Source organism: Campylobacter concisus, from assembly GCF_015229965.1.
In the GTDB taxonomy this organism is placed as follows: domain Bacteria; phylum Campylobacterota; class Campylobacteria; order Campylobacterales; family Campylobacteraceae; genus Campylobacter_A; species Campylobacter_A concisus_BD.
In genome coordinates this window covers 1-113,188 of sequence record NZ_JAAKZB010000005.1, presented here as the reverse complement: position 1 = coordinate 113,188, position 113,188 = coordinate 1, and the positions used below count along the sequence as shown (strand labels likewise).

The following is a 113,188-nucleotide window of genomic DNA, read 5'->3' as shown; positions in this document are numbered from 1 at the left end:
ATCCCCTAACCCCGACGACGTTAGAGGTGCATGCGAAGGTGCTGGCGCACTGCATGCGCTTTATCATCAGGCAAGTGTAACGCGAATTTTAAAATTTCATGAACGAGTAATTTCGGCTCTAAAATTTGAGCTAAGCGATGAGCGAAGCCAAATTTTAGTAGTCAATTCTTAGGGGTGAGTGGAATTTTAAAATTTACAACACAATCTAATTAAATTTAATGTTAAGAGGCTAATAGGTTTAAATTAAAAATACCTTTAGCCAATATAACGTTAGAGGTGCAGATAGTGCTAACACACTACCTGCTTTTATTGGATTTTCTAATAAATTATTTTATTAAATTTATCTCAAACGATATCTTCAAAAACTTCAAATTTATCTTGATTTACAAGCATCTCAAGCAAGACGCCGTAGTTGTCTTTTATCTCATCTTGAAGTTTTATAGCAAGCTCTTTTGCGTCTTTTCCATCTTTTGGATAGGTAACTACTAGATCGATCGGCTCAGCGTTTAAAAACTCTTGTATGCCAGTTAGTAGCTCGCTAGCGCCTCTCTCATTTGTGCCGTGAAGTACGACCACGTAGTGTTCGTTTTCTCTTATGACAACATCTGTTTGTCTTAGGATTTTTTCAAAAATTTCGCCATATTCTTTACTATTTGGCAAAGAAAAATATATCAAAGATAAATTTTTCGCATAGTCCTTTACGTTTTTGTATCGCTTTATAAAAGCTATCTCAAGATCGATTATTGATAAAATATCAACTGCTGAGAAGATTTTTGCCGCCATTTTTACACTCCTTTTTTTGCGGTTTTGATTTTACGCCGCTATTATATCTTGTAAATTTTCAAAAATAAAGACATTCATTCCATTTTTGTATTCATAGCCAAATTTTAGTCCATGAGCCTCAAGGATGTTGCTAACTATATATAAACCTAGACCAAAGCTCTTTTGCGCGTCCTCGCCCTTGATAAATGGCTGGATGTAAAAGTCAAGGTCGTTTTTTAGCTTCTCGCCTTGGGTTATAAATTTCATATGATCTTTGCTAACCATGATATTTACATGCTTGTCTGTTGAATACTTTATGCCATTATCTATCATATTTTTTATAGCGACTGAAAATAGCTTAAAATCAACCATCACCCTAACCTCGTCAAGTTCGCTGATGCCAACGTGCTCTTTTTCGATCATCGCTATATCTATCGCCTCATCGATAAGGTCTCTCATAAGGCAAGGCGTCTTGTTTGTAAGACCTATTTTTGAGGTTATCTGCTCGATCGCAGCAAGCTCGTTTATCAAATTTTCAAGCTTATGAAAAACTGAGATTAGCCTCTCTTGATTTTTGCTTTTTTCTATCATTTGAGCGGCGATCAGCCCCTTTGTGATAGGCGTTTTTAGCTCGTGCATGATATTTCTTAAGAAAAGATGCCTTGAGTCATTTAGTGCTTTGATCTGACAAACAGCCTCATAAAATGCCTCTGAAACTTCAGAAATTTCATCCTTGCCGTTGCCGACATTTTGCACGCCGTCAAGCTCGCCATTTGCAAATTTCACGATCTGACGCTTTAGCTTTCTAAGCGGTTTTATCTTATAGATGACAAAGATATAAGCAGCCAGCAAGATGACTGCAACTACGGCAAATACAGCCTTTATCACCTCGTATCTATAAGGCTGAAATTCTTTATCCATCAAAAGCTTTAGCTCGTCTAAATGCTCGATCTTTAGGTAGTGATGTTTATCATAAAGCAAGATAGCACTAGATCCTAGATCACTTGAAATTTCTTCTAAAACGGCTGCATTTTTTAAAATTTCTTCTTTTTCATTTTTAGCGGTGATCTCTGGCATGTCGATGTTTGAGAGCTGACGATCGTACTGGGCTTTGTTTATGATGCCACCCATGTAGAGCAAATTTGTCCTAGCGACGTTTGAGTATTTGTTATTTAGCTCTCTTGTGTAGTTTTGCTTGTCAAAGCCCATAAGCCACAAAAAGGCTAGAAATATCGAAACGAGCGCGAGAGCAAAGATAAACGTTATCGTGATAAATATAGAAGATCTTGGCATCAAAGAACCAACTTATAGCCGATGCCGCGGATCGCGTGGATGTATTTTGGCTCTTTTGGATTTTCATTTAGTTTTTGGCGAATTCTGCCGATGATAACGTCGATACTTTTGTTTGAGCTATCTTCATTTATGCTTTCGCAGTTGTAGATGAGCTCCTCTCTAGTGACCGCCCCACCCTCTTTTTGAAGCAGATATTTTAAGATATCATACTCCGCTGCGGTTAAATTTAGCACGCTTCCTTTAAATAAAATTTCCCGTTCAAATTCTTTTAAAACTAAGTCTTTGTTTAAATTTCTTGCCTCATTAGCTGGAGCTATGCTCTGCCTTCTTAGATGACTTTTTATGCGAGCAAGAAGCTCTTGTGGGTCATAAGGCTTTGGTAGATAGTCATCCGCGCCGTTATCTAGGGCATTTACTTTGTCCGTTATATCGTGCCTTGCGCTTGAGATGATTATAGGGATGTTGTGCTTTTTTCTTATCTCTTTGCACACCTCTAGTCCGTCCATGCCAGGGAGCGTAAGATCAAGGATAACTAGGTCAAATTCACTTGTGTTTAAAGTAGATAGTCCGATATATGGCTCCTCAGCCGTCGTTACTTTTATGTCGTAGTTTTCTAGGTATTCAGTCAAAATTTCAGCAAGCTCCATATCATCTTCTATCATTAAAATTCTAGTCATGATCTTTCCTGGTGTAAATTTATTTTTAAGGATTATAGCAGATAAAGGTTTTAAAAATTTAAAAGAGTTAAGAGCTGAAATTTCAGCTCTTAAGTAGTTATTTTATAACAAGGCCTTGCATGATGCCACCGCGGTTTATCCACACTAGCGTCTTTTTGCCTTTTGCATTTTTAACAGTGCTTGCAAATGTTTGAATATCTTTTATGCTCTCTTCGCCAACTTGAACGATCACATCGCCTCTTTCAAAGCCAAAGTCTTCAGCTTTTGAGCCAGATTTTACGTCAGTTACAAGCACGCCTTGAGTGTCTGGACTGATCTTATATTTAAATCTTATCTCATCGCTTAGATTACTAACGCTAAGACCATCGATGATGACGCTTTTTGTAGCATCTTTTGCGTTGTGATCCATATTTACAAGCTTGATTTTTGTATTCATCACTTTATTTGATCGCTCGTAAGTTATATCAACGCTGCTATTTGGAGTTAGTGAGCCGATGAAATTTTTAAGATCATTTGCGTTTTTGATAGCTTTGCCGTTTGCTGAAATAACCAAGTCACCTCTTTTTAGCCCTGCTTCATCTGCTGGCATGCCCTGCTCTACGCCGCTTATTAAAGCACCATCTTTATTTGTATAAAGCTCTTTTTGCTCATCGGTTAAATTTGCTATCGTAACGCCGATAAATCCACGCTCGATCTTGCCGTCAGTTATTAGCTTTTTAGCGATGTCTTTTACCATATTTGATGGTATGGCAAATCCTATGCCGTTATTACCACCACTTTTTGAAAGTATGGCTGAGTTTATACCGACTAAATAGCCTCTGCTATCAACCAAAGCGCCACCTGAGTTGCCAGGGTTTATAGAGGCGTCTGTTTGGATGAAATTTTCATATTGATTAAGACCGATATCATCTTTATTTAGCCCTGAGACGATGCCTTGAGTGATGCTCTCACCTACGCCAAAAGGATTGCCTATGGCAAAGACTACGTCCGCGTCAAGTAGCTTTGACGAGTCAGCAAATGTGATCGCATTTAGCCCATTTGCATCTATCTTTATAACGGCTAGATCAGTCTTTGGATCGCTACCTATTAGCTTCGCTTTATACTCCTTGCCACCCTTTGCCAAGGTCACGACGATCTGGTCGCTATCTTCGATGACGTGGTTGTTTGTAACGATGTAGCCGTCATTTGAGATGATGACGCCAGAGCCAAGAGAGGTTGTCTTTTCTTTCTCTTTTGGCTTTGCAAAGTTAAATCCAAAAAATTCATTAAAAAACGGGTCATTAAACATCTGTTCGATGCCAGCGTTGCTTACTGTTTTTGTAGTTGAGATATTTACAACTGAAAGTTTTGCCTGAGCGATAGAGTCATAGTATGAGAGCACACTATTTTTATCACTTAACGGCGAAACTCTAGTTACATCTTGGTTTGCTTCGTTAAATTTAATATCAGCTCCAATTAGCAAAGAAGCCGCCGCTAATGAAATTAGCATAAATTTTTTCATTTTTTTCCTTTAAATTGAAAATGTCTTGAAATTATAAATAGAGCTTAAAAATAAAATCTTAACGCTTTTTTCTCCTTTGTAAATAAAAATAAACTTGACTTGCATAGACTAAAGTTTTGTGATATAATCCGTGTCAAAAAACATAAGGAGAATTTATGAGCGAAAGCTTAAGCGAAAGCTTATATGAAACTTTAGGTGTCTCAAAAGGTGCCTCGAGTGACGAGATAAAAAAAGCTTATAGAAAACTTGCTAGAAAGTACCATCCAGACATAAATAAAGACCCTGGCGCAGAGGATAAATTTAAAGAGATAAACGCTGCTTATGAAATTTTAAGTGACGAGAAAAAACGTGCCCAGTATGATCAATACGGCGATAATATGTTTGGCGGTCAAAATTTCCACGACTTTGCCAGAGGCTCGGCCGATATGGGCGATCTAAACGATATCTTGAAAAATATCTTCTCGGGTGGATTTGGCGGAGGCGGCGCTAAATTTAGCAGTGGCTTTGGTGGAGGTTTTGAAGGATTTGAAGGCTTTGGCGGAGGTGGATTTGGCTTTGGCGGAGCTGATCTAGACGTAAATGCCAAAATTTCTTTACCATTTGACGTGGCTGTAACTGGCGGCGAACATAAGATAAATTTTAATGGCGAGAGCATCAAGATAAAGATCCCAAGCGGTATAGAAGGCGGCGAAAAACTTCGCATAAAAGGCAAAGGCAAGAGTGCTGGCGGTCAAACTGGCGATCTTATACTTGCCATTAGCGTTGAGCCAAGCGACGAGTACGAAAGAGTCGGAGATGATCTTTATAAAGATGTAGAAATTCCACTAAAAACTATGCTTTTTGGCGGTAAGATAAATGTGCATACATATAAAAAAGATGTAACCATCAAGATCGCTGAGAACTCAAAAACAGGTACGAAGATCCGCTTGAAAGGATACGGCGTGCAAAACAGAAAAAGTGGAATTTATGGAGACCTCTATCTAAAAGCTAGGGTAAAACTTCCAAATATCAGTGAGCTTGACGAGGGCTTAGCAAAAGAGTTAAAAGAAAAATTACCGGAGTAAAAAATGCAAAATTATGAAGAACCACTTTTTTTAATAAGCGTTGTAGCAAAGGTTTTAAGCATACATCCACAAACTTTAAGACAATACGAAAGAGAGGGACTAGTTGAACCCTCAAGAACAGATGGCAAGATGAGGCTATACTCGCAAAAAGACGTTGATCGCGTCAAAACGATACTAAATTTGACCCGTGAGCTTGGCGTAAATTTAGCAGGTGTTGATGTGATACTTCAGCTAAAAGAGAAAATTGACGATTTAGAAGCAACTATTGATGATTTAAATAAAAAATTACACGAAGCTACCAGTCAAACCAGCAACAAAAGATCGCTAGTAAAGAGGAAAAGTAGCTTTGATCTTGTATTTTACGAAGGCAAAAAATAATATATGGAACAAATTTTAGAAGGCTTCTTGCTTGTCGCTGCGATCTCAGTCGCGTTAAATGTCATTTTTAAGAAATTTCAGATACCAACCATCATCGGCTACATCGTAACCGGCACGCTTATATCAGAATTTTTCAACCTAAAAAGCAACGATGAAATTTCTCATATAGCGGAATTTGGTATCGCATTTTTGATGTTTACGATCGGACTTGAGTTTAGCTTTAAACACCTGATGAGCATGAAAAAAGAGGTCTTTCTAAATGGCGGTCTGCAAGTTTGCTTAAGTGGCTTTGTGATGGGCGTGATGCTTTACTACGCGCTTCATCTAAAGGACGAGACAGCGCTTATCGCTGGTCTTGCCTTTGCTCTATCATCAACAGCGATCGTGCTAAAAACGCTAAATGACAACGGCGATGTGAGTAAAATTTATGGTAGAAAGGCGCTTGGAATTTTACTATTTCAAGATATCGCCGTCATCCCTATTTTGCTTATGATAGATATGTTTAGCTCGCAAGATGCCTCGATAAATGAGCTTTTACTAAAGACATTTACGAGTGCGGTTATCCTTATCGTTGTGCTATTTTTGCTCGGCAAATACGTCATCAACTGGATATTTTACAAAGTCGTTCAGACAAACTCTCAAGAGGTCTTTATCGCTACGATCCTCTTTTTGGTCGTTGGCGCCAGCACACTGGCTCACTTCTTTGGCTTTTCATACTCTCTTGGTGCGTTCTTAGCTGGTATGATGATGGCAGAAACACAGTATAAGCACCAGATCGAGGTTGATCTCATACCTTTTAGAGATCTGCTTCTTGGACTATTTTTCATAACCGTTGGCATGCAGATAAATTTTGTAGTCGTGCTCTCAAATATCTGGCTAGTTTTAGGTCTAGTCTCTAGCATAATGGTCGTAAAAGCCATCGTCGTTTTTGCCGTTTTAAATATCTACTTAAAACGCAGGGTCGCTGCTAAAACCGCGCTTAGCGTCTGCCAGATCGGCGAATTTGCACTGGCTGTCTTTGGGCTGATGACTACAAGAAATTTACTTGATATTCAAACAGCTCAAATTTTCATCGCAGCCTCTGTTATATCGATGTTTGCAACACCTTTTATACTTAAAAAGCTTGACGTGATAGCTGATCTTGTAGAGCGTGAGGTGGTAGTTGAATCAAACGAGACCTTAAAGCCACAAAAACTAAAAAATCACATCGTAGTCTTTGGCTATGATAGGCTCGGTCAAGAGGTCGTTTTAAGGCTAAAAGAGACAAAGCTTTTATACATCGTGCTTGATAATGACATCAGTCTAGTCGAGCTTGGCAGAAGCCGTGGGGAAAATGTATTTTTAGGAAATGTGCTTCAAAGCAACACTCTTGAAAACGCTTGCTTAGACGATGCAGCCGCTGTCATCATAACTGTAAATAACGAGCAAAGAGTTGAGCTGATCGCGCAAAAGATCAAAGACTACGGAGCAAATATCCAAACGATCATCAAAGCAAATGGCGAGGGTAACAAAGATATCTTCGGCGAGCTAGGCGAGAATTTCCACCTTATAAGCGAGGAGCGCGTCATGGCAAAAACACTTGTTCATGAAGCCCTTCAGTGCAAGATCGACCACGACGTAAGAGCGTAGTAAATTTAGCTTCTTAAAACACGATTTTTTGTTAAGTTCGTTTAAATAAATTAATAAAACTATTAGCAACTTTTTTATTGTATAAGAAACAATAGAGAGAATAAAACAAATCATTTTTAAAGCTAAAATTTGTCTAGCCGTAGCATCATTTAGATATAAATGGCAAAGAATTAAAAATTGATGAGCTATTAAAAGATAAAAAATAGAATTTATTGCAAATTAAAATAAAAGCATATTAGAAAATAATATGCTTTTAAAAATCAAATTTAAAGCCTAGCTTTGCCAGGCTTTACTCATTTCTTAAAGTTTGAAGGACATTTACCTCTGTGGCTTTTTTGGCAGGATAGTAAGACGAGATAGCCACGATAAACACAGCCCCAACTACGATAAGCACAAGATCGATGGTTGAGAGTTCAAGTGGTAGTTTACTTGAGCCATAAACGTCAGCTGGCAGGTCTATGATGTTGAAATTTCCAAGTAAAAATAGCCCCAAAAAGCCAAGCACCAAGCCAAATATAATGCCACCTCCGCCGATAACTAGCCCTTGATAAAAGAAGCTTCTTTTTATCTCGCCTTTGCTAGCTCCAAGTGCTAAAAGCAAGGCGATCTCCTGCCTACGGTTCATCACTGTCATTAGTAGCGAGCTTATGATATTTAGCGACGCCACAAGGATAATAAGCATCAAAACTATAAAAAGTGCTCTTTTTTCAAGTGCGAGAGCTGAGAAAAAGTTGCCATTTTGCTCCCACCAGCCAATGGCAACCGTGCCTGCTGGAAGCCCCTCGCGCACCCTTTTTATATCATCAAATGGCTTGTTTGAAAAGATGTGAATTCCATCATAAACGCCCTTTGGATAGTCCAAAATTTTCCTCAAAGCCTCGACAGAAGTATATGAAAACGCCTTGTCGTAGGCGATTAGCCCAGATGTAAATGAGCCGCCGATGTCAAAGCGCTTCATCTTTGGCGTTAGCGAAAAGCCAGCTGGATCAGCCTTTGTAAAGATAAGCGTTAGTTTTTCATCATCTCTTAGTCTAAACTCACTCGTTATGCCGCTTCCCACAAGTATCTCAAAGCCCTCTAGCTCTTTGTCTTTTAAAGCTTCATTTACGACCGAGTTTATCTGCTTTTCATCTTTAAAATTTACGCCATAAATTAGCCCGCCTTCAAGCGCGTTTGCCGAGCGGTAGATGACCTGCGTGCTGATATATGGACTAAATTTAAGATCACTAAATTTAGCCTTCAGCTCATCTACAAAGCCATCATCGATCGATCCTTTAAAGGCACTTTGAACAGTTATTGGGTAGTTCATCGTAAAAAGTTTGCGCTCAAATTCTTTATCAAATCCGTTCATAATAGCCATCGCAACTATTAAAACCATAAGTCCGATGCTAACACCAAGAAAGGCGAGCAAGGCGCTTAGAGCGATAAATGGCTGAGTTTTATCAAATCTTAAATATTTAAAAAGTAGGTACTTTGGTAAGCTTGTCATCAAATAGCCTTTAAAAGATTAAGGCGCTTTGGCGCCTTAAAAGTAGAAATTTTAAGCAAATATGCCTTTTTTAGGGCCACTTTTGCCGTGGCAATCTTTATATTTTTTACCGCTTCCGCAAGGGCATGGAGCGTTTCTCGGTATCTTTTTTTCTGGCGTGAAATTTTCATCTTCGCCTTGGTTGTTGTAGCTTAAATTTTCATCTTCAGCATTTTGGCTAGCTTCTAGCATCATCCTAGCTTGCTCTTCTTGCTCCTCACGGCTCTTAAATCTAACGATTTGAAGCGTCTTCACGCTCTCAGTTTTTAGTCTGCCAACTAGCTCCATAAAGAGGTTGTAGCTCTCTTTTTTATACTCCACTAGCGGATCTTTTTGGTTATATCCTCTAAGGCCGATGCCAGTTTTTAGGATATCCATCTGATAAAGGTGCTCTCTCCACGCATTATCAAGCACTTGAAGGTATAAAATTTTCTCTATATCTTTTCTTTGCTCTTCGTTTAGCACGCTCATTTTTTCGTTATATCTAACCTCTAAAATTTGAGCTATTTTTTCTACCAGTTCATTATACTCTAGCCCTTTTAGCTCGCTCTCGTCGATCTCTTCGCCACAATCTGCAAGGATGATAGAGCATAAATTTTTAATGTCGTAGTCATCTTTCAAGCCGCCATGGAAAATTTCAGCCGTATCAAGTAAATTTGTGGCGTATTCAACTCTGTTTTGAGCTATCTTCTCGCTCATATCGTAGCTCTTATCAAGTAGTTCGTCGCGGTACTTGTAGATAGTCTTTCTTTGCTCATTTGCCACATCGTCATACTCAAGCAAGTGCTTTCTAGCCTCAAAGTGCAAGCTCTCGACTTTCTTTTGAGCATTTTCAACAGCTCTTGTCACCATGCGGCTCTCGATGCTTTCGCCCTCGTCGATACCAAGCCTATCCATGATCGCTTTTATGCGGTCGCTACCAAAAATCCTTAAAAGATTGTCCTCTAAGCTTAGGTAAAATCTACTCATACCAGGATCACCCTGACGTCCAGCACGGCCACGCAGCTGATTATCTATCCTTCTACTTTCGTGCCTTTCGGTGCCGATGATATATAGACCGCCAAGGTCTCTCACCTCGTCGTTTATCCTGATATCAACACCGCGTCCAGCCATGTTTGTAGCGATAGTCACAGCGCCTTTTACGCCAGCTTGTGCGATGATCTCGGCCTCTTTTTCATGGTTTTTAGCATTTAGCACAGAGTGTGGGATACCAGCTTTTTTAAGCATCTCATGAAGCACCTCACTGCGCTCGATACTTGCAGTTCCCACAAGCACTGGCTGACCTTTTTCATGAGCTTTTTTAACTTCGTCGATGACAGCTTTAAATTTCTCGTTTTGAGTTTTATAGATAAGGTCGTTTTGATCTATCCTCTTAACTGGCACGTTTGTTGGGATCGAGATAACTTCAAGATTATAAATTTGAGAAAACTCAGTAGCCTCAGTCTGAGCCGTACCAGTCATACCTGCAAGTTTTTTATACATTCTAAAGTAGTTTTGATAGGTCGTATCGGCTAGCGTTTGGCTCTCTTCTTGAATTTTCACGCCCTCTTTTGCCTCAAGCGCTTGGTGAAGCCCCTCACTAAAGCGCCTGCCCTCACTTAGACGTCCTGTAAATTCATCAACGATGACAACCTCGCCATCTTTTACGACATAATGAACGTCTTTTTCAAAGAGATTGTGAGCTTTTAGAGCTTGATCTAGGTGGTGGCTTAGCACGGCGTTTTCAAGGTTGTATAAATTTTCAACTCCAAAGAGCTTTTCGGCCTTGCTTATGCCAGCCTCTGTGATCATTATCGTTCTATTTTTTTCATCTACTATAAAGTCCCCCGTTGGCTTTGAACCTGGCACGTTTGGATCAGCTGGAGTGCCTCTGGTAAGCTGTTTTGCGACTTGATCAGCTCTTATGTAACCATCAAGCGTGCGGTTTGTTGGACCAGAGATGATAAGTGGCGTTCTAGCCTCATCTATCAAGATACTATCGACCTCGTCCACGATGACGAAGTTGTGGCCTCTTTGCACCTTTTGACCAGCTTCAAATTTCATATTATCACGCAAATAGTCAAAGCCAAATTCTGAGTTTGTGCCGTATGTTATGTCCGCGTTATAGGCAGCTTGCCTTACCTCATCGTCGTATCCGCCACTTAGTATCACATCGACGCTTAAGCCTAAAAAGTTATAAAGCTCGCCCATTTGCGTCGCGTCACGCTTTGCAAGGTAGTCATTTACGGTCACTACATGCACGCCCTTGCCACTCATCGCATTTAATATAACTGGCAAAGTCGCAACCAAGGTCTTACCCTCGCCTGTCTTCATCTCAGCGATCCTGCCCTCGTTTAGCACCATACCGCCGATTAGTTGCACGTCAAAATGGCGCATCTTAAGCACCCTTTTGCTGGCCTCTCTAACCAGCGCAAAGACATCATTTAAAATTTGATCTAAAGTGACTTTCTCTTCTACGACTTGGGCTTTAAGCTCGTTAAATTTGATCTTAAGCTCATCGTTGCTCATTTTCTCATAAGTAGGCTCTAGCGCGTTTATCTGCGCCACACGTTTTATATATTTTTTGACTTCTCTATCGTTTTTCGTGCCAAAAATCTTTCTAAATACCGATGAAATCATTACTTTACCTTCCTAAATTTTTAAACTTTGGATCTTAGCATAGTTTAACTATTTATTTAATTAAACTGGGCTAGAATACGCCAAAAAAGGATAAAAAATGAGAAAATTTTTGATAGCTTCTCTTGTTGCGGTTTGCTCATTTGGTGCTGGCTTAAATTTTAAAAGCCTACAAAGTGACTTTACTCAAACTGTCTTTAGCGAAGGTAAGAGTGTAAATTACAAGGGTAGATTTTACGCTAAAAGCGACAACACCGCGCTTTGGATATATGAAAGTCCAACACCAAAGAGGATTTACTTTGACAAAGACAAGGTGGTCGTGATCGAAGATGAGCTTGAGCAAGCCATCATTTCAAGACTAGATGACACGCCAAATTTGACGCAGGTTTTGGCTCATGCAGAGCAAATTCAGCCGACTCTTTATAAGGCGATATATGACGGAGTTGAGTATTTTATAACGATAAAAAACACGCTTCCAACGACGATTGACTATAAAGACAAGCTCTCAAATAAGATAAAAATCACTCTAAGCAACCCAGTAAAAGACGCGCTCATCCCAAAAGAGACGCTAACCCCAGTTATCCCACAAGGTTACGACATCGTAAATCAATAAATTTGGCTAGCTTTTAGCCAAATTTACTCACTTCTGCCCGAAGTCTTTTCCAAATTCTTGCACATTATTTAGATCGATCGGCTTTTGCACCATGTCGTTTGGATCAGGCGAGATGATGATCTCATTGCCTTTTTTCTTCTTTTCTGGCTTTGTCATCACATCTTCATTGACGCTTGGATCAGAGCATAAATTTTGGCTTTTTATCGCTTTTATGATCTCGCTTAGTTCTAGATTATTTATCACTTTGATGTTTAAAATAAGCACGTCGTCGATGTCAAGCGAGTGCTTTTTGGCTGCGTATTTCATAAAGAGCTCTTTAAATTTCTCTTTTCCCATTGAGGTTAGGATGTCCTCCACGTAAAAGCTGCCAACAACGACGTTTAGCGCATCAAGCACGTATGCTTCGTTCTCCTCCACGTCACGTCCGACAACTTCAAGGTTCATGCTTATCTTTTTTGTTAAATTTTGTCCAGCTTTTGAATAGATGTCTGTTTGAAAGTCACTCACTTTTAGCACATCTGCAAATGCAAAAACGCCAAAAACAAGGCTTAAAAGTAGCTTTTTCATAAACTCTCCTTAATATGCAAAAATACGTTTTCTTGGTAAAATTTCTTAACTTCGTCGTCAATTTTAACCACTTTTCTTAAATGCTGCCTAAAATCACTTTTCTTATCATAAAAAAGTTTTAAATTTTTAGGATTTACCGCGCGAGAAAGTGCGACGTAGAGCTGCCCTTTGGCAAAGATGTGGTTGATGTTGCAAATGAGCGAGTTTATACTCATGCCTTGAGACTTGTGGATAGTTAGCGCATAGGCAAGCTTAAATGGAAACTGATAAAGCGAGGCCTGCACGTTCTCCTCGATCTCGTCTTCGTTTAAATTTAGCGCGCAAAAGTTATAAGCGCACTTTTCTATCTCACATATCTCGCCGCTATCTTTTTGCACGATCACACTTGATATGGCGCCATTTTCTTTTAAAATTTGCATGATCTTGCCCTGCTCGCCGTTGTAGTACTCGCCCCATTTATTTGAAGTAAAGATGATTTTTGCGCCTATCTTCATCTCTAAATTTCTTGAGATATTTAGCGTATTTGCCCACTTTTCAAACTCTTTTTTGTCTAAATTTTCATCCATAACAAGCACGTCCGAGTTTGAAATTTCAAGTGGCGCATTAAGTGCAAGAAGTCTTTTTTGATTTAGCATCTCAGCCTCGGCGTTTCTGCCAAAAAGCACGCTAGTCTCGCTATCTGGCTCGATAGCTCCCACTCGCAAGCTCTCGATATAAGCCATCATCTCATCATCTAGCTCACCAACTCTAAGACGAGAGAGAATTTCATAAAATTTAAGATCATTTGTGCGTTTTGAGACGAGCAGCTCGACATTTGTAAATTTCATATCCTCCCACGCACTGGAGTTAAAGGCGTATAAAAAGTTAAAAAGTTTGCTCTCATTTTGCTCCTTTTGCACGGGTGGCAGCTGATAAAAGTCGCCCACTATGAGCACACTGCCCTTAAATTTAGAGGTGAGCAAGCGGTATCTTATCATCTCCATGACATTTGAGCTAACCATCGAAATTTCATCAATTACTAGCAGATCGCAAGCATCTAGCATATTTCGTAGTTTGTTTAGCTTATCTTTTTGGCGGTAGTCAAGCCGTCTTAGCTCCTCGTAGTCCTTGCAGTAGCCAAATTTAAAAAAGCTATGCAAGCTAACTCCCCCAAGGCTAACAGCGCTTATGCCAGTTGAGCCAAGGATGACGACATTTTTAAAATTTTCTTTGTAGTGTCTGATGATGGAGGCGGTTAGATAGCTCTTGCCAACACCGCCACCGCCTGTTAAAAAGACATTTGAGCGAGATAAAATTTCTAAAATTTGATCTTTCATCTACTCAAACATCTCTGGGCGATACTCAAAATGCATCGTATCAAAGTGTTTCCAGCGTCCGCCCCAGATAAATTTATGTCTCTCAAATACTCGCACGATCTTTTCAGGGATCAAGTTCTCATAGCCCTTGCTCCACTGCCAGTAGTGGCTCTTTTTTACATTTATATCGATCGCGATGCCGTAGCTGTGCGCGCTTAGGCGGTTTGTGCCAGCGATGATGCGCCACTTAAATGTCCCGCCTGGATCTTTTAGATATTCAAGTAAATTTGGATCGCTCTTTACCATCTCATTTAGCTCGTTGCTCACATCCTGCAAGGCAGCTGCAGCGCCATTTTTAGAGTTAAATTTCAAAGGCAAATTTAAAAAATCCTTTAGCCAGATGACATCAACCAAATTTGCTTTTACCGCGCTCTCGCTTGAGCCATAAATTTTGCCTAAAAGCTCGTAGTTTCTGCACCTGCCAGCATCACTAAGGGCCGCGCTAAGTGGCGAAAACGCAGCGTAATCAAGCGCGTTCATATCCTCTATGTCAGCCCCAGTGCTACACTCTTCATCTTTTTGTTTAAAATCATCATAGACTAAACTCGTGCCATCGCTAAATTTAACCAAATTTTCTTCTATCTTTACGCCATAAGCTCGCTGCAAAGCCGACATCTTTCTAGCCTTATCTAGCATCCCTTGCTCAGGTCTCATCACATTTATAGAATCAACCTTTGAGATAAGCAAATTTGCACTTTGTATGTCGCTTCTATTTTGTCCGATATTTAGCGTCGTTATCGCCGTTGCACCAATTAGCGCGCGGCCGTTGTTTGTAGTTTTTAGCCCCCAAGCATCATGCACGACGTAGATATCATCGCCCTTGTATCCAGCATAGAGCATGATGTGGCCTGGTAGATGCACGAGCGTGAGATATGGCACGCCTTTTTCTTTTATCTCTTTACTCTTTGCGGCATTACTAAGACCTTTTAGATTGATCTTTTCTCCCATATTTGCCTGCGCCCTTGAGTTCCTAGGCAACCACACGCCAAAGCTTGCTAGCAAGTCTTTTGTAAAAAGCGAGCAGTCTCTTAGCTTATCCACCCCGCCCCAGCCATAAGGCTGAGTAAGAAGCGAGCTAAGAAGTGTTTTTAAATTTGAGTCGTTAAATTTAAGTGGAAAAAGGGCGCTAAAAGACTTTGGGAGGACAAACTCCCTAAGCATATTTCTTACATAAATTTTGCCGTAGTAGTTTTTGTCATCTTGCGCCAAAACTGGCAGTATCGCGCCGACACGCGAGTAAAATAAAAAGTTTCCGCCTTTATCATAAACTGGCATCTTGTCGGTTTTGATCGTTACAAAGCTTGATTTTTGATAGGCAAGCGCCTCTTCATCGCTTATAAATTTGATATCTTCAACCTTCACCCAGCCCCAAACCGCATCATCACTCACAAACGCCCATGCCCTATCTTTTGAGAGGTGCGATACAAAGAGCGGATGAGCGATGCTTAGGGTGGATTCTTGCAGATAGTCAAACGGATAGCCCTCACCTGGAGTTTGCGGGTTTAAAAATATCGGCTCGTCGGTTGGGAAATTTCTTACAGCTGTGTTTGCTGAAGTTAGAGCGTAAGCTGAAATTTGCAAAAAGCCAGCGAAATTTGCATTGTCCTTTTGTGCGTCAAACCAGCTTTGAGGTATCTGCCTAAAATTTGAGCCAAAATACTTTCTCTTCTCGCTTGGCTTATATACATTAAACGCCCAAAAAGCGTCATTTGGGTTAAATTTCACACCTCTAAGGGTAAAAACTTTAAACCTTCTTTTTAAAATTTCATCCTGAGCAAAGCTCGCACTTTGCATATTTTGAGGTAGTGACGAGGCGTCTTGTTTTACTTCAAATTCAAGCAAGCTGATGCGCTCATTTGGCTTATAGACATTTTCGTCTGGCAGGGCATTTTGCTGCTTGTTTGGCTCTGGTTTTGTTGTCTGCGAACAACCCAAAAACAAAGCAACACTAAGTGCTAAAAATATACCTTTTTTCAAATTTCTTCCTTATCCTTAAATATAGCTTCGACGATCAAAACAAAGATATAAAACATCTTTTCATCGTTGTTTTTGCAAATTTGCCTCATCGTCTCGTTTTGATCCTTGACCTTTATATCGTTTGATCTTAAAATTTCTGCAATGTCTGCGCCAAATTTCTTTGAAAGCTCGCCCACTTTGACATCATTTAGCGCGTTTAAAAACCTTGTCGTGTTGCAGTCCATCTGAACTGGCTTATGCTTTAAGATATTTTTAAACTCAAGGCTTAGCTTTTTTAGCTTTTTCTTCTTGACGTAGCTGTGGATTATGGTGAGGACAACCAAGCTAAAGCCAAAGAAAATGTGCAAATTTAGCGAATTTTCGCTCATCTCTCCCTTTAAAAAGAGCACGCCGCTTGCAAAAAGCCCCACCACGCAGGCAAAAAGTAGCAACAAGATGATGTATTTAAAGATCACTTCGACCATGACGTTATCTTTTAGCTTCTCAAACATCAAGCCGCCCTATCTCATCTTCGCTAAAAACTAAAATACCATTTTCTTTTAGCAGTTTTGCCGCTACGCCGTCGCCTAAAATGAGCTTTTTAGTGAAGCTTCCATCATAAATTTGCCCGCTCCCGCAGCTTGGACTTCTAGCTTTTAAGATCGCCTTTTTACAGCCATTTAGCTTAGCTATCTTTAGGCAAATCTCAGCCCCAAATTTAAAATTTTCGCTCACATCTTTAGCTGTTTTTGTAACGACTAAGCCACCTTTCATCTCAGCTGGCTCTCTTGGCGTGCTAAGTCCGCCAAAAACCTCTGGACAGACAAAAAGTAGATGATATTTTTTTGAAATTTCATCTAAAACGCCACTATCCAAAAGGTTGTTTTCGCCATTAAATTTGCAGTTTATGCCAGCAAGGCAGGCGCTTATTAAGACCTTTTCTCTCAAAGTCCAGCTTCTTTTAAAAGCTCGCTAGCATAAATTTCACGAAGTTTGCTTGAGATTTCGCCCACTTTTGCGCCGTTTATCGCCTTGCCGTCAGCATAGATCACTGGCAAAAGTATGAGCGTAGCAGCCGAGATAAAGACTTCATCAGCCGCGTAAACCTCGTCCATGCTAAATTTACGCTCCTCTATCTTTAGTCCGATATCTTTAGCGATCCTTAAAAGCCTCATACGGCGGATCCCTGGCAAAATTTCATTTGAAAGTGGCTTGGTGATGAGAGTTTTATCTTTGATGATAAAAGCGCTCGAGCTACAGCCCTCTGTGACAAAGCCATTTTCTACCATAAAGCCCTCGTCTGCGCCCTTTTTGTGAGCCTCGTTTTTAGCGTAGCATTGAGCTAGAAGCGAGATTGATTTGATGTCGCGTCTCTTCCACCTGATGTCCTCGACACTTACCACTTTTATGCCAGTTTTTGCAGCTGGGTTGTTTAAAATTTCACTCTCGTAGCAAAAGATAAAGACGCTTGGGGTTAAATTTTCCATAAAATAGAAATTTCTAAACGCCACACCTCTTGTTACTTGCATGTAAATTCCACCCTCTTTTAAGTCATTTTTGGCGATCATCTCATTTAAGATCGCTTCAAATTTATCTTTTTCGTAAGGCAGGCTTATATCTATCTCGTTTAAGCTTCTCTCAAATCTCGCCCAAAAGCCATCTTTATCGACCATTTTTGAATTTATCACAGGCACCACTTCATAAATTCCATCGCCAAATATAAATCCTCTATCAAATGCACTAACTTTTGCCTCATCTTTTGGCAAAAACTCGCCATTTAAAAAGACCGTTTCTAAAGCTTTATCTGCCATTTTTAGCTCCTTAAATTTTAGGCAAATTGTATCTAATTTTGTTTGAATTTATAGATTTTTAGATACAATGAGCTGAAATTTTCAAGGTAAAAAGTCTATAAAAAATGAAAGAAAATCTAAGAAACACTATCATTAAAAATATTTTTTTCGTCTCAAAACAGCCAGTTTTATTTAGAGATTTACTTGAAGCAAATGCCCTTTTTAACGAAGGTATGCTAGTTGATGGCGCAAAGCTAAATTTTAGATTTAACCACGTGAAGCTCTATCAAATTTACGCACTTATCTGCTTTGTAGTCTTGTTTCCGCTTCTCATCATCACGCACCACTTTTTAGCAAAGACCGACGCGCACATCTCGATAATCGCAACCACCATCGTCACTTCAGCTGTTTTTATCGGATTTGATATGTTTAAGGTTTGGGCAAGAAGAGAGATAAGCTTGGATCTTATAAAAAAGGCTTGGAGCGTGCATTTTCCATATTTTGGATATGAAAAGTATTCAAGCAAGGTTGAAGAAATTTACAACACCGCTCTTAAAAATGACGTTTCAAAAAAAGATTTAGAACAATATATATATGAAAAGCTAATCTCTCAAAAAGAGAGCGCTGAGTAAATTTCATTTTGTTTTAAAGCAACTCGTAAAATTAGCTTTTTAACGTTTTCGTCTTTGCAAAGTAGCTTCGCTTCTATCTCGTTTATGAAATAATATGGAAGTTTTTTGATCTTTTTATCTAGCATCAAAAACCTATCTGAGATGATTTTTATATCATTTTGCAAGGCGTTTTTCTCTTTTAACTCATCTAAATTCAGATAATTTCTAAGCTTAACCAGATCGCTATTTATATCATCAAGCTTGCTAGCTATAAATTTTGCATTTTTCATATTATCATCGTCTAAATTTTTACTAACTTTTATAGCGTAGTTTAGCTCATTTAGCGAGCCTAAAACCTTTTTTTCATCCATGCTAAAAGCATCTTTGTTTGACTCATTTAGAGAAATTTGCACTAAATTTCTAAAACCTATCAAGGCACTGCTTAAGCTATTTTTTATCGCTGTATAGTCATTTTTCTTAGTTAGTAGATATGTGACAAAAACTATCAAAAAGCCAGCTGCCACATCAAGCAGTCTATCGACCATAAGAGCTAAAAAGTCTCTTTTTATAAGCGAAAAAATGGATGTAAATTCAAACATAAAAGCCGTTGCAAAGACTATTTGTTTGTAAGATTTTAGATAATAAACCAAAAACATACCGATAAAGACAACCACGTAAAATGCGTATGATTCACCCATAAATTTCACAAAAACAAGTGCGATAAAAAAGCCGATAACTCCGCCAAGAAGGCTATCTCTGCCAGCATTTTTCAAAGCATCTTCGTCGTTTTTGTTTAGGCTCATCACCGCTATGGCTATCCAAATTCCATGATTTATATGCATCGCCTGCGCTATAAAAATGGCAAGCGACATGCAAATGGAAAGCCTTAAAGACTCTTTTAATATTTCATTTTTTAAATTTAGCTTTTTAAATGCCTCTTTTAGCGTGATCTTTTTTGTGTTGTTAAACGAGAGTTTGTCCTCGCCGCCCTCTTTTATAAGCAAAAATTTATCATAAAGCACGCCAAGCGAGCTTGCAAAAATTTTAAAATTTGAGTTTTTAGCTAAATTTAGCGCATCAAATTTTAGCTTTGGAGTTTGATTTTTGAAAATTTTTTTAAGCTCAAAAAGGTTGTAAGCGATCTCATTTTTTACCTCATTTAAAAGCGCTTTGTCCTCGATCCTTTCAAACGAAGCGCCCAATGTTCGAAGCAAAAGAGCGATCTCTTCAACTTTATAAAAATAAAATAGCGCTTTGGCTTGATTTCTAACTAACTTAACATCTTTTATCTTTAGGCTTTTGTTTGCGAAAATTTCTTTTGATTTATCAATCGAGCTCATTAAATCTGCGATACTTGCGTAAAAATGGCTCGTGCCAAGCGCCTTGCTCGATAAGATGGCGCTGTCTAGTAAAAAGCTGATGCTCTTTTTAGTAAATTTGCCGTATTTGCCAAAGTTTTCAAATTTTATGATGATGCTTAACACGCCAGCAAGCACCAGACCGCCGATGCTATCAGGCACATTTAGCCCAACTGCGGCCTTTGTCACAAAGGCAACTAGCCCTGTTGCATTTACAGCGAGTAAAATTTTGTTTAAATTTGAGCTATAAATTTGGCTAATGCCTACCACAAATATCCAGACAAATACGATAAGCGAGAGCCAAACGCCAAGGCTGATAAATGGATCAACAAAGGGCATAAAAGCGCAAGAAAGCGCGATGTAAAGTAGCAAAAATGCAAATTTACTCCTATCTTTGCACTCAAGCTCGCCAAGAAAGAAGATACCCATCGTGATATTTACAGCCATGATAGCGCCGCTTAGATGAAAGAAGTAAAAACACAAAAAGCAGTTAAAAGCGATGGTTGTAGCAGCTTTTAGCGAGTAGATGAGCTGGAAATTTGCAGGGTCGTAGTAGTGGATAAAGCTTTTAAATTTCTTAATTATTTCCATTGACGCTCTTGCATATTGTTTAAAATTTGATTTTTATAACGCAAATTTTCAAGCTTTATGCTAAGAGCTCTGTTTTCTTCAAGGAGCATATCTCGTTTGCCGCTGATATCGGCGATATCTCTACTTATATAATAAATTTGATTTGCTATATAAATTTTTGGCAAAAATAGAGCCAACGCTATAAAAACCGCCAGATAGACCATCACTAGCGTTTTAAAGCTTAAATTTACCTCACGTTTTTGCTCCTCGTCGTGAAGTGTTAGCAGCTCTTCTTTTTCTTGCATCTTTATCCTTTTATCTTAAAAACACGTAGTTTTGCGCTCTTGCTTCGTGAGTTTTGCGCTAGCTCACTTTGGCTCGCTGTTAGTGGTTTTTTAGTTAAAATTTCGCCCAGTTCGTGGTTATTTCCGCACTCACATCGGTAGATGCCAGGCGGACAGATACAGCTATTTGCCCACTTTTTGAAGCGCTCTTTTACGATCCTATCTTCAAGCGAGTGAAATGTTATGATCGCCACCAAGCAATCTTTAAAACCGCCCTTTTCTATGCTATCGAGCAAATTTGTTAGCTCATCTAGCTCGCCATTTACCTCTATCCTGATCGCCTGAAAAGCAAGGATCGCAGGGCTAACGCCGCGCCCTTTTATCTTGGCTGTGCCTATTATGTTTGCAAGCTCTTTTGCGCTTGTTATCTCGCCTAAATTTCTAGCATTTATTATCTTATTTGCGATCCCAGAGGCATTTTTTAGCTCGCCGTAATCCCTAAAAATCCTAACTAACTCATCAAACGAGTAGCTATTTACCACGTCATAGGCGCTAAATCCTCGCTCTTTATCCATGCGCATATCAAGCGCGCTTGAGCCAAGACTAAAGCCTCTATCATCTTTATCTATCTGCAAAGAGCTAACGCCAATGTCAGCTAAAATCCCTCTAACATTTGAAATTTCATCGCTACTAAGTTTGCTAATAAGCTCAGAGAAATTGCTCTTATAAATTTTCACTCTACTGCCAAATGGCTCAAGTTTTTTGAGCGAGAAATTTATAGCCTCGCTGTCTCTATCGCAAGCGATCAAATTTAAATTTTCATTTTGAGACAAAATAGCACTAGAATGTCCAGCATATCCAAGCGTGCAATCTATAAAATTTCCACGCAGGTCTTTAAAAAATGATAAAACTTCGTCAAGTAAAACGCTAATATGCGGACTTTGCAACACTGCCTCTTTAATGAAATTAGTGTGAAAATTTATCGAAATTTTACTTAAAAAGCTATCATTACATAAAATTTTACACAAATTTTAAGATAGCTTAAATATAATCACCCAAACATAGGAGAAAAAATGGACTTATTGCACTCAACAAATGAGATAAAAAAAATATCTCTTTCGATGTTTAGAAAGAATTTTTTTGGTGTTTTTCATGGTTCTATCTCGGCGAGAGTAGAAAAAAATCAATTTATCATCAACAAGCAAAGTGCCATTTTTGACGACTTGCAAGATAGTGATCTAACGCTTCTTTCATCAAAAAAAGACTACCGATGGAATGATGCAAGCTTAGATGCTGATATACACTTAAATATCTACAAAAACATAAATGAAGCAAAATTTGTCTGCTACGCCATGCCTCCATACGTGACAGCTTATGCAATGAAACATGAAAAGATCGCACCAAAAGACTATTTTGGATGCATGAGATTTAATGAAATTTTAGTCTATGATCCAAAGCAGTTTGACGACTGGTATGAGCGTGCTGAGACAGAAATTTATAGAGCGATGATAGAGAAAAATACTAACGTCGTCGTGATCAAAGGATACGGTGTTTACGCGTATAGCAGGAGCCCTCAGCTACTTGCAAAAGATATAGCCTTGTTAGAAAATAGCTGCAAACTGCTTCATTTTACTGGTGATTACAGCGATTTTAGCATTTAAATTTTTGCTAACAAAGATAAAAAATGTTAGTAAAAATTTAGCAAGAAACGTTTTTATAAAGCCCCATTTTAAGCTTATTTAAGCCAAATTTCTATAAAATATCGCACAAGCTTTGTTAGTATTTTAAAGGAAGAACTTAATGTTATCTTGGATGCAAAAACATAAAAAATACCTAGTCGTGACAATTTGGGTAAGCACGATAGCTTTTGTCGGTGCTGGTTTTGTCGGCTGGGGCGCATACGATCTAAACAGCAACAGAGCTACTTCAGTAGCTAAAGTAGGACATAGAAATATAAGCGTTCAAGAGTTGCAACAAAAATACGATAGGTTATATCAGTACTACAACAATGTATTTGAAGGCAAACTAACTCAAGAGAAAGCTGAAGAGTTAGGTTTAGAAAATGCTGCACTTCAAGCTGCTATTCAAGAAAATTTACTATTAAATTTTGCAGACGATATCGGTCTAAGCGTTAATAAAGACGATGTTTTAAAATATATAATCGTCGATCCAACATTTCAAAAAGACGGCGTTTTTGACAAAAATTTATACTACGACGTGCTAAGAAGAGCCAGGATAAACCCAACTGATTTTGAAGATAATCTAAAACTAACTATCTTACTAGATAAACTTAGAACTATTTTAAATTTACCTGCAAGCAAAGAAGATATCGCCATGATGGAAGCTAGCTTTTTCATGCAAGATAAATTAGCTGTGCAAGTAGTAAATGCTGATCAAAACGATATCAAAGTAGATGAGAAAGAGCTAAAAGATCTTTGGGAGATAAATAAAAATAACTATATGACAAAGACACTTTATGGCATAGATACATACTTTGTCGAGTCAGAAAAAAGTGACGCAAACGAAAGTGTTTTAAAATCTTACTATAACGAGAACCAAGATAAATATAAGGGTTCTGATGACAAGATAAAACCTTTTAGCGAGGTAAAAGCTGAAGTTAATAAAGACTACAACATAGAGCAAAGCAAAACTAACGCTTTAGAAAAGTATGTCGCTGTTAAAAAAGCTGAGCTTGCAACTAATGGTTTTGTAAGCGTAAATGAAGACAACGCTACTTTTTCACTTGATGAGATAAAGGGTGCAAAAGTTGGCGAAGTGATAAAACCATTTATCTATAAAGATGGCTATTTGATAGCTAGAGTAAAAAGCATAACTCCTCCACAACCTATGAGCTTTGAACAAGCAAGAGCTAATGTGCTTGAAATTTATAAAAGTAAAAAAGAAAAAGAAATTTTAACAGCAAAAGCAAAAGATACTCTACAAAACTTTAAAGGCACAGATGTTGGCTTTGTTAGCAGAGAGGTAAATGGCTCTATTGCGGGCTTAAATGAGAGCGATACAAGAGCTTTTGTATCTCAACTTTTTGACACTAACAACACAAAAGGTTATGTTATATTAGATGACAAAGCCGTAGTGTACGATATTTTGGAACAAAGATTGCTTACTAACAATATAAATAACAACTATAAGCAAATAACACAACAAAATGTTGCAATGCTTAAAAACAACGAGTTGATAAAAGATTTAACAAACAAACTTCTAAAATATTATGAAGTTAAAGAATATGTCAAAAGGTAAAAATTTTGAGTACTAGAATTTTAGGCATAGATGTCGGATCATTTCAAATTTGCGCTGTTATAGCAGAGCAAAATGATGATGGCATAAAGATAATAGGAATAGGCACAGAAAAAGCACAAGGTATAAAAAAAGGTGCTATAAATAACATTGAACTAGCTGCAAAATCTATAAAAAATGCACTCATAGAAGCGCAAAAAGTTGCGGGCACACACTACGAAAGAGTAGTAGTTTCGATATCTGGCAAATATACTAAAAGCGTAAATAGTAGTGGCGTAGTAAATATACCAAATCATGAAATAGGCATAAAAGAGATAGAGCGTGCCATGCAGATGGCAGATCACAATGCAGAGACTTCCCCAGAATATGAAAAACTTCATGTCTTACCTTACAACTTTAAAGTGGATGGACAAGAATTTATAGAAGATCCTATCGGTATGAATGGCACTAGACTTGAAGTGCAAACACATATCATAAGTATCCAAAAATCACAACTAAGCAACCTAAGAAAGGCTGTAAATTTAGCAGGCGTGCAGGTTGATAACGTAGTTCTTTCTGGTTACGCTTCAGCCATAGCAACACTAACAAAAGATGAAAAAGAACTTGGTGTTGCTCTTATAGATATGGGCGGCGAGACATGTAATATGGTAGTGCATGCTGGAAATTCATTAAGATATAACTCATATCTACACGTTGGCTCTGCAAATATAACTATAGATCTTTCAATGGCGCTTCATACTCCTTTGCCAAAAGCTGAAGAGATAAAACTAGAATATGGCAAGCTAGTAAATAAATCAGTTGATCTTATCGAGCTTCCAAGACTTGGTGATGAGCAAAAAACCCACGAAGTTTCACTTGATGTTATATCAAATGTCATCTCAGCTAGAGCAGAAGAGACTGTGATGGTGCTTGCAAATATGCTTGAAGATAGTGGATACAAAGATCTTGTTGGTGCTGGCATAGTACTAACTGGTGGCATGACAAAGCTTGATGGGCTAAAAGACCTAGCTTCTGCAATATTTGACAACATGCCAGTTAGGATCGCAAGACCAAAAGAGATGGATGGCTTATATGAAATTTTAAGAGATCCAGCAAATTCTTGTGCCATAGGACTTTGCATGTATGGCGCTGGAGAATTTACGCCTTATGAGATAGACTCAGAAAAAAAGATGAGATATAAGGGTGAGTTAAGATCAAAGCCAAAAGCAAATTTCAACATTTTTGAAGAAGAGAAAAAAGAGAAATTTGAAGTAAAAAAACAGGAAAAAGATGATTTTGAAGAAGGCATTGAACTTGTAAATATGGATATAAATTTAGAGCAAACAAAAAATAAAAACGAGCTTGCAAATATCGCTGATATAAGTAAGCAAGAAAAAAAACCAAGTGCTTTAAAGAAATTTTGGCACAGCATGACACAACTATTTTGAGGAGAATTTTTACAATGAGCAACAGTTTCACAATCGAAGAGAACAAGAGCCTTTATAGCGCAAAGATAAAGGTAGTAGGCGTAGGTGGTGGTGGTGGTAATATGATAAACCACATCATAAGAGAGAATCCAAATTTAGACATCGATCTAATGATAGCAAACACAGATGCTAAGGCACTTGACAATTCTCCTGCACATACAAAGATACAGCTTGGTGAGAAAAAGACAAAAGGTCTTGGCGCTGGTATGAGACCAGAAGTTGGCAAAGAAGCTGCACAAGAGAGCTACGAAGAGATAAAAAGTGCTCTTGAGACTTCTGATGTTGTGTTTATCGCTTCAGGCCTTGGTGGTGGTACAGGTACAGGCGCTGCTCCAGTTGTTGCACAAGCTGCAAAAGAGATAGGTGCGCTAACAGTTGCTGTTGTGACTATGCCTTTTTCGTTTGAGGGTAAAAAGCGCAGCAAACTAGCTGATATCGGTCTAAGCGAGCTTAGAAAAGAGAGCGACTCTATCGTTATCATACCAAACGACAGACTTTTAACTTTGATAGATAAAAAATCTGGCATCAAAGAGAGCTTTAAAATGGTTGATGAAGTACTTGCAAGAGCAGTAAATGGTATGTGCTCTATCGTGCTTGACTCTGGTGTCAGCGATATCAACCTTGACTTTGCTGACGTAAAAACAGTTATGAGTCACAGAGGTCATGCTTTAATGGGCGTTGGCGAGGCTTATGGCGAGGGTGCAGCTCAAGAAGCTATAAAAAATGCTATCCAATCACCACTACTTGATAACATGAACATAAACGGAGCGCTTGGCGTTTTAGTTCATTTTAAAATGCATCCAAACTGCTCACTCGATGATCTTCATAGCGCGATGTCAATGATCGAGGAGGCATCTGATGATGATGCTGATGTGATCTTTGGTACAACAACTGATGAAAACATAGAAGACAATAAAGTCGAAGTTACTATCATCGCAACAGGTTTTAAAGGCGCAGAAAAAGAAAGCGAAGAAAAAAAAATAGCCCAAGAGCCTGAAAATGATCTTTTAAATAAAAATATCGTTTTAAAAAGAAGAGTAAGCGGTGGATATAACAGTGATGAGTATATCTCTCAGCTAGATATCCCATCATATCTTCGTCACCAAATGGACTAAGTCCTAACTAAAAATTCTCCTGTTAAATTGCAAGTTTATCTTGCAATTTACCTTTTTATATATTCAAATTTTAACCATTACCTAGCAAACGCCTAAAATTATCTTCTATAACTCGCATTTTTAGTTTTTACTTGCATAAATTTATTAAAGAGTTTAAACAGCCCAAGCAATTTTAACTACACTTTTTATGATATTTTTAAAATTTAAAGTAGAAGTTCAAGAAGAAAAGCTAGAAATTTGCCAGCTAAGCTAAATTTCTAGCCAAATTTATTATTGCACTCCAAGTTGTGCTTTTACAAAGTCACTTGCCATTTGGATATTCCACTCAGGCTCCCAAACTAGGTCGATCTCGCACTCTTTCACACCCTCCACGCCAAGCGTAGCCGTCTGCACCCAGTCAAGTATCATCTCATGAAGTGGGCAAGACTTGGTTGAAAGCGTCATCGTCACCTTTGCTTTGCCGTTTTCATCGCAACTCGCATCATATATGAGCCCAAGCGAAACGATATCAAAGCCAACCTCGGGATCTACGATATTTGACAAAGCATCATAAATTTTTTCTTTCATTTTTTATCCTTTAAAACCAGTAAATTTAAAAACATTTATCATATTTATAGCAAGCAAAATGATGCTTAAAGCCATAAAAATCATACTTGCATAGACTAAATTTCCCATCTCAAAGCCAACCGCCAAAGGATAGCACACAAGCGAAATGACATTAAAAGCTACGGCGTAATAAGCCGCCTTTTTTAGTATCATCGCATCAAGCAGCGGCACTTTTGCCTTGCCAACAAAGGGTGCCACGTAGTGATACCAGATGAGAAATGGCGCGATCTTATAAAGATGAGCCACGATAAAGGCAAACAAAAAGCCATATATCATAAAAAACGCAGCCAAATTTAGCTTTTCAAAAATCATAAATATAGCAGCCACAAACAAGGCAAGCAGCGAAAGAGCGATATTTACGTTCCAGTAGTCATACGCCTTTCTCACCCGCTTTTTCAGGATATAAAACGCCTGTGCTATAAAAAACAAAGCCGCCACAGCCACTGTAAAAATGGATAAATTTTCATCGATTGCCAACAAAACGCCAGCCAAAATATAAGAGGCAAGCGAAGCCTTGCTAAGCGTAAATTTAAGATCATGCGCCAGCGCAAACATCGGCAAAAGCACGCTTGCAGCCCCAAGTATCACGAAAAATACAAAACCCAGCACGAAATATACGTGAAATTTTAGCGTCATAGCAAAATCAAGCATAAGCGTGCCACCAAGTATCATCACTAGGCAAAATCCAAGCGTTATACCAACTAGCAAAAATATCGCCGAGGCAAAGAGCGCAAAGGCTGCAAAGCTTCTTTTTTGATTACCCATAAAGCTTAGCGCATAGGTCGAGCCAAAAAAGAGAAGCGTGCCAAAGAGAAAAACTGCGCTGATTTGCAAAATCCTAGCCTCGCCAAATACCATCGCGTAGCTCATAGCAAGTAGCGATACGCAAAAAATGGCTAAATTTAAAATAGCCCCTTTTACCGTGAAAAATGGCTTTTCTAAGATGACTGAGGTTAGCTGATAGAGCGCTCCGATGATGATGCTTATCACAAAGCCAACAAAAAATATATGCAAAAAGCCAGCCGTATTTAGCGAGCTAATCGCCTCAAAATCAGCGTAAAAAAAGGCCGGGACGCTTAGCGCTAAGAAAAAAATGCCAGCGATAAAGTAGCCGCCAACTAGCTTAAATGGCGGCGCATAAGTGTTTAAAAGCATCTTAATGGCAAAGGCTAGTGTCTATGTTTTCTATGCTCGCACCCTCTTTTAGGCTAAAAGTCATCTTCACAGCTCCGCCCTCAAGGTCCTCGCGCTTAATGTCAAAGCTCTTATCTATCTTTGGTATAAGACCAGCTGGAAATTTATGATTTAGCATCATAATTTTTGTGTTTTTATCAGCAAATTTAATAGCCAAAAGCGCGTTCATCATAGGCTCAGGCGGCACGCAAGGACGTGAGTCAAAGCCCACAAAGCTTACCCCATTTTCACTAAATTTATAAAACGGCACCGTAGCACCCTCTACATTAAACTGCTCTGCATTTTTGAAAAATTCACTCATTTTTTTTCCTTTTGATTTTGGAGAATTATACTCTGATTAAACTTTTCAAACCATTGATTTGCTTCAACAAAAGCTACTTTACGTAAGGGATAAACTCCTCGTATCCAAGCCTAGCCATATCCTCAAGTGGTATAAATTTAAGGCTTGCGCCGTTTATGCAGTATCTTAGCCCACCCTTGTCACTTGGCCCGTCGTCAAAGACATGTCCAAGGTGCGCATCGCTGTTTTGAGACCTAACTTCAACCCTTTTCATCATAAAAGAGTTATCCTCGCTATACGCAAGCGTCGTTGTCGTGATAGGCTTTGTAAAGCTTGGCCAGCCACATCCTGCGTCAAATTTATCAGCGCTTGAAAAGAGCGGCTTGCCACTGGTGATATCGACATAGATGCCCTTTTTGTCAAATTTATCATACTCGCTGCTAAATGGCCTCTCAGTCGCCGCCTCCTGCGTCACTGCATACTGCTCGCTGCTTAAATTTCTCTTTAGCTCCTCTTTGCTAAGTGGTTTAAATTTAGCCTCATCATAAAGCGGCTTATTTGCCAAATTTAGATCGATATGGCAGTATCCAAAAGGGTTTTTGTCAAGATAGTCTTGATGATACTCCTCAGCAATGACGAAATTCTTAAGTGGTGCGACCTCGACCACGATCTTATCTTTAAATTTCTTTTGCTCGATCTTTATAAAGCTCTCAATGACTGGTAGATCGTCCTTGCTAACATAGTAAATCCCGCTTCTATACTGCCTGCCGACGTCATTGCCCTGTTTATTTAGCGAGGTCGGGTCGATCACTCTAAAAAAATGAGCCAAAATTTCAGCCAAAGCGACCCTGTTTTCGTCAAATTTCACATAAAGTGTCTCGGCGTGATCGCTCTCGTGCAGCTCACGGTAGCTCGTGCTCTCGCTCTTGCCATTTGCGTAGCCCACCTTCGTATCCACCACGCCAAATATCTTTTTAAAATAGCCCTGCATACCCCAAAAGCAGCCACCTGCTAAATAAATTTCTTTCAAATTTTGCCCTGCCATCGTCCGCTCCTTTAAAAACTCATCTTTCGCCGTCAAATTTACACCCAAAAATACAATAAAAACCAAGAGAAAATTTAATATCTTTTTCATGTGAGCTCCTTTTTTGAAGGATTATATAAAATTTAAAGTTATAAAGTGTGAAATAAGGGGCAAAGCGCCCCTAAATTTTAGTGTAAGAAGTGTCTAACGCCAGTGAAATATAACGACATGCCGTGCTCATCGGCAGCCTCTATCACCTCATCATCTCTGATGCTACCACCTGGCTCGATGACGCATTTTACGCCCACTTTGCTAGCGATGTCGACGCTGTCTCTAAACGGGAAGAACGCCTCGCTTGCAAGCACGCAGCCACTTAGATCGATCTTTAGCTCTTTTGCCTTTGCTACGGCCGCACGAGCAGCATCCACGCGGCTAGTCATACCCATACCAATAGCCACCATCGCGCCATCTTTTACATAAACTACGCAGTTACTCTTCGTTAGCGCAGCCACTTTCCACGCGATCTGAGCATCTTTTAGCTCGCTACCAGTTGCAAATTTCTTACTCATTTGCTTCATATTTTCAAACTCTTCGTCTTTTACGAAGTCTCTTTCTTGAAATACAAATCCACCATCGATGTGCTTAAAGTCAAATTTATCATTTGCGCGGACTAAAAATTTATTATCCTGAGTGAAAATTTTGATGCGTTTTTTGCTCTCAAACACCTTAAGCGCGGCATCATCGACATTTGCAGCGATGATTACTTCAACGTAAATTTCATTTATCTTTTTGGCTAGCTCCTCATCAAGCGTGCCATTTATCGCCACCACGCCGCCGTATGCCGAGATCGGGTCGCATTTAAGCGCTGCCACGTAGCTCTCAAGCAACGTATCTTTTACTGCAAAGCCGCAAGGGTTAGCGTGCTTGATGATAGCCACTGCTGGCGCGTCATCAAAGCTAGTTGCAAGCATTAGTGCGCCATTTATATCGGTCATATTATTGAAACTTGCCTCGCCTTTTAGGGCTCTAAAGTTGTTTGTAAAGAAATAATCAAACTCATAAAGCGCGCCTTTTTGGTGTGGGTTTTCGCCGTATCTGGTGTCAAAAACTTTGCTTCCCACGATAAATCTAGCATCGCCAAAACCGCCATTAAATCTATCATTCATATAGTTTGCGATCATGCTGTCATATGCCGCTGTATGCTCGAACGCCTTTATCATCAGCGATCTTCTAAACTCGTAATCATCGCTTTTCTCTTTTAGGCGCTTTAAAATTTCATCGTAGTCAAGCACGCTTGTGACGATGAGCACGTCTTTAAAGTTTTTAGCAGCGCTTCTTACCATGGCTGGGCCGCCGATGTCGATATTTTCGATGATCTCGGCAAAGTCATCAGTCCTAATCGTAGTCTCTTTAAATGGATATAAATTTACGCAAACTAGGTCGATGCCCTCGATGCCATACTCCTTTGCCTGAGCCACGTGCGTAGCGTCATCGCGTTTGTGCAAGATGCCACCATGTATCTTTGGATGAAGGGTCTTTACCCTGCCCTCAAACATCTCAGGTGAGCCCGTAAATTCGCTGACCTCAGTGGCTTTGACGCCTTCGGCCTTTAAAAGTTTATAGGTGCCACCAGTTGAAAGTATCTGCCAGCCAAGCTCTTCTAGCCCCTTTGCAAACTCTACAATACCCTCTTTATCGCTAACGCTAAGCAACGCTCTCATTTTTTCTCCTTTAGATTGATTAAATTTATTTTATTTCTCCGCCAAACACATCGCTTTTTCAAGCACAAGTAGCCCCATGGCTGTGTCTTTTTTGATATTTTCTTCTGTTAAATTTTCTAGTTTTTCTAAACTTTTACCACTAGCATTTACTGCAAAATGGCTCTTTTTGACTAAATTTTGAAACTCTCCGCCTGCGATATCCACACTAAAGGCATAGTTTGAAATTTGCTTGCCACCAAAATAGCTTGAACTTAGCACGCTTAAATTTACAGCCTCTTTTTTGCTAAATGCCTCGCAGATCGGGCTTTTAGCGCTAAATTTCACCACCTTTATGCCGCCCTCATCTGAAAATATATACTCTTTAAACTCATTTAAATTTTTAGCTCTAACTGCCTTAAAATCAGCCTCTACGCCATCGCTGCCAGCTAGAATGATGCTAGCAGCGCTTGTCTTATTGTATTCGCCGATCTTTTTGCCATTTTCAAAAAGCGTGCTATCTTTTAGCTCAAATTTGATCTCATTTCCATCAAGATCGCTTACGTTTAGCTCTCTGCAAAAGCCAGCCACCGCTAACAGCAAAATAATAAATTTCTTCATCTAAACTCCAAATTTCTCTTTTAATCGCCCATAAGCCTCATTTATCTCCTGAAGCTTTTTAGTCGAGCGCTCTATCACCTCTTTGCTCTCGCCTCTGCCCATCAAAATGTCAGGATGATACTGCCTCACAAGCTCTTTGTAGCGAGCCTTTATCTCTTCAAGGCTTGCATTTTTACTAAGTCCTAAAACCTCAAATGCATCGTTTTCTTGGCTTACCTCATCATGGTCTGCCCCAAATCTCGAGCCATAAAAGCTATCAAATTTATAGATTATCTCATCAAGCGTCTCTTTGTCGATGCCAAATCCATAAGCGATATTTCTTATGACGTCTTGCTCGCTTTTGTTAAACTCACCGTCTATATAGGCTAAATTTAGAAAAAATGTGAGCCTAGCCACGCAGGTATCGTAGTTTAGATTAAACGCGCGCTTGTAGTTTCTGGCGGTTTCATAGGCGTTATCTACATTTTCTTTTTGGCTATTATAAACCTCTTTTAGATACTCACGCACGCCGCTAACGCCACTAACTTTCTGGCTTAGATCATCTAGCACTTGAGTGATCAGCCTAGCCTCTAGCTCGCTAACTCTGCCGTCACTTTTAGCGACTTTTGCAAGTAGTGAGACTAGAAATTTAGCCTCATCTACATTTGCTTGTTTCTTGCGGTTACTACCTATTTGGACATTCATAAATAAAAATATCGCACCGCCTAATATCAGTAAAAACAGGACTCCAGACATATTACCACAAGTGATAGATTGTATTTTTTATCTTGCCATTTACTAGCTCATTTTTGCGCCATGAGCTCTCGTCGTTCATCACGTTCCAGCGGCGCTCCTCAGGGCGATAAAACCAGTCTTTATCGATCTGATAGTAAATTTGCTTGCCGTTTGTCTCGATGATGTTTGCGATGTTGTTATCGTGATAGCTGTTCTCATCGTAGTCAGTAAAGGCTCGCTGTCCCATCTCTGAGTAAAGTAGCGTTAGCTCCTGAAGCATCTCATTTAGATCATCGTCCATTTTCTTGACATGCAGACCGATCTCCTGCGCCTCACGAAAGAGTATCGGATACTCGTGCGCTGGGTAGTCTGCGTTTAGCCTCTCAGAAATTTCAACGATCTTTTTATCATCATCTATGTGATATCTAAGCAGCTCAGAGCAAATTTTAAGTGAGAGCGAGCTAGCGCGATCAACCGCACCAAAAACTAGCGGATGGATATACTCATATAGCGAGTTATAGGGGTTTGTGTCGTTTGGTCTATCTTTGTCCTGCTCTTTCCAGAGCTTCACCACACGGCTAAGCTCGTCCATAGAGACGCTTACAAGCTCGTTGCCCTTATTTGTAGGACTAAGTTCATGCTTGAGCGAGGTATCAACCGGAGTTAGATAGGCAAGTGGGCCCATCACGATCTCGTTTGCTCCAAGCGCCATCATCGTAGCAGCTGAAGCGCAGTTTGATGGGATCAGTGCTATTAAATTTTTGCAGTAGTTTCTAAGGGTGCTAATGATCCTAAGCGCAGCTATACCGCTTCCGCCATCACTTTTTATGAAAAGGTAGGCAGTGTCTATCTTTTTGCCCTTTAAAATTTCATACATTGCGCTTGCATCGTTGCCGCAGACATTACCAGCGTTTGAGTTGTAGTAGGTTATCAAAGGGGCGTTTAGCCTCTTTTCGATCGAACTTATCAAATTTTGAGTCTCGCTAAAGAGCACTGGCGGCTTTGCCACGCCCTTTTTCTCGTTTTGCTCTACTTCCTTTTCCCCGCTTACTTTTTCCTTTTTAGAAAACATCTCTTAGTCCTCCTTTTTTACGATTTTCGCAAACTCATTTAGATAAATTTCTCTTACGTCCTCTAAGCTCTCATCTATCTCATTTAGCTTAAATCTCTTGCCTCCGCTAACGCCGATCTTTCCAAATTTCACACCAAATTTAGCCGCAAGTGCTTCAAATTTAGCCTCGTCTTTTACACCCACAACCGCTCTTGAAAAGCTCTCATCAAAGATAAAATTTGGCTCTTTAAATTTAACTTCACAATTTATGCCGATGTTTGAGATGCTAGCCATTTTTGCTAGCGTGATAGCAAGACCGCCCACGCCTACGCTATTTGCAAACTCTAAAATTTGCTCTTTATTTGCCTCTATCACTAGCTCCCAAAGAGCTCTCTCAGCTTTATAATCAACCTCTTTTAGCTTTCCGCCAACCACATCAAATAGCGCCTTTGCGTAAAGAGAAGCTGCAAATTCTCCTCTTGTCTCGCCAAGCAAGTAAATCGCCCTACCCTCGCTTAAAAATTTGCTTTTTAGGTTTAAATTTGCGTCTTCATTTACACCAACCGTGACGATGGCTGGCGTTGGATAGACGCTAACGCCGTCAGTGTCGTTATAAAGGCTCACGTTGCCACTAACAACTGGCGTATTTAGCTCACGGCAAGCCTCTTTTATGCCTTCACATCCCTCTTTAAACTGCCACATTACCTCTGGATTTTGCGGGTTGCCGTAGTTTAAGCAGTCAGTTATCGCAAGTGGCACAGCGCCGCTCATCGCTACCTTTCTGCCAGCTGCAGCGACGGCTCTTGCAGCGCCAACTTTTGGATCAACGAAATTTGCTCTAGGATCGCACTGCGCGGCCATAGAGACGGCCTTTTTAGTGCCTTTTACTCTGATACTTGCAGCGCCCAAGCAACCAGGCTGTTTTATCGTGTTTGTCTGGATATTTGCGTCGTATTGATCGTAGATAAAGCTTTTATTTAGCACCTCTGGCTCTTTTAAAAGCTTGAAAAATGCGGTTTTATTATCGACATTATTTGGAATTTTTAAATTTGCTATCTCATCAAGGTATTTTGGACGTGCGACTGGACGATCAAGCACCGGAGCTGCCTCGCTAAGTGGCCCGATAGGGATTTCGCCTGCAAGTTCGTCATGCCAGTAAAGCTGCATCACTCCGCTACTTGTGACCTCGCCGATGATCTCAGCGTCAAGGTCCCATTTTCTAAAAATTTCAAGCACCTTTTGCTCGTAGCCTTTTTTGGCGCATATTAGCATACGCTCTTGAGACTCGCTTAGCATTAGTTCATAAGGCGTCATGCCAACTTCGCGCATCGGCACGCGGTCTAGATACATCTTCATACCGCTGCCACTTCTGCCAGCCATCTCAAAGCTAGAGCTTGTAAGTCCTGCTGCGCCCATATCTTGGATGCCGATGATGTAGTCTTTTTTAAAGAGCTCTAAGCACGCCTCCATAAGCAGTTTCTCGGCAAATGGGTCGCCTACTTGCACCGTTGGACGAAGTGATTTATTTTCGTCGTTAAAGCTATCGCTCGCCATAACAGCGCCGCCAAGTCCGTCTCTACCGGTCTTTGAGCCCACGTAAATGACTGGGTTGCCCACTCCTTCAGCCTTGCCGTAGAAGATTTCATCACTTTTGCAAAGTCCAAGCGCGAAAGCGTTGATTAAGATATTGCCATTAAAGCTAGGATCAAAGGTAGTTTCGCCGCCGATCGTTGGGATACCCATGCAGTTGCCGTAGTGTCCTATGCCAGCCACACTTCCTTTTAGCAAATATCTATGCTTTTTAGCCAGCTCACTCTCGCCTCTTATCTCGCCAAAACGAAGTGAGTTCATGTTCGCAACGACTCTTGCGCCCATAGTAAAGACATCTCTTAAAATTCCACCAACGCCAGTTGCAGCGCCCTGAAACGGCTCGATAAAGCTTGGGTGGTTGTGACTCTCCATCTTAAACACAGCTGCAACCCCGTCGCCAACGTCGATGACGCCAGCATTTTCGCCAGGTCCTTGGATGACCCAAGGTGCCTTTGTCGGAAAGCCGTTTAGGTATTTTTTGCTTGATTTGTAGCTGCAGTGCTCGCTCCACATCGCCGAAAATATGCCAAGCTCTAGTAAATTTGGCTCACGGCCTAAAATTTTTAAGATCTCCTCATACTCTTCGTCGCTGATTTTATGTGCTTGTATGGTAGCTTTATCCATTGATGTAACCTTTTAAGAATTTTAAGCTATTTTACAACCTTGCTTATAAAAAGTTACTAAAAAGGGCTTTGAATCTTTGGTGGGTGTTACTTTTGAAATGCCTTAAAACAAAGCACATTTAGGAGAATTCTGCCTTGTTTTAAGAGGTCGCTCTCTATGGTTGTCTTTTGAAAATTTGGATTATGAGTGTCATTTTTCAATATCTTTTCATCCTCGTCCGAAAGGTTGAAAAAGTACCTAGTTTCCTTTAGCACAAAGCCTTCGTTGCCAACTATATCTGAGCTTAATATCACTGCAAAAAAGCCATTTTTTAAAATATAATTTGTCACGCTTTTTGTTTTTATAGCCTCTTTGCTACTCACAAACGCCTCACAAACCGACATAGCGCTCGTGCTATAAACTATGCTTTGGACTATGCCATCTCCAATGTCATAAAATTTGATATTTTTTGCGTTTATTAGCTCATCTATATCGTTAGAATTTGACAGCACAGCGTCTTTGCTGGTGTCTAAATTTTTAACGATCATCGTTTTATTTGCGTCGCCACTTTGCATTATCTCGCCAAAAGTGCTAAATCCTGCATTTGTGCCGGCTGCTTTTATCTCAGCCTTGCCGACAATGTTTGCAAATTTATTAAAATCATCTAGGCTATTTTGAAGCTTATAAAATTTCATCTCAAGCAAGGTTTCGTTATTTTCAAGGTAGAGTAAATTTGCCTCATCGCTTGGCTTTAAAATTTGCTTGCCAGCGCACCCAGTAAAAAATATAACTGCAGCTAAAAATAGAAATTTTCTCCTCATTTTCCCCAACCAAGATAGATATAAATTTAAATGCCCTCTAGCGCAAATGGCTAGAGAGTGGTAGAAATGTTTTACGCTTTGAAAACTTTTTCAAGATGCGCCTCATACTCTTTTAGATATCTTGGCACGTCTGGCATCTTGATAACATCGCAGCAGATAAAGTGCGGAAGCGACTTTAAGCCAATAAATTCATTTGCTTTTCTAAAATGAAAGTAAACTCCATCAACACCGCGCGCCTCAAAAAACTCATTTGGATCGCTAAATGCCTCAGCTGGGGCGTTCCAAGTAAGGCTTAGCATAAATTTCTTGCCATTTAGCAAGCCGCCTTTGCCGTAGTTTTTGGCTGGATCTACCCTATGCCTGCCATCACTCGTATAAAGCTTGCCATGACCTGCTGTAAAGACCTCGTCGATATATTTTTTCACTATCCAAGGCTCGCCCATCCACCAAGCTGGCATCTGCCAAACTACCGCGTCCATCCAGAGAAATTTTTCAACTTCGGCCTCGATATCATAGCCTTGATCTATCACGGTTTGTTTTACCTCGTGACCCATTTTTGCTAGTTTTTCGTATGCAAGATCGTGAAGTGTTTGATTGAGCCTGCCATCTGAATGGGCAAATTTTTTGCCACCATTTATAAGTAAAATTTTCATTTTTTCTCCTTTAAAAAGCGCAGATTTTAACCAAAAAAAGTATCATTTCCCTAAACAAAAATGGCTAAACATTTCGTCTAAAATTTCACTTCTCTCAAATGGCTTTGTGATGCTTGCAAGTGCCTTTATCGCGGTATTTAGCTCGTAAGCGAAAATTTCTAGCTCATCTTCACTTAGTCTTAAAAACGCTCTGTTTAAAGCCTCGCTCGCCTCTTTGCAACTTAAAATTTGGCGGTTTGAGCTTAGCATGATCTCGTCGGTGTCTTGCGTCTTGAGATAGCCCTCAAGCTCTTTTAAAACTACGCTCGTATCAGTTTTTGCAGAAATTTTGATAGCGCCGTCCAAATTTATGTCAAATTTAAACGCAAGATCGCTTTTATTTAGGATAAAAAAGGCTTTTTTGTTTGAGTTAGAAACGAGCTTTATTATCTCCTTATCTTGCTCGTCGCTTAAAGATGAGCCGTCAAAGACAGCTAGGATGATATCTGCCTCGTTTATGGCAGAGATCGAGTAGTTTATGCCGATTTGCTCGATCTTTCCAGCATCTTTTCTAATGCCTGCGGTGTCTATTATGCGAACTAGATGCGAGCCGATCTTAAAATTTTCTTCTATCCTATCTCTAGTTGTGCCCGCTTCGTCGCTAACGATCGCTCTTTCGTATGCCAAAAATGAGTTTAAAATGGAGCTTTTGCCAACATTTGGCTTGCCGACGATAGCGATCTTAAAGCCATCTATTAGCCCTCTTCTTTGCTCGCTAAGAGTGGCTATGCGCTCTAGCTTCTCACTATTTTTTAAAAGCATATCTTTTGTCTGCTCTAGCAAATTTGAAGGCAGATCATCATCAGCATAGTCAATCATCGTCTCAACAAAGGCAAGAGTTTTGACCACTTCGCCCCTGATCTCGCCTACAAATTTACTAAGATCACCTTGCATTTGGCGGGTTAAAATTTTAGCTGCGATCTCGCTTTTTGAGGTGATGAGCCCTTGCATCGCCTCAGCCTTAGCTAGATCCATCTTGCCATTTAAAAATGCCCGCTTGCTAAACTCGCCTGGCATAGCAAGCCTTGCGCCAGCTCTTATTAGCTCATTTAAAATTCTCTCACTCACCATCACGCCGCCATGAGTTTGAAACTCGACGATATCCTCGCCAGTAAAGCTTGCAGGAGCCTTAAAATATATAACGATGCTCTCGTCTAAAATTTCATCATCAAGGGAGTAAATTTTGGCTAGTTTTGCGTATCTTGGCTCTAAATTTGAAAGTTTAAGAAGTTTTAAAGAGGTGGCCAGAGCGTCCTTGCCGCTAAGCCTTACGATAGAAACTGAGCCGATGCCATAAGCTGTGGCAAGGGCTGCGATAGTTTCACTCATTTTTTAAAAAAGTCATTTACGACGACAAATTTGCCGTCATTGCCGCTTTTTATGCCGACATATTTATCTGGGAATTTCTCGCGAAGTTTCTCAAGCGCGATCTTGACCAAAACTCCATCAAGTGGCTTTGTTTGGGCTCTACCGCTATTTTGCACACGCTCGATTACACCATTTAGATATTGATCCATCATCGCTTCTTGATTTTGCAAAAATTGCGCGATCTCAAGGCGGATAGCGAGGTTATATTTTGAATTTAGCCAGTTATAGAGCATATAAGAGATCGCCTTGTATCTATAACCCTCTTTGCCGATAAGTAGTGCCGCGTCAGCTCCGTCTAGCTCGATAAGCACTGTCTCATCGTTAAATTTACTAACTTCTACCTTGTCTATCTCAAAGCAGCTTGCCTTAAAAAGACGCGTCATGCCCTCTTTTATCTCGGGTAAAATTTTATCAAAGTCGATTACAACTTTCTCTTTTTTCTCTTTTGGCAAAGCTTGAGGCGCGCTCTCTTCATCAGTTTGGTTGAAATTTTCGATGATTGAAGTATCTAGGATGTTTTTAGGAACACTTTTACTAGCTTGTGGCTCTTTTGCCACTTTAGTCTCTTTTTGCTCTTTTGGCTCTTTTGGCTCATCAAGTCTTTTTATGACATATCCCGGCTCTTCAGCCTCTTTTTCACCCTTTTCAGCAAAGGCATCTTTTGCAAGAGCTGAGTTTTTCTCGCTTAAATTTGGCTTTTCATTTTTATGCTCTTTTTGCTCAGACTTAGCCTCATTTTTCTCATCTTTATGCTTTTTAGGATTTCGCTTTTTATCATTATGCTCGTGTTTTTTACCCTGTTTTTTCTCTTCTTTTACACTCTCATTCTCATCACTTTTTTTAGCAAAATTTCTATCATTTTTTGGTTTATGTTGTGGTTTTGGCTGATTTTCTAAATTTGCCTCAATGATCGCTGTCTTTTTAAAAAATCCAAAAATTCCGCCACTTGGATGTTGCAAGACCTTGATGTCAAGCTCAGTGACTGAACAATTAAGCTGCTCGGCTGCCTTTTGAAATGCCTCTTGGAGGGTATTTGCTTCTATTTTCATTGAGCTTTTACCTCCGCAGCTTTTTTATGTTTTTCAAAAAGTTTATTTACAAAGACTTGTTGAACGACTGAACAAACGTTATTTACAAACCAGTAAAGCGTAAGACCTGCTGGGAATGTCACAAAGAAAAACGTGAAGATCAAAGGCAAGAATTTCATAACCTTTTCTTGCATAGGATCGGTAAATGTCGTTGGTGTAAGTTTTTGTTGTAAAAACATCGTTAGACCCATCAAGATAGGTAGCACAAAGTATGGATCCATCACTGAAAGATCGTGTATCCAAAGTATCCAAGGAGCACCTTTTAGCTCGATCGCATTTAGTAAAACGCGGTAGATCGCAAAAAATACTGGAATTTGAAGCAAGATCGGCAAGCAGCCACCCATCGGATTTGCGCCATGTTTTTTGTATAGCTCCATCATATGAACTTGCATCTTTTGCTTATCATCTTTATACTTTGTTTGGATCTCTTTTACCTTTGGAGCAAGCTCTTTTAGCTTATTCATCGATAGCATACCCTTATATGTAAGCGGGAATAAAACTATCCTTATAACAAGCGTTAGCACAACTATCGCCCAACCCCAGTTGCCAATGTAGTTATGTAAGAAATTTAAGAATGCAAACATCGGCTTTGCTATAAACGTAAACCATCCATACTCAATAACATCGTTTAGTCTCTCATCCATCGAGCTTAAAATTTTATGCTCTTTTGGTCCGATGTAAGCGCCTAGTTTTAGATTATCGTTTGCCTTTACAAAGACGATAGGATTGTTATTTGTATCTTTATCCACAACGGCTTCAAATGGCTTGTCAAATGAGTAAAATAGCGCTGTGTAGTATCTATCAGATGCAGCCGCTATAGTAGTATTTGCATAGTTTTTAACCTCTTTTGCATCGCCATCTTCTATGATATTTAGGCTATCGTCTGTATTTCTAAGCATGACACCATGAACTGTGTAGCTATCTATCGCGATATTTGGTCTAAAGCCAGGAGTGATAAAATAATCAACACTTTTACTTAAATTTACTTCAACCTCGTAACGACCATTTGGGTAAAATTTGATATTTTTTGTGACTGTAACGCCGTTTAAATTTTGAGTGAGTTTTATAGTTTTAGGCTCGCTGCTAGCATCTACCTCGCTAGCGTCACTGCTATATGCAACCTTAAAAGCATCAGTATTTAAAGCGCTATCGTTAAATCTAAGCTCAAGCGGCAGTGGATTTTGTGAAACAAGCTCGATTTTGTTGCCATCTTCTGTTTTATACTTATCTTCGGTTAGATAAAATTTCGCGATCCTACCTAGTTTATCTATCTTTGCTTCGTAGCTTTGACCTTTGATGGTAGCGATTATCTCGTTTGAAGCTAAATTTTCATTTGATTTTGGAGTATCGTTAGTAGAGGCTGGGGCTTTGCTTTGATCCATTGTTTGAGAGATCGTTGTCTGGTTTTGCTCTAGTGGAGCTCTTTTTGGCATAAAAAAGTCATATACTATGAAAAATACGATCGACAAAAGTGCTGCAAGAAGCAACCTTTTTTGCATAGACATCTGTTCCATTTATTTTTTTTCCTTTAATTTATCTAATACTTTTACGACATAAAATTTACTATTTTGGCAAGGGATAAACCAGAAATTTACATTTTTGGTATCGCTTTTTTGAAATATAAAACATGAGTTAAATTTTTTGCGGATGATTGGGTAGTTGATACCGCCTTTGAAAAGTTGATTGCATCTTAAAATTCGCATGAATGTTGCAAAAAAAGCAGAGAAAAAGCTGTTTGTTTGAAATTCCCAAATGGCGTATTGTGAGCAAGTCGGATAGTAGCGACAGCTTTTTGGCAGAAGTATGGAAATATATTTTTGATAAAAAGCGATAAATTTAATCGCAAATTTTTTCATTTTAGACATCCCATTTTTTTTATAGACCAGCTCAAATTTTTACAAATTTTGTCAAATGAAATTTCTGTAATTCCATTTTTTGCGACCATAATGTAAGTGCCATCTTTTAGCTCATTAGAAATAGAAAAAAAAGCAGCTCTTAAAAGTCTCTTTGCTCTATTTCTAACTACTGCTTTTCCCACTTTTTTGCTAGCAACAACTGCTAATTTTTTTTCAATTGTAGGTTTATAAAAAACTACGCAAGCGTCACAGTGCCATTTGCTAGCCTCTTTATAAACCTGAGAAAATTCTCTCGAGTCACTTAGTGACTCAAAACCAGCTAAGCAGCCAATCTTTTTCTACCTTTAGCACGTCTAGCGTTGATAACCTTGCGGCCATTTTTAGTTTTCATTCTTAAACGAAAGCCGTGAGTGCGTTTTTTAGGGGTTTTATGAGGTTGATAAGTCCTTTTCATTTCTATCCTTAAAGTTAATATAAAAAGTGGGATTTTATCAAAGCAATACTTAAATTCCTTTGAATAAATCAGCCCGAAAAAACTATAATTTAAACTTTAAGTAAATCAAGTTATAATCCGAAAATGAAATTTCATAAAAATAAAGATCTCTTAGAAAAATTACTTTTTTTAAAAGCGATCGGTTACAATTTTATAGATGAAAATTTTCTTAATTTAAGCAAATATCAAGATTATAACAGCATAGACGAGCTAAATAGTGAGATAAAAAAGTGCTCTCTTTGCTTTTTGAGAAATAGCTCAAAGTGCGTTTTTACTGGCTTTGGCGATAAAAATAGCAAGATAATGTTTGTATCGCTTTGCAAAAAAGATGATTATTTTGAAGGCACAAGCGGCAAAATTTTAGAAAATGCTATAAATAATGGCTTAAATTTAGAAAAAGATAGTATTTATATAAGCTTGCTTTTGCGCTGTGAAATTTCAAATAGTGACGCGAAAAATCCAGCGTTAAAGAGCTCGTTTGAGCTTTGCAGGCCATATCTTTTAGAAGAGATAAGACTTATTAAGCCAAAAATTATCATCACTTTAGGAGAGGAAGCTTTTATGCATCTTTATCCAAATTTGCTCTCAAAGGGCGGATTTTCAAGCATAAGAGGGAGCATTTTAAAAGATGATGATAGGTTTATAATGCCAACTTTTTCACCAGAGTGGATCAGCAAAAATCCAAGTTTTGAAGAAAATTTTATAGATGATTTGAAAAAAATCAAGGGAGTGATATGAAAAGAATTTTTCTTTTTTTAGTTATATTTGTAAGCCTTTTTGCAGCGCAAAATGAAGCCTTAAGCGAGATGCAAGACGAGACTACTGAGGCAAAATTTGAAAGCAACATCACTAAAAATCAAAGCCTCTCAAGCATACCGCCAGCAAAGATCACTTACATAAATTTAGAGCCAGAATTTTGTGATAGCTCTTGCTTAAATGAGCTTATTAATAGCGATATGCTAGCTAGCTTTATGGCGAGATTTGAGCCAGCAAAGATAGATGATAAGGCACTTTTAGACCTTTACGCTTCGCTTGGCGGAGAGATGATTTTAAAGCTTGCACAAAGCGATAAGATAGCAGTCATCATCCCTCAAAAGGTTATAAAATCATACGCAAATGTCGTATCAAACGCGATTCTAAGCTACATCTTAAAGCAAGATGCGAATGTCGAAGTGAAATTTATAAATAGTAGCGACGAGAGTTTGCCTAGCCTTCAAAACGCGCTTCAAAACGCTAGAAATGAGGGCTTTATCTACTTCATAGCAGCCCTTACTCAAAATGGCGCAAACATGGTAAATTCTCTCATCCTGCCAAACGAACTCATCTACATCCCAAGCGTTCATAGCTCTTTTGTGACGGCTCCAAAGCCAAATTTGATCTTTGGTGGAGTTGATTACAAAGCGCAAATTTCAGCCCTGCTCGCTTTTGCCAACGAAAAAATAGTCGCCTTTGACGATGGCAGCGCGCTAGCACAAAAGCTAAACGAGTATGTACGCATGCAAAGTAACGACTACTACGAGAGCTCGATCACAGGTAAAGATATAAATTTAAACGATACTTTAAGCAAAAAGTCTAAATTTGATAACGCAAGCATCTTTTTAAACATCCCTATAGTTAAAGCTTCTCTTGTAGCAACGCAGATGAGAGGCTTTGAGATAAAGCCTTACGCGCTTTTAAGCACGCAGATAAATTTCTTGCCAAATATCTTTAGCGCCATCACGCAAAGAGATAGGCAAAACCTCTTTGTGGCAAATTCGCTAAATTTACTTGATGAGAACTTTTTAGGGCTTGGAGATCTTTTTGGAGTTGATTTTAGATACTCACAGATCGGCTACTCAAGTGCCTTGGGAGTGGAGTATATCTATACAAATTTCATAAACAAAAGTGCCAGCAAAATTTTTGCTGAGAAGGTTGAGGGCTCGCAAGTTTTATATGATGTGAAAATTTATGATACAAAAAGCGATCACTTTAATGAGGTAAATTCGCAGGAGCAAAACAGCACAAACGGGATTTAGCAGTTTTGCTTGCTAAAATTTAACCTCATTTATAAAAGTTTTCATGCTCTCATCTATCTTTGCTAGCCTGCCCTCTTTCATAAAAGCTAGCGTGATAGTCGCTTTAAAGAGCACTTTTTCAGTATCTTTTTCTTCAAATTTATAAATTTCTTGCTCTAAAACAAGGCTTGCCTTTTTAAGCTCTATGAGCTTTGTTCTCACAAAAACCTCATCGCCAAGCACTGCTGAAGCGAGAAATTTAGCCTCAAGAGCTGAAACGACAAAGTATCCGACCTCTTTTGTGAAATTTAGCCCAGCCTCAAAAAACGCTTCACTTCTGGCTCGCTCGCAATATTTAATATAGTTTGTATGATAGACGATGCCGCCTGCATCGGTATCTTCGTAATAAATTCTTATCTTCACTGCAAAGCTCCTTTAAATTTTCATTTGCTCTTACCAGGCTTGCCTTTAGCGCCTCTAGTTATCGTAAGTGACTGATCATAAAATAAAATAAGCACCACCGAAACGCCCACACCAAGCGCTAGCGAAACCGTCGTGGTCGTGATGGCATTATCAAAAAATATGATCAAATACTCATTTTTCTTAGCGATACTTGTCTCATTCAAAAATGAAAAAAGTGCCAAGATCCCTTTATACGCAAAAACTCCTGGCACCATCGGCAAAAGCGCTGGAAATGCGATGATCTCAGCTGGCACCTTTAGCCGTTTGGCAAAGAGCATGCCTAAAATGCCGCTCATAAAAGAGACGATGAGTGTTGCGACACTGATGTTAAAAAATCCCATCTGCATGATCCAAAAGCGGCTAGCATGCGCAAATGCAGCGAGCAAGGCGCAAAATATGAGAGTTCTTTTTGGAGGCGAGCTAGCATAGGCAAAGCCCAGCCCAGCCACCGCAGCAAAGCCAGCATCTACAAGCGTTTCACTAAAAAGCTCAAACATTTAATATCTCCGCGCTGCTAAGCGTTAGCGTGATATAGACGCCAACAGCCATGCAAAGTATAAGGATGCCCGTGCTTATGGCTCTGCTGATGCCAACAAGGGTGTTGTCATTTAGGATGTCAAAGACTGAATTTATGAGAAAAACGCCCGGCATCATAAAGAGCACAGACGAGCCTATCGCCACGTCGCTTGTATGTGTAAGCCCGTAAGATACGCCAAGATAGGCGATAAATGAGACGACAAATGATGTCAGGACGTATTGAACTTTTAAATTTACGCCCATTTTTGCAAGGGCAAATTTAAGAGTGTAGCCAACAAGCGTTGCAAAAAATATGCAAACAACTGAGCCAGCATCGCCTCCAAAAAGTCTGCAAAATGCCGCATTTGCAAGGCTTATTAAGATAAGTGAGCTAGCAAATTTATTTGCACTGACACTCATTACGCCCTCAAAACTCTCTTTAGCTTCATCTAAGCTTAAACCCTCATCTAAAATTTGCCAGCTAAGCGAGGATAGCTCGGAAATTCTGTTAAAACTAACCTGCCCTAGAGGGATCTTTCTCACATAAGTTCGGCGCAAGGAGTTATCTTGTGAGTCCATCACGCTAATGGTAAAATACTTCACAAAAATGGTCACGCTAACGTCGTAGCCGTAGTGGTTAGCTATGCGGTCGACGCACTTTTCTACGCGCGCTGTGTATGTGCCAGCGCTCACCATCGCGGTTGTGTATTCGGCTAAAAAATTCGTTAAGATTTGGATATCAGGCTTGGCGTTCATCTTGGCTGATCTTAAATTTCACAAAAAACAAAATGAGCTGCAAAACAAGCATCACTTTCATCACATATTCGCTTGCGCTGTGCATCTTGGCAAACTCTGCTGTCTGCGTCGCCTCTGCGCCAAGACTTTGAGCCTGCACGATAAAAGGCGTAAAGATAAAGACAAAGCTTAGCGCTAGGGCTAAGTTTAAAAACGAGAGCATAAATGTGCTAAATTTTAGTGAAAATGCAAGCTTTTTTCTTAGATCAAAGAGCTCGCTAACTGCCACAAATGCGCTTACAAATAGCAAAACGTAGTTAAATTTTAAAAATATCTTTGTCATCATCTGCCCACTCATAAAATGCGTCAGCACCCCCTCGCCTATGATGCTTTGTGGGAAAAATATGACTGGCGCGACCAAAATTCCAAGCGTTAGCTCAGTGCCTATCACCGCTGCTAATAGTAAAAAATAGATACTTCTCAATCTCACTCCTTTATAGTTTTAATCTCGCACAAAAGCCCCTGTCAAAGCCTGCTAAGTCCTTGTAAAACGTGCTTTTAAAGCCATTAAATTTTAGCGCCATCTCCATGCTCGCTCTTTGATCATAGCCCATCTCGCAGGCAATATTTTTTATACTGCGATTTCTAGCGATAAGGATGATGTTTTTTAAAATTTCATCTCCGACCTCTCCGCCAAATAGCGCCTCATGCGGCTCATTTATCACAAATTTATCAAGTTTATAGTCTCGTGCGATATAAGGTGGGTTTGAGACCAAGATGTCGATACCACCAGAAATTTCATCGATATATGAGCATTTTACAAAGTTGATTTTATCACTTACATTAAATTTAAGCGCATTTTTTTTAGCTAGTTTTAGAGCCTTTTCGTTTATGTCGGTGGCTACTATTTTAGCGTTTGTTTTAAGGGCTAGCATGACGCTTATTATCCCGCTGCCAGTGCCGATCTCAGCGATCTTTGGTGCTTTGTAGCTGCTTGCTATCTTTAGCACTTTATCAACTAAAATTTCAGTCTCAGGGCGCGGTATCAAAACGCCACTTTCTACCTCAAACTCCAAGCCATAAAAGCCAGCCTTGCCGGTAATGTACTCAAGTGGCTCGTAGTTTTCAAAGCGCTTTACAAGGTCAAAGTAGCCGCTCTCACCAAATTCACTCTTTTGGTTTAAAAATATCCACTCAACGCTCACGTCAAGGTAGCTCATGAGCAAAATTTTAGCCACCCTGCTTGGGTTCTCACAAAGTGGCTTTAGCCTTAAATTTGCCTCTTTAAGCGCCTCTTCAACTCTCATTTTCTAGCTCATTTATCCGCTCAAAAAGGCTTGGATGCGAGTGATAGATAAATGAGTAAAGCCAGTGCGACTTTGGAAACGCTTTGTTTTCGCTGCCAAGCTTGGTTAGGGCGTTTATCATGTCAGTTTTGTTTGAAATTTCTTTTGAAAATCTATCTGCGCCAAATTCATTTTTGCGGCTAAAGTGCGAGATGATCGGCGAAAAAAGAAAGCTAAAAATAGGCGAGAAAAGCACCAAAAAGATGATGATGCTAGCGCCATTTTGCCCTAGTCCTATCGCCTCGTATGCGCTTGTGCTCACGTTTCCAAAGATGAAAAATAGACAAAATAGCATAATGGCACTTAGCGCTATCATTTTTAGGATATCTTTATGCTTAAAGTGCCCAAGCTCGTGCCCCAAAACCGCCACGATCTCCTCGGTGCTTAGCTTTTTTATCAGCGTGTCAAAAAGCACCACTCGCTTTGTCGATCCAAGTCCGCCAAAATAGGCATTTAAGCGGTTGTCGCGCTTGCTAGCGTCTATCGTAAAAACGCCGCTACTTTTAAAGCCGCATTTTGTAAGCAAACCCTCTATCTTGCCCTTTAGTTCGCCATCTTCAAGCGGTGACATCTTGTTAAATATAGGCGCGATGAGCGTTGGATATATTAAATTTATAATTATTGCGATGCCAAAACTTAGTAAAAACGCCCAAAACCACCAAAAATCGCCAAGGAAATTTATGCAAAGAAGCACGAGCCAAACGAATGCCGAGCCAAAAATGAGCATTAGCGCTAGCGACTTTATAGTATCAACCAAAAATATCTTTGCGCTCATATTTGAAAAGCCTAGTTTTTTGTCTTTTACAAAGCTCTCGTAGATATTTAGCGGCAGATCAAGCAGCGACGAGATCAGCAAAAAGCTCATCACAAAAAGGATATTTTCAAACGTAGTGCCATCTTTTAGGCAAGCGCTTGAGAGCATCTTTAGCCCAAAGCTTATCCACGCAAAGAAAATGATGGCGTGATAGATGAGGCTAAAAATTTCAAATTTTAGGTTTGTCACGGCGGCAACTGCGGCGTTTTTGTATTCGCTCTCTTCAAGCACGACTGGCTCTTTTTTGGCTTCAGCTCTTACAAAGCCGATCTGCAAAATCGCCAAAAAAAGCTTAAAAATCACATAAAAAACATAAATAGATAAAAGTGTATAAAACATGTTCTCCCTTAAATTTTATAAAGACTAAAGCAGCCATAGTCCGTTCTAACTGCGAGCTTGCCATCTATAAATTTAGCCTCACAGCACTTTACGACATGATCTAGCGTAAATTCCGCCATCACGTTGCCACTTTTTAGATTGATAGCGTAGGCCTTGCTTTGATCTATCACCACAAGCTTGCCAGCCTCCGCGCAAAACTCGCTCGCTCTTAGGTACTCATCCTTTATCCAAGGCTGCTTTGTCATCTTTGCGCTCTTGATATCAAGGCAAAATAGCTTGTTTTCAAGATATTGTCTAAGCAAAAGCGTGTTTTCATCCAAAAAGCAAATTTTATCTAGCACGCCAAATTCTGCTCTTAGCTCGCTTAAAATTTCGCCATTTTTTGCATTTAAAATTTGCAGCTCATTTTCTTTGGTGCAAAGTGCAAGCATGCTGGCATCCGCACTAAGAGCTGCGCAAAGTATCGGCACGTGGTTTTTTGTGCTGCATTTATACTCGCCAATCTTTAAAATTAGACCTTCACAAAAGATAAAAATTTGCCCAAACATGCCAAAAACTGCCGCATTATTTGCAGAGCAGATAAAGCTAGCTATCTCGCTACTTTTTTTAACATTTTGCTCGGCTAAAATTTCACGAAATTTAGCCTCTTTTGGCTCAAAAATGTAAATTTCATGATCAAGGTCTAAAAGTAAATTTTCGTTTGCACACTGGGCGTCCCACGCAAGCGGCTTTGGCAAGGCGATCTGCTCTTTTATAGCACCGCTTCGATCAAGTTTCACTAAAATATCGCTAGGCTTGCCGCCATCTTTTTGACCGCCACTTTTATAGACATAAATTTCATCTTTTATACTGGCAAACGAGAGCGCTCCAGTGTATCCACCACCGATATAGACATGCAGACTCGCTTCACCTGTTTTTGCCTCGCTATCTTGCAATATAAAGCCCTTTTTTAGGCTCTCCCACTCTTTTTTGACGCAGGCTTTTTTAGCCTCATCAATGCTTGCAAATTCTTTTTTACTCTGCTTTGTTTTGCCACCTTTTTGGCTCACGCTCACTAAGGCTTTATCCTCTACGCTAAGTCTTAGGCGCTCACCGCTATCAAAATTTACAAGCTCACGCATATTTTACTTCAAAAAGTTGTCGTAAAAACTGCTGATAAATAGCACCAAAATGACAAAAGGCACGATAAATTTGATATAGAAAAACCAAATATTTATAAGCTTTGCGTATTTTTCACTGCCTTGCAAGATCTCTTTTTTCGCTTCATCTTTTAGCACCCAGCCGACAAATATCGCACATCCAAGCGAGGTCAGCACGAAAAATATCGTTGCACTTATCGCGTCGTATGCGTCAAAGATATTTTTACCAAAAATGCTCACGTGGCTTAGCAAATTTGTAGCCATAAGTGAGGGCAAATTCCCTAGCACGAAGATGACGCTAAGCACTAAAAATATCGCTTTTTTGCGTTTTATCTTAAATTTCTCTTGCAGCGTGGTAATGATCACTTCATATATCGGCAGCGACGTCGTAAGCGCAGCGATCATAAGCAGCGCGAAAAACGCAACCGCAAAAAATCCGCCAAAAGGCATGTGCGAAAAGACGATCGGAAGCGACTTGAAAACTAGGCTCGGGCCGCTATCTGGCGAGACGCCGTAGCTAAAGAGCGACGGGAATATCATAAAGCCAGCAAGCACGGCTATGACGGTGTTTAAAATGCCTGTGATGATAGAAATTTTAACTAAGCCTTCGTCTTTTTTCACAAAGCTTGAGAGCGTTATCATCACGCCAAATCCAAGCGAAAGCGCAAAGAAAACCTGTCCTAAAACCTCGACAAAAAGCTTTAAGCTTATCTTTGAAAAATCAGGCGTTAAGTAAAATTTCACACCCTCCATCGCACCCCCAAGTGTAATGTTTTTAGCGATCATGACGAGCATCAAGATAAAAAGCAGTGGCATTAGGTATTTCGCTGAGCGCTCGATGCCGCCAACTGCGCCTTGCACCAAGATAGCGTAGTTTACGAGCACAAAGGCAAGGGTTGCAAAGCTTATGGCAAGCGGGTTGCTAACGATATTTTGCTCGTAAAATGCGCTCGTTTGCTCAAAACTCACGATGTGCGAGAGATCAAGCAGGCCAAAGCTGATCTGCGCGATGTAGTTTAGCACCCAGCCGCCGATAACCATATAATAAGCCATGATGCCAAATGCGCCTACAAGCCCCATCCAGCCCACTATCTGCCACTTTTTGCTGATCTTTTTGCCATTTATCGTGCCGCCAAATGCATCAACGGCGTTACATTTTAGGCGCCTGCCGATGGCGTTTTCAACCAAAATCATAGGAATACCAATGACTATCATCGCTATGCAAAACACCAAAACATAGGCCCCACCGCCGTTTTGACCGACCAAGTAAGGAAACCGCCACGTCGCGCCAAAGCCGACCGTAGCCCCTGCAACAGCTAAAATGTATGTAAGTCTTGAACTCCACGATTTTCTATCCATATTATCTACCTTTGTGAAAAATTTGGATTATATAAAAAAAATGATTAAATTTTGCTAGCAAAAGGCGATGCTTGCGTGTAAATTTGACTTTTTTGCTAAATTTTAGGACTTTTATGGACGGAATTTTTATCTTTGCAGGATAATTTTAAATCTATTAATGCAAAACGCCCAATTCTACATATCCCTCCATCGCAACTAGCAAGATCCAACCCTCTTTTTGGCTGCAAAAATAGTGATGTTGCGGGACATTTTCAACCATAAATTTTAAAAAATCATAAAAGCATTCAGGCGCAAATTTAAGCTCTAGGCTAGTTAGATTGTCGCCGATATAGCCTATCTCGCTGCTTAAAATTTTACTTTGAACGCTTGCGTCTAGGCTTAGAAAATTTTTAATATCAGCAAAATTTTTATAATCAGCCGTTTTATAATCTTTTAAATTTTGTAAAAGCGGTTTTGAGCCGACAAATGTAAAATTTCGCTCTATAAAATTTGCTACATCATCGCTTTTGTGCCATTTTTGACCCAAATTTGACAAAAATGCAAGCACCTCATCATCAGCTGGTGTAAAATTTGAAACTGGACTTTTCTGGCTCATTTGTCTCCTTTTTTGTAAAGTCGCTACACCTTTGTAAAAGAGGGATTATATAAAATTTTATTTAAGCATTTAATGTAATTTTTCGACTTTGCCTATCAAAACCTGTGCGTAGCGCAGTATGTGGGTTATCATCGGGCAAGTGTCAGGCAAATTTTAAAATTTATGAACGAGCATATCACGGCTCTAAATTTAGTGCTAAACGCAGTGCAGCCTAAATTTAGTAGTCTGCTAAGGCGAGTGAGTAAGATTTTAAAATTTGCAAATTTGTTTCATCATGCAAGTGCCATACAAATTTTTAAATTCCATAAACGAGTAATTTCGGCTCTAAAATTTGAGCTAAGCGATAAGCGAAGCCAAATTTTAGTAGTCAATTCTTGCGAGTGAATGGAATTTTAAAATTTGAAAAGATAGCTTGATTAAATTTATAAATTTCTTTTATTTAAAAGGGAGACAAGGGGACTTGAATTACGAAGCCGTCCCCTTATCTCCCTTTAGATCCCTCAATCCCCTCGCACGTTAGAGGTGGCATGCAATAGTGCTGGCGCGCTGCATGCGTTTTGTTGAAAATCAATCAAATTCCATTCAAATTTACTCTCTAACGACATGTAAAAACTGCATATGTTTGCGGTATTGCTCGATGACGTCGTTTATCAGCGTAGCTTCGCTCCAGCCAAGCACGTCGTAGTCCTGACCGCCCTCTTTTAGATAGACCTCAGCTCTGTAATAAAGATCGTCACCCTCAAGCTCTCTGGTGTAGTCTGGGCTCTGGCTCTTGGTGAGATAGACGCCATATCTAAAATCCATCTCGTCGCCAAGTCCGACATTTAAATTTACAAAATTTTCGCCATTTGTGACCTTTGCTTCAAGGCCGTTTTTGGCAAATTCCTCTTTTAGCTCGTTAAAAGCTTTTAGCACGACTTCATTTAAAAATTTCTTGCCATCTTTCTTGCCTGGCAGCGTGATGATCGCACTTAGGCGCTCTTGCCACGGCTTTGAAAGATCACTAATAGGCATGTTGCTAAAGTTATTTGTCTCTTTTTTGGTTAGATCCACACGTAACGCCTTAAATAGCCCGTAAATGGCGCCAAGTAGCACTATGGAAAATGGCAGCGCAGTCGTGATCGTAAGTGCCTGAAGTGAGCCAAGACCACCAGCTAGCATCAAAAATGCCGCCACAACACCCACTGTAACGCCCCAAAAGACCTTTTGCCAAACTGGTGTATCGTCCTTGCCGTTTGAGCAAAGCATATTCATCACGATCGCCGCAGAGTCAGCGGAAGTGACGAAAAATATGACGATCATAAAGACTGCAATCGTGCTTAGCACGCCTGAGAAGCTAAATTTTTCTAAAAACATAAAAAGTGCTGAGGCTGAGTCAGAATTTACCGTGGTCGCTAGCTCGCTAAAGCCATTTTGCACAAGCGAGATCGCTGAGTTGCCAAAAAAGCTCATCCAAGCAAAGGTAAAGCCAGTTGGCACTAAAAGTACGCCGATCACAAATTCTCTGATCGTTCTGCCCTTTGAAATTTTAGCTATAAAAAGCCCCACAAACGGCGACCAAGATAGCCACCAAGCCCAGTATAGCAGCGTCCAACCGCCAAGCCAGCTCTCGTTTTGCCTCTCGTAGGCGTAGAGGTTAAAGGTATTTGAAATGAGCGTAGAGACGTAGTCGCCGCTGTTTTGCACAAACGACTTTAAAAGCTGCGTCGTATCGCCCAAAAATAGTATCAAAAACATAAAACATATAGCTAGCGCGATATTTGCGTTTGATAAGATCTTAATACCCTTATCGACACCACTTGCCGCTGAAATGGTAGCTGCAAAACAAAGCACTATTAGAAGCGTGATGTGCATGGTCGGCAGCCCAAAAACGTGCGTAAGGCCAGCATTTACCTGAAGTACGCCGTATCCTAGCGATGTCGCCACACCAAAAAGGGTCGCTACGACAGCAAATGTATCGATGGCGCTACCTATCTTGCCGTAAATTTTATCTCCGATGATCGGATAAAATGCCGATCTAAGCGTGAGTGGCAAGCCGTGCCTATATGAGAAAAAGGCAAGGATAAGCGCCACAATGGCATAAACCGACCATGCGCCCATGCCCCAGTGAAAAAATGTTATATTCAACGCAAGCTTTTGCGCTGCGATAGTTTGCGCGTCGCCAACTGGTGGGTTTAGATAGTGCATGAGCGGCTCAGCCACACCAAAAAACACTAGACCTATGCCCATGCCAGCGGCAAACAGCATAGAAAACCACGAGATATTTTTGTGCTCTGGCTTTACGTGATCAGCTCCAAGCTTGATCTCGCCAAGCTTACTAAAGCCAAGAATGATGACGCTTAGCAGTATGACGGCAACGACTAGGATATAAAACCAGCCAAATTTGGCTGCGATGTAGTTTTGCATACCCTTAAAAAACTCATTTGAGAAATTTGGAAATATCGCTGCAAATGCCGCTATTAAAAATATGACAATAAGCGATGGGATAAATACTGAATTATTAAATTTTGACCTTTGAAATTTAAACATTTTTCTCCTTTTTATAAATTTCAGTCTCGCTTTAAAATAACAAAAAAGAGTAAATAGGTCAAATTTTCTCTTTAAATTTTTATGAAATTTTAAGCTTTAGCCACCAAAAATAGCTACTTTGAAATTTATCTCAAGTCTCTTTTATCTCTCTTTGGTTTTGCAAGAGTTGTTAGTACTATGACGACAAAAGCGATGCCAAATGTGATATACAAAATGATCTTTGGCGAGTCATACTCTATCCTAGATCTTGCGACCTCTTCGCCGCTTACCTCCACTAGCTCGCCGCGTTTTATCATATCGCTGATATCTTTTGCGCTAAGCTCTTTAGATGCTCTTGTTAAAATTTCTATGACGCCAAGGTCTGCCACCTCATAAACGCTATGTCTAATGCCATAAAATGGCTTTATCTTGCTAAAAAAATAGACCTTATCGCCATTTGCATAGACCGCGCCATATTCGCCATCTTTTACCAGCCCTACCTCACGCCAAGAGCTGCTTGGGGCAAATTTATATAAAGAGACTGTTTGCGCCTCTAAGTGCCTGCCATGCTTTGAGCGCCGCCACTCTTCACCTTGCTGCAAGAAATACGCTGAACTCTCATCTACAAAAACGTCAGCATAGAGCCTTTTTAGCTCGCCTTTTAGCTGATAGTCTGAAATTTTAGCCTGCTCGTTTTTCGTGCTATCCCAAAAGTAAATTCCATCTTTGCTGGCAAAAAGAGGCCAAAACGAGTGCACGTTATCCGCGCTATAAATGGCGCTATAAGGCATATTTTGAGCGCTAAATTTACGCTCATTTGCAAACACAGCCCCACTTTTTGGCTCAAAAAGATATTCTATGTCGTGCTTATCATCATAGCATATCCGGCGCGTCTCATCTGAATATCTTGTATCAAGCCTATAAAAGCCCATAAACAAGCTTTTGCCATCTGTGTAATATCCGCTAGGAGCGCCATTTTCTGTCGTGATATATCTTAGCTCGCTAGGATCTGCGTCAAGCTTTTCGCCCTTGTAGTAAAGCGTAGCTCCATCTCTTGCAAAGCCAGCGTCAAATATAGGCTCTAAATTTGTGCTTTCAACCCTTTTTGTCCTGTAAAAATAAGGGCTATCATCGTAGCTTTTTATAAAGACGTGAGCGACGCTTTTCATAACGGCGCTAAATTCGCTAAATCCCGCCTCTTTCTCGCTTCTAGTGGCGCAATAATAGCTCATCTTGCCATCACTTATATAGCCATTGCCAAGCACTTTGGTGCTGTTTGGATCAAGTCCTGGCAAAATTTCTCTAGCACAATAGACATGATTTTTATCAGCTCCCACGTTTGAGTAGTCGTATGCGTGTTTTAGCTTTAAGACCCTAAAACTAGCCTCATCGACGCCTTTTAGCTCATACTTGCCACTGCCTGAAATTTGAACGTAAATTTTACCATCAGGCGAGCGGTAAAACTCGCTATTATCAATGTTTGCAAAGCTTCTTTGATACTCGCCCTCATGCCATAGATAAAGCATCGCCAAAACAAAAAATAGCGTCAAGATGACAAAAAGATAAAGTATCTTAGTCGCAATTTTTCTCATTATCTATAATCATCCACCCTTTTTTTAAGCTCGCTTTTTTGCTTTTTGTTTTTAAAAATAGCGCCAACCACCGACATTATAAATGCGATGGCAAGAAATATCCAGTAGGCATATTTTTGCGAGTAATCATCAAAGTCGCTTATCGCATCAATCACCACCTCGCCCTCAGCTGGCGTCATAGCGCCTTGATCTACCATTTTTACTATCTCATCAAGTTTTAAATTCTTAACATTTGGACCATAAGGACGAGTGAGAATTTCAACTACGCCAAGGTCGTTTATATCATAAACACTGCTGTTAAAACGCCAGCCATAGCCGACGTTATCAAAATAATATGTCTTATCGCCGTTTGCATAGACTGCTCCGTGGCCATCATTTCTTACAAGCCCTATCTTTCGCCACTGCTCTTTTGTATCAAGCCTTACGATACACGTGTGGCGTGAGCTTAGGCTGTGGTTATTTTTTGTATTGTGCCAAATTTCATAGGTTTTTAAAAAATATGTCTTACCATCACTTATCACCACGTCACCATATAACGGCGTTATCTCGCCTTTAAAAGGATCGTCTCCGTCTCTTACAAACTCGCCCTCATCTATGCTGTTATACCACTGCCACTTTCGCTCCCAGTGATAGATACCGCCTTTGCCACGAAAGAGCGCATGATAGGAGTGCTCATCTTTTAGGTTAAAAAGTGGCTCGTATGGGGCAAATTTTGGGTCAAATTCGTGATCATTTGCATAGACCATGCCAGAATTTGGCTCATACAGATAGTGAATGCGCCATATCTCGCCGATATCACGCATTTGCGGGCTAAATTTGATCCCTAGTTTTGTGCTGTCATAATAGACATTTTCTCCGTCAGTCGTAAAATGCATGCTCTTTCTGCCAGATGCCTGCTCGATGTATCGCATTTTGCTGGCATTTGCGCCCTCTAGCTCTTTGCCATCATGATAGACCTTTGCTCCGTCACTTGCATAGCCAAAGCCCAAGATCGCAGCTAAATTAGCGTTATCAACCTGTCTAAATTTATAGATGTGAGTTTGCGCCTTAGGGGTATTAAACATTTTATGTGAGAATATGTCCCAAAACTCTTTAAGTGCGGATATTTCAAGGTTTGTCTCGCTTTCGCTATCACAAAAGTATGTTACCTTGCCATCGCCAAAATAGCCATTGCCAAGTGCCCTAACGCCATTTGGATCAAGCCCGCTCATCACGAGATTGCCACAATACACCGCCTCATCACTAGCGCCAACATTTCTGTTGTCGTATTTGCCGGTGTCAATGTATCTAAATTTACTGGCTTTCACGCCTATTAACTCAAATTTACCGCCGCTTGGCACCATGGCATAGACCTTGTCATCTTTGACGTAAAAATAGCTATTATTTAACTCTTTACTATCGCCAATGTCGTCATCTAAAATAGAAACTAACCCAAAGATAAAAAAGTAGGTAGCAAAAAATATCACAACAATGGCGATTATTACTGAGATTAGCGGATGTTTTTTTAGCATTTTAGCCCCATTTCAAACAAATTTAGCGACCTCATCATGGCGCAAAAACCTTTCATAAATTTAAATTTCAAAGTACCTATCCAAATATAAAATATCTAAATATCAAAAACCTAAAATATACAAATTTACCCATCAAAAACAAAAAACAAGCAGCTGCCAATGTAATAATAAGCCTAATAATATCAAATTCCAGCGTAACCCCGTAATAAATAAAGACTGACGCAATAAAGCATAAATAAAAATAACAAAGCATGAAGATCAAATTTGCAATCCTTGCAAAAACTCCTGACTCTTTGCTGCTTTTTGCTATTAACCTAATAATATCTATCTTATTTAAAAAACCAACCTTGTTATATTTTATCTCGACTAGATCGCCTACTTCATATTTTTCTATCTCTGGTGAAAACACCCCGCTAAATCTCTCTTTACCTATCAAAAGGCTCATGCTTGTGGCTAAATTTTGTCTAACAACTCTTCTATTTAGCGCGCTTATCCTACCGATCTTTTTCAAGCTACTCTAGCTCCTCGGCGATCTCAAGCACTTCAAAATACTCATTTTCTAGGCTTTCAAGCTGGGCTTTTGCCTTTTCAAGCTCTTCATAAAGCTTAGTAAGCCCCACTTCTTGATAAATTTTAGGATCGCTAAGCCCCTCATTTAGCTCGGCCACTCTTGCTTCAAGGGCTGAAATTTTATCTGGATATGTGTTTAAAATTTGCGTTTGTTTGTAGCTTAGCTTTGCGCCAGATTTACTCTTTTGCTTGGCTTCATTTTGGCTATTTGCTAGCTCTTTTTCAAATTTATCAAGCTCTTTCATCTCATCTTCAAGCTCCAAATAGACGCTATACTCCTCATGCAAGACATTTATCTTTGTCCCCTCAAACGCCCAGAGCTTATTTGCCATCTTATCGACAAAATATCTATCGTGGCTAACTAGCAAGATCGCCCCCTCAAAGCTTTGCAAGTAGTCCTCTAAAATGTTGATAGTTGCGATATCAAGGTCGTTTGTCGGCTCGTCAAGCACCAGCACATCGTAAGTTTTGGTAAAAAGCATCGCAAGTGCGACACGGTTTTTCTCGCCGCCACTTAAAACGCCTATCTTTTTATCTAAAAACTCCTTTGGAAAGAGGAAATTTTTAAGATAGCCATAGACATGCATATTTCGCCCACGAACCAGCACGTGGTCGCCGCCATTTGGGCAAAATGTCTCTATTAGGCTCTTGTCATCATCAAGGACATTTCTAGCTTGATCAAAGTAGCCGATGCTCACCTCACCTCTTTTTATCTCTCCACTACTTGGCTTTTCAAGCCCTAGCAAAATTTTAAGCAGCGTGCTCTTTCCACTGCCATTTCGCCCAACTATGGCGATCCTCTCGCCCTGCAAGATTCTTGCGTCAAATTTTTCAAAAAGCACCTTGCCATCTATGCTTTTGCCTAAATTTTTAAACTCAAAGAGCATTTTTTTGCGGTTTTGGCTCTGTGTTTGGTTGAAATTTTTACTCGCTCGCTCCAGCTCAAGCCTCACGCGCCTTATCACACCTGGGTTTTTCTTAGCCTCCTCGCGCATGGCTAGCACCCGCTCTTTTCTGCCCTCATTTCGCTTTAGCCTAGCTTTTACGCCGCGCCTTAGCCACTCCTCTTCAGCCTTTAGCTGCTTTAGTAGCGTCTCATGCGACTTTGCAAGGCTTGCTAAAATTTCCTCTTTTTTGGTTAGATAGTTTGCATATCCGCCCTCGAAATTTTTTAAGCTTGCATCCTCGACCTCAACGCACCTAGTTGCCAGCGCATCGATAAAGTACCTATCGTGGCTTATAAAAACTATGCTTTGATTTGAGCTTTTAAGCATATCTTCAAGAAATTTGACCATATAGACATCAAGGTGGTTTGTAGGCTCATCAAGCAGCAGCACATCTGGCTTTTTAAGGATAAGAGCACCCAGTGCCACGCGCCTGATCTCGCCACCACTTAGCGAGCAAATGGGTCTGTTTTCATACTCTTTTAGCTTAAATTCTTGCAAAATTCGCTCGATCTTGTGCTCGATATTCCAGCCATCTTTTGCTTCTATAAATTTCAAAAGCCTCTCTTGCTCTTTTAAAATTTCTTTATTTTCAGGCTCATTTGCTAGCAAGACGCCACTTTTTTCATACTCGCTTATCGCGTCAAATATCTCTTTTAGCTCGTTATTTAGCGCATCTCTTACGCTAAAAGTGGCGTTAAAATTTGGATTTTGCGCTAGCATCTCGACGCTTATTAAGCTCTGCACTATGCGTCTTCCACTATCAGCTGCCACCTCGCCAGAGATGATCTTCATAAGCGTGCTCTTGCCGCTGCCGTTTTTACCGATGATCGCTATCTTTTCATTTTCATTTACGCTAAGGCTTACGCTGTTTAAAATTTCATTTGCACCAAATTTTTTACTTACGTCTATTAGGTCGATTAATGCCATTTTTCTCTCAAATTTTAAATTTTTTGGATTATATCAAAAGGGAGCTAAAACCTAATTTGGCTATAATCGCCCCAAAATTTAAAAAGGGAGAAATTTATGAATCTTTCTATGAAAAAACTGGTCGTCCCTATATTTCTAGATATGTTTTTGCACTTTATAACGCTCATCATAAACACCTACATGGTGACAAAAGTGAGCGTGCATCTAGTTGGCGCCATGGGTGCGGGCAATCAAGTGATGGACCTTTTTATGACCATTTTTAACTTCTTAAGCATGGGCTGCTCAGTCGTCGTCGCACAAGCTCTTGGAGCAAAACAAAACGAGCTAGCCTCAAGCGTCATACACGCAAGTATCACGTCAAATACGATCTTTGGCATCTTTTCAGCCATCATCATCTACGTCTTTGGCTACAACATCTTAAATTTATTAAACGTGCCAAGTGATCTCATAAACGATAGCTTCTCATACCTTCACATCCTTGGCTTTGCATTGCTCTTTGATGGCATCGGCATGGTGCTAGCTGCGGTGCTTCGCGTCTATAATCTAGCAACTGCTGTGATGCTAACTTCAGTTTTAATGAACATCATCACCATCTTTGGCAACGCCATCGCTCTTTTTGGCTGGTTTGATCTGCCAAATTTAGGCTTGCAAGGTGTCGCTATCTCGACATTTGTGGGCAGACTAATAGGTGTTTTTGTCCTACTTTACATGCTCATACGCGTGGCAAAAGTTAGAATTTATCTTAGCAAACTGCTTGTCGTGCCGTTTGGAATTTTAAAGAAAATACTCTCAGTTGGCTTGCCAAGTGCTGGAGAAAATTTACTCTGGATGGCGCAATACATGGTCGCATTTAGCTTTATCGCGAGCATGGGCGAGGCAACTCTTAGCGTGCAGACTATCTACTTTCAGATCACACTTCTTATCTTGCTTTGCGGAGCTAGTATCAGCGTGGCAAACGAGGTCATCGTGGGACATTTGGTTGGGGCAAGCGAGTTTAACGAGGCCTATACAAGAACTTTTAAAGCCTTGTGGCTTGGCATTTCTATCACGCTCGTCGTCGTTTTGATCGCCTACGCCTTAAAGTATAAGATCATGGACGCGCTAAATTTAGATGAGGGCTTGCGCAAGATAATGCTACCACTCTTTACCCTCTCGATCGTGCTAGAAGCTGGCAGAACCTTTAACATCGTCATCGTAAATGCCCTTCGTGCAAGTGGCGACGCGAAATTCCCGCTAGCGACTGGGCTTATCTTTATGTGGGGGCTTTCGCTGCCGCTTGGATATTTCTTAGGCATACACCTTGGCTGGGGTATCATTGGCGTTTGGATAGGATTTTGCGCTGATGAGTGGCTAAGAGGCCTTGCAAATACATGGCGCTGGAGAAGCAAAAAGTGGCAAGAAAAACGCCTAGTTTGAGGCAAAAGAGCTTAAATTTAGACTTTTATGGCTTAAGCGTTTTAATAAATTTTAAAACAAATGTAAAGGCTATGCGATTAAGAGTTGGTAAGGACGCTAAGATCACGCTTTCTATGCCATTTTACAGCACACAAAAGATGGCTCTTAGCTTTCTTGAGACGCACAGAATTTGGCTTGAAAACTCATATAAAAAAGCTCTTTTAAATTTACCAAAAGATGATGAGATGAAATTTCTTGGACAAATTTATAAGATCAAATTTGATGAGAGCGTAAAACTGCCATTTTTTGAAGATAAATTTATCATAACGCCAAATTTAAAGGCACTTGAGCGCTTTAAAAAAGCAAGAGCAAAAGAGCTATTTTTAGAGCTTGTAAGCTACTATCAGCCTCATATCAATAAGCCAGTTAGTCGCATCGTCATAAGAGATAGCAAAACTCGCTGGGGCAGCTGCAACCACAAAAAAGGCTATATAAACTTAAGCCTAAGGCTTATAGAAAAGCCACTCTCTGCCGTGCGATATGTCGTGCTTCACGAGCTTACTCACCTGCTCTATCCGCATCATCAAAGCAGTTTTTATAAATTTATAGAAGCCATCATGCCTGATTACAAAGAGCAAGAGCAAATTTTAAAATCATAATTATTTTTCATCAAGTAAGTGTAAATTTAATATGTTAAAATTGCACATTACTTTACAAAAGGAAAATTTAATGAAAAAAATGATTTTTATCTCGCTTCTTGCAGCTTGCGCTCTAGCAGGCGACTTTGAAGATGGCTTGAAGGCTTATGCTGACTCAAATTTCACTGAGGCTTTGTCTAAATTTGAAGCAGGATGCGCAGCAAATGACGCAAGATCATGTGCAAAAGCAGGTGCGATCTACCAGCTTGGCAAAACTGATGTGCCAGACAGTAATAAAGCGTTAGAGTTTTACAACAAAGCTTGCCAAGGTGGCGAAAAAGAGGGTTGCTCAGCAGCTGGTGGAATTTATCTCGATAACGATCCACAAAAAGCAAGAGAGCTTTTTAACAAAGCTTGCGAGCAAAACGACGGCTACTCTTGCGGCATGATAGGCTCGATACTAATAGAAGCTAAGAAATTTAAAGAGGCTTACACCTTCTTAGAAAAAGGCTGCAAACTAAGTGATAAGATGTCTTGCGAGTTTGCGGGCGATCTAAAACGCTCAAAACAACTTTGATCTTTAGGCTTTAAAAGCCTAAATTCTCACTTTTTACAAAATCACTAGAAATAAATAAATTTAAAAAGTTTAGGCAAGAGAGCTCTTGCCTAATGTTAAATCGCTCTTATTTGATCAAGCGGTTTATCTTTTATGCCCCACTGAGTCATAAAGACAAAACCATAAAGAGCTGCTGCTACGATGTAGGCTGTGTATTCGTTTGGCATTAGTCCAAATTTCACGCAGATGTTTGGCACAAGAGCTAGAGGCACGACTGGGATAAGTAGCACTCTCTCCCAAATCCTAAGCTTTGTGACGTAGTATCCTTGAAGCAAGCTTGAAAAGGCAAACATCCCCACGATCGCCATACCAAAAACAAGTAAAATTTCAAGTGGGTTGCTCATCCAAACGATACCTTTTGAATCAAGCGGATCGCTCGTGTTTATGCTTTCAATTAGCATAAGTTTGTTGTTAAAGAAAAAGGCAAATGGCAAGATCGCCGTTCTTAGATCGTAAAAGAACCCTTGCACGCCAACGGTTATCGGATTTGCTTTAGCAATACCCGCTGCTGCATAGGCTGCGATGCCAACTGGCGGCGTATCATCGGCTAAAATTCCAAAGTAAAATACAAAAAGATGCACGGCTATAGCGGGGATCAAAAAGCCATTTTTATGCGCCAAAAACAAGATAACTGGCGCAACAAGGCTTGAGACGACGATGTAGTTTGCTGTCGTTGGAAGCCCCATGCCAAGGATGAGCGACATAAGAGCTGTTAAAACTAGGATCATCATGATGTTATCGCCTGCTAAAAGCTCGACTAGATCAGAAAGCACCTGACCAAGTCCAGTAAGCGAGATAGAGCCCACGATAATGCCAGCAAGTGCGGTTGCGATGGCTATTGTAGTCATGCTCTTTGCAGCTGCGACCATCGCCCAAAATATATCTTCAAAACCAAGAAGCACGTCGCTTAGCCCTACTTTTTCGCCACTTGCTAGCTTTTTAGTTGGCTCTTGAAAGATCATTATCAAAAATAAAAATCCAATCGCATTAAACGCTGCAGCTATGGCTGACTCTTTTGCTATTAAAAGCGTATAAAGCAAGATCAAAATAGGCGTTATATAGTGAAGACCGCTAACGAAAATTTTAAATCTTGAGTGAAATTCGCTCTGATTTATGCCTTTTAGTCCAAGCTTGACGCTCTCTAGATGCACGATGAAAAATAGTGACAAATAACAAGCAAATGCTGGAATGACCGCTGCCATCATGACATTTGTATATGTCATACCTAAAAACTCAGCGATGATAAAAGCAGCCGCACCCATGATAGGTGGCATGAGCTGTCCATTTACACCAGCTGCAACCTCGATAGCACCAGCTTTTGTGCGTGAAAGACCAGCTTTTTTCATAAGCGGAATGGTAAATGTACCAACAGTTACTACGTTTGCTGTTGAGCTGCCTGAAACCATGCCTGTTAGGCCACTTGCGATGACCGAGGCCTTAGCTGGGCCGCCTCTATATTTACCAAGAAGTGAGAAGGCTAAATTTATAAAGTATTGTCCAGCGCCTGCTCGCTCTAACAATGAACCAAAAAGAACAAAAAGGTAGATAAAACTAACGCTAACGCCGATAGGCACGCCAAAGACGCCCTCAGTTGTCAAAAACATGTGTCCTGCGATCTTTTCAAAGCTAGCGCCTTGGTGAGCGATGATGTCTGGCATATAAGGGCCAAAGTGATCATATATCAAAAATAATATACAAATGATAGGAAGTGCTGGCCCCATGACACGCCTGCCAGCCTCAAGCAAGACGATGATCGCTAAAAACGATATGACGATATCTTGAGTGATGTAGTCCCCTGTCCTATCAGCTAGCTCATAAAAATAAACCGCTGGATAAAGTACGGCGACAACACCTACCACGCAAAAAACTAGGTCGTAAAACGGCAAACTTGAGTGAGCCTTTTTATGAAAAGTGACTGGATATAGCAAAAATACAAGCCCAACCGCAAAGGCTAGGTGCACTGAGCGTGAGATGTTAGTATTTAGTGGGAAATACGCTATATAAAGCTGAAAAACCGACCAAGAGAAGCACACAAATGCGATGAAATAGTTGTAAAAATTGCTATTTATCTCTCTTGTCTTTACCTCGACAAATTGTTCTTCGTTGTCATTAACTTCGTTCATCTTTCTCCTTTAAAATTTAAATATATAAATTTAGAAGAAATTTGCATATTTAAATTTTATCCAGAGGCAAAAGCCCCTGGAAATGTATTATTTTAAGATACCAGCCTCTTTAAACGCAGCCTCTGCAGCTGGGTGAAGCGGAGCTGAAAGACCTTGGACGAGATCCTCTTTATTTACTGATTTTAGCGCTGGGTGAAGAGTTTTATACTCATCAAAGTTGTCTAAAATAGCTTTTATCACAGCTTTTACAGCCTCATCTTTTGTATCCTTGTTGGTTACCAAAACAGCTTTTACGCCGATAGTATTTACATCGTGATCGACGCCATCATAAGAGCCTTTTGGGATCACACCTTTTGCAAAGTATGGTTTTTCTTTAAGAAGGTTATCGATCTCGCTGCCTTCGATATTTAGGATATCAATAGGCAAAGATGTCGCTGCATCAGTGATGTTTGCAGTTGGGTGACCGACGACAAAGCTATATCCGTCTATTTTTTTATCTTTTAGTGCGTGTGGGCATTCGCCAACTGTTAAAACGCCACGATATCCTAGTTTTGAAACGTCAAAGCCTTTTGCCTTAAAGACTTCAAGTGTGCTCACTTCGTTGCCGCTGCCTGGGTTGCCGACGTTGTATTTTTTACCTGCAAATGAAGAGAGATCGCTTGTTAGACCGCTATCTTTTGCTACAACAAATGCAAGAAGCTCTGGATAGATCGCAACTACTGAGCGTAAATTTTCATCTTTTGCTCCGTCAAATTTGCCAGTGCCGTTAAATTTGTCATAGACGACGTCGCTTTGAACAAAGCCAAAAGTAAGCTCTTTTTTAAGGACGTTATTTACGTTATAAACAGAGCCGCCAGTTGATTGAACAGAGCATTTTACATCGGTGTTTTTGTTTGCCAAACGGCAGATCGCTCCACCTATCGGATAGTATGTACCTGTCATGCCGCCAGTGCCGATACTGATAAATTCTTTTGCTGAAAGTGTTGTTGCCAAAAGCAATCCAGCAAGTGCCAAAGAAGTAGTTTTCATCTAAAATCCTTTCAAAAAATTTAAGGCTATTTTATTCTATAAATTTAGCTTTGTATCTTTTTGTTATGATATTTTTATGCCATTTTGGTAAAATTGCAACTATTCTACACAATCAAGGCTTAAAAAAATATTTTCTTAAGAATAAATTTATATTTCTTTATAGGGCGATTTGATTTTAATAAAACAAGAGCCCAAATATTATTTTTATAGCATGTACGATAATAACTTACTTAGTAAACTCAAATTGAGTTTACTGTAAGGTCTTGGCAGACGGCCAATATTTTTATTCTCATAATAAAATAAAAATATAAAAGCTCAGACAAATCATTATCTCTAAAAACTATTTTCATAGATAAAATATCTAAGTTTTGCATAGTAATTTAATAAAATATATTAAAAATAATTAAAGGTATAACACTAAGAATTTTGAAAGGATATCGGAATACCTTATGGTGACTTTTAGTTATTAACGGAACATAGAATAGCATCATACCACCAATGAGATTATTTGAATTGCTAAATTTATTAACCATTAAGTAACATTATATATAATTATACGAGAGCTTCAGCTCAAAACAATATTAATAAAGGAGTCCTAATGGCTACTCAAGAGGTAAATTTAGAGTCTTTAAAAAAAGACTTAGATTCTTTGAAAGCAGATTTTAAAGATGTTATGAAATCTATCAAAGATATGGGTGCAGAGCGTGCGGAATCCACTAAAGATAAAATTTTAGACCAACTAAATATCGATGAGATCAAAAAATACATAGATGATCTAAAATCAAAAGGCAAAGACGGCATAGAGAACGTAAACGACGCAATAAAAGAAGATCCGATTAAAAGCATTGCTATTGCTGCCGGAGTTGGATTTTTAGCTGCCTGGTTATTAAAAAAATAATGGCGAGCATATCTGAATTTATAGTATCCGTGGTTGAGCTTATAGATGCTCAAGCTGACGATATTAGGTGTTCTTTTTTAAAGAGTGCCAATTCAGTTGTACTCAATATAATTGTGGGTGTGATTTGCATCATAGGCTTAGTATTCTTTTTGCTAGGCCTGCACACGCTCATTGAAAAAACTATTGGGGAAATTTGGGCGTATTTTGCATGCTCTGCTGTGGCTTTTTTATTTTCAATTATCATATACAAGGTATTCCGTGCAAAGTGATATAACAAAAGAAAAGCTAAGAATAGTAGTATCGATGCTAGAGAACAAAAACACAGATAAAAAAAAGCTAAAACTCGAAGAGGCTAAGCTAAATTTATTACTAAATGATCCATTACCAAACTTTTCAACAGAACTCAACCTAATCAATCGAGGCAATATTAAGCAGGCTTTGATATCAATAATAGATAAAAATTTTATAATACCTACCTTAAGAAAATTTCTATAAAAACTAATTTTTTATACTCTTTTCTTACTTTTGATAAAAAAATTAATAAATTTTAGATATAATTAGCTATATACTTTCAAGAGATGACCGTGTTGCTGAAAGCGAAGATCTTGAAAACCGTTTTAAGGCATAAAAGATTGCCAAATTCTGCCCAAGCGCCATCTCTTAAAAACAAAGGAGTAAATATGCGTTATTTTCTAACACTGTTGTGCGCTGCCTTTTTTATGGTTGGCTGTTCCAATACTTGGCATGGCGCCAAAGAAGATACTGGCAATGCAGTCGAGTGGTCAAAAGACAAAGTTAACAAAGGTGCTACCTACGTTAAAGACAAAACAGAATAATTTTTGTTTTTAATTTAAACGTAGATATTAATTCATTATCCAGTGGGTTGAACTTCAATAGTTCGACCCATATAATTTTTCCTATTATATTTTATCTTTCTTTTATATAATCATATTTATAGTCTTCTTTAAAAGCCAAAAATTTACAACAAGAGAATGAAATTTTAAAAGATCTAAATTTAAACATCGCCCAAAACAAGATCATCTGCCTAATGGGCAGCTCAGGATATGGCAAATCGACATTTCTTTCAGCGCTAAATGGCTTTTTGGAGCAAAAAGGCTTGGCGGCAGGATAGTCCGCATAGTGGATAAGAAATTTGCATTTTAAAAGAGCTAGAAATTCTAGCTCTAAATTTAGTCGATAAACCTTTTTGTGATATTTGCGTAGGCATCGATCCTGCGGTCACGTAAAAATGGCCAAATTCTGCGGACTTCTTCGCTTCTTTTCATATCTATTTCAACGATTTTGCAAAGCTCATCTGTGCTATTTGCGCGGAAAAGCTGCTCACCTTGAGGCCCAAAAACAAAGCTATTTCCCCAAAATTTTATCCCATTCATTACGCCGCTATCATCTTTTTCAAAGCCCACACGATTTACTGCGACCACTGGTAGGCCATTTGCCACGCTGTGACCTCTTTGCACTGCCACCCACGCTTCAAGCTGTCTTGATTTTTCATCGTCACTATCGCCCTCAAACCAGCCTATAGCCGTTGGATAGATGAGAATTTTTGCCCCTTTTAGCGCCATTAGCCTTGCTGCTTCTGGATACCACTGATCCCAGCAGACCAAAACGCCAAGCTTACCAAGGCTCGTTTCAATAGGCTCAAAGCCAATGTCACCAGGTGTGAAGTAAAATTTCTCGTAAAATCCAGGGTCATCAGGGATGTGCATTTTTCTATATTTGCCAGCCACGCTACCGTCACGCTCGAAGACAAAGGCGGTGTTGTGATAAAGTCCGTCAGCTCTTTTTTCAAAGAGCGAAGTAACCAAAACTACGCCGTTTTCCTTAGCCACCCTGCCCCAAAAAGCGACATCTTCTTGCCAGTCATTTGCGTGATCAAAGAAATTTGTATCCTCGCTTTGGCAAAAGTATTGCGTCTGGTGTAGCTCTTGGCAGACCACGAGATCAGCGCCACCTTTTTTTGCCTCAGCTATTAGCTCAAGCGTCTTTGCGATGGTCGCCTCTTTTGTGCCTTTAAATTCTTGTTGAAGTAGTGCTACTTTCATCTCATCTCCCTTCTTTGTCGTTGTATGGGTCTAAATGCGTGGTTATCTGCCACGAAAATTCCTTAAATTTCTCTCTTATCTCAGCTTCAAGCGATTCGGCCACTTCGTGCGCGTCGTAAAGCGAGATATCTTTGTCAAAAACTAAATGCAGCGTTAAAAATATGGTATTTGCGCTCTGTCTTGTGTTTAGGTAGTGAAAGTCTGAAATCCTCTGCTTTGCCTTTATCATCTTGATGATCTCAGCTGTGACCTCAGGGCTTGCTGCGTGATCTAGCAAGACACCAAGGGCGTCTTTGCCAAGGCTTATGGCGCTTTGAGCGATGTAGCCACTTATCACGATACCAAAGATCGCATCTATCATCACAAAGCCACTAAATTTAATGATAAGCAGCGAGATGATGACTGCTAGGTTGCTAAAAAGGTCGATCTTATAGTGCAGCGCGTCTGCTTTTATGATAAGGTTGCCACTTTTTTTAGAAATTTGGTTTAAAAATAGCACCAAACATAGCGTCACTACGACTGAAAATATCATCACGCCGAGGCTTAAGCCAAGGTCTATCTCTAAATTTGGCTCGCTAAATTTCTTAACGCTCTCATAAAATATATATCCAGCAGCCACAACGATGATGACACACTCAAATAGCGCTGCTAACGCCTCTAGCTTTGTGTAGCCAAAGTTAAATTTCTCATCAGCTTGCTTTCTTGACTTTCTAAGCGCAAATAAATTTAAAAGCGACACGATAAAATCAAGCATCGAGTCTATCGCCGAGCCAAGCACAGCGACCGAGCCGCTAAAAAGCCCAGCTGCAAATTTCACGAGTGCAAGCAAAAAGGCGCAAGCACCTGCTGCGATAACTGCCTTATTTTCGCTCTGCGTGCACTCCTGCTTATTTATGCTGTTAAACTCATAATCAAACGGACTTGACAAGGCTAAGCCCTTTTGTATCTATTTTGGCTTGAGCAGTGAAGCGAGCCATTTTGACGCACAAAAACTAGCGAATTTACGCCGATGATCTTTCTATCTGGCAGCGCCTTAGCAAGTAAATTTAGCACCTTTTCATCGTTTTCGTCGTTATATGTTGGCACTATTAGCGCACCATTTATAAAGATAAAGTTTGCATAGGTGCAGCCAAGCCTTTTGCCATCATAGAATTTAGGTTTTGGTAGTGGCAGAGCAAGCAGCTTAAAGCCAGTTTTTTTAAGCTCATCTTCCATCTTTTTAAGCTCATCAAAGTGCTCATCGCTCTTATCATCGCAAGCTGCGTAAGCGATAGTATCAGGCGTGATAAAGCGCGCTAAAGTGTCGATGTGACTATCTGTGTCATCGCCTTTTATAAAGCCATTTTCAAGCCAGATGATACGCTTTAAGCCAAACAAATTCTTTAGCTTCTCCTCGATCTGCTCTTTGCTAAGTGCTTTGTTTCTATTTTCATTTAGCAGGCATTTTGAAGTGGTTAAAAGCACACCATCTCCGTTAAACTCGACACTTCCGCCCTCTAGTATCATATCAACAGGCTCAAGCTTAGTTTTGTAAATTTTAGCTAGCTCTAAATTTATCGCATCATCTTTTGAACTCTTAAATTTACCGCCCCAAGCGTTAAATTTAAAGTCGTAGCTCTTTATGCCATCCTTGGTGCAAACGTCGATCATACCGTAGTCTCTGATCCAAGTATCGTCAGTCTCAAGCTTTACAAACTCTACATTTTTAAATTTCTTAAATCTAGTAAAATTTGCCTCATCAGGGCAGATGAGCACCACCTTTTCAAAGGGCGTAATAGCAGCCACAAGCTCCTCATAACCCGCCAAAATCTCCTCTAAATAAGGCTCCCAGTCGCTCTTACTATGTGGCAGCGATAAAAACAAAAGTTCCTGCTCCTCCCACTCTGCATACGCTCTCACGCTCTCTCCTTGTAAATTTTATAAATTCCATAAATAGTAATGATTATCCAAAAGACCTCTATCAAAAATGAACCGAGGTTAAAATGCACAAAAAGCGAGATTATAAGCAGCACCGCACCTGCTAAATTTATTCTCTGATAGGCTAGATCGTGGCTATTTAGACGGCCGATCTGAAGTAAAAAATAGCCCATCACGATGCAAATCATCCCTAAAAAGCCGATGATCTGAAAAAGATCGATCAAATTTTATCCTTTTTGTAAGCTTAAATTTAAAGCGTGATCATATCTAATTAGTTTTAAATTTATGATTATGGGATAAAATAACTCCATTTTTCAGATTGGATTAAAGTTTATGGATTTTGAGTTTATTGAGAAATTTTACCCCCTTTTTGTAAAGGCTGGGATTCTCACCTGCCAGATCGCCTTTTTGGGGATCGTCTTTTCTATTTTGATAGGCATTTTTTGCATGGCTGTGAAATTTTACAAGCTAAAATTTCTCTCAAAACTAGTTGATTGCTACGTTGAGCTTTCAAGAAACACGCCGCTTCTTATCCAGCTCTTCTTTTTATACTACGGCTTGCCAAAGCTTGGAGTGTCGATGAGTGGCTTTACCTGTGCGGTTGCGGGACTTAGCTTTCTTGGTGGCAGCTATATGAGCGAGAGCTTTAGACTTGGCTTTGAGGCGGTGAGAAAGTCGCAGATAGAAGCAGGACTTAGCATCGCACTTAGTAAAAATCAGCTCTTAAGATATGTCATCTTGCCACAAGCCTTTAGCGTGGCATTGCCAAGTATCAGCGCAAACGTCATATTTTTACTAAAAGAGACAAGTATCGTTAGTATCGTAGCCCTTGCTGATCTAGTTTACGTAGCAAAGGATCTCATTGGGCTTTATTACAAAACAGATGAGGCGCTTTTTATGCTGGTTATTAGCTATCTTGTCATCATCTTGCCAGTCTCGCTGGCGCTTAGCTACGTCGAAAAAAGGGTGAGAAATGCAAGGAGTTAGTATATTATTTGACACGCAAAATTTACTAAGACTGCTTGAAGGTCTTGTAGTAAGCACTGAAATTTCATTTATCTCGATCATCATCTCCGTTATCGGAGGCCTCATACTTGGCGTTTTGATGAGTATGAAAAACAAATTTATCTATCTTATTTTAAAAATTTGTCTCGAGATCGTGCGCATCATGCCTCAGATCGTCTGGTTATTTTTATTTTATTTTGGCGTTAGCAAGGCTTTTGATATCCACATCTCAGCATTTACCGCCTCACTTATCGTCTTTAGCCTTTGGGGTGTTTTTGAGATGATGGATATCGTGCGAGGAGCGATCACCTCGATACCAAAGCACCAGTTTGAGTCAGCCGCCTCGCTGGGGCTTAGCAAATTTCAAATTTACTTTTATGTCATCATCCCGCTTGCTACAAGAAGACTGGTGCCTGGAGCTGTAAATTTACTAAGCCGTATGATAAAAACGACCTCTATCGTCGTTCTAATCGGCGTTGTAGAGGTGGTCAAAGTCGGCCAGCAGATCATCGAGCGAAATGTATTTACAAATCCTATGGCGCCATTTTGGATATACACGCTCATATTCTTTTTATATTTTGCGATCTGCTATCCAGTCTCAAAGCTATCAAAAAAATTAGAAGAAAAATGGAGCTAAAATGAGCGAAAATATCTTAGAACTTAAAAATTTAAATAAATTTTATGGAGAGCTTCACGCTTTAAAGGATATAAATTTAGATGTTAAAAGCGGCGAAGTGGTCGTGCTTCTTGGGCCATCGGGATGCGGCAAGAGCACAACTCTTAGGTGTATAAACGGCCTTGAGAGCATAGCAAGCGGCGAGATCATCATAGACGGCGAAGTGATAGACGCTAAATTTAAAGAGTGGCAAAGGATCCGCCAAAAGGTAGGCATGGTCTTTCAAAGCTACGAGCTGTTTGATCATATGAACGTCATCGATAACGTCCTTCTTGGGCCTTTAAAGGTGCAAAAAAGAGATAGGGCCGAGGCTGAAAAGACGGCTAATATGTGGCTAAGCAAGGTTGGGCTACTTGATAAGAAATTTGCCTATCCAAAGGAGCTAAGCGGCGGTCAAAAGCAGCGCATAGCAATCGTTAGAAGCCTTTGTCTAAACCCTGAGATCATGCTATTTGACGAGGTTACGGCTGCACTTGATCCAGAGATCGTTAGAGAAGTACTTGATGTGATACTAAATTTAGCCAAAGACGGCATGACGATGCTAATAGTCACCCACGAGATGAGCTTTGCAAGGGCGGTTGCGAATAAGATAGTATTTATGGACGCTGGAGCGATCGTGGAGATCAGCGAGCCAGAGGAGTTTTTTACTAATCCAAAGAGCGAGCGAGCAAAGAAATTTCTAAATTTATTCTCGTTTTAGAAAAAATAAGAGATAATTTGCCGTTTTTTCAAAATGCGTTTAGAGCGAGCTTAGTCGCTCTTATTTACTAAAATTTCTAAAGGAGAAAGAGTGAGAAAATTTAAATTTTTCTTATTAGCATTAGTCGCTACCGTCTTTCTAACGGGTTGTGGTGATGACAAAGGTGCGGACAAAGCGGCCGCTTCAAACCAAGCTGATACGATCGCAAAGATCAAAGAGCGTGGATATATAAGGATAGGCGTTTTTAGCGACAAACCGCCATTTGGCTACGTCGATAAAGACGGCAAAAACCAAGGCTATGACATCTACTTTGCAAAACGCATCGCAAAAGACCTGCTTGGCGATGAGAGCAAGGTTAAATTTGAGCTAGTCGAGGCTGCTGGCAGGGTCGAAGTGCTCACAGCTGACAAGGTCGATATCACGCTTGCAAATTTTACAAAGACGCCTGAGCGCGCGCAAGTTGTTGATTTTGCGCTTCCATATATGAAGGTCTCACTTGGCATCGTTAGCCCAGAAGGTGCTGTGATAAAGAGCGTCGATGAGCTAAAAGACAAGACATTAATCGTCAATAAAGGCACAACCGCAGACGCATTTTTTACAAAAAATTATCCTGATATCAAGCTTTTAAAGTATGATCAAAACACCGAAACTTTCGCAGCTTTGGTTGATAAAAGGGGTGCGGCTCTAGCGCATGATAATGCCCTACTTTTTGCCTGGGCGAAAGAGACTCCTGGCTTTGTCGTAGGCGTTGAAGCGCTTGGGGATGTGGATGTGATAGCTCCAGCTGTCAAAAAAGGCAACAAAGCCTTACTTGAGTGGCTAAATAACGAGATCATCGAGCTTGGAAAAGAAAATTTCTTCCACAAAGACTATGACGCGACACTAAAACCGATATATGGCGATAGCGTCAATCCTGAATCTCTAGTCGTTGAAGGCGGCAAACTCTAAATTTAATGGCGTAATCTTTACGCCATCTCTCTTTTTTAAATTTAACAAATATATTTGCAAGTTTTACAGCAGACGACGTCACTTTAAAATCCATGACGATAGTTTTATAATCTTGGCAGCAAGCTAGCATGTAAATTTGATAATGTTTCTAAAATTTTTGTCAGCAAGTGGGACTGCTTTAAAATCTATGATGAGCAGATATTTTGCATACCTGAGCACCAAACGAGTAAAATAAGCTAGTAATGAACTCTTTTTGAAAAACGCCGATACCGATAGGCTATTTGTTGATTTTAAATTCTATATATTTGATAAATTTAATACTACAAAGCATGTATGCAAAGAAAAAATCATCGAAAGTTTGAGAAAGATAGGTCTTTTTGAATGTTTAAATAAATTTTAAAAAGCATTTTGGAGTAAATTTAACCCAAAATGCTTTTATTAGCTACATTAAGCTCTTAAGCAAATTTGTCACTTTTTGCTCGATCTCTTCTAAGAATTCCTTGCTTTTAGCTTCAAATCTAGTAACGATAACTGGCGTTGTATTTGACGCACGCACCAGCGCCCAGCCATTTTCAAACTGAATCCTAATGCCATCAATATCAATGATATTTTTTATCCTTGGCAGGTCACAACCCTCGTTTTTCACGCACTCTTTTAGCTTAGCAACTATCTTAAATTTAGCCTCGTCAGTCGTCTTTATCTTGATCTCATCGGTGCTAAAGACAAGTGGCATCTTATCAAGCTCGCCGTCAAGGTCAAAGCCCTTATGAACTAGCTCAAGCACCCTCATCATCGCATAAAGCGCATCATCAAAGCCAAAATAGCGCTCTTTAAAGAAGATATGACCGCTAACTTCAGCCGCGAGATCTACGTTTAGCTCTTTCATCATCTTTTTTATGTTGCTATGCCCAGTCTTACCCATGAAAACTTCGCCGATCTTGGCGATCTCATCATACATATTTTGTGAGCATTTTACCTCGCCAAGCACCTTTGGATGTTTCATATTTAGCGCATAAAGATAGGCTAGCTCATCGCCTTTTATATCTCTTTTTGGCGTTATAACTGCGATCCTGTCACCATCTCCGTCAAAGCCAAATCCAAGGTCAAATTCCTTCTTTTCGATGAGCGAAAATATCTCTTTTAAATTCTCTTTTTCGCTTGGATCTGGGTGGTGATTTGGAAAATTTCCATCTGGGTCTTCATATAAAATTTTTGCATTTAGTCCAAGCGCTTTAACGATAGGCACTAAGCTCACGCCTACAGCGCCATTTGCGCAGTCAATGACAAAAGGCTTTTTGAAATTTTTAAGCTCACTAAATTCTTTTACAAAAAACTCAACGTATTTTTCTAAGATGTTAAATTTCTCACAGCTCTCATCGTCTGCTATTTGCTCACTAGAGGCGATTATCTCGTTCACCTTATCTTTTAAAATTTGCAGATCTTTGCCAAAAAAACTATCTTTTTTAATAGTGATCTTAAAGCCATTATAGTCTTTAGGGTTGTGAGAGCCCGTGATCATGATGTTTGCGTCAAAATAATCAGCATAAACGCTAAAGTAGCCAACAGGAGTTGGTAGCAAGCCGATGTTATAAATTTTAAAGCCACCAGCCTTGTTTAGGCCGCTTAGCAGATACCTAAAAAGTGTGCTAGCACTTAGCCTTGCATCAAAACCAACGCTTAAAGTTTTCACGCCAAATTCGTTAAATTTCTTACCCAAAGCAAGCCCTATAGCCTTGACGCTGTCTTCTGTCAAGTCTTTTTCAAAAATGCCGCGGATGTCGTATTCTCTAAAAATTTCATCATATTTCATTGTAAATTCTCCCTAAAAGAATGCAAAAATGATACAAGAATAAATTTAAAAAGGAGTAAATAATTTTATAAATTTAGTGAGGTTAAAATATAAATTCGAGCTAGAAAAGACTCTAGCTCGAAAAGGGCTGCTACATCATGCCGCCCATGCCACCCATTCCGCCCATGTCAGGCATTGCAGGCATTGTTTTTTCTTCTTTTATCTCGCTGATAGTTGCTTCAGTTGTTAGTAGCAAGCTAGCCACGCTAACAGCGTTTTGAAGCGCAACTCTCTCAACTTTAACTGGATCGATGATGCCAGCTTCAAACATATTTACATATTCGCCAGTTGCAGCGTTAAAGCCAAAATTTGCATCTTTGCTTGTCTCAACTGCGTTTGCCACTACGCCAGCGTCAAAGCCAGCGTTCTCAGCGATTTGGCGAAGTGGAGCACGAAGCGCTCTTCTAACGATCTCAGCACCGATTGCCTCATCGCCTTGTAAATTTAAATTTACACTCTTTGAAGCAAGGATAAGAGCTGAACCGCCACCTACTACGATGCCCTCTTCTACAGCTGCACGAGTAGCGCTTAGAGCGTCATCTACGCGGTCTTTTTTCTCTTTCATCTCAGTCTCAGTCGCAGCACCTACTTTGATAACTGCCACGCCGCCACTTAGTTTTGCAAGGCGCTCTTGAAGTTTTTCTTTGTCATAGTCGCTTGTAGTCTCGGCGATTTGCGCTTTGATCTGAGTTATTCTAGCGTCGATCGCTGACTTCTCGCCTGCGCCATTTACGATAGTAGTGTTATCTTTGTCGATAACTACGCTTGAAGCTTGTCCAAGGTCGTTTATAGTAGCGCTTTCAAGTGTTCTGCCTAGCTCTTCGCTGATAACTTCACCACCTGTTAAGATAGCGATATCTTCAAGCATCGCTTTTCTTCTATCGCCAAAGCCAGGAGCTTTAACAGCTGAGATGTTTAGCACGCCGCGAAGTTTATTTACAACAAGCGTTGCAAGTGCCTCGCCTTCGATATCTTCAGCGATGATTAGAAGTGGTTTGCCACTCTTTTGTACTTGCTCAAGCACTGGAAGCAGGTCTTTTAAATTTGTGATCTTCTTGTCAAATAGCAATATAAATGGATTGCTTAGCTCAACTTGCATCTTTTCAGGGTTTGTGATGAAGTATGGGCTTAGATATCCGCGGTCAAACTGCATACCCTCAACAACGCTTAGCTCGTCTTGGATAGACTTTGCCTCTTCTACTGTTATGACGCCGTCTTTGCCGACTTTCTCCATCGCATCAGCGATAAGTTTGCCGATACTTTCGTCTGAGTTAGCAGAGATAGTAGCGATCTGAGCGATCTCTTTTGAGCCAGAAACTTTTTTAGAGATGTTTTTTAGTGCATCTATAAGAGCTGCTACTTCTTTATCCATACCACGTTTTACTTCGATAGGATTTGCACCAGCAGTTACGTTTCTAAGACCCTCTTTAAATATCGCGTGAGCTAGCACAGTTGCTGTTGTAGTGCCGTCGCCTGCTTGGTCGTTTGTCTTGCTTGCTACTTCTCTAACTAGGCTTGCACCCATGTTTTCGATAGTATCTTTTAGCTCAACCTCTTTAGCTACGCTAACGCCGTCTTTTGTGATGTTTGGAGCGCCAAAGCTCTTTTGGATAAGGACATTTCTGCCTCTTGGTCCCATTGTCACTTTTACAGCGTCATTTAGTTTTTTTACGCCCTCGTATAGGCGGTTTCTTGCATCATCAGAGTAAAAAATTTCTTTTGCCATTGTCTTTCCTTTTTAAATTATTTAATCACGCCTAAAATGTCGTCGATGTTTAAAACAAGATATGTTTTATCATCTAAATTCACCTCAGTGCCAGCGTATTTAGCAAATACTACTTTTTCGCCAACTTTTACGCCCTCAGCTTCAGCACCAACTGCTTTTACCTCGCCGCTTAAAGGTTTTTCTTTTGCGTTATCAGGTATAATTATGCCCGAAGCTGTCGTCTTTGTCTCTTCTACGCGTTCGACTAGGACACGCTTGCCTAATGGTTGAAAGTTCATTGTTCATCCTTTTAGTTTAATTGTCTTTTTTAGCACTCTTTATTTTTGAGTGATGAAATCCTAGCATTTTTTTCTGAAAAAGTCAATAATTTATAGTGAATTTTATTAAAAACTTTAGTCTAAGTGACTAAAGTTTTATGATACGTAAAACTAATATAAAGGAATTTTATGAAAAAAGTAGCTTACATAGTTGGCGCGCTTGTGCTCATAGTAGCTTGCATCTTTGGCTTTATCTTTAGCTCTTTTGGCAATAAATTTATAGCCAGCAAAATAGAAAAAGAGGCACTCGCTCGCGGTATCGATATCAAATTTAAAGATTTTAGTTTAGGGCTTAGCACCTTAAATTTAGAAGCGACCGTGATGAATGCCATAAATTTAAAGGCAAATGGCGAGCTTTTCTTGCTTGCTCAAAGTATGAATTTAAATATAGATATAAACGCCGACAAGGCAAAGGCTAGCGAGCTTGGGCTAAAAAAGGACGTCGCTCTTAAGGCAAACGTGGCTGGTAAATTTAGCGACTTCAAACTAGCGGCAACTGGCACGGCGCTTGGCTCAAACATAAATTTAAATGCAAATTTAAAAGACTATCTGCCAAAAGCGCTAAATCTTGACGCTAAAAACATCGAACTCTCTGAGATATCAGCTCTTGCACAAAAGCCAAATTTAGCTAGTGGCAAGCTTGATCTAACGAGCAATATGCAGGGGGTTGATGAGAAAAATGAGCCCATCATTAACGCTCAAATTTTAGCAAGCGATGCAGCGATAAACAAAGAAATTATTAAAAATGAATTTGGGCTAAATTTAGCAAAAGATATAAACTTTAAAGGCGGTGTAAATGCTAAATTTGCAAATGAAAAAGTGAGCGCAAAAACCCTTATCATCGCACCTGAAGCTACTTTAAAAGCAAATGAGACAACCTATGATCTAGCTAGCAAAAATTTAAAGAGCGACTTTTCGCTAAACGTGCCTGATCTTGCCCTTTTTGGCAAGCTCTTGGGCGAGCAGCTAAGTGGCGCAGTGGATGCAAACGGCGAAATTACGATGCAAGAAAATGCCATTAAAAACCTAAAAGCTGAGATAAATGGCCTTGGCGGCAAGATAAATGCAAATTTTGATAGTAAAAATTTAGTCCTAAATGCTGCAAATATCAAGCTAAAAGAGCTTCTAGCACTTGCCTTGCAGCCAAACTACGCAGACGGGCAGATAAATTTAAATGCAAATTTTAGTGGCTTTGACGAGCTAAAAAAGCTTGCAGGCGAGGCTAAATTTGATATAAAAAACGGCCTTATAGATAAAGGGCTTGCAAAGCTTAAAAACGCGGCTAAATTTGAGCTAAAAGGCGGTGCCACCGCAAAAGGCGAGCTTGTAAATTTTGACGCAAACGTGCTTAGTGATCTTGGCGAGCTAAAGGATGTAAAGGGCGTTTATGACCTAAAAAATAGCCAAATTTTTAGCAAATTTGCTCTGCTCATTAGCGATCCTGAGAAATTTAAAACGGTTAGCGGCTTTGAGGTGGGCTCAAAAATGGCGCTTGCGGGCGATGTGAAGGTTAAAGCAAGCAAGATAGATGAGCTAAATTTAGGCGGTGATGCCTTTGCTGGTAAGCTAAACGCCACCATAAAAAATGAAAATCTTGATCTTAGCCTAAAAGAAGCGCAGCTGGGAGAGATACTAGCACTTAGCGGCAACGACAGGCTGGCAAACGCTAAGGCAAATCTCCAAGCAAAGGGGCAAAATATCTTTAGCAAAAGTCCAAGCGTCTCCGCAACGATCGCTTTAAATGATGGCAAATTTAACGCCGCAGCACTTAGCAAAATGCTTGATAAAAAATTCCCTGAAAGCGAGAAATTTAGCTCAAATTTGAGCCTAGACTATAAAGGCGAAATGGCAAAATTTAGCGGCGACTTTCTTAGCTCGCTAGCTGATATAAAGGGCATAGATGGCAGTTTTGACGTGAGCAAAAGCACGCTAAACTTAAAGCTTCAAGCGGTAGTTTCAGAGCTAAATAAGCTTGCATTTTTAGCTGGTCGCGAGCTTCACGGTAAATTTGCAGCCCTCGTAACAGCAGATGGCAAAGTGGATGATCTAAGCGTGAAAGCTACTTCAGATGATCTATTTAAGGGTAAACTCGAGGCAAACTACAAAGGTGGCACGCTTGATGCGGTGCTAAAAAACTTTGAGGTCAAGGGTCTAACACAGACTTTGGGGCTAGATCATCTATATGACGGCAACGGTGATGCTAAATTTGACTACGAGACAAAGCAAAAGCTCGGTAAATTTGACATCTTACTAAAAGAGGGTCACCTAGCCAGCACAAATCTCACAAACAATATCAAAACCTTCACCGGCAAGGACATCACAAAAGAAATTTACAAAGACGGCAAAATTTACGGCGATATAAAGGGCGACAACGTCGTCTTTAACGTAAATTTAAGCTCGCCAAAAAGCGATATAAAGGTTGCAAACGGCACTTATAATACCGCTACAAAAATGCTTAACGCGCCGCTTGTTTGCAGGCTCGAAAAGACCGATCTAAACGTGCAAATTTCAGGCACGACAGACAAGCTAAAATACGACGTCAGATCGCAATATCTCGAAAATAAGGTCAAAAAAGAGATAGGTAGATTTTTAGATAAAAAGCTAGGCAAAGATGATGACGCAAGCGGCGAAAAACAAAATTTAAAGGGGCTTTTAAAAGGGCTATTTTAGATGAAAAAGGCGGAAAATTTAAAGTATCTAATGGGGCTTGGGCACTTTTGTAGCGACATAAACCAAAGCGCGCTTGGTGCGATGCTGCCATTTTTCATCGCTAGCTATCACTACGACTACGCTACAGCCGCCTCGCTCGTGACAGCCACAAATTTAGCAAGCTCGCTCATCCAACCGCTGATCGGTCGCTTAAGCGACAAAAAAGAGCTGCCCTACATCATCCCGCTTGGGCTGCTGCTTGCGGGCGGTGGCATGAGCCTAACTGGCTTTGTGACAAACTACTACCTCATCTTGGTTTGCGTGATGATAAGCGGTATCGGCGCCGCGCTCTTTCACCCAAGCGCCGCAAAGATCGTAAACTACGCCTCAAACACCAAAAATAGAGCCAAAAGCATAAGCATATTTTCTTTTGGAGGCAACGTGGGCTTTGCAGTTGGACCCATTTTAGTCGCCGTTTTTGTGGGAAATTTTGGCCTAAAAGGGACGCTGGTCTTTATAATCCCTCAAATTTTGCTAACACTTTTGTACCTTAAAAAGGGCAAATTTATAAAAGCGCTCGAGGGCAACCACAAAAAGCAAATTTCACAAAAAACAAGCGCTATAAAAGACGATCTGGGCGCATTTTTGAGGCTTTGTCTGTGTATATTTTCACGCTCGATCGTCGCATTTGGCTTTGCGGCATTTTTTAGCATCTATCTCATCAAAATTTTTGGTCTTAGTAAAGAAGCTGCAAATGTAAATTTAAGTATGTTTTTTGCTGCAGGTGCGATCTCTACGCTATTTGGCGGAGCTCTAGCTGATAGATACGGCCTAGTTAGGCTCATCAAAATAAGCCTAAGCATCGCCGCGCCGCTAGTCGTGCTAATGCTCTTTATCGACAGCTACGCGCTATTTCTCGCGGCCTCTATGTGCGTTAGCGCCTGCATCAGCCTATCTTTTAGCCCCTCAATCGCCCTTGCACAGCTTTATCTGCCAAATCAAATCGGCCTAGCCTCTGGCGTAACGCTTGGGCTTAGCATCACAATCGGCGGTATATTCGCAACAGTCATCGGCAAGATCGCTGACATCTTTAGCCTAACGCACTCGTTTTACTTTATCGCCGTAGTTTCGCTCATCTGCGCGGTTTCTAGCTACTTCTTAAAGCCAGTTAGCAAGATATAAATTTACAAAAATAGCTTGCTAACAGCGTATAGAACAGTCTTGCCGTCGTCTCTGATATTGTAAGCGATCTGGCCACCTCTTTTTGACGCCTGAAATGCTGCGGCTTTTACCAAGCTTTTTGCCCAAAAAAAGGCACTAGATGACAATGCCCCGAGCCGCAAATTTTATTTTTTGGGCTTTAAATTTTGTTGAGCAGGCGAAATTTGATACGAGCTGAAATTTAGACAAAACTTGTCAAAGAGAATAAGTTTTTTTGCTTCTCTATAAAAGCAAAGCTAAATTTAAAAATCCAAAAGAGCCAAACCATGGCATTTGGTAGCAGTATTTTGCAGTAGTTTTATTTTTAAATTTAACAACAAAGCATCAAAGCAAAGTATCTTGTGATGATTTTAAATGTTTTGCTTCGCAAGCTCGCAACTGCAAGCAGAAACGAAGAAATTTTCAACCGAAGATAAAACAAATAAATTTAAGCCATTAAGACAAGAAAATTTTTGTTTCAGACAAGGCGGATGAGCAAAAAAGGGAGCGTATAAAAAATACTAAATGCGCGAAACATTAAAATTTAATTTTATTTGGCGGCAGTATTTTGTAACAGTATTTTGTAACAGATTTAAATGTTGCGTAGTTAAAATTTGCGCAGACCAGACACATAAAAATTTGAATTTGGCTACTGAAATATCAAGGCAAAGTATCTTGTGATGATTTTAAATGTTACGAAGAAATTTTCAACCGAAGATAGAACACATAGTTCATCAAGGGAGAAAATTTCTAGTTCATTTAAAAGCGCGCAAGAGACGAGCCTTTTTATAACTTTCTCATCTTTGCTATCTCATCTCTCAGCGCCGCCGCCTTCTCAAACTCCAGTTGCGCCGCCGCTTCAAGCATCTGCTTTCTTAGCTCTTTTACTATCGCGGCTCGCTCGCTCGCAGGCATTTTTTCCAGATTTGCGCCTTTTCTTAAAATCTCCGTACCGTCCTCGACGTGCAGGCTCTCTTCGATATTTCTGCTGGCAGAGTGTGGCGTTATGCCGTGAGCTTTGTTGTATTCATCTTGAAATTTACGCCTAGCAGTCGTCGTATCGATCGCCTCTTTCATAGATTTTGTTATCTTTTTGGCAAACATTAACACCTTGCCATTTACGTTTCTAGCCGCACGCCCCATCGTCTGTATAAGGCTCGTTGTCGAGCGCAAAAAGCCCTCTTTATCGGCATCCATTATGGCTATCAGGCTCACTTCAGGCAGGTCAAGCCCCTCACGGAGCAAATTTATACCTATTAGCATGTCAAATTCGCCACTTCTAAGCCCTCTAATAATCTCATTTCGCTCGATCGCGTCGATGTCTGAGTGCATATACTTGACCTTTATGCCAAGCTCGATGTAGTAGCGGCTTAGCTCCTCGGCCATCTTTTTAGTTAGCACCGTAACTAGCACGCGCTCACCTCTAGCGATCACCGCCTTTGCCTCGTCAAATAGCGCCTCAACTTGATTGTCACTATCTTTTATCTCAATGAGTGGATCAAGCAGCCCAGTAGGACGCAAAATCTGCTCATAGACGTGCCCCTGGCTGATACCAAGCTCATACTCGTTTGGCGTGGCTGAGACAAAGAGAAATTTCGCCTTTTTGCTTATAAACTCATCAAATTTAAGCGGCCTGTTATCAAGCGCTGATGGCAAACGAAATCCATACTCCACAAGCACCTCTTTACGGCTCCTATCGCCTGCATACATGCCCCTAAACTGCGGCAAACTCACGTGGCTCTCATCGACGATAACTAGATAGTCCTCGCCACTTATCTCAAAGTAGTCAAACATCGAGTATGGCGTCTCTCCGGGCTTTTGTCCAGTTAGGTGGCGTGCGTAGTTTTCGATGCCTTTACACATGCCAGTACTTGCCATCATCTCAAGGTCAAACTCCACTCTCTGCTTTAGTCTCTGCGCCTCAACTAGCTTGCCCTGCTCGTTAAATTCTTTCAAGCGCACATCAAGCTCCTCTTCGATCTCTTTCATAGCGATCTTTAGCCTATCAGCGCCCACGATAAACTGGCTGGTCGGGTAGAGGATAAATTTTTTCAGGTCGTGTCTTTTTTTGTTTTCCAGCACGTCCAGGCTATACATCGTCTCGATCTCGTCGCCGAAAAACTCGATCCTAAACGCCTCGTCGTTAAAATATGCGGGATATACGTCCACCACGTCGCCGTTTACGCGAAAGTCGCCACGATCGAAATAAACGTCGTTTCGCTTGTATCCCATATCCACTAGCTTTTGCAGTAGCGTGCGCTGGTTGATTTTATCGCCGACGTTTAGGTATGCGACCATGCCTTTATACTCGCTTGGATTACCAAGGCCGTAGTTCGCAGAGACTGAAGCCACACAGACGACGTCATCAAAGCTTAGCAAGCTAGCAGTCGCAGAGAGACGCAGGCGCTCAAGCTCATCATTTACCGAGCTATCCTTTTCTATATATAGGTCGCTTCGTGGGATGTAGGCCTCTGGCTGATAGTAGTCGTAGTAGCTTATGAAGTACTCCACGTGGTTTTTTGGGAAAAAGCCCTTAAATTCGCTGTAAAGCTGAGCGGCAAGGGATTTATTGTGCGTCATGATGAGCGTTGGCATATTTAGCTCGCGTATGACATTTGCCATGGTAAAGGTCTTGCCAGATCCTGTGACGCCTAGAAGTGTTTGATATTTGTTGCCTGATTTTATGCTTTTTACTATCTCTTTTATAGCTCTTGCTTGGTCGCTGCTTGGGCTAAATTTAGATGAAATTTCAAATTTACTCATTGATCGCCTTTAAATTTGGGCGAATTTTATAGCAAAGATAGTGCTTTGTCAAATGAGAATTTTAAAAAGAATTTAGCCTCTGCGTGTTAGAATACGGCATTAATTATTATTTTAAAGGAACCTTTATGTTTGAAGATAATGCGATCTTAACCACACTAAGCGACAAAGTAAATGACCTCATCACAAAATACGATGAAGTTTGCAAAATAAATGAAGAGCTACGTAACGAGATCGTAACATTAAAAGCACAAAATGAGGCAAAGACTAATCAAATAATGCGTTTAGAAGAGGACCTTGATAAGAAAAATAGCGAAGCTGATGATGTAATGAAAAAGATCGAAGCCGTCCTTGGTAGATAAGCTAGGCATTTTTGGCATAAAAGATGAAACAGATCACGCTCACCGTATCATCTCGCGACTACACGATAACGCTTGATGATGATTTTGCTGAAGTTTTTGAGCGTGACTGGCAGAAATTTATGGGGGGAAAGAAATTTATAGAGCCTCGTGAGCTTATAAACGCCTTTGTCGAAAAGAGCTACGAGAGCTACACAAATTTGCGCGTCGTAAAGGACGTCACAAAAGAGATAGAAGAGATACTAAAACCGGAAAATAAATGAAAAAAAGAGCTTTTACCCTAATAGAAATTATATTTGTCATCGTCATACTTGGCGTCTTGAGCGCTATTGCTATACCAAAGCTTTTCTTTACTAGAAGCGACGCCATAGTCGCAAATGCAAAAACGCAAATCGCTGCCATAAAAAGCGGCATCTCACTAAAATACAACGATAGCGTCCTAAAAGGCACTCCAGCATATCCAGACGCGCTTGATGATGGAAATAAACTTTTCAACAAAGTAATAAGCGTAAATATCGCAGACAGCGGCACAAAAAACGGCTGGCACAAAACTGGAGCAAAAACATACACCTTCAAACTAGACGGACAAACAGCAAATTTCACTTACAAAAGCGAAACTGGCGAATTTGACTGCCAGAGTAGCGACGGACTTTGCAGCGCTCTTGAGTGATGAGATACTACGAGGTCGTATTTAGCGGAGTAAATTTAGCTGCGCTCACATATAAAAGCGAGCTAGATATTGCGCCATTTCGCGCCGTCACTGCAAAACTTAGAGGCAAAAGTCTAGTTGGCTTTATCCTGCGCGAAGTAGATGAGCCAAGCTTTAAAACAAGCTTTATTGATGAAATTTTACCCCTCAAGCTAAACGACATCCAAGCAACTTTAGCTAAATTTATCGCCTACTACTACACCTGCGAGCTTGGCGTTGCTATAAATTTATTTGAACCACAAAGTCTTACTGATGATGAAATTTACAAAGGCGAAAGCGACTTTAAATCACCAAATTTAAGCCAAAAGCAGCTTGAAGCGCTAAATTTTATAAATGAGCGAAAAAGCTCACTCATCTTTGGCGACACTGGAAGTGGCAAAAGTGAAATTTACATAGCTAAAATCAGAGAAATTTTAAACGAAGGCGGCCAAGCGCTATTTTTAATGCCTGAAATTTCACTAACCCCACAAATGCAAAAGCGCTTAGAGAGCTTCTTTGGCGAGGCGGTGGCTGTGTGGCACTCAAAGATCACGCCAAAGAAAAAAGAGCAAATTTTAAAGGACATTAAAAGCGGCAAAGCAAGGCTTATTGCAGGAGCTAGATCTGCCCTATTTTTGCCACTTGAGAGGCTAAAACTCATCATCATAGACGAAGAGCACGATGATAGCTACAAAAACACGGGCTCAAAGCCCCACTACAACGCAAGAGACCTAGCCCTATTTTTAACTAGCAAATTTGACCTGCAAGTAGTTCTGGGTAGTGCCACGCCAAGCCTTACGAGCTTTTACAAACAAGAGTGTTTTCGCCTAAAGGGGACATATTTTGAGTCGCAAAAGAGCTATATATTTGACGAGAGCGAGACTGGCATAAGCGAAGTTTTAAAAGAGCAGATCGCAAAGACGCTTGAAAACAAAAAACAAGCCGTCATCTGCCTGCCAACAAGGGCAAATTTCAAATATCTTGTCTGCAAAAACTGCGGAGAGACGGTGAAGTGTCCATTTTGTAGCATCGGCATGAGCTACTATAAAAAGCAAAACTTGCTAAAGTGCCAATACTGCGAGCACAAAATGGCCGTGCCAAAGACCTGCCACCAGTGCGGCAGCGAGATGATAGAGGCTAAAAAGATCGGCACGAGCGAGCTTTTAGAGAGGCTGCAAGCTGAGTTTGCAAACGCTAGGATCGCTAAATTTGACAGAGACGAGATCACTACGCAAAATAAGCTCGTCAAGGCCTTGAAGGAATTTAACGATGGCAAGATAGATATCCTGCTTGGTACGCAGATGTTAAGCAAGGGGCATGACTATCACAACGTCGAGCTAGCCGTCATCATGGGCTTTGACGAGCTTTTAAATTTTCCTGATTTTAGAGCTAGAGAGCGGACACTAGCCCTTGCCATGCAAGTAGCTGGCAGAGCCGGCAGAAACGGAGCTGGCAGGGTCATCATCCAAAGCAAACAAAGGGAGTTTTTCGAAGGCTTTATCGGCGACTACGACGCGTTTTTAAAGGAGGAGATCAGCTACCGAGAGGGGCTGTATCCGCCATTTACGAGGCTGCTTCGCGTGGTCGTTTCCCATAAAGATGAGAGCATGGCAAAGGGCGCAATGAACGAATTTGTGCAACGACTAGAGCCACTAAAAAGCGATGAGCTAGAGATCGTTGGATACGGCAAGTGCCAGGCTGAGTATCTTGTGGGTAAATTTAGATATGAAATTCTGCTTCGCTCAAACTCGCACACCATGCTTTTAAAAGCGGCAAACCTCTGCAAAAGCGAACTTAGCGATATTGATATAGATCCGGTAAATTTTAGCTAGTGATTAGCCAATGTTTATTATAATCTCACCAAAAATTTAACGGATGCGTCAATGCTTTTTAACTCTTACGAATTTATATTTTTATTCTTACCATTTACATTTTTTGTATATTTTTATCTAAACAAAAAGCGCCTCACAGAAGTAGCAAAGGGCTTTTTGGTTCTGTCGTCTTTATTTTTTTACAGCTGGTGGAATGTCATTTATCTGCCGCTGATCTTAGGCTCCATGGTGTTTAACTACTGCTTTGGTGTGGAGCTAAACAAAGAAAATAGTAAAATTTCTAAAAAATTTATTCTTATACTAGGCATTGTGGCAAATTTAATGCTACTTGGATATTTTAAATATTCAGACTTTTTCATAAGCAATGTAAATTTTATCTTTAACACCCAGATACCTCATTTAAATTTACTATTGCCCCTTGCGATATCATTTTTTACCTTTCAACAAATAGCCTATTTAGTCGATAGTGCTACGGGGGGGGTACGAAGCAGTATGATTTTTTAAACTACTGCTTATTTGTTACCTTTTTTCCGCAACTAATCGCTGGTCCGATTGTGCATCACAAAGAGATGATGCCACAGTTTGCAAATTTAAAAAATAGAGTAATCAGCTATAAAAATATAGCACTTGGTCTATTTATATTTTCGATAGGGCTTTTTAAAAAGGTAGTTATCGCTGATAGTTTTGCTGTTTGGGCAACAAATGGGTTTGACAAGGCGGCTGTCTTAAATTTATTTGAAGCATGGGCGACTAGCCTAAGTTATACATTTCAGTTATATTTTGACTTTAGTGGATACTGTGATATGGCTATCGGTGCAGCGCTTCTTTTTAATATCAAGCTTCCAATAAACTTTAACTCACCTTATAAAGCCTTAAACATTCAAGACTTTTGGCGCAGATGGCACATAACGCTAAGCAGGTTTTTAAGAGACTATATCTATATCCCACTAGGTGGTAACCGCAAAGGCAGGCTTCGAACATATGCAAATTTAATGGCGACCTTTATAATAGGTGGTATATGGCACGGGGCTGGCTGGACATTTGTCTTTTGGGGATTTTTGCACGGCGTTGCCTTGGTTATTCACAGAATTTGGAGCGAACTTGGCTTTAAGATGAATAAATTTTTGGCTTGGTTCATAACATTTAACTTCATAAATATTACTTGGGTATTTTTTAGAGCAAAAGATTGGGACGATGCTTTAAAAGTTTTAAAAGGGATGTTTGGGCTGAGTGGAATAGTTTTGCCAAATTTTTTATTAGCAAAGCTTGGATTTTTAACTAAATATGGAGTTGGGTTTGATGGTTTTATTGCAAGAATTGGAGATAAGAGTACTATTTTATTTTTATTACTTGGTTTTATTCTAGTCTTAGCCTTTAAAAATTCTATAGAAAAGATGATTAGTTTTCAGCCAAGCTATCAAAAAATAATTAAGCTTATATTTATACTATTGTTATCTTTTTACTCAATGATAGCTGTAAAAACAGAATTTTTATATTTTAATTTTTAGGATTTTAAATGCTAACAAATAAAAAATTTTCAATAATTATGTTTTTTATATTCCTTTTTACATTTCTTGTTGTGTCAATACCTTCTCTTTTTATCTACGATCTCTTGCATAAAGCCAAGGAAGATACCACAATAGAAAAAATTGTAAAATTTCAGCTAGAAAAAGATGCTATTTATAATCCTTTAGATTTCAATACGCTTCAGTATAAATTAGAATTAATAAAAAACAAAAAACCAGAGATTATAGCCTTAGGTTCATCAAGAGTTATGCAGTTCAGAGAAGAAAGCTTTAACGCAAAATTTATAACAGCTGGTGGTGCGATGAATTTTTTAAATGAAGGATATTTATTCTTAAAAGAAATGACAAAATATCATAAGCCTAAAATAATCATTTTAGGTCTAGATTTTTGGTGGTTTAATGAAAATTATTATCAGCCTAGTCTAGTCAATGATTTAGAAGAAAAGAACTCTAATATAAAAGATAAAATAAATAAAATTTTATCTGATATCATTAAAAAAGAAATAGACTTCAAGATTTTCAAATATATTTCAAGAGACAAGAATGATATAACAAATTATCAAAATATAGGAATAAGATCATTAGAATACTCAAATGGCTTCAGAAAAGATGGCTCATACCAATACTCTCAATTTATTTTAGGTGAAAAAGAAAATAGCGATATAGGTTTTTCAAATACTTTTAACAGAATAAACAATGGCAATAGTAGATTTGAATATGCTAACCACATCTCTAAAGAAAGAGTTGAAATTTTCAATGAGATTATAAAATTTGCAAAAGACAATGATATAAAATTAATACTCTTTATACCGCCTTTGGCAAACGAAGTTATTGAAAAAATGAATAGTCTTGGCGATAAATATAACTATGTTTCTGAATTTAGAAAACTCGTAAAAGAGACGAATATAGAAAATTATGATTTTCACGATATGAGAGATTATTATAAGGATAGTTGCGAATTTGTTGATGGCTTTCATGGTGGTGATGTGGCCTATCAAAGGATATTAAAAAAGATGTATGATCAAAACTCAAGCCTATCAAAATACTTAAATATAGAATTAATCAACAAATCAATTAGTGAAAATATAGGAAAAACTCTAACTATTTTTGACAAGACAAAATACAAAATATATAAAGAAAGAGATTTTTTAGAGCTGGGATGTGTAAAATAAAATTTGCACACTAGATTATGTTGCTGGCATATAACAAAAATATTTATAACTATTTTTAACAAATTTATTTAAAAGCCAATATTTTATATAATCCCCAATAAAATTTAAAGGCAAAATTTTGCAACGATACCCGACAAAACAGATAAAAATTCGCGATGTTTTAATAGGCGGTGACGCACCGATCTCCGTGCAGTCGATGACATTTTCAAAGACAAAGGACGTAAAAGGCACGCTTGAGCAGATACAAAGGCTATATTTTGCAGGCTGTGACATCGTGCGCTGCGCAGTTTTTGACAAAGAGGACGCCAGCGCGCTAAAGCAAATCGTCGCAGGCTCACCCATCCCAGTCGTTGCAGACATACATTTTAACCACACCTACGCGCTCATCGTTAGCGAATTTGTCGATGCTATCCGCATAAACCCCGGCAACATAGGCTCAGCTAAGAACATAAAAGCAGTCGTTGATGCCTGCAAACAGCGAAATTTACCGATACGCATAGGCGTAAATTCTGGCTCGCTTGAAAAGCAGTTTGAAGACCGCTACGGCCGCACGGTGGAGGCTATGGTGGAGAGTGCGATGTACAACATCAAGCTTCTTGAGGATTTTGACTTTACGGACATTAAAATTTCGCTCAAATCAAGCGACGTCGAGCGCACTATGCAAGCTTACAGAGCGCTTCGCCCAAAGACAAACTACCCATTTCATCTAGGAGTAACAGAGGCAGGCACGGCGTTTCACGCTACCATAAAATCAGCCATCGCACTTGGCGGGTTACTACTTGAGGGCATAGGCGATACGATGAGAGTTAGCATCACGGGCGAGCTTGAAGAGGAGATCAAAGTCGCAAAGGCGATCTTAAAAGATAGCGGCCGCCAAAAAGAGGGGCTAAACATCATCTCATGCCCAACTTGTGGGCGTTTGCAAGCTGATTTAATGGCTGCAGTAAAGCTCGTAGAAGAAAAAACAAAAGGGATAAAAGAGCCACTAAACGTCTCGGTGATGGGCTGCGTGGTAAATGCTATCGGCGAGGCAAAAGGTGCGGACGTAGCCATAGCATTTGGCAAAGGCAATGGCATGATCATGCGACACGGCGAAGTGGTCGCTAGACTGCCTGAGAGCGAGCTTGTGGATAGATTTTTACAAGAGATCGACGACGAGATAAAGAGCAGAGGATAAAGCAGTGGCAAAAGAGAGACTTAACGAGATAGAATTTAGCAACCTTTACGACCTTGATATGGAGCGAGCCATACTAAGCTCTATCATCGCAAACAACGACGCTTTGGGCGAAATTTTTGACACGATCAAGGCTGGCGACTTTTACCTAAAGGCTCACGCGCAAATTTACAAAGCGATGGTTGATTGTCTAAACGGCGACGTGCCTATCGCATCGACGTTTATCAAAAACAAGCTTGGCGAAAACTACGACGATAACGTCATGGCGAGCATTTTGGCCACAAACTCGATCATCGACATCCAAAGATATGCAAACGAACTTAAAGAAAAATCGATCAAGCGCAGTCTAGTCAAGATCGCCCACGACATCCCAAGCAAGGTAAATGAAGACAAAGCTAGCCGCGATATGGTCGATGAGCTAAGTCAGGAGTTTTACTCGTTAGTCGATGGCAGCGGCACTGGCAGCATCAGAGATAGCGAAGATATCATAAAAAGCTTGATCGTGCACATGCAAAAGCAAGCAGCCCTAAACGAGCGCGATATCATCGGACTAAACACTGGCTTTAAAAAGCTAAATGAGATGATAAAAGGCTTTAAAAATGGCGACCTCATCATCATCGCAGCGCGCCCTGGCATGGGTAAAACGACGCTTTGTCTAAATTTCATGGGGCACGTTTTAAAAAGTGGCGCTGGCGTCGTCTTTTTCTCACTTGAGATGCCAGCAGAGCAGATCATGATGAGGATGCTAGCAGACAAGACCTCGATCCCACTTCAAGAGATAATGACAGCGACCCTGGACGACGAGAAGCTCGCTCACTTTAGCCACGCATGCAGCGAATTTTCGCACGCTAAACTCTTTGTGCACGATAGCGGCTACGTAAATATCCACCAAGTAAGAACACAGCTTCGCAAGCTAAAGTCAGCTCACCCTGAAATTTCGCTTTGCGTCATCGACTACATCGGCCTTATGATGAGTACAAACAACTTCGCCGACCGCCACATACAAATAGCTGAAATTTCTCGTGGCTTAAAGCTTCTAGCGCGCGAGCTGGATATGCCTATCATCGCACTTTCGCAGCTAAACCGCGGCCTTGAAGCACGCGCGAACAAGCGCCCTATGCTAAGTGACCTAAGAGAGTCAGGCGCGATCGAGCAAGATGCCGACATCATCCTTTTTGTCTATAGGCACGAGGTCTATCTGGAGCAAGAGGAGAACGAGAAAAAGAGCAAGGCAGCAGCCGATGGCAAAGAGTATAAAAGCGAGCACGTTTTTAACAAGCTTCAAGAAAACGCCGAGATCATTGTTGGCAAAAACAGAAACGGCGAGGTCGGATCTATCGACGTGCTCTTTCAAAAGCAGTACTCGCGCTTTTGCGATATCGCCACCACACCGGTGCAATCAACTGAATTTAAAGAGTAAATTTGCCAAAAAGCAGGCGTATATTTTATTTTCTCCTGCTTTGTCTATTTCTTTTTTGTCTAAATTTAGCGCTTAAATTTCACGAATATAGCGCATTTATGGAGCTTGGCGAGCAAGATATCGTTGGCAAAGTAAGCGTAAATTTCACCAAAGAGAAAAACGGCAAAAAGCGCCAAATCATCAGGATCGACACTTCAAATTTTAGCTTTTACACAACCGCTTCTAAAAAAGATGAGATCAGCCTTTATGACGTCGTAGCGCTTAGCGTTCAGCCAATAGACGTTAGTTTTAAAGACTATCTTTCTGGCACATTTTACATGCCAAGCTACGATAGAGCCGTTATCAAAAAAGACGATAGCCTAAGGCAAAAAGCTATAAATTTCATCTCCATCCAGCACGAAAACGCCAAAATTTCGCAACTTTTCTCAGCGCTCTTTCTTGGCACAAACGTCTTTGGCGAGCTAAGAGATGACGTCTCAAACTGGGGCGTGGCGCACCTCATCGCCATTAGCGGCTATCACCTTGGCGTCATAAGCGCGGTTTGCTTTTTTCTTTTAAAGCTCGTTTTTAAGCCCATCTACGCAAGATATATGCCTTACCGCTCATACATTTTTGACTTTACGATCGCCGTATTTTTGGTGCTTTGCTTTTACTTTTACATGATCGGCTTTATAGCAAGCTTTTTGCGGGCATTTTTGATGAGCGTGGCTGGCTTTTATATGATCTGCAAAAAGATAAAGATCTTAAATTTCTACACGCTCTTTGGCGTTATTTTGTTTAGCGTCGCCCTATTTCCGCAGCTTCTTTTTAGCGTTGGCTTTTATTTTTCATGCCTTGGCGTCTTTTATATCTTCGTCTATCTTTTCTACTTTGCGCCCAAATTTAACCTGCTAGCAAACTCACTACTTTTAGATTTATATGTCTTTTTTGCTATGGAGGTTGCAGTGCTTTACTTTTTCCCACTCATTAGCCTCTTGCAGCTTAGCGTGCTAGCTATCAACTACCTATTTGGCGTATTTTATCCACTAAGTTTTTTACTTCACCTCTTTGGATATGGCGGCATTTTTGATGAAATTTTAAGCAAGATGCTAGCTTTTAGACTAAGCTCAAACAATCTTCATATAAGCACATTTGTCTTTTTACTTTATAACGCCATCACGCTTTTATGCGTTAAATTTAAGCCAGCAGCACTTTTGCCGCCACTCTTTGGCGTGGCATCGTTTTTGCTCTTTTTGCTAAATTTTTCGTAGTCAAAGTTTATTTAAATTTGCCGATATGCTTTTAAATTTAAAGGCGAGGCGATGCAGATAAACTCAAATTTTATAAATTTAAACAAAAGCACCCCCAAAAGTGGGCTAAATTTAAAGGCTGATGAGGCAAATTCAAAGAGCGAAAATTTACAAAATGACAAAAGCGCTATCTTGCATGACGCTTCAAATTTAGTTAGCGAAACAAATAACGAGAGCGAGAGTAGCGCCGATGTCATAAAAAAGCAGTTAGAAAAACTGCAAAAACAGCTAAAAGAGATTGAAACTGCGATAAAGCAAGCAAGTGCGAGCAAAAATCCATACGCAAAAGAGTTGGTCGCCTCGCTTCAGACCAAAAAAGCGGCTATCTTTGCTCAGATAATGCAGCTAAACGCCCAGCTTGTAAAGATGCAAGGCGCTTAAATAGCTCAAATCTAACCCTAAATTTAACCTCACGCGGCCTTTACGCCGTAAAATTTCATCACTCTATTGTGAATTAATAGTGAGATATACATTATCACAGCGCCCAAAATAAGCCTTGTTAGATTAGTGTCCTTTTGCCAAAAGACTAAATTTACGATGATAGCAGCTGGTATGAGGGCGTTATTCATGATGGCAAGCACGCCACTATCGACCTCGCAAGCCCCTTTGTTCCACATAAAATAGCCAACCCCACTAGCGACCGCTCCAAGCCACAAAAGCACCAAAGTTTGGGTTAGATCAACGTGAAATTTAGCTGGATTGCCAAGGGTTATGAGTGCGATCACTGCCACAAAAAACGCTCCAAAGTGAAAGTAGCCAAAGACCTTTTTTTGATCCACGTCATATCTCTCCAAAAGCGCCTTATAGGCACTCTGCCCTGCTCCAAAGCAGATGTTTGCGCCTTGCACCAGCAAAAAGCCCTTTATCGCCCCTTCGTTTATCGCGCCATACTTGATGATAAGTGCGCCAAAGACCGCCACGCCAACGCTAAAGAGATAAAGCGGTCTAAATTTAAAGCTAAACGCATCGTATATGAGTGTCACATAAAACGGCGTGAAAATGGTAAAAAGCGCGACTTCTGGCACACTTAGATACAAAAACGAGTTGTAGTAGCAAAGATACATTAGCCCTATTTGCACCGCACCTATGCCCATTATGCCAAGGGCTAGCTTTGGACTAACACCTCGAAATTTCGTAAATGGCAAAAAAACTAGGCTTGCAAGCGTCACACGCACAAAAACAGCCAGATAGCTATCGACCTTGCCAGCTAAAAATTCCCCTATCAAACTAAAGCTAAACGCCCATAAAATGGTCACAAAGATCAGTTTATTCATTCTATCACAACCTCATTTATATTTCTTGCGCATTCAAAAAAGTATTCAAGCTTGTTTAGCTCGAGCAAATCGCCATTTAGAATGAAATTTGCCCTGTCGCTAAAATTTTTCTCACTCACAAACAAAAACTGCTCAAATTTCACCTTGCCGCTAAGATAGCCATTTAGCAGGTCGTTAAAGTCGCTATCAAGGCTATCTTGCTTTAGCGAGTCTAAATTTAGCCTAGCGCTTAAGCCCTCTATCACGCCTCTTAGATCCTTTAGCCTAGCTATTATCCTGTTTTCTTCGTCGCTTAGATCAAGCGCGGCCTTTTGCTCCTCTATGCGCTTAGTTTGGCTTTGCTTGCTAAGGCTTAGGCTATCTGGCAGCTTCCACTCAAACTCCACTCTAGGCTTGTTTGCATCAGCGTATGCCTCAGCCATCTGTGAAGTCGTCCTCTCGCCTTTTTTAAAGCTGTTATTATTCACACTTTGCGTATCTTTTAAGTAAATTTTTGGAGCAAATTTACTCTTTTGCTTCTCATTTTCTTGCTCTTTTATATATTTTTCTTGCTCCATAGCCCCAAGCTTGGCGCTTAGATCATCCTTACTAAAATCAGGCATCACTATCTTTGAGCCAGCATTAAAGCCGATTTCGCCGTTTGAGAGCAAATTTATCCTTGAGTTTAGCTCCGCTAGCTTAAGCCCAAGCTCGTCTAGCTCAGATCTTTTTTTATTTAAGGTGAAATTTATCGCATCAAATTCGCTCTTATCTATCTCGCCATACTCAAACCAAAACTCATTTTCAGCTGCAGCCTTGGCAAAGCTATCTACAAATTTTGTCTCTAAATTTATCAGCGAATTTAGCGCAACGGCGTTAAAATAGACCTTTGCGACCTGAAAAGCGGTTAAATTCATCAGCTCTTCATCTTTGTAAATTTTCTCCACGCCCTTGTGGTCTAAAATCTTATCCGAAGCCTCGCTCGCACCGCCGTCAAAGATGAGATACTCGACCTTTGCCGTGATCGAGCCAGCCTTTGTCATATATCCGCCCTTTAGCTCGTCAGGCACAAAGGTATATCTGCCATCAAGGGATAAATTTAGCTTGTTGCTCTTATTTTTATTTATATATTCATTTTTATTAAATTCTTTCAAACTCTCAAGCTTCGCACTTTGCGCCAGAGCGATGATCTCTAGTAAATTTCCAGCCCAAAGAGGCAAAGCAAAGAGCAAAACAGCCAAAATCTTCTTCAAATTCTCTCCCTTTCATAAAATTTTCTTATAAATTTATCAAGATTATAGACCCATGCAAAAAGCACTGGCACGACAAGCAAGCTTAGCAAAGTCGAGCTAATGAGCCCAAAGATGATACTTATAGCCATAGGTGAGTTGGCCTCAAACCCAGCTCCTCTGCTAAGAGCAAGTGGCAGCATGGCAAATATCATCGCAAAAGTGGTCATCAAAACAGCCCTTAGTCGCTTTTTAGCAGCCATTTTCACAGCTTCGTTTGCCTCCATGCCGCTATTTGCAAAGTGGTTTGCAAAATCAACCACCAAAATGGCGTTTTTGCCGACCATGCCAAAGAGCAAGATGACGCCAACCATGACAAATAGGCTAAATGGATTGCCGCTTATAAAAAGGCCAATCACGACGCCACAAAAGGCAAGCGGCATGGCAAGCATGATGAGAAATGGTAGCAAAAAGCTCTCATAAAGTGCAGCTAGCACCATGTAAATAAGCACCGCACTCGCACTTACTGTAAAGATAAACGAAGCGTTTGTATCATCCATCAGCTCCACAAATCCAAGAAATTTATACTTGAAATTTGCAGGCAAAATTTCATCAAGCTTCTTTGAAATTTCATTTGCCACGCTATTTAGTGGAGCGTTATTTTTGGTATTTGCTAGAAATTTGATCTCATCGGCTCTATTAAACCTTGAAATACTAGCTGGCTTTTGCTCAAAACTAATCGTCGCCACGTCGCCAAGTGTGACAAAAAAGCCCTCATTGCTTCTTATCTTGGTCTTTAAGATATCATTTGTATCGCTTCTAAATTTATCATCAAGGCGCATGTAAAGCTCATACTCTTTGCCATTTTCGTTTTCAAAAACAGAGACCTCATTCTGGCTAAATGCGCTATAAACGGCGCTTGCAACGCTGGCTTTGTCTAAATTTAGCCTTTTTGCCTTATCTTCATCGATAGAAATTTGCACGCGCTTTAGCAGATCTTCTTCGGGCGAATTTACGTCCGTTGCGTCATTTATCTCTTTTAGTATTTTGCTAATCTTTGGCACAAATTTCTCTAGCTCTTTGCCATTTTCAGAGGTGATAGTAAGCTTAACTGGCTGCACATCGCCACCTTCAACAACTGGCAAGTCAGCCACAATGACGCTCATATCGTCACTTTTTAGCTTGTCACGAAACCTCTGCATGATGGCGTTTTGCCGCTCGTGATTAGCTCTATCTTTTAGCTCCTTTAGCCTAACGTAAGCCTTTACAAGATAGGGCTGCTTGGCATCTGTGTAGCCAAGGATGAAGTAGGCGTAAGCGACCTGAGGATCGGCATTTATGAGTGAAATTTTATCTTTTAGCCTCTCTTTGCTAGCTTGCAGGCTAAGCGAAGGATCAAGCTTAAAGTAGATGTTAAACTCCGAGTTATCCTCGCTTGGCATGAAGTCACCGCCTACAAATTTAGCCAGTCCAAATGAGCAAACAACGACCACAAGCGTTATGGCTAAAAATATGAGTTTGAATTTAAGCGCTAAGGCTAAAAGCTTTTCATAGCCATTTTCAAGCGCCTCAAAAAAAGGCTCACTCTTTAGAAAAAAGCCGCTTTCTTTGGCATTTACAAACCTAGCACTTAGTGTTGGCACAAGAAAGATGCTCACAAAAAACGAGATGACGATGCCAGCTGCCACGCTCATCGCAAAGGAGTTAAAGTACTTGCCAACGATGCCGCTCATAAAGGCTATTGGCACAAAGACGCAAAGTAGCACGAGCGAGATCGCAAAGACGCTAAATGCTATCTCTTTTATGCCTGCAAAGCTTGCTTTTAGGGCATTTGGCTCATCTTTTAGCTTGCTAGCGATATTTTCAGTGACAACTATCGCATCATCGATGAAAATTCCGATGCCAAGCGTTAGCGCTATAAGGCTTAGGCGGTTTATGTCGTATCCTAGGGCATTTATGATGAAAAATGTCGCCACGATGCTAGTTGGTATCGCCACGACTGAGATGATGGTGATCGAGAAATTTCTTAAAAATAGATATACAATCACGATGGTTAGCAAGACGCCAAGGATCATATCAAAGGCGGTTTGATCGATGTGCTTTTGTATCACTTCGCTCTTATCATAAGCTATTTTTACGTCGTATTCACTGCCAAGCAGGCTTCTAAACTGATCTAGCTTTGATTTAGCTAGGGCGATCACGGTTAGGGCGTTTGCGTCTGGAGCTAGCTCAAGGCCAAGCAAGACGCCACTTTTTTTATCCATTATCGCTGCTTCGTTTGCATCTTTGTAAGCGAGATCAACGCTTGCGATATCTTTTAAAAAGACCCCTTGTTTGATCGTTAAATTTCTTATCTCATCTATGCTTTTGGCGCTAAAATTTGACTTGATCGCCATTTGGATTTTTTCATTTTCTATCTTGCCAAGCGGCGCTTTTAAATTTTCAACCTTTATCAAATTTGCCACTTCGTTTGCGCTAAGGGCGTTTTTATCAAGCTTAAATCTATCAAGTAAAATTTTCACCGCTGGCTCTAAAAAGCCATTAGTCTTAACCTTTGAAACGCCGCTAATGCGCTCTAAAAATGGCTTTGCCACATCATCGATCTCTTGCATGAGCTTAGTTTCGTTGCCATCAAGCCTTGTGATAAAGAGGCTAAAGACGGCTGAAGAGAGGCCATTTAGCTTTTCTATCTCGTAGTTTGCGTTTAACCTTGCCTTTTGCATCTTGTCGCGGACGTCGTTTGTAGCGCTCTCTAGGTCTTTGTTTAGCTCAAATTCGATGCTTACCACGCTTAGGTTGTCAAAGCTGGTTGAGTAAAGCTTTTTTATCCCCTCGATGCTTGAGACCTCGTCCTCGATCTTTTGCGTGATCTTTGTCTTGATGTAGTTCATATCGCCGTTTGCGTAGGTCGTGATCTTAACGATTGGGATATTTACTTGCGGGTATAAATTTACATTCATCGTCTTTAGCGAGTAGATGCCAAAGACAACGAGACTTAAAAATATCATAAGCGTAGTTATGGGGCGGTTGATAGCTGTTTTTATCATTTATTTTCGCCGATTATCACTTTTCCTTGACCAAACATGCCTGGCTTTAGCCCAGTGTCATAAGCCTCGACGTAAAACTTCCTAGTCTCTCGCTTAATTTCTGGGTAAATTAGCGCGATTTTTACCTCTTTTTCTTCGTTTGTTGCGTCAAGCTTAAATTTAAACGTGTCGCCAACTTTTACTAAATTTGCATATTTTTCATCGATCGCTATTAAAATTTTAGCCTCCTCGGAGTTTAAGACAAAGGCTGGCTGAAGCGGCGAAGCACTCTCGCCAAGCTCGACATTTTTACTAGCTATGACGCCATCAAAAGGAGCTTTTAAAAGAGCCTTTTTAAGATGATCATCTGCGTTTAAAATGGCGATCTCAGCCGCTTGCACCCTAAGAACTGCCTCATCAAATTTATACTTTACCTCATCAAATTCTTGCTTTGAAGTGACGTCCTTTACTTGGCTAAATTTATTAAAGGTGCTTTTAGCAAATTCTTTGGCATTTTTAGCAAGCGCTAGGTCGTTTTTTGCCTTTTTTAGAGCGATATCTAGGCTTGTTTGATCAAGGCTAGCTAGCACGTCACCCTTTTTAACATGGCTTGAGACATCTACAAAAATTTTATCCACCTTGCCGCTGCTCTCAAATGCAAGCTTTGAGCTTTGCTTAGCATAGACTTCAAAATCAGCAAAAATCTCTTCTGCTGCAAATGAAAAAATGCAAAATATCATTAAAATTATCAGCTTTTTCAATCCCTAATCCTCTCTAAAATGCTCTCCCCGCTTTCAAAAAAATACTCCGCCTTTTTTATCTCAAGCTCATCTTTCGCCCCTTCAAAAAGGCTAATGGCGTCAAATTTTTGCGATAGCGCCTCAAGCAAGTCGCTATATCCTAAAAGCCCAGAGTTATACTTCTCAAAGCTCGCTCTAAGCGCTAGATCGCTTGCTTTTACATACTCATTTAGCGAGGCGATCTTTGAGCTAAGAGTTGTGATCTCGTTTTGTAAATTTTTAAGTTTGGTCTCATTTTCACGCTTTTTATACTCTAAATTTAGCCTCGCTTCATCAAGCGCGATCTTGCTAGCTTGGCTCATCTTGCTAGTGGCAAAAAAGTCAAAAATTTTCCACCTAAAGCTAACGCCAAATTTATTGCCGTGTGTATCCTCTTTTAGATATTTATCAAGATATGGGCGATAAGCGCTATACTTGCCAAGGTCGATGTCGTAGTTATTTTTGTAAAATCCATAGGTGTCATAAAGCGAAATTTGGGGCAAAAAGCCAGCTCTTATCTCGCTAAGCTTAGCCTCGCTTAAAGATATATCTTGATTTAGTCTGTCAAGCTCGGCGTTTTTTGAAGTTAAATTTGAGCTAATCTCAGCCATTTTTGCCCCACTAAGTGGCGCGATTTGCTCGCCTGTTAGCAAATTTATCTCATTTAAAATTTGCTCCATTTTGTTTTTGTATTCAAGCTCCGCGCTGTTTGCCAAGTGGTATTTTGCCCGCACATTTTCTAGCTCATCTTTTGGGGCAAGCCCTGCAATGTTCGCCTTTTCAAGCTTGTCTAAAACGCCTTTTAAGAAATTTGCCTGAGCGTTTTTGGCAGCTATTATATTTTCAAGTGCGCAGGCGTTAAAGTATAAATTTACAGCCTTAAATGCAAGGTAGTTTTTGGCTTCATCGCTTGCGATGGCGGCTTTGTTTTTTAAAAGCTGGCTCATCTTTAGCCTAGCCTCTCTAGCTCCACCATCATATAGTAAAAAATCAATCCTTGCCAGCACGCCAGCTGACTCTTTGGCGACTATGCTTGGGAAGGTGCTTGCGTTTTTGCCGTATGAGCCCTCTAGGCTAAGGCTTGGCAGGTAGGCGCTTGATGTCGCTTCGTCACTTAAATTTGCTCTTTTTAGCTCAAGCTCTTTGATCTTTGAAATTTCGTTTTGAGTGGCCTTGTTTGCTATCTCACTCAAGTTTGATCCAAATAGCGCCAAAGGTAAAAGTGCTAATAAAATTTTTTTCATCAGTGAAAGCTCTTTACTAAATTTCCTATTAGCAAATTCCAGCCATCAACTAGCACGAAGATGAGTAGCTTAAATGGCAGCGAGATCATAACAGGAGGGAGCATCATCATACCCATCGCCATCAAAACGGAGCTTACGACCATGTCGATAACCAAAAATGGCAGATAGAGCAAAAATGCTATCTCAAAAGATGTCTTTAGCTCGCTTATCATAAAGGCTGACATCGCGATGCTTAGCGGGATATCCTCAATATTTGCTGGATTTTGCAAATTTCTTATCCTAAAAAATAACGCAAGATCCTTCTCTCTAGTGTTTTTCACCATAAATTCTTTAAAGGGCTTTAAACTCTTATCAAGCATCTCCTCATAGCCTATCTGCTCGGCGATATAAGGCTTTATGCCCTCATCGTAGCTTCTTTGTCCAACTGGCTCCATTATGAAAAATGTAAGCACCATCGCAAGCGAGATAAGCACCGTTGAAGGTGGCACTTGCTGCGTGCCCATCGCTTGACGCAAAAATGAAAATACAATGACAAGGCGCAAAAAGCTCGTCATCATAAAGATGAGCGAAGGAGCGAGTGCTAGTGCGGTGAGGATTAGTAAAACATTTAGTGAATTTACAAGCTGCTCGGCATTTTGCGGTGAATTTAGGCTTAAATTGATAGTTGGTAGCGCAGGATCAGCGCCAAAAACTACACAAAACAAAACCGCTAAGCTAAGCAGTGCTTTCACGACTAATTCCTCGTATCAAGGATACTTTTCTTAGTAGCCTCTTTATTTTTTGGCTCGAGCGAGACGAAGTGAATTTCCACTCTATTGTTTTTAGCTCTGCCCTCGTCTGTGCTGTTGCTAGCGATAGGATCAAAAGATGCCCTACCAGAAGTGATAAGCCTCTCTTGTGGCACGCCGTCACTAACTAGCTCTTCAAGCACACTTAGTGCCCTTGCGGTAGAGAGCTGCCAGTTGTTTTTGTATATAGAGTCTTTGTTTGGATTTGTATTATCAGTGTATCCGATGATATCTGTTTTTACCTCATTTGGCATTTTGGCTATGATCATGCCTATTCGCTTTAAAAAGAGCTTCGCATCCTCGCCAGAAATTTCAGCACTATCTTTGTCAAAGAGCATCGCAGCTGGAAGCCTAACGATAAAGCCATCCTCGCTCTCCTCCATCGTGACCTCAGGTGCCCCACTAGCCGTTAGTAGCTCATTTATCTTTTTAACAGTCGAAGTGACCTCATTTTGAGCGCCTTTTTGAGCTTTTGGCTTTGGAGTGCGTCTGCTTTCAGGATCTGTCTCTTTTTCTACCTGACTATCGGGTCTTGCGCCACCCTCAAGCACGCTAAGCGCACCAGCTAGCGAGCCAACAGCAGCCTCCATCTTTTTAGCATCCATCGTCGCCATAGAAAGGAGCAAAACGAAGAAGCAAAGTAGGAGCGACATAAGGTCACCAAAGGCAGCCAGCCACTCAGGCATACACTTTGGGCACTCTTCTGGTTTTATTAACTTACCCATTATTCAAACTGACTTTTTCTATCTTTTGGAGGTAAAAATGCTAAAAGCTTAGCTTCAAGCGTTCTTGGGTTATCCCCTGCTTGTATCGCCATGATACCCTCTAAAATGACTTGCTTCTCAAGCGCCTCATCAGCATCGCGAATCGAGAGGATATTTGCAACAGGTGAGCCGATGATGTTACCTATCATCGCACCATAAAGTGTCGTAAGCAAGGCAACCGCCATAGATGGACCGATCGCACTAGGGTCTGACATGTTAAGAAGCATCGCAACAAGGCCAATCAGCGTACCTATCATACCCATCGCACCTGCAAAACCGCCAACTTGCTCGAAAATTTTGATGTTATTGGCATGTCTTGTGCTAGTCTGATCGATATCGATCTCTAAAAGCGCTCTGATCGCATCTGGCTCATTGCCATCGACCGCCATAGATAGACCTTTTTTTAAAAACTGATTTGATTCGTTATTTACTTCGCTCTCAAGTGCCAAAATACCATCTCGCCTAGCTTTGGTTGAGTAATCAACTACTTTTTTTATAGTCTCAGGTAAATTTACAACAACTGATGGCTTAACAGCGACACCATAAAATTTACCAACACCTTTAAGCGTCTCCATCTTGAAGCCAACCATCATAACGCCGATAGTACCACCAAAAACGATCATCACAGAAGGGATATCGATGTATGGTCCTATACCAACGCCTATCGCCATTGATCCAAACAAAAGCACCAGGGTCAAAACCCAGCCGACGACGGTTCCTAAATCCATTTAAACTCGCTTTATTTATAAATTCTTAAGAATTGCTATTTTATTAGCTTTTTGTTGAAACAATCGTTAAATTAAAAAAAATGTTTGCCATTTTTTGCTACAATCTGCGAAATTTTTAACGTTAAAAGGCTTAAAAATGAACAATAATACTTCAATCATAATCCTAGCAGCTGGTCTTGGTACCAGGATGAAATCAAAACGCCCAAAGGTGCTATTTGAGCTGTGTGGCGAGCCAATGATCATTCATATCTTAAAGCAAGCTTATGCGATCACAAATGACGTTAGCGTCGTGCTTCACTACGAAAAAGAGTTAATTAGCAAAAAGATAAAAGAAATTTTCCCTCAAACTAAAATTTTTGAGCAAGATCTAGCAAATTTCCCAGGCACTGCTGGCGCTATAAAGGGCGTAAATTTAAGCGGTGAAAAGGTACTTGTCACTTGCGGCGACATGCCACTTGTTAGATCAACTGACCTTATGCGTCTAGCAAATGCCGAAGCAGACGTGGTTATGAGCTCATTTGAAGCAGCAAATCCTTTTGGCTACGGCAGAGTTATCATAAAAAACGGCAAAGTTGAGGCCATCGTCGAGCAAAAAGATGCGAGCGAAGCGCAACTTGCTATAAAAAGCGTAAATGCTGGTTGCTACTGCTTTAAACGCGAGGCGCTAGAGCAAATTTTACCGCTCATAAGCAACCAAAACGCACAAAAAGAGTACTACTTAACTGACGCCATAAAAATAGCAAATGAAAAAGGTTTAAAGTGCGTTGCAGTAAATGTTAATGAGCAAAATTTCATGGGCATAAATGATAAATTTCAGCTAAGCATCGCCGAAAAAATAATGCAAGATGAGATAAAGCAAAATTTGATGAAAGCTGGCGTTTTGATGCGCATGCCTGAGAGCATTTTCATAGATAGCAGGGCCAAATTTGAAGGCGAGTGCGTGCTCGAAGAAAACGTAAGTATCCTTGGCGAGTGCGTCATCACTGAGAGCATCATCAAAAGCTCATCAGTGATAGAAAGTAGCATCATCAAAAACTCAGACATCGGCCCACTAGCTCACATAAGGCCAAATTCTGAAATTTCTGACACACACATAGGCAATTTCGTCGAGGTTAAAAAAGGCGTTCTTAGCGGCGTAAAAGCTGGACACCTAAGTTATCTTGGCGACTGCGAGATAGAAAGTGGCACAAATATCGGTTGTGGCACGATCACATGCAACTACGACGGCAAAGCAAAATATAAAACAAAGATCGGCAAAAATGTCTTTGTTGGCTCAGATACACAGCTAGTTGCCCCTGTAAATATCGCTGATAACGTCATCATCGCAGCTGGTAGCACCATCACAAAAGACGTTGAGAGCGGCGCTCTAGCTATCAGCAGAGGTCGCCAAGAGAACAAAAGCGGCTTTTTTGAGAAATTCTTTGGCAAAGACGATGTTAAAAAATAAGAAAATTTTACTTGCTGTTTGCGGCAGTATCGCCTTTTATAAAGCTTACGAAATTTTATCACTGCTTAAAAAGCAAGGCGCTGATGTTTATGTGGCTTTAAGTGACGGAGCGCTTGAATTTTGTAGTGTAAGCGGCTTTGAGGCGCTAAGCGAGCATAAAATTTTAAGCTCACAAACGCAAAACTGGCAAGATGGTGTAAATCACATAGCCTATTCTAAAATGGATCTAATCTTAATAGCGCCAGCCTCGGTAAATACGATAAATAAGCTAACAGCTGGTATCTGTGACAATGTCTTTATGCAAACGCTAATCGCCGCCTCGCACGTACCTTTAGTCGTTGCCCCAGCTGCAAATAACAATATGATCGAGCATTTTGCGACGCAAAATTCGCTTGAAATTTTAAAGAAAAACGGCGCTTTAGTGGTTGAGCCAGTGCTTAAAACTCTAGCTTGTGGCGACGTTGGCAAGGGTGCTTTAGCAAGTCCTGAAGTGATAGTAGAAGCTGCCATTAAAAGGCTTAGCAAGCCACTTTTCGCAGGCAAAAAAGTAGTGATAACTGGTGGCGCGACAACTGAAAAGATAGATGATGTTAGAGCCATTACAAATTTCTCAAGCGGAAAGATGGCAAGAGCCTTGGCTAGAGCCTTTTACTACGCAGGTGCAGAGGTAAAACTGCTTGCTAGTTTTGAAACCGCAAACGAGCCGTTTCTTAGCCTTAAATTTAGCTCAAGTAGCGAGCTTTTAGAGCTTTGCAAAAGTGAGTGCGAGGGCGCAAATTTGCTTGTAATGTGCGCTGCGGTGAGCGATTTTGTATCGACAAAGATAGATGGCAAGATAAAAAAAGAGGACGTTGGAGAGAGCTTAAATTTAAGCCTAAACAAAAATGTCGATATTTTGCAAAGCTTAAAAGAGTTTAGATGCAAAAAGATCGGCTTTAAGCTTGAAATTTCAAGCGAAAGCGCTCTTAAAAGCGCTAGATCGATGTTAGAGAAAAAAGCGCTTGATGCAGTTTGTCTAAATATTTTAGGCGAGAAAAATAGCTTTGCAAGCGAACAAAACGAGGTAAATTTCATTACAAGGGGCGGCGAAACCCTGCTGCCACTTGCCTCAAAAGACGAGATCGCAGGGCGTATCGTGGAGCTAGCAGCAAATTTATGATAGAGCAGATCTCACGCGTCCAAAAGATAGCAAAAAACAGCCAAGCTCCGCTAGTAGCGATAAATTCGTCCTTGCCGCTTAGCATTTTAGTTAGCCAAAAGGTCGGCTTTAACAGATACATCTTAAATTTCGCAAATAAAAATTTAAACACAAAAAGCGTAAAAGAGCTAAACGTGGGCTCTAGATACTGGGGCGAGGTGCATAGTCAGGGCGAAAACATCGTCATAAAAAATTTATACGAAAAGCCAAAAATTTTAGATGAGGACGTTTTGGCTGACGGGCTAAATTTGATAGAAAATTTGGTAAAAAACGAGAATTTATCGTGGCTTTACAGCTATTTATTTAAAAACTTAAGCGAAGTTAAAACAAAAGATGAGATGAGAGTGCTAGCAAAAATGCTCTTTGCTCTGCAAGAAAACGTCGTGCATATACCATTTGCGTATAGCGGCACAAACGGCATTTTCCAGCTAAAAAAAGAGAAAAATGAGATGAGAGTTTTTCTTGTTTTTTCAAATTTTGCGCCGCTTATTTTTAAATTTAAAGATGAAATTTTGTGTGAGATCGCAACTCCATTTAGCAACGTCGCAAGCTTGCTAAAAAGCGAATTCAGCGCCGCAGTTATGGTGCAAAACGTAAGCGCTCTTTGGAGCAAAAAAGAGCAAATAATTGACTTTAAAGGCTAGATATTGAACAAACTTAACCACCTCGCTATCATCATGGACGGCAACGGACGCTGGGCGAAAAAGCGTGGATTTTTGCGGACAAATGGGCACGAGGCCGGAGCAAATGTGGTGAGCGATATGTGCGAATTTTGTATCGATAATGGGGTGAAAATTTTAAGCCTTTACGCATTTAGCACCGAAAACTGGAAAAGACCGCAAAAAGAGGTTGATTTTTTGATGAATTTGCTTAAGAAATTTCTTCTTTTAAAGTGTGATGATTTTATAAAAAATGGGATCAAATTTAACACGATCGGCGACATCTCGCCATTTAGTGACGAGCTAAAAAATGAGATAGAGATCACCAAAAATGCGACAAAGGAAAATACAAATTTACTTTTAAATTTAGCGATAAACTACGGCTCAAAAGATGAGATCATTAGAGCTGTGCGAAAACTAAATTTAAAAGGCTGCGAGATAGATGAAGCGAGCCTAAATGCGGCACTTGATGAGAGTGAGCCGGTGGATCTTCTCGTTAGAACTGGTGGCGAGAGTAGGCTTTCAAATTTCATGCTCTGGCAGGCAAGCTACGCGGAGCTATTTTTCACGCCGACACTTTGGCCTGACTTTGGCAAGGATGAGCTTGCAAGCATCGTGGCTAAATTTAAAGATATAGAGCGAAGATTTGGCGGAGTTTAGTGAGATAATGGATATTTTGGTCATCTTTTTTGCTGTTTTTGCTTTTGTTTTTGGCATCTGTGTGGGGTCATTTTCAAATGTACTGATATACCGCTTGCCACGAAGTGAAAGTATAAATTTCCCAGCCTCACACTGCCCAAAGTGCTCTCACAAGCTAAATTTTTATCACAATATCCCGCTTTTTTCGTGGCTATTTTTAGGCGGCAAATGCGCCTTTTGCAAGCAAAAGATAAGCCTTGTCTATCCACTAGTTGAGCTAGCCTCTGGGATACTTTTTCTGATCTGCTTTTTTAAAGAGTGCGGCGAAATTTTGAGCATAGAAACTTTGCTTTATGCGCTATTTTTAGGACTTTGCTTTATCATGCTACTAGCCCTTAGCGTAATAGATATAAGGTATAAAGCCGTGCCAGATCCACTCCTTTTTGCAGCGCTATTTTTTGCATTTGGCTACGCCCTGCTGCTTTTTATCTTTAAAGGAAATTTTGCTCAAATTTTAAATTTGATCCTCTTTGGTCTTTTGTTTTGGGCGCTTAGATTTGTCGTGAGCTATGCGATGAAACGCGAAGCCATGGGCAGTGCCGATATCTTTATCGCAGCGATCATCGGAGCCATTTTACCAGCCAAGCTAGCCCTTGTGGCGATCTATCTGGCCGCACTTCTTACGCTTCCAGTCTATGCGCTCGTTCGCAAAAAGGGCTACGAGCTAGCCTTTGTGCCGTTTTTAAGCCTGGGGCTGCTTGTCACCTACGCTTTTGACGGGCAAATTTTAGAAATTTTAAGGTTCATTTATGAGTAGAGTAAATAAATATCTTTTGTTTAACTTTTTAGGCACGTTCGCATCGCTATTTAGTACGCTTTTTTTGATCATGTCGATCGTCTTTTTCATCCAGATCGCGCGTATCACCTCATACATCGAGATCAGCTTTGGCGAGCTCTTTAAACTTTACTCATTTATGCTCCCTCGCGTGCTACTCTTTGTCGTGCCTATCGCGTTTTTCGTCTCACTTGCGATGACGCTTTTTAGGCTATCAAAAGAGAATGAAAGCATCGTTATCTTTACGCTTGGTGGCTCGCCAAATAAGATCGCAAGATTTTTCTTAGCTTTTTCAGCCCTTTTAAGCTCTGCCTTGCTGGTAGTTGCCATCGTCATGATACCAATAGCCGCCCAGCTAAACGCAAATTTCATCGACTATAAAAAGACGGTTGCTAAGCTAAATTTAAAGCCAACCCAGTTTGGACAAAAATTCTCCGACTGGATGGTCTATGTGGGCAGCGAAAGCGAAGACAAAAATGGCACAACCTACAAAGATATTGTGATGTTTAATCCCTTTGTCAAAGACTCACAGCGCCTAATAACCGCCAAAAACGCAAAGATCATAAACGTGGGTCAAAGTGTAGAGCTCTCTTTAAACGAGGGCAAAATGTATGATATGAGAGACGAAATTTATCACCAAAGCAACTTCAAATCAATGAAGATAAGAACCGCCCAAAGCGAGGAGATAAGCGACGTTGGCAGCATCAAAGAGTACTGGATGGATGCAGCTAGCAGCGATAAACGCCGAAAAGACCTTAGCACCTACGTCCTAGTGTCCCTCTTCCCACTTGCTAGCACGCTTTTTGCTATCAGCCTTGGTATCGTCACATATAGATATGAAAAGGGCATGGTCTATGTGGGCACTTTTGGCGTTTTGTTTGGATATTTTACGCTCATAATGCTCTTTTCATCAAAGCCAGCGCTTGCGATACCACTCATATTTTTCGTATTTTTACTAGCTGGCGTCTTGCTTTATAAAGCCAAGATCACACGAAGATACTGATGAAAATTCAGCTAATCTACAGCTACGATGGCTCGAAATTTCAAGGCTCACAGACTCAGCCGCATGAAAACGGTGTAGAGGATGAGCTTGCGCGCGCCCTAGCTCACGTTGGCATTTTCGAAAGAGTGGTCTCTAGCTCGCGCACCGATAAAAGCGTGCACGCAAACAACCAAAGCTCAAGCGTCGTTTGCGGCGATCACTTTAAAGATTTAAATCGCCTAAAAGATCTTATAAACCACCACGCACATCCAAGCATTCACATAAAACGCATAAATTTAGTGAATGATAGCTTTCAGGTTAGATTTGACGCGGTCGCAAGGTCATATAGATATGTGATAGATCACGGTAAATTTGATGTTTTTAGCTCAAACTACAAGGTATTTTTGCCTAAATTTGATACCAAAAAAGCAAATGAAATTTTGCGTAATTTTATCGGCGAGCATGATTTTAGCGCATATATGAAAACCGGAAGCGACACAAAAAGCCCAGTGCGAGAAATTTACAAAGCGTTTTGCTACGCATACAAAGAGCAAACTATCATCGTTTTTAAGGCAAATGGCTTTTTACGCGGTCAAGTGCGCCTCATGGTTGCAAATTTGTTAAAAGCGCTAAAGCAAAAAGACGGCAGCGATCTCATCAAAGCTTCACTAAATGGACGTCCTGCTCTAACTCGCATACCAGCACCTGCTGAAGGACTATATCTAAATAGAGTTTTTTATAAATTTAACTAATCTCAAAAGTGGTCTGAAAATAAAATTTGGGGAGAAAAGGATGGTGCGCCCGAGAGAATTCGAATCTCTGACCTTTTGAACCGCAATCAAATGCTCTATCCAGCTGAGCTACGAGCGCACATGAAAAATTAAGTTGTGATATTAACCAAACTTTCCTTAAAAAGAGATTGTATTCATTTTAAATTTATAACCTTTTTAGTAAAATCCTTTGAGCAAAAGGAGCAAAAATGAACGATTTTTTCGATAGCCTAAAAGAGATCAAAAAAGAGCTTACAAAAGAGCAAGGAGTGGCAAAAAAGCCCCAAAAAGAGGCCATTTCTCACACAAAAGAGGAGGCGATCTTACACAAAGAACAAAAGCTAAGAGATGAGTTTTTGGCATATACAAAAGATAGTAATATCAGAAAAATTTAACTTTGGAACGCTAGTTGCTTTAAATAGGGATATTTTGAATGGAGAAACCCATGAATATAACCCAAACTTTAGAATCTTTAAGCATTTTAACCGATAGCGACGCTCTTTTTTGCGAGCTTCGCGCACTGATAAGTAAAAATTTCACAAAAACCCTAGCAAACAAAGATAAGATCATCTCTTTTTACGAAGAGAGCGAGATCCCGCAGCGAAAATGCTTTTTAAAATTTATAAAAAAACTCTATGAAAAACAGGGCAACGAGCTTGACGTGACCTTTGCAAAATACAAAACCATAAAACTATCTTTAGTGCAAAGAAATGCTCTGACAAACATCTACAATATCGACATTGAGTTTTTTAATGACGAGATGATCTTTACGCTAAACAACACTCCAAGAGCTTTTGCTAGCTACATTTTGCAAAATTTCAAAGTCAATGAGTCTAAATTTGACGAGAAAAATCATAAATTTAGCCTAAAGATAAAAAAAGAAAGCGACTTTGGCTTGATTGAAAAGATCATTTCAAGACGCGAGCATCTAAAATTTATAGTAAATTTTAACTACAATGAAGTCAAATTTAAAGAGTTTAAGAGAAACTATAAGGTCCAAAACTCGGCCAAATTTAAAAGTCGTTTCAGCGCTTTGGCAAATTTACTAGAAGAAAATTTTGAAATTTTAGGCTGCTCAAATAGCGATAGCTTCGAAACCGTAAGAGATAGCTACCTAGCCCTTGCTAAAATTTACCACCCAGACAGGCACTCAAACAAGAGTGAAAGCATCAAAAACGAGTATAACGCTAAATTTAAAAAGATCCAAGCAGCCTATGAGGCACTAAAACCATTTTTTAAAAACCAAGAGAATTTTATAAAAGTTGGCTAGATAAGATAACACTTAATATAAATTTAATTGGCGGTTTTTGCCTAAGAGCATTTATCGTTCTTGGAGCAATTTATATATTTTAATAAACTTTCTCCCTTTAAAAACTAGGCCGGATATAATCCGACCTAGCTATTTTGATCATTTCTCGCCAAGTGGCCAGTAAACAACTGGTTTGGCTCCCAGTCTTGCCTCACCATGATACATACCAAGTTTATCTTTAGTCCAAGCAAAGCCTGTCTTGCCAGACTTATCAATAGAGATGATACCACCACTGCCACCTAGTGCTGCTACCTCTTTTACAGCCTCTTCGGCTGCTTTTTGCACATCTGAAGTTTTGTATTTATAAAGGGCTGAGACCTCATGAGCAGCATTTACACGCATGTAGATATCACCTGTGCCTGTGCAAGAGACTGCCACCGAGTCATTATCTGCATAGGTTCCAGAGCCAATTATCGGACTATCACCTATACGGCCAGTCATTTTATTTGTCATACCACCGGTGCTGGTTGCTGCGGCTAGGTTACCATTTTTATCAAGTGCTATCGCTCCAACAGTACCAAGATATGGTCGCTCATATAAATTTAGCGAAGTTTTCTTTGTCTTTTCACTATCAAGCATGAGCTTTTGTTTCTCCTTAGCCCTTTGGAGTGCGTCATACCTAAACTGTGTGAAAAAGTACTTTTGATCAACCATCTCTAGGCCGTTTTCTTTGGCTAGCTTGTCAGCTCCCTCGCCAGCAACAAGCGTGTGCCAAGTCTTGTCCATTACGACTCTTGCGCCAAGGATAGGGTTTTTGATATGCCTTGCCATAGCGACTGCGCCTGCTTTTTTAGTAGAGCCGTCCATGATCGAGGCATCCAGCTCATTAAAGCCATCAGCTGTAAATACTGCGCCCTTGCCAGCATTAAAATTTGGATCGTCTTCTAACACCATAATGGCTGCCGTAACTGCATCCATCGCGCTACCACCTTTTTCAAGCACAGCCTGTCCAGCTAAAAGCGACTTTTTCATAGGCTCTTCGCGCACTTTAAACTCATCTTTAGTAAGCTCAAGTCCGCTAGTGCCACCATGTATGACAATAACTGGGCTAAATTTATCCTCTGCGTTTAAGAGTGAGCCTGCGAATAAGGCAACGCCAGCTGCTACCAAAACAGCTTTTGAAAATGCTAGTTTCATACGCTCTCCTTTAAAAAAATTTAATAAATCTTAAAAAAATAATATAACTTAATACTTTTCGTTTAGCTTAATATAAGTATAAACTTTTGCATGAGGCAGTGTTAAATTTAATAAATTTAACATCACGTTCGTTAGTATGTAATAAAACTTTAGCAAGAACAATAAACACAGAAACTATCAACACATCACCTCAAAAAATAACTTTTTGACCGCAATATTGCAGATCAGCTTAGATGTCATGCTAATATCAAATAGCTAAGTGATAAATCTTATTCAAAAGGTAAAAAGAACAGATAAAAATATGGAGTAAATAGCGTTAAGATCGTTATTTTAGCAGATGAGGACATGGAGAAAAATAGGAAACTCAAAATGCAAAATTTAGGCATTTTTTGCATTTGAAAGTCTAAAGCTTCAAATAGCTTCAAAGTCCCTTTAAGCAACTCCTTTTTCTGTTATGCGTCACGACCCATACAATAGCGCAATTTTCTAAATTTTTGCCGTCTATTATGATAGGGTTTATATTCTTCATTATCCAAAAATAGAGCTATAACATTCGCTATCTGATTTTTTTCTAATAGTTTTACGAATACGCCGCCGCATATTTATGACGTGTACATTGCAGCTTATTATGCCACCTGTATTTACCACATTTATAAAAAAGTTCACCATTAGCAATACCATGCTGTCGCCTTTGGCATTAATAACATGATAAGGTTCGGGTATTTTTTAACAACCAATGGAATAAAGATCCCAAATTTTATGATCGCATATATTAGAACTTTAATCTAACTACCTAAAACTCAGTTCAAAAAAATCAGATTATAAACTATAAACTTGAAGAAATTAATATAAAAACAAGTAAAAGAATTTAATATTTTATACTTAAACAGAAATAAACACTAATAAAAACTAGGATCAAATAATATAAGAATTAAAGCAGATAAAAACAAAGCCCGCAACGACCTACTTTTCCAACATCCCAGTAAGGGAGA

At 40.1% G+C, this 113,188-nt stretch carries 108 protein-coding genes, 1 tRNA gene and 1 pseudogene; 44 read left to right on the top strand and 66 right to left on the bottom strand.

The window, feature by feature from the left end; translation table 11 throughout:
• Window positions 1-345 precede the first annotated feature (345 nt).
• From G6W43_RS03775 to G6W43_RS03760, 4 genes are all read right to left on the bottom strand, one after another.
• Window positions 346-783, bottom strand: coding sequence for a hypothetical protein (locus tag G6W43_RS03775; RefSeq protein WP_021085477.1), 438 nt, complete (start codon window positions 781-783; stop codon window positions 346-348).
• 30 nt (window positions 784-813) lie between these two features.
• On the bottom strand, window positions 814-2,055 hold the full coding sequence (locus tag G6W43_RS03770) for an ArsS family sensor histidine kinase (protein ID WP_194169191.1): 1,242 nt from the start codon (window positions 2,053-2,055) through the stop codon (window positions 814-816).
• Entirely contained in the window at window positions 2,055-2,732 is a 678-nt protein-coding gene (locus tag G6W43_RS03765; RefSeq protein WP_002940190.1) for a response regulator transcription factor, read from the bottom strand. Before G6W43_RS03765 ends, G6W43_RS03770 begins: the two co-directional genes overlap by 1 nt.
• Before the next feature lie 97 nt (window positions 2,733-2,829).
• Window positions 2,830-4,233, bottom strand: a complete 1,404-nt coding sequence (locus G6W43_RS03760) for a Do family serine endopeptidase (protein ID WP_194169190.1) — start codon at window positions 4,231-4,233, stop codon at window positions 2,830-2,832.
• 155 nt (window positions 4,234-4,388) lie between these two features.
• On the opposite strand from G6W43_RS03760, the gene G6W43_RS03755 reads away from it, so the two are divergent.
• The 3 genes from G6W43_RS03755 to G6W43_RS03745 are packed head-to-tail and all read left to right on the top strand — an operon-like array spanning window position 4,389 to window position 7,304.
• A complete protein-coding gene (locus G6W43_RS03755; RefSeq protein WP_194169189.1) occupies window positions 4,389-5,297 on the top strand; it encodes a DnaJ C-terminal domain-containing protein in 909 nt (302 codons plus the stop codon).
• Between the two features lie 3 nt (window positions 5,298-5,300).
• On the top strand, window positions 5,301-5,675 hold the full coding sequence (locus G6W43_RS03750; RefSeq protein ID WP_103585899.1) for a heat shock protein transcriptional repressor HspR: 375 nt from the start codon (window positions 5,301-5,303) through the stop codon (window positions 5,673-5,675).
• Window positions 5,676-5,678: 3 nt separating this feature from the next.
• Window positions 5,679-7,304, top strand: coding sequence for a cation:proton antiporter (locus G6W43_RS03745; protein ID WP_194169188.1), 1,626 nt, complete (start codon window positions 5,679-5,681; stop codon window positions 7,302-7,304).
• Between the two features lie 289 nt (window positions 7,305-7,593).
• Here G6W43_RS03745 and G6W43_RS03740 read toward each other — a convergent pair whose 3' ends face one another.
• Together G6W43_RS03740 and secA are read right to left on the bottom strand one after the other, a co-directional pair.
• Window positions 7,594-8,793, bottom strand: a complete 1,200-nt coding sequence (locus tag G6W43_RS03740; RefSeq protein WP_194169187.1) for an ABC transporter permease — start codon at window positions 8,791-8,793, stop codon at window positions 7,594-7,596.
• Between the two features lie 51 nt (window positions 8,794-8,844).
• Entirely contained in the window at window positions 8,845-11,451 is a 2,607-nt protein-coding gene (secA, locus tag G6W43_RS03735) for a preprotein translocase subunit SecA (RefSeq protein ID WP_194169186.1), read from the bottom strand.
• Window positions 11,452-11,548: 97 nt separating this feature from the next.
• On the opposite strand from secA, the gene lolA reads away from it, so the two are divergent.
• Window positions 11,549-12,061 (top strand): LolA-like outer membrane lipoprotein chaperone, encoded by a 513-nt coding sequence (gene lolA / locus G6W43_RS03730; protein ID WP_002940204.1) that lies wholly within the window; start codon window positions 11,549-11,551, stop codon window positions 12,059-12,061.
• A 27-nt stretch (window positions 12,062-12,088) separates the two neighbouring features.
• Here lolA and G6W43_RS03725 read toward each other — a convergent pair whose 3' ends face one another.
• From G6W43_RS03725 to G6W43_RS03700, 6 genes are read right to left on the bottom strand one after another with little or no spacing between them, the layout of a single operon-like run.
• Window positions 12,089-12,628 carry a hypothetical protein gene (locus G6W43_RS03725; RefSeq protein ID WP_194169185.1) on the bottom strand — a complete coding sequence of 180 codons (540 nt, stop codon included), beginning with the start codon at window positions 12,626-12,628 and terminating at the stop codon, window positions 12,089-12,091.
• A complete protein-coding gene (locus G6W43_RS03720; RefSeq protein WP_194169184.1) occupies window positions 12,625-13,944 on the bottom strand; it encodes an ATP-dependent DNA helicase in 1,320 nt (439 codons plus the stop codon). The genes G6W43_RS03725 and G6W43_RS03720 overlap by 4 nt, the downstream gene beginning before the upstream one ends.
• A complete protein-coding gene (locus tag G6W43_RS03715; RefSeq protein ID WP_194169183.1) occupies window positions 13,945-15,960 on the bottom strand; it encodes an SH3 domain-containing protein in 2,016 nt (671 codons plus the stop codon).
• Window positions 15,957-16,451 carry a chemotaxis protein gene (locus G6W43_RS03710; protein ID WP_194169182.1) on the bottom strand — a complete coding sequence of 165 codons (495 nt, stop codon included), beginning with the start codon at window positions 16,449-16,451 and terminating at the stop codon, window positions 15,957-15,959. The genes G6W43_RS03715 and G6W43_RS03710 overlap by 4 nt, the downstream gene beginning before the upstream one ends.
• Complete coding sequence (locus tag G6W43_RS03705) at window positions 16,444-16,887, bottom strand: DUF523 domain-containing protein (RefSeq protein WP_194169181.1); 444 nt, start codon at window positions 16,885-16,887, stop codon at window positions 16,444-16,446. The genes G6W43_RS03710 and G6W43_RS03705 overlap by 8 nt, the downstream gene beginning before the upstream one ends.
• A complete protein-coding gene (locus G6W43_RS03700) occupies window positions 16,884-17,750 on the bottom strand; it encodes a D-amino acid aminotransferase (protein ID WP_194169180.1) in 867 nt (288 codons plus the stop codon). Before G6W43_RS03700 ends, G6W43_RS03705 begins: the two co-directional genes overlap by 4 nt.
• A gap of 104 nt (window positions 17,751-17,854) precedes the next feature.
• Here G6W43_RS03700 and G6W43_RS03695 point away from each other — a divergent pair, with 104 nt between their 5' ends.
• Entirely contained in the window at window positions 17,855-18,361 is a 507-nt protein-coding gene (locus G6W43_RS03695; RefSeq protein ID WP_103572221.1) for a hypothetical protein, read from the top strand.
• Here G6W43_RS03695 and G6W43_RS03690 read toward each other — a convergent pair.
• Genes G6W43_RS03690 through rsmH form a run of 3 tightly spaced genes read right to left on the bottom strand, consistent with a single transcriptional unit; the run spans window position 18,340 to window position 21,499 of the window.
• Window positions 18,340-20,289: an FUSC family protein gene (locus G6W43_RS03690; RefSeq protein WP_194169179.1), complete on the bottom strand. Its 1,950-nt coding sequence runs from the start codon at window positions 20,287-20,289 to the stop codon at window positions 18,340-18,342. The genes G6W43_RS03695 and G6W43_RS03690 overlap by 22 nt on opposite strands.
• Complete coding sequence (locus G6W43_RS03685) at window positions 20,280-20,573, bottom strand: hypothetical protein (protein ID WP_002940285.1); 294 nt, start codon at window positions 20,571-20,573, stop codon at window positions 20,280-20,282. Before G6W43_RS03685 ends, G6W43_RS03690 begins: the two co-directional genes overlap by 10 nt.
• Window positions 20,574-20,575: 2 nt before the next feature.
• Complete coding sequence (gene rsmH / locus G6W43_RS03680; RefSeq protein ID WP_194169178.1) at window positions 20,576-21,499, bottom strand: 16S rRNA (cytosine(1402)-N(4))-methyltransferase RsmH; 924 nt, start codon at window positions 21,497-21,499, stop codon at window positions 20,576-20,578.
• Between the two features lie 126 nt (window positions 21,500-21,625).
• Here rsmH and G6W43_RS03675 point away from each other — a divergent pair, with 126 nt between their 5' ends.
• The 4 genes from G6W43_RS03675 (at window position 21,626) to ftsZ (ending at window position 26,388) form a co-directional block, all read left to right on the top strand.
• On the top strand, window positions 21,626-22,213 hold the full coding sequence (locus tag G6W43_RS03675) for a class II aldolase and adducin N-terminal domain-containing protein (RefSeq protein ID WP_002940326.1): 588 nt from the start codon (window positions 21,626-21,628) through the stop codon (window positions 22,211-22,213).
• A 139-nt stretch (window positions 22,214-22,352) separates the two neighbouring features.
• Complete coding sequence (locus G6W43_RS03670; RefSeq protein WP_194169177.1) at window positions 22,353-23,810, top strand: peptidylprolyl isomerase; 1,458 nt, start codon at window positions 22,353-22,355, stop codon at window positions 23,808-23,810.
• A gap of 5 nt (window positions 23,811-23,815) precedes the next feature.
• Window positions 23,816-25,234 carry a cell division protein FtsA gene (gene ftsA, locus G6W43_RS03665; protein WP_103617100.1) on the top strand — a complete coding sequence of 473 codons (1,419 nt, stop codon included), beginning with the start codon at window positions 23,816-23,818 and terminating at the stop codon, window positions 25,232-25,234.
• Window positions 25,235-25,248: 14 nt separating this feature from the next.
• Entirely contained in the window at window positions 25,249-26,388 is a 1,140-nt protein-coding gene (gene ftsZ / locus G6W43_RS03660) for a cell division protein FtsZ (RefSeq protein WP_012001610.1), read from the top strand.
• Between the two features lie 270 nt (window positions 26,389-26,658).
• Here the strand turns inward: ftsZ and G6W43_RS03655 are convergent, their stop codons facing one another.
• The 17 genes from G6W43_RS03655 to rpmH form a co-directional block, all read right to left on the bottom strand.
• Window positions 26,659-26,955 carry a metal-sulfur cluster assembly factor gene (locus tag G6W43_RS03655; protein WP_149712210.1) on the bottom strand — a complete coding sequence of 99 codons (297 nt, stop codon included), beginning with the start codon at window positions 26,953-26,955 and terminating at the stop codon, window positions 26,659-26,661.
• 3 nt (window positions 26,956-26,958) lie between these two features.
• Window positions 26,959-28,149 carry a peptidase M50 gene (locus tag G6W43_RS03650; protein ID WP_194169176.1) on the bottom strand — a complete coding sequence of 397 codons (1,191 nt, stop codon included), beginning with the start codon at window positions 28,147-28,149 and terminating at the stop codon, window positions 26,959-26,961.
• A gap of 1 nt (window position 28,150) precedes the next feature.
• The gene (locus tag G6W43_RS03645) at window positions 28,151-28,489 is read right to left on the bottom strand and encodes a hypothetical protein (protein WP_149712208.1); all 339 of its coding nucleotides are present in this window, start codon (window positions 28,487-28,489) and stop codon (window positions 28,151-28,153) included.
• A 73-nt stretch (window positions 28,490-28,562) separates the two neighbouring features.
• Window positions 28,563-29,603 (bottom strand): peptide-methionine (R)-S-oxide reductase MsrB, encoded by a 1,041-nt coding sequence (gene msrB, locus G6W43_RS03640; protein WP_194169175.1) that lies wholly within the window; start codon window positions 29,601-29,603, stop codon window positions 28,563-28,565.
• 77 nt (window positions 29,604-29,680) lie between these two features.
• Complete coding sequence (purH, locus tag G6W43_RS03635) at window positions 29,681-31,213, bottom strand: bifunctional phosphoribosylaminoimidazolecarboxamide formyltransferase/IMP cyclohydrolase (protein WP_194169174.1); 1,533 nt, start codon at window positions 31,211-31,213, stop codon at window positions 29,681-29,683.
• Between the two features lie 30 nt (window positions 31,214-31,243).
• A complete protein-coding gene (locus G6W43_RS03630; RefSeq protein WP_194169173.1) occupies window positions 31,244-31,810 on the bottom strand; it encodes a hypothetical protein in 567 nt (188 codons plus the stop codon).
• Window positions 31,811-32,545: a TerB family tellurite resistance protein gene (locus G6W43_RS03625; RefSeq protein WP_194169172.1), complete on the bottom strand. Its 735-nt coding sequence runs from the start codon at window positions 32,543-32,545 to the stop codon at window positions 31,811-31,813.
• 1 nt (window position 32,546) lies between these two features.
• Window positions 32,547-33,596: an SDH family Clp fold serine proteinase gene (locus tag G6W43_RS03620; protein WP_148824758.1), complete on the bottom strand. Its 1,050-nt coding sequence runs from the start codon at window positions 33,594-33,596 to the stop codon at window positions 32,547-32,549.
• A gap of 3 nt (window positions 33,597-33,599) precedes the next feature.
• Window positions 33,600-35,789: a phosphoribosylformylglycinamidine synthase subunit PurL gene (gene purL, locus G6W43_RS03615; protein ID WP_194169171.1), complete on the bottom strand. Its 2,190-nt coding sequence runs from the start codon at window positions 35,787-35,789 to the stop codon at window positions 33,600-33,602.
• Window positions 35,790-35,875: 86 nt separating this feature from the next.
• Window positions 35,876-36,589 carry a hypothetical protein gene (locus tag G6W43_RS03610; protein WP_194169170.1) on the bottom strand — a complete coding sequence of 238 codons (714 nt, stop codon included), beginning with the start codon at window positions 36,587-36,589 and terminating at the stop codon, window positions 35,876-35,878.
• A 71-nt stretch (window positions 36,590-36,660) separates the two neighbouring features.
• A complete protein-coding gene (locus G6W43_RS03605) occupies window positions 36,661-37,242 on the bottom strand; it encodes an NAD(P)H-dependent oxidoreductase (RefSeq protein WP_194169169.1) in 582 nt (193 codons plus the stop codon).
• A 42-nt stretch (window positions 37,243-37,284) separates the two neighbouring features.
• A complete protein-coding gene (mnmE, locus tag G6W43_RS03600) occupies window positions 37,285-38,610 on the bottom strand; it encodes a tRNA uridine-5-carboxymethylaminomethyl(34) synthesis GTPase MnmE (RefSeq protein WP_194169168.1) in 1,326 nt (441 codons plus the stop codon).
• The gene (locus tag G6W43_RS03595; RefSeq protein WP_194169167.1) at window positions 38,607-39,698 is read right to left on the bottom strand and encodes a Jag N-terminal domain-containing protein; all 1,092 of its coding nucleotides are present in this window, start codon (window positions 39,696-39,698) and stop codon (window positions 38,607-38,609) included. The genes mnmE and G6W43_RS03595 overlap by 4 nt, the downstream gene beginning before the upstream one ends.
• Window positions 39,695-41,251 (bottom strand): membrane protein insertase YidC, encoded by a 1,557-nt coding sequence (yidC, locus tag G6W43_RS03590; protein WP_194169166.1) that lies wholly within the window; start codon window positions 41,249-41,251, stop codon window positions 39,695-39,697. The genes G6W43_RS03595 and yidC overlap by 4 nt, the downstream gene beginning before the upstream one ends.
• Window positions 41,252-41,593 (bottom strand): membrane protein insertion efficiency factor YidD, encoded by a 342-nt coding sequence (gene yidD / locus G6W43_RS03585; protein WP_087583103.1) that lies wholly within the window; start codon window positions 41,591-41,593, stop codon window positions 41,252-41,254.
• Window positions 41,590-41,925: a ribonuclease P protein component gene (gene rnpA / locus G6W43_RS03580; RefSeq protein ID WP_080658384.1), complete on the bottom strand. Its 336-nt coding sequence runs from the start codon at window positions 41,923-41,925 to the stop codon at window positions 41,590-41,592. The genes yidD and rnpA overlap by 4 nt, the downstream gene beginning before the upstream one ends.
• Window positions 41,913-42,047 (bottom strand): 50S ribosomal protein L34, encoded by a 135-nt coding sequence (rpmH, locus tag G6W43_RS03575; RefSeq protein WP_002940373.1) that lies wholly within the window; start codon window positions 42,045-42,047, stop codon window positions 41,913-41,915. The genes rnpA and rpmH overlap by 13 nt, the downstream gene beginning before the upstream one ends.
• A gap of 285 nt (window positions 42,048-42,332) precedes the next feature.
• On the opposite strand from rpmH, the gene G6W43_RS03570 reads away from it, so the two are divergent.
• Window positions 42,333-42,824 carry a uracil-DNA glycosylase family protein gene (locus tag G6W43_RS03570; protein ID WP_228027366.1) on the top strand — a complete coding sequence of 164 codons (492 nt, stop codon included), beginning with the start codon at window positions 42,333-42,335 and terminating at the stop codon, window positions 42,822-42,824.
• Window positions 42,821-44,101: a hypothetical protein gene (locus G6W43_RS03565; protein ID WP_194169165.1), complete on the top strand. Its 1,281-nt coding sequence runs from the start codon at window positions 42,821-42,823 to the stop codon at window positions 44,099-44,101. Before G6W43_RS03570 ends, G6W43_RS03565 begins: the two co-directional genes overlap by 4 nt.
• A 12-nt stretch (window positions 44,102-44,113) precedes the next feature.
• Here G6W43_RS03565 and G6W43_RS03560 read toward each other — a convergent pair whose 3' ends face one another.
• From G6W43_RS03560 to G6W43_RS03520, 9 genes are all read right to left on the bottom strand, one after another.
• Window positions 44,114-44,503, bottom strand: coding sequence for a YbgC/FadM family acyl-CoA thioesterase (locus G6W43_RS03560; RefSeq protein WP_149712197.1), 390 nt, complete (start codon window positions 44,501-44,503; stop codon window positions 44,114-44,116).
• Window positions 44,504-44,523: 20 nt separating this feature from the next.
• Window positions 44,524-45,039: a threonine/serine exporter family protein gene (locus G6W43_RS03555; RefSeq protein WP_194169164.1), complete on the bottom strand. Its 516-nt coding sequence runs from the start codon at window positions 45,037-45,039 to the stop codon at window positions 44,524-44,526.
• Complete coding sequence (locus G6W43_RS03550) at window positions 45,032-45,814, bottom strand: threonine/serine exporter family protein (RefSeq protein WP_103579192.1); 783 nt, start codon at window positions 45,812-45,814, stop codon at window positions 45,032-45,034. The genes G6W43_RS03555 and G6W43_RS03550 overlap by 8 nt, the downstream gene beginning before the upstream one ends.
• Window positions 45,798-46,277 (bottom strand): DUF4149 domain-containing protein, encoded by a 480-nt coding sequence (locus tag G6W43_RS03545; RefSeq protein WP_021085474.1) that lies wholly within the window; start codon window positions 46,275-46,277, stop codon window positions 45,798-45,800. The genes G6W43_RS03550 and G6W43_RS03545 overlap by 17 nt, the downstream gene beginning before the upstream one ends.
• A gap of 10 nt (window positions 46,278-46,287) precedes the next feature.
• Complete coding sequence (gene prmC / locus G6W43_RS03540; protein WP_194169163.1) at window positions 46,288-47,100, bottom strand: peptide chain release factor N(5)-glutamine methyltransferase; 813 nt, start codon at window positions 47,098-47,100, stop codon at window positions 46,288-46,290.
• A complete protein-coding gene (locus G6W43_RS03535; RefSeq protein ID WP_149722050.1) occupies window positions 47,090-48,292 on the bottom strand; it encodes a M48 family metallopeptidase in 1,203 nt (400 codons plus the stop codon). The genes prmC and G6W43_RS03535 overlap by 11 nt, the downstream gene beginning before the upstream one ends.
• Window positions 48,293-48,300: 8 nt before the next feature.
• Window positions 48,301-49,413, bottom strand: a complete 1,113-nt coding sequence (locus G6W43_RS03530; protein ID WP_103645193.1) for a hypothetical protein — start codon at window positions 49,411-49,413, stop codon at window positions 48,301-48,303.
• A 3-nt stretch (window positions 49,414-49,416) separates the two neighbouring features.
• Window positions 49,417-50,790, bottom strand: a complete 1,374-nt coding sequence (locus G6W43_RS03525; protein WP_103645192.1) for a sodium-dependent transporter — start codon at window positions 50,788-50,790, stop codon at window positions 49,417-49,419.
• Between the two features lie 154 nt (window positions 50,791-50,944).
• The gene (locus G6W43_RS03520) at window positions 50,945-51,385 is read right to left on the bottom strand and encodes a hypothetical protein (protein WP_107797060.1); all 441 of its coding nucleotides are present in this window, start codon (window positions 51,383-51,385) and stop codon (window positions 50,945-50,947) included.
• A gap of 162 nt (window positions 51,386-51,547) precedes the next feature.
• On the opposite strand from G6W43_RS03520, the gene G6W43_RS03515 reads away from it, so the two are divergent.
• A complete protein-coding gene (locus tag G6W43_RS03515; RefSeq protein ID WP_149712190.1) occupies window positions 51,548-51,769 on the top strand; it encodes a hypothetical protein in 222 nt (73 codons plus the stop codon).
• A 204-nt stretch (window positions 51,770-51,973) separates the two neighbouring features.
• Here G6W43_RS03515 and G6W43_RS03510 read toward each other — a convergent pair whose 3' ends face one another.
• The 5 genes from G6W43_RS03510 to abc-f form a co-directional block, all read right to left on the bottom strand.
• Entirely contained in the window at window positions 51,974-53,914 is a 1,941-nt protein-coding gene (locus tag G6W43_RS03510; RefSeq protein ID WP_194169162.1) for a BCCT family transporter, read from the bottom strand.
• 125 nt (window positions 53,915-54,039) lie between these two features.
• Complete coding sequence (locus G6W43_RS03505; protein WP_194169161.1) at window positions 54,040-55,485, bottom strand: DKNYY domain-containing protein; 1,446 nt, start codon at window positions 55,483-55,485, stop codon at window positions 54,040-54,042.
• Window positions 55,485-56,996 (bottom strand): DKNYY domain-containing protein, encoded by a 1,512-nt coding sequence (locus tag G6W43_RS03500; protein ID WP_194169160.1) that lies wholly within the window; start codon window positions 56,994-56,996, stop codon window positions 55,485-55,487. The genes G6W43_RS03505 and G6W43_RS03500 overlap by 1 nt, the downstream gene beginning before the upstream one ends.
• A gap of 76 nt (window positions 56,997-57,072) precedes the next feature.
• On the bottom strand, window positions 57,073-57,507 hold the full coding sequence (locus G6W43_RS03495) for a hypothetical protein (protein ID WP_012001585.1): 435 nt from the start codon (window positions 57,505-57,507) through the stop codon (window positions 57,073-57,075).
• A gap of 1 nt (window position 57,508) precedes the next feature.
• The gene (abc-f, locus tag G6W43_RS03490; RefSeq protein WP_194169159.1) at window positions 57,509-59,440 is read right to left on the bottom strand and encodes a ribosomal protection-like ABC-F family protein; all 1,932 of its coding nucleotides are present in this window, start codon (window positions 59,438-59,440) and stop codon (window positions 57,509-57,511) included.
• 96 nt (window positions 59,441-59,536) lie between these two features.
• On the opposite strand from abc-f, the gene G6W43_RS03485 reads away from it, so the two are divergent.
• The 3 genes from G6W43_RS03485 to G6W43_RS03475 all read left to right on the top strand — a co-directional run bounded on the left by G6W43_RS03485 (window position 59,537) and on the right by G6W43_RS03475 (window position 62,050).
• Window positions 59,537-60,856 (top strand): MATE family efflux transporter, encoded by a 1,320-nt coding sequence (locus G6W43_RS03485; RefSeq protein WP_194169158.1) that lies wholly within the window; start codon window positions 59,537-59,539, stop codon window positions 60,854-60,856.
• Complete coding sequence (locus tag G6W43_RS03480; RefSeq protein WP_148785481.1) at window positions 60,811-61,494, top strand: M48 family metallopeptidase; 684 nt, start codon at window positions 60,811-60,813, stop codon at window positions 61,492-61,494. Before G6W43_RS03485 ends, G6W43_RS03480 begins: the two co-directional genes overlap by 46 nt.
• A 70-nt stretch (window positions 61,495-61,564) precedes the next feature.
• Window positions 61,565-62,050, top strand: coding sequence for a tetratricopeptide repeat protein (locus G6W43_RS03475; RefSeq protein ID WP_103573912.1), 486 nt, complete (start codon window positions 61,565-61,567; stop codon window positions 62,048-62,050).
• A gap of 95 nt (window positions 62,051-62,145) precedes the next feature.
• On the opposite strand, the gene G6W43_RS03470 is transcribed toward G6W43_RS03475, so the two are convergent.
• Both G6W43_RS03470 and G6W43_RS03465 read right to left on the bottom strand, forming a co-directional pair.
• Complete coding sequence (locus G6W43_RS03470; RefSeq protein ID WP_194169157.1) at window positions 62,146-64,212, bottom strand: TRAP transporter permease; 2,067 nt, start codon at window positions 64,210-64,212, stop codon at window positions 62,146-62,148.
• 87 nt (window positions 64,213-64,299) lie between these two features.
• Window positions 64,300-65,241, bottom strand: coding sequence for a TAXI family TRAP transporter solute-binding subunit (locus G6W43_RS03465; protein ID WP_107793865.1), 942 nt, complete (start codon window positions 65,239-65,241; stop codon window positions 64,300-64,302).
• Between the two features lie 598 nt (window positions 65,242-65,839).
• Between G6W43_RS03465 and G6W43_RS03460 the strand changes: the two genes are divergently transcribed.
• The 4 genes from G6W43_RS03460 to G6W43_RS10595 all read left to right on the top strand — a co-directional run bounded on the left by G6W43_RS03460 (window position 65,840) and on the right by G6W43_RS10595 (window position 67,271).
• Window positions 65,840-66,139, top strand: coding sequence for a DUF883 family protein (locus tag G6W43_RS03460; protein ID WP_103611876.1), 300 nt, complete (start codon window positions 65,840-65,842; stop codon window positions 66,137-66,139).
• A gap of 258 nt (window positions 66,140-66,397) precedes the next feature.
• Entirely contained in the window at window positions 66,398-66,634 is a 237-nt protein-coding gene (locus G6W43_RS03455) for a hypothetical protein (protein ID WP_103611874.1), read from the top strand.
• A 110-nt stretch (window positions 66,635-66,744) separates the two neighbouring features.
• Entirely contained in the window at window positions 66,745-66,975 is a 231-nt protein-coding gene (locus G6W43_RS03450; protein WP_141090758.1) for a hypothetical protein, read from the top strand.
• Between the two features lie 161 nt (window positions 66,976-67,136).
• Window positions 67,137-67,271, top strand: coding sequence for an ATP-binding cassette domain-containing protein (locus G6W43_RS10595; protein WP_103567193.1), 135 nt, complete (start codon window positions 67,137-67,139; stop codon window positions 67,269-67,271).
• A gap of 58 nt (window positions 67,272-67,329) precedes the next feature.
• On the opposite strand, the gene G6W43_RS03440 is transcribed toward G6W43_RS10595, so the two are convergent.
• The 4 genes from G6W43_RS03440 to G6W43_RS03425 are packed head-to-tail and all read right to left on the bottom strand — an operon-like array spanning window position 67,330 to window position 70,343.
• Window positions 67,330-68,202 carry a carbon-nitrogen hydrolase gene (locus G6W43_RS03440; protein ID WP_103645180.1) on the bottom strand — a complete coding sequence of 291 codons (873 nt, stop codon included), beginning with the start codon at window positions 68,200-68,202 and terminating at the stop codon, window positions 67,330-67,332.
• A gap of 1 nt (window position 68,203) precedes the next feature.
• The gene (locus G6W43_RS03435; protein ID WP_194169156.1) at window positions 68,204-69,130 is read right to left on the bottom strand and encodes a cation diffusion facilitator family transporter; all 927 of its coding nucleotides are present in this window, start codon (window positions 69,128-69,130) and stop codon (window positions 68,204-68,206) included.
• A 2-nt stretch (window positions 69,131-69,132) separates the two neighbouring features.
• On the bottom strand, window positions 69,133-70,101 hold the full coding sequence (locus G6W43_RS03430) for an agmatine deiminase family protein (RefSeq protein WP_194169155.1): 969 nt from the start codon (window positions 70,099-70,101) through the stop codon (window positions 69,133-69,135).
• Window positions 70,098-70,343 (bottom strand): CBU_0592 family membrane protein, encoded by a 246-nt coding sequence (locus G6W43_RS03425; protein WP_194169154.1) that lies wholly within the window; start codon window positions 70,341-70,343, stop codon window positions 70,098-70,100. Before G6W43_RS03425 ends, G6W43_RS03430 begins: the two co-directional genes overlap by 4 nt.
• A gap of 109 nt (window positions 70,344-70,452) precedes the next feature.
• Here G6W43_RS03425 and G6W43_RS03420 point away from each other — a divergent pair, with 109 nt between their 5' ends.
• The 4 genes from G6W43_RS03420 to G6W43_RS03405 all read left to right on the top strand — a co-directional run bounded on the left by G6W43_RS03420 (window position 70,453) and on the right by G6W43_RS03405 (window position 73,448).
• Window positions 70,453-71,106 carry an amino acid ABC transporter permease gene (locus G6W43_RS03420; RefSeq protein ID WP_009293648.1) on the top strand — a complete coding sequence of 218 codons (654 nt, stop codon included), beginning with the start codon at window positions 70,453-70,455 and terminating at the stop codon, window positions 71,104-71,106.
• Window positions 71,093-71,761 carry an amino acid ABC transporter permease gene (locus G6W43_RS03415; protein WP_103605260.1) on the top strand — a complete coding sequence of 223 codons (669 nt, stop codon included), beginning with the start codon at window positions 71,093-71,095 and terminating at the stop codon, window positions 71,759-71,761. Before G6W43_RS03420 ends, G6W43_RS03415 begins: the two co-directional genes overlap by 14 nt.
• Window position 71,762: 1 nt before the next feature.
• On the top strand, window positions 71,763-72,500 hold the full coding sequence (locus tag G6W43_RS03410; protein ID WP_103599584.1) for an amino acid ABC transporter ATP-binding protein: 738 nt from the start codon (window positions 71,763-71,765) through the stop codon (window positions 72,498-72,500).
• A 90-nt stretch (window positions 72,501-72,590) separates the two neighbouring features.
• Entirely contained in the window at window positions 72,591-73,448 is an 858-nt protein-coding gene (locus G6W43_RS03405) for a cysteine ABC transporter substrate-binding protein (RefSeq protein ID WP_009293645.1), read from the top strand.
• 442 nt (window positions 73,449-73,890) lie between these two features.
• Here G6W43_RS03405 and G6W43_RS03400 read toward each other — a convergent pair whose 3' ends face one another.
• The 3 genes from G6W43_RS03400 to groES form a co-directional block, all read right to left on the bottom strand.
• Window positions 73,891-75,258: a phosphomannomutase/phosphoglucomutase gene (locus G6W43_RS03400; protein WP_194169153.1), complete on the bottom strand. Its 1,368-nt coding sequence runs from the start codon at window positions 75,256-75,258 to the stop codon at window positions 73,891-73,893.
• Window positions 75,259-75,388: 130 nt separating this feature from the next.
• Window positions 75,389-77,023 carry a chaperonin GroEL gene (gene groL, locus G6W43_RS03395; RefSeq protein WP_149712177.1) on the bottom strand — a complete coding sequence of 545 codons (1,635 nt, stop codon included), beginning with the start codon at window positions 77,021-77,023 and terminating at the stop codon, window positions 75,389-75,391.
• A 17-nt stretch (window positions 77,024-77,040) separates the two neighbouring features.
• Complete coding sequence (groES, locus tag G6W43_RS03390) at window positions 77,041-77,301, bottom strand: co-chaperone GroES (RefSeq protein ID WP_009293641.1); 261 nt, start codon at window positions 77,299-77,301, stop codon at window positions 77,041-77,043.
• Window positions 77,302-77,469: 168 nt separating this feature from the next.
• On the opposite strand from groES, the gene G6W43_RS03385 reads away from it, so the two are divergent.
• Window positions 77,470-80,010, top strand: a complete 2,541-nt coding sequence (locus G6W43_RS03385; protein WP_194169152.1) for a tryptophanyl-tRNA synthetase — start codon at window positions 77,470-77,472, stop codon at window positions 80,008-80,010.
• On the top strand, window positions 80,011-81,171 hold the full coding sequence (locus tag G6W43_RS03380; protein WP_194169151.1) for an MFS transporter: 1,161 nt from the start codon (window positions 80,011-80,013) through the stop codon (window positions 81,169-81,171).
• Between the two features lie 804 nt (window positions 81,172-81,975).
• Here G6W43_RS03380 and uvrB read toward each other — a convergent pair.
• Window positions 81,976-83,952, bottom strand: a complete 1,977-nt coding sequence (gene uvrB, locus G6W43_RS03375) for an excinuclease ABC subunit UvrB (RefSeq protein ID WP_194169150.1) — start codon at window positions 83,950-83,952, stop codon at window positions 81,976-81,978.
• A 125-nt stretch (window positions 83,953-84,077) separates the two neighbouring features.
• Between uvrB and G6W43_RS03370 the strand changes: the two genes are divergently transcribed.
• The 10 genes and pseudogenes from G6W43_RS03370 (at window position 84,078) to G6W43_RS03320 (ending at window position 93,790) form a co-directional block, all read left to right on the top strand.
• Window positions 84,078-84,311, top strand: a complete 234-nt coding sequence (locus G6W43_RS03370; RefSeq protein WP_103618109.1) for a hypothetical protein — start codon at window positions 84,078-84,080, stop codon at window positions 84,309-84,311.
• 23 nt (window positions 84,312-84,334) lie between these two features.
• The gene (locus G6W43_RS03365) at window positions 84,335-84,571 is read left to right on the top strand and encodes a hypothetical protein (protein WP_009293636.1); all 237 of its coding nucleotides are present in this window, start codon (window positions 84,335-84,337) and stop codon (window positions 84,569-84,571) included.
• Window positions 84,568-84,978, top strand: coding sequence for a type II secretion system protein (locus tag G6W43_RS03360; RefSeq protein WP_002940195.1), 411 nt, complete (start codon window positions 84,568-84,570; stop codon window positions 84,976-84,978). Before G6W43_RS03365 ends, G6W43_RS03360 begins: the two co-directional genes overlap by 4 nt.
• Window positions 84,978-86,828: a primosomal protein N' gene (locus tag G6W43_RS03355; RefSeq protein ID WP_103611865.1), complete on the top strand. Its 1,851-nt coding sequence runs from the start codon at window positions 84,978-84,980 to the stop codon at window positions 86,826-86,828. The genes G6W43_RS03360 and G6W43_RS03355 overlap by 1 nt, the downstream gene beginning before the upstream one ends.
• A gap of 51 nt (window positions 86,829-86,879) precedes the next feature.
• Window positions 86,880-88,336, top strand: a pseudogene (locus tag G6W43_RS10590) (MBOAT family O-acyltransferase).
• 8 nt (window positions 88,337-88,344) lie between these two features.
• Window positions 88,345-89,526, top strand: a complete 1,182-nt coding sequence (locus G6W43_RS03340; protein WP_149712169.1) for a hypothetical protein — start codon at window positions 88,345-88,347, stop codon at window positions 89,524-89,526.
• Window positions 89,527-89,644: 118 nt separating this feature from the next.
• Complete coding sequence (gene ispG / locus G6W43_RS03335) at window positions 89,645-90,703, top strand: flavodoxin-dependent (E)-4-hydroxy-3-methylbut-2-enyl-diphosphate synthase (protein WP_194169147.1); 1,059 nt, start codon at window positions 89,645-89,647, stop codon at window positions 90,701-90,703.
• A gap of 4 nt (window positions 90,704-90,707) precedes the next feature.
• Window positions 90,708-92,120 (top strand): replicative DNA helicase, encoded by a 1,413-nt coding sequence (locus tag G6W43_RS03330; protein WP_194169146.1) that lies wholly within the window; start codon window positions 90,708-90,710, stop codon window positions 92,118-92,120.
• Between the two features lie 2 nt (window positions 92,121-92,122).
• Window positions 92,123-93,370: a ComEC/Rec2 family competence protein gene (locus G6W43_RS03325; RefSeq protein ID WP_194169145.1), complete on the top strand. Its 1,248-nt coding sequence runs from the start codon at window positions 92,123-92,125 to the stop codon at window positions 93,368-93,370.
• 51 nt (window positions 93,371-93,421) lie between these two features.
• Window positions 93,422-93,790: a hypothetical protein gene (locus G6W43_RS03320; protein ID WP_103574987.1), complete on the top strand. Its 369-nt coding sequence runs from the start codon at window positions 93,422-93,424 to the stop codon at window positions 93,788-93,790.
• Between the two features lie 29 nt (window positions 93,791-93,819).
• Here the strand turns inward: G6W43_RS03320 and G6W43_RS03315 are convergent, their stop codons facing one another.
• From G6W43_RS03315 to G6W43_RS03280, 8 genes are read right to left on the bottom strand one after another with little or no spacing between them, the layout of a single operon-like run.
• Window positions 93,820-94,683: an EamA family transporter gene (locus G6W43_RS03315; protein WP_021086718.1), complete on the bottom strand. Its 864-nt coding sequence runs from the start codon at window positions 94,681-94,683 to the stop codon at window positions 93,820-93,822.
• Window positions 94,680-95,915: a TolC family protein gene (locus G6W43_RS03310; protein WP_194169144.1), complete on the bottom strand. Its 1,236-nt coding sequence runs from the start codon at window positions 95,913-95,915 to the stop codon at window positions 94,680-94,682. The genes G6W43_RS03315 and G6W43_RS03310 overlap by 4 nt, the downstream gene beginning before the upstream one ends.
• Window positions 95,912-98,938, bottom strand: coding sequence for an efflux RND transporter permease subunit (locus G6W43_RS03305; protein ID WP_194169143.1), 3,027 nt, complete (start codon window positions 98,936-98,938; stop codon window positions 95,912-95,914). The genes G6W43_RS03310 and G6W43_RS03305 overlap by 4 nt, the downstream gene beginning before the upstream one ends.
• Window positions 98,935-99,678 carry an efflux RND transporter periplasmic adaptor subunit gene (locus G6W43_RS03300; RefSeq protein ID WP_194169142.1) on the bottom strand — a complete coding sequence of 248 codons (744 nt, stop codon included), beginning with the start codon at window positions 99,676-99,678 and terminating at the stop codon, window positions 98,935-98,937. Before G6W43_RS03300 ends, G6W43_RS03305 begins: the two co-directional genes overlap by 4 nt.
• Window positions 99,675-100,940, bottom strand: a complete 1,266-nt coding sequence (locus tag G6W43_RS03295) for a TolC family protein (RefSeq protein WP_194169141.1) — start codon at window positions 100,938-100,940, stop codon at window positions 99,675-99,677. Before G6W43_RS03295 ends, G6W43_RS03300 begins: the two co-directional genes overlap by 4 nt.
• Window positions 100,940-101,662, bottom strand: coding sequence for a flagellar type III secretion system pore protein FliP (gene fliP / locus G6W43_RS03290; RefSeq protein ID WP_196779718.1), 723 nt, complete (start codon window positions 101,660-101,662; stop codon window positions 100,940-100,942). The genes G6W43_RS03295 and fliP overlap by 1 nt, the downstream gene beginning before the upstream one ends.
• An 11-nt stretch (window positions 101,663-101,673) precedes the next feature.
• Entirely contained in the window at window positions 101,674-102,453 is a 780-nt protein-coding gene (locus tag G6W43_RS03285; protein WP_194169140.1) for a flagellar motor protein MotB, read from the bottom strand.
• Complete coding sequence (locus tag G6W43_RS03280; protein WP_004318159.1) at window positions 102,453-103,220, bottom strand: motility protein A; 768 nt, start codon at window positions 103,218-103,220, stop codon at window positions 102,453-102,455. The genes G6W43_RS03285 and G6W43_RS03280 overlap by 1 nt, the downstream gene beginning before the upstream one ends.
• 136 nt (window positions 103,221-103,356) lie before the next feature.
• Here G6W43_RS03280 and glmU point away from each other — a divergent pair, with 136 nt between their 5' ends.
• Genes glmU through truA form a run of 7 tightly spaced genes read left to right on the top strand, consistent with a single transcriptional unit; the run spans window position 103,357 to window position 109,732 of the window.
• Window positions 103,357-104,667, top strand: a complete 1,311-nt coding sequence (gene glmU, locus G6W43_RS03275; RefSeq protein WP_087583061.1) for a bifunctional UDP-N-acetylglucosamine diphosphorylase/glucosamine-1-phosphate N-acetyltransferase GlmU — start codon at window positions 103,357-103,359, stop codon at window positions 104,665-104,667.
• On the top strand, window positions 104,654-105,826 hold the full coding sequence (coaBC, locus tag G6W43_RS03270; protein WP_194169194.1) for a bifunctional phosphopantothenoylcysteine decarboxylase/phosphopantothenate--cysteine ligase CoaBC: 1,173 nt from the start codon (window positions 104,654-104,656) through the stop codon (window positions 105,824-105,826). The genes glmU and coaBC overlap by 14 nt, the downstream gene beginning before the upstream one ends.
• Window positions 105,823-106,509 carry a hypothetical protein gene (locus tag G6W43_RS03265; RefSeq protein ID WP_194169139.1) on the top strand — a complete coding sequence of 229 codons (687 nt, stop codon included), beginning with the start codon at window positions 105,823-105,825 and terminating at the stop codon, window positions 106,507-106,509. Before coaBC ends, G6W43_RS03265 begins: the two co-directional genes overlap by 4 nt.
• Window positions 106,510-106,512: 3 nt before the next feature.
• Complete coding sequence (uppS, locus tag G6W43_RS03260) at window positions 106,513-107,184, top strand: polyprenyl diphosphate synthase (RefSeq protein WP_194169138.1); 672 nt, start codon at window positions 106,513-106,515, stop codon at window positions 107,182-107,184.
• A gap of 7 nt (window positions 107,185-107,191) precedes the next feature.
• Window positions 107,192-107,980, top strand: a complete 789-nt coding sequence (locus G6W43_RS03255) for a prepilin peptidase (protein WP_194169193.1) — start codon at window positions 107,192-107,194, stop codon at window positions 107,978-107,980.
• Window positions 107,973-109,001 carry an LptF/LptG family permease gene (locus G6W43_RS03250; RefSeq protein ID WP_103647041.1) on the top strand — a complete coding sequence of 343 codons (1,029 nt, stop codon included), beginning with the start codon at window positions 107,973-107,975 and terminating at the stop codon, window positions 108,999-109,001. Before G6W43_RS03255 ends, G6W43_RS03250 begins: the two co-directional genes overlap by 8 nt.
• Window positions 109,001-109,732, top strand: a complete 732-nt coding sequence (gene truA / locus G6W43_RS03245; RefSeq protein WP_103647042.1) for a tRNA pseudouridine(38-40) synthase TruA — start codon at window positions 109,001-109,003, stop codon at window positions 109,730-109,732. The genes G6W43_RS03250 and truA overlap by 1 nt, the downstream gene beginning before the upstream one ends.
• Before the next feature lie 41 nt (window positions 109,733-109,773).
• Here truA and G6W43_RS03240 read toward each other — a convergent pair.
• A tRNA-Arg gene (locus tag G6W43_RS03240) sits at window positions 109,774-109,850 on the bottom strand.
• Between the two features lie 109 nt (window positions 109,851-109,959).
• On the opposite strand from G6W43_RS03240, the gene G6W43_RS03235 reads away from it, so the two are divergent.
• The gene (locus tag G6W43_RS03235; RefSeq protein ID WP_087581907.1) at window positions 109,960-110,145 is read left to right on the top strand and encodes a hypothetical protein; all 186 of its coding nucleotides are present in this window, start codon (window positions 109,960-109,962) and stop codon (window positions 110,143-110,145) included.
• 50 nt (window positions 110,146-110,195) lie between these two features.
• On the top strand, window positions 110,196-111,020 hold the full coding sequence (locus tag G6W43_RS03230) for an adenylosuccinate lyase (protein WP_103647043.1): 825 nt from the start codon (window positions 110,196-110,198) through the stop codon (window positions 111,018-111,020).
• A gap of 138 nt (window positions 111,021-111,158) precedes the next feature.
• Here the strand turns inward: G6W43_RS03230 and G6W43_RS03225 are convergent, their stop codons facing one another.
• On the bottom strand, window positions 111,159-112,196 hold the full coding sequence (locus G6W43_RS03225) for an isoaspartyl peptidase/L-asparaginase family protein (RefSeq protein ID WP_194169137.1): 1,038 nt from the start codon (window positions 112,194-112,196) through the stop codon (window positions 111,159-111,161).
• Window positions 112,197-113,188 lie beyond the last annotated feature (992 nt).

Bases quoted from the DNA above. Each gene is read 5' to 3' on its own strand.
- G6W43_RS03775 (WP_021085477.1), bottom strand. From the start codon at position 783: ATGGCGGCAAAAATCTTCTCAGCAGTTGATATTTTATCAATAATCGAT.
- G6W43_RS03770 (WP_194169191.1), bottom strand. From the start codon at position 2,055: ATGCCAAGATCTTCTATATTTATCACGATAACGTTTATCTTTGCTCTC.
- G6W43_RS03765 (WP_002940190.1), bottom strand. From the start codon at position 2,732: ATGACTAGAATTTTAATGATAGAAGATGATATGGAGCTTGCTGAAATT.
- G6W43_RS03760 (WP_194169190.1), bottom strand. From the start codon at position 4,233: ATGAAAAAATTTATGCTAATTTCATTAGCGGCGGCTTCTTTGCTAATT.
- G6W43_RS03755 (WP_194169189.1), top strand. From the start codon at position 4,389: ATGAGCGAAAGCTTAAGCGAAAGCTTATATGAAACTTTAGGTGTCTCA.
- G6W43_RS03750 (WP_103585899.1), top strand. From the start codon at position 5,301: ATGCAAAATTATGAAGAACCACTTTTTTTAATAAGCGTTGTAGCAAAG.
- G6W43_RS03745 (WP_194169188.1), top strand. From the start codon at position 5,679: ATGGAACAAATTTTAGAAGGCTTCTTGCTTGTCGCTGCGATCTCAGTC.
- G6W43_RS03740 (WP_194169187.1), bottom strand. From the start codon at position 8,793: ATGACAAGCTTACCAAAGTACCTACTTTTTAAATATTTAAGATTTGAT.
- secA (WP_194169186.1), bottom strand. From the start codon at position 11,451: ATGATTTCATCGGTATTTAGAAAGATTTTTGGCACGAAAAACGATAGA.
- lolA (WP_002940204.1), top strand. From the start codon at position 11,549: ATGAGAAAATTTTTGATAGCTTCTCTTGTTGCGGTTTGCTCATTTGGT.
- G6W43_RS03725 (WP_194169185.1), bottom strand. From the start codon at position 12,628: ATGAAAAAGCTACTTTTAAGCCTTGTTTTTGGCGTTTTTGCATTTGCA.
- G6W43_RS03720 (WP_194169184.1), bottom strand. From the start codon at position 13,944: ATGAAAGATCAAATTTTAGAAATTTTATCTCGCTCAAATGTCTTTTTA.
- G6W43_RS03710 (WP_194169182.1), bottom strand. From the start codon at position 16,451: ATGTTTGAGAAGCTAAAAGATAACGTCATGGTCGAAGTGATCTTTAAA.
- G6W43_RS03700 (WP_194169180.1), bottom strand. From the start codon at position 17,750: ATGGCAGATAAAGCTTTAGAAACGGTCTTTTTAAATGGCGAGTTTTTG.
- G6W43_RS03695 (WP_103572221.1), top strand. From the start codon at position 17,855: ATGAAAGAAAATCTAAGAAACACTATCATTAAAAATATTTTTTTCGTC.
- G6W43_RS03690 (WP_194169179.1), bottom strand. From the start codon at position 20,289: ATGGAAATAATTAAGAAATTTAAAAGCTTTATCCACTACTACGACCCT.
- G6W43_RS03685 (WP_002940285.1), bottom strand. From the start codon at position 20,573: ATGCAAGAAAAAGAAGAGCTGCTAACACTTCACGACGAGGAGCAAAAA.
- G6W43_RS03675 (WP_002940326.1), top strand. From the start codon at position 21,626: ATGGACTTATTGCACTCAACAAATGAGATAAAAAAAATATCTCTTTCG.
- G6W43_RS03670 (WP_194169177.1), top strand. From the start codon at position 22,353: ATGTTATCTTGGATGCAAAAACATAAAAAATACCTAGTCGTGACAATT.
- ftsZ (WP_012001610.1), top strand. From the start codon at position 25,249: ATGAGCAACAGTTTCACAATCGAAGAGAACAAGAGCCTTTATAGCGCA.
- G6W43_RS03655 (WP_149712210.1), bottom strand. From the start codon at position 26,955: ATGAAAGAAAAAATTTATGATGCTTTGTCAAATATCGTAGATCCCGAG.
- G6W43_RS03650 (WP_194169176.1), bottom strand. From the start codon at position 28,149: ATGCTTTTAAACACTTATGCGCCGCCATTTAAGCTAGTTGGCGGCTAC.
- G6W43_RS03645 (WP_149712208.1), bottom strand. From the start codon at position 28,489: ATGAGTGAATTTTTCAAAAATGCAGAGCAGTTTAATGTAGAGGGTGCT.
- msrB (WP_194169175.1), bottom strand. From the start codon at position 29,603: ATGAAAAAGATATTAAATTTTCTCTTGGTTTTTATTGTATTTTTGGGT.
- purH (WP_194169174.1), bottom strand. From the start codon at position 31,213: ATGAGAGCGTTGCTTAGCGTTAGCGATAAAGAGGGTATTGTAGAGTTT.
- G6W43_RS03630 (WP_194169173.1), bottom strand. From the start codon at position 31,810: ATGAAGAAATTTATTATTTTGCTGTTAGCGGTGGCTGGCTTTTGCAGA.
- G6W43_RS03625 (WP_194169172.1), bottom strand. From the start codon at position 32,545: ATGTCTGGAGTCCTGTTTTTACTGATATTAGGCGGTGCGATATTTTTA.
- G6W43_RS03620 (WP_148824758.1), bottom strand. From the start codon at position 33,596: ATGTTTTCTAAAAAGGAAAAAGTAAGCGGGGAAAAGGAAGTAGAGCAA.
- purL (WP_194169171.1), bottom strand. From the start codon at position 35,789: ATGGATAAAGCTACCATACAAGCACATAAAATCAGCGACGAAGAGTAT.
- G6W43_RS03610 (WP_194169170.1), bottom strand. From the start codon at position 36,589: ATGAGGAGAAAATTTCTATTTTTAGCTGCAGTTATATTTTTTACTGGG.
- G6W43_RS03605 (WP_194169169.1), bottom strand. From the start codon at position 37,242: ATGAAAATTTTACTTATAAATGGTGGCAAAAAATTTGCCCATTCAGAT.
- mnmE (WP_194169168.1), bottom strand. From the start codon at position 38,610: ATGAGTGAAACTATCGCAGCCCTTGCCACAGCTTATGGCATCGGCTCA.
- G6W43_RS03595 (WP_194169167.1), bottom strand. From the start codon at position 39,698: ATGAAAATAGAAGCAAATACCCTCCAAGAGGCATTTCAAAAGGCAGCC.
- yidC (WP_194169166.1), bottom strand. From the start codon at position 41,251: ATGGAACAGATGTCTATGCAAAAAAGGTTGCTTCTTGCAGCACTTTTG.
- yidD (WP_087583103.1), bottom strand. From the start codon at position 41,593: ATGAAAAAATTTGCGATTAAATTTATCGCTTTTTATCAAAAATATATT.
- rpmH (WP_002940373.1), bottom strand. From the start codon at position 42,047: ATGAAAAGGACTTATCAACCTCATAAAACCCCTAAAAAACGCACTCAC.
- G6W43_RS03565 (WP_194169165.1), top strand. From the start codon at position 42,821: ATGAAAAGAATTTTTCTTTTTTTAGTTATATTTGTAAGCCTTTTTGCA.
- G6W43_RS03555 (WP_194169164.1), bottom strand. From the start codon at position 45,039: ATGTTTGAGCTTTTTAGTGAAACGCTTGTAGATGCTGGCTTTGCTGCG.
- G6W43_RS03550 (WP_103579192.1), bottom strand. From the start codon at position 45,814: ATGAACGCCAAGCCTGATATCCAAATCTTAACGAATTTTTTAGCCGAA.
- prmC (WP_194169163.1), bottom strand. From the start codon at position 47,100: ATGAGAGTTGAAGAGGCGCTTAAAGAGGCAAATTTAAGGCTAAAGCCA.
- G6W43_RS03535 (WP_149722050.1), bottom strand. From the start codon at position 48,292: ATGTTTTATACACTTTTATCTATTTATGTTTTTTATGTGATTTTTAAG.
- G6W43_RS03530 (WP_103645193.1), bottom strand. From the start codon at position 49,413: ATGCGTGAGCTTGTAAATTTTGATAGCGGTGAGCGCCTAAGACTTAGC.
- G6W43_RS03525 (WP_103645192.1), bottom strand. From the start codon at position 50,790: ATGGATAGAAAATCGTGGAGTTCAAGACTTACATACATTTTAGCTGTT.
- G6W43_RS03520 (WP_107797060.1), bottom strand. From the start codon at position 51,385: ATGAGCCAGAAAAGTCCAGTTTCAAATTTTACACCAGCTGATGATGAG.
- G6W43_RS03515 (WP_149712190.1), top strand. From the start codon at position 51,548: ATGAACGAGCATATCACGGCTCTAAATTTAGTGCTAAACGCAGTGCAG.
- G6W43_RS03510 (WP_194169162.1), bottom strand. From the start codon at position 53,914: ATGTTTAAATTTCAAAGGTCAAAATTTAATAATTCAGTATTTATCCCA.
- G6W43_RS03505 (WP_194169161.1), bottom strand. From the start codon at position 55,485: ATGAGAAAAATTGCGACTAAGATACTTTATCTTTTTGTCATCTTGACG.
- G6W43_RS03500 (WP_194169160.1), bottom strand. From the start codon at position 56,996: ATGCTAAAAAAACATCCGCTAATCTCAGTAATAATCGCCATTGTTGTG.
- abc-f (WP_194169159.1), bottom strand. From the start codon at position 59,440: ATGGCATTAATCGACCTAATAGACGTAAGTAAAAAATTTGGTGCAAAT.
- G6W43_RS03485 (WP_194169158.1), top strand. From the start codon at position 59,537: ATGAATCTTTCTATGAAAAAACTGGTCGTCCCTATATTTCTAGATATG.
- G6W43_RS03480 (WP_148785481.1), top strand. From the start codon at position 60,811: ATGGCGCTGGAGAAGCAAAAAGTGGCAAGAAAAACGCCTAGTTTGAGG.
- G6W43_RS03475 (WP_103573912.1), top strand. From the start codon at position 61,565: ATGAAAAAAATGATTTTTATCTCGCTTCTTGCAGCTTGCGCTCTAGCA.
- G6W43_RS03470 (WP_194169157.1), bottom strand. From the start codon at position 64,212: ATGAACGAAGTTAATGACAACGAAGAACAATTTGTCGAGGTAAAGACA.
- G6W43_RS03465 (WP_107793865.1), bottom strand. From the start codon at position 65,241: ATGAAAACTACTTCTTTGGCACTTGCTGGATTGCTTTTGGCAACAACA.
- G6W43_RS03460 (WP_103611876.1), top strand. From the start codon at position 65,840: ATGGCTACTCAAGAGGTAAATTTAGAGTCTTTAAAAAAAGACTTAGAT.
- G6W43_RS03440 (WP_103645180.1), bottom strand. From the start codon at position 68,202: ATGAAAGTAGCACTACTTCAACAAGAATTTAAAGGCACAAAAGAGGCG.
- G6W43_RS03420 (WP_009293648.1), top strand. From the start codon at position 70,453: ATGGATTTTGAGTTTATTGAGAAATTTTACCCCCTTTTTGTAAAGGCT.
- G6W43_RS03415 (WP_103605260.1), top strand. From the start codon at position 71,093: ATGCAAGGAGTTAGTATATTATTTGACACGCAAAATTTACTAAGACTG.
- G6W43_RS03410 (WP_103599584.1), top strand. From the start codon at position 71,763: ATGAGCGAAAATATCTTAGAACTTAAAAATTTAAATAAATTTTATGGA.
- G6W43_RS03400 (WP_194169153.1), bottom strand. From the start codon at position 75,258: ATGAAATATGATGAAATTTTTAGAGAATACGACATCCGCGGCATTTTT.
- groL (WP_149712177.1), bottom strand. From the start codon at position 77,023: ATGGCAAAAGAAATTTTTTACTCTGATGATGCAAGAAACCGCCTATAC.
- groES (WP_009293641.1), bottom strand. From the start codon at position 77,301: ATGAACTTTCAACCATTAGGCAAGCGTGTCCTAGTCGAACGCGTAGAA.
- G6W43_RS03385 (WP_194169152.1), top strand. From the start codon at position 77,470: ATGAAAAAAGTAGCTTACATAGTTGGCGCGCTTGTGCTCATAGTAGCT.
- G6W43_RS03380 (WP_194169151.1), top strand. From the start codon at position 80,011: ATGAAAAAGGCGGAAAATTTAAAGTATCTAATGGGGCTTGGGCACTTT.
- uvrB (WP_194169150.1), bottom strand. From the start codon at position 83,952: ATGAGTAAATTTGAAATTTCATCTAAATTTAGCCCAAGCAGCGACCAA.
- G6W43_RS03370 (WP_103618109.1), top strand. From the start codon at position 84,078: ATGTTTGAAGATAATGCGATCTTAACCACACTAAGCGACAAAGTAAAT.
- G6W43_RS03365 (WP_009293636.1), top strand. From the start codon at position 84,335: ATGAAACAGATCACGCTCACCGTATCATCTCGCGACTACACGATAACG.
- G6W43_RS03360 (WP_002940195.1), top strand. From the start codon at position 84,568: ATGAAAAAAAGAGCTTTTACCCTAATAGAAATTATATTTGTCATCGTC.
- G6W43_RS03355 (WP_103611865.1), top strand. From the start codon at position 84,978: ATGAGATACTACGAGGTCGTATTTAGCGGAGTAAATTTAGCTGCGCTC.
- G6W43_RS03340 (WP_149712169.1), top strand. From the start codon at position 88,345: ATGCTAACAAATAAAAAATTTTCAATAATTATGTTTTTTATATTCCTT.
- G6W43_RS03320 (WP_103574987.1), top strand. From the start codon at position 93,422: ATGCAGATAAACTCAAATTTTATAAATTTAAACAAAAGCACCCCCAAA.
- G6W43_RS03315 (WP_021086718.1), bottom strand. From the start codon at position 94,683: ATGAATAAACTGATCTTTGTGACCATTTTATGGGCGTTTAGCTTTAGT.
- G6W43_RS03305 (WP_194169143.1), bottom strand. From the start codon at position 98,938: ATGATAAAAACAGCTATCAACCGCCCCATAACTACGCTTATGATATTT.
- G6W43_RS03295 (WP_194169141.1), bottom strand. From the start codon at position 100,940: ATGAAAAAAATTTTATTAGCACTTTTACCTTTGGCGCTATTTGGATCA.
- G6W43_RS03285 (WP_194169140.1), bottom strand. From the start codon at position 102,453: ATGGGTAAGTTAATAAAACCAGAAGAGTGCCCAAAGTGTATGCCTGAG.
- G6W43_RS03280 (WP_004318159.1), bottom strand. From the start codon at position 103,220: ATGGATTTAGGAACCGTCGTCGGCTGGGTTTTGACCCTGGTGCTTTTG.
- glmU (WP_087583061.1), top strand. From the start codon at position 103,357: ATGAACAATAATACTTCAATCATAATCCTAGCAGCTGGTCTTGGTACC.
- coaBC (WP_194169194.1), top strand. From the start codon at position 104,654: ATGTTAAAAAATAAGAAAATTTTACTTGCTGTTTGCGGCAGTATCGCC.
- G6W43_RS03265 (WP_194169139.1), top strand. From the start codon at position 105,823: ATGATAGAGCAGATCTCACGCGTCCAAAAGATAGCAAAAAACAGCCAA.
- G6W43_RS03255 (WP_194169193.1), top strand. From the start codon at position 107,192: ATGGATATTTTGGTCATCTTTTTTGCTGTTTTTGCTTTTGTTTTTGGC.
- G6W43_RS03250 (WP_103647041.1), top strand. From the start codon at position 107,973: ATGAGTAGAGTAAATAAATATCTTTTGTTTAACTTTTTAGGCACGTTC.
- truA (WP_103647042.1), top strand. From the start codon at position 109,001: ATGAAAATTCAGCTAATCTACAGCTACGATGGCTCGAAATTTCAAGGC.
- G6W43_RS03235 (WP_087581907.1), top strand. From the start codon at position 109,960: ATGAACGATTTTTTCGATAGCCTAAAAGAGATCAAAAAAGAGCTTACA.
- G6W43_RS03230 (WP_103647043.1), top strand. From the start codon at position 110,196: ATGAATATAACCCAAACTTTAGAATCTTTAAGCATTTTAACCGATAGC.
- G6W43_RS03225 (WP_194169137.1), bottom strand. From the start codon at position 112,196: ATGAAACTAGCATTTTCAAAAGCTGTTTTGGTAGCAGCTGGCGTTGCC.